General features: G+C 64.7%; 109 protein-coding genes and 4 tRNA genes. 53 read left to right on the top strand and 60 right to left on the bottom strand.

Going from position 1 to position 112459, the window contains the following annotated elements; all coding sequences use genetic code 11:
* Positions 1-250 precede the first annotated feature (250 nt).
* From KBY86_RS05500 to yidD, 3 genes are read left to right on the top strand one after another with little or no spacing between them, the layout of a single operon-like run.
* Positions 251-895 (top strand): SgcJ/EcaC family oxidoreductase, encoded by a 645-nt coding sequence (locus KBY86_RS05500; RefSeq protein WP_255140522.1) that lies wholly within the window; start codon positions 251-253, stop codon positions 893-895.
* On the top strand, positions 895-2346 hold the full coding sequence (gene cysS, locus KBY86_RS05495; RefSeq protein WP_255140521.1) for a cysteine--tRNA ligase: 1452 nt from the start codon (positions 895-897) through the stop codon (positions 2344-2346). The genes KBY86_RS05500 and cysS overlap by 1 nt, the downstream gene beginning before the upstream one ends.
* Positions 2339-2605 (top strand): membrane protein insertion efficiency factor YidD, encoded by a 267-nt coding sequence (yidD, locus tag KBY86_RS05490; RefSeq protein WP_255140520.1) that lies wholly within the window; start codon positions 2339-2341, stop codon positions 2603-2605. Before cysS ends, yidD begins: the two co-directional genes overlap by 8 nt.
* Before the next feature lie 47 nt (positions 2606-2652).
* Here yidD and KBY86_RS05485 read toward each other — a convergent pair whose 3' ends face one another.
* The 3 genes from KBY86_RS05485 to KBY86_RS05475 form a co-directional block, all read right to left on the bottom strand.
* The gene (locus KBY86_RS05485) at positions 2653-3753 is read right to left on the bottom strand and encodes a WD40 repeat domain-containing protein (RefSeq protein WP_255140519.1); all 1101 of its coding nucleotides are present in this window, start codon (positions 3751-3753) and stop codon (positions 2653-2655) included.
* 13 nt (positions 3754-3766) lie between these two features.
* Complete coding sequence (locus KBY86_RS05480) at positions 3767-4750, bottom strand: GTP-binding protein (RefSeq protein WP_255140518.1); 984 nt, start codon at positions 4748-4750, stop codon at positions 3767-3769.
* A 155-nt stretch (positions 4751-4905) separates the two neighbouring features.
* The gene (locus tag KBY86_RS05475) at positions 4906-6981 is read right to left on the bottom strand and encodes a glycogen-debranching protein (protein ID WP_255140517.1); all 2076 of its coding nucleotides are present in this window, start codon (positions 6979-6981) and stop codon (positions 4906-4908) included.
* Positions 6982-7034: 53 nt separating this feature from the next.
* Here KBY86_RS05475 and KBY86_RS05470 point away from each other — a divergent pair, with 53 nt between their 5' ends.
* The 5 genes from KBY86_RS05470 to KBY86_RS05450 all read left to right on the top strand — a co-directional run bounded on the left by KBY86_RS05470 (position 7035) and on the right by KBY86_RS05450 (position 9904).
* Positions 7035-7679: an MBL fold metallo-hydrolase gene (locus KBY86_RS05470; protein ID WP_255140516.1), complete on the top strand. Its 645-nt coding sequence runs from the start codon at positions 7035-7037 to the stop codon at positions 7677-7679.
* A 228-nt stretch (positions 7680-7907) separates the two neighbouring features.
* Positions 7908-8183 carry an HU family DNA-binding protein gene (locus KBY86_RS05465; RefSeq protein WP_094510083.1) on the top strand — a complete coding sequence of 92 codons (276 nt, stop codon included), beginning with the start codon at positions 7908-7910 and terminating at the stop codon, positions 8181-8183.
* Positions 8183-9151 carry a tRNA glutamyl-Q(34) synthetase GluQRS gene (gluQRS, locus tag KBY86_RS05460; protein ID WP_399221177.1) on the top strand — a complete coding sequence of 323 codons (969 nt, stop codon included), beginning with the start codon at positions 8183-8185 and terminating at the stop codon, positions 9149-9151. Before KBY86_RS05465 ends, gluQRS begins: the two co-directional genes overlap by 1 nt.
* Before the next feature lie 64 nt (positions 9152-9215).
* On the top strand, positions 9216-9473 hold the full coding sequence (locus KBY86_RS05455) for a hypothetical protein (RefSeq protein WP_255140559.1): 258 nt from the start codon (positions 9216-9218) through the stop codon (positions 9471-9473).
* 149 nt (positions 9474-9622) lie between these two features.
* A complete protein-coding gene (locus KBY86_RS05450) occupies positions 9623-9904 on the top strand; it encodes a hypothetical protein (protein WP_255140515.1) in 282 nt (93 codons plus the stop codon).
* Positions 9905-9987: 83 nt separating this feature from the next.
* Here the strand turns inward: KBY86_RS05450 and hypE are convergent, their stop codons facing one another.
* From hypE to KBY86_RS05405, 9 genes are all read right to left on the bottom strand, one after another.
* Entirely contained in the window at positions 9988-11070 is a 1083-nt protein-coding gene (hypE, locus tag KBY86_RS05445; protein WP_255140514.1) for a hydrogenase expression/formation protein HypE, read from the bottom strand.
* Positions 11071-11073: 3 nt separating this feature from the next.
* Positions 11074-12246, bottom strand: a complete 1173-nt coding sequence (gene hypD, locus KBY86_RS05440; protein ID WP_255140513.1) for a hydrogenase formation protein HypD — start codon at positions 12244-12246, stop codon at positions 11074-11076.
* Positions 12243-15863: a pyruvate:ferredoxin (flavodoxin) oxidoreductase gene (nifJ, locus tag KBY86_RS05435; protein WP_255140512.1), complete on the bottom strand. Its 3621-nt coding sequence runs from the start codon at positions 15861-15863 to the stop codon at positions 12243-12245. The genes hypD and nifJ overlap by 4 nt, the downstream gene beginning before the upstream one ends.
* Positions 15860-16099 (bottom strand): HypC/HybG/HupF family hydrogenase formation chaperone, encoded by a 240-nt coding sequence (locus tag KBY86_RS05430; RefSeq protein ID WP_255140511.1) that lies wholly within the window; start codon positions 16097-16099, stop codon positions 15860-15862. Before KBY86_RS05430 ends, nifJ begins: the two co-directional genes overlap by 4 nt.
* A 48-nt stretch (positions 16100-16147) precedes the next feature.
* The gene (hypF, locus tag KBY86_RS05425; protein WP_255140510.1) at positions 16148-18664 is read right to left on the bottom strand and encodes a carbamoyltransferase HypF; all 2517 of its coding nucleotides are present in this window, start codon (positions 18662-18664) and stop codon (positions 16148-16150) included.
* Positions 18661-19353: a hydrogenase nickel incorporation protein HypB gene (hypB, locus tag KBY86_RS05420; RefSeq protein WP_255140509.1), complete on the bottom strand. Its 693-nt coding sequence runs from the start codon at positions 19351-19353 to the stop codon at positions 18661-18663. Before hypB ends, hypF begins: the two co-directional genes overlap by 4 nt.
* A 120-nt stretch (positions 19354-19473) precedes the next feature.
* Entirely contained in the window at positions 19474-19683 is a 210-nt protein-coding gene (locus KBY86_RS05415) for a hypothetical protein (protein ID WP_255140508.1), read from the bottom strand.
* Positions 19684-20027: 344 nt separating this feature from the next.
* A complete protein-coding gene (locus tag KBY86_RS05410) occupies positions 20028-20342 on the bottom strand; it encodes a P-II family nitrogen regulator (protein ID WP_255140507.1) in 315 nt (104 codons plus the stop codon).
* 66 nt (positions 20343-20408) lie between these two features.
* On the bottom strand, positions 20409-21416 hold the full coding sequence (locus tag KBY86_RS05405) for a sodium-dependent bicarbonate transport family permease (protein WP_255140506.1): 1008 nt from the start codon (positions 21414-21416) through the stop codon (positions 20409-20411).
* Between the two features lie 698 nt (positions 21417-22114).
* Here KBY86_RS05405 and KBY86_RS05400 point away from each other — a divergent pair.
* Positions 22115-22291: a hypothetical protein gene (locus tag KBY86_RS05400; RefSeq protein WP_255140505.1), complete on the top strand. Its 177-nt coding sequence runs from the start codon at positions 22115-22117 to the stop codon at positions 22289-22291.
* A 4-nt stretch (positions 22292-22295) separates the two neighbouring features.
* Here the strand turns inward: KBY86_RS05400 and KBY86_RS05395 are convergent, their stop codons facing one another.
* From KBY86_RS05395 to KBY86_RS05365, 7 genes are read right to left on the bottom strand one after another with little or no spacing between them, the layout of a single operon-like run.
* Entirely contained in the window at positions 22296-22538 is a 243-nt protein-coding gene (locus KBY86_RS05395; RefSeq protein ID WP_094510120.1) for a hydrogenase maturation nickel metallochaperone HypA, read from the bottom strand.
* On the bottom strand, positions 22531-23031 hold the full coding sequence (locus KBY86_RS05390) for a hydrogenase maturation protease (protein ID WP_255140503.1): 501 nt from the start codon (positions 23029-23031) through the stop codon (positions 22531-22533). Before KBY86_RS05390 ends, KBY86_RS05395 begins: the two co-directional genes overlap by 8 nt.
* Complete coding sequence (locus KBY86_RS05385; protein ID WP_255140501.1) at positions 23019-24533, bottom strand: Ni/Fe hydrogenase subunit alpha; 1515 nt, start codon at positions 24531-24533, stop codon at positions 23019-23021. The genes KBY86_RS05390 and KBY86_RS05385 overlap by 13 nt, the downstream gene beginning before the upstream one ends.
* Positions 24534-24536: 3 nt before the next feature.
* Entirely contained in the window at positions 24537-25082 is a 546-nt protein-coding gene (locus KBY86_RS05380) for an oxidoreductase (RefSeq protein ID WP_255140499.1), read from the bottom strand.
* Positions 25079-25792 (bottom strand): bidirectional hydrogenase complex protein HoxU, encoded by a 714-nt coding sequence (gene hoxU / locus KBY86_RS05375; RefSeq protein ID WP_255140498.1) that lies wholly within the window; start codon positions 25790-25792, stop codon positions 25079-25081. Before hoxU ends, KBY86_RS05380 begins: the two co-directional genes overlap by 4 nt.
* Positions 25789-27438 carry a NuoF family protein gene (locus tag KBY86_RS05370; protein ID WP_255140497.1) on the bottom strand — a complete coding sequence of 550 codons (1650 nt, stop codon included), beginning with the start codon at positions 27436-27438 and terminating at the stop codon, positions 25789-25791. Before KBY86_RS05370 ends, hoxU begins: the two co-directional genes overlap by 4 nt.
* A complete protein-coding gene (locus tag KBY86_RS05365; protein ID WP_255140496.1) occupies positions 27435-27959 on the bottom strand; it encodes an NAD(P)H-dependent oxidoreductase subunit E in 525 nt (174 codons plus the stop codon). The genes KBY86_RS05370 and KBY86_RS05365 overlap by 4 nt, the downstream gene beginning before the upstream one ends.
* A gap of 244 nt (positions 27960-28203) precedes the next feature.
* On the opposite strand from KBY86_RS05365, the gene KBY86_RS05360 reads away from it, so the two are divergent.
* Positions 28204-28959: an acyl-CoA desaturase gene (locus tag KBY86_RS05360; protein WP_255140495.1), complete on the top strand. Its 756-nt coding sequence runs from the start codon at positions 28204-28206 to the stop codon at positions 28957-28959.
* A 59-nt stretch (positions 28960-29018) separates the two neighbouring features.
* On the opposite strand, the gene KBY86_RS05355 is transcribed toward KBY86_RS05360, so the two are convergent.
* Positions 29019-29092 (bottom strand) — tRNA-Arg (locus KBY86_RS05355).
* Positions 29093-29132: 40 nt separating this feature from the next.
* On the opposite strand from KBY86_RS05355, the gene KBY86_RS05350 reads away from it, so the two are divergent.
* Entirely contained in the window at positions 29133-30086 is a 954-nt protein-coding gene (locus KBY86_RS05350; RefSeq protein ID WP_255140493.1) for a hypothetical protein, read from the top strand.
* Here KBY86_RS05350 and KBY86_RS05345 read toward each other — a convergent pair.
* The 6 genes from KBY86_RS05345 to rseP form a co-directional block, all read right to left on the bottom strand.
* Positions 30065-30307: a hypothetical protein gene (locus KBY86_RS05345; RefSeq protein WP_094510144.1), complete on the bottom strand. Its 243-nt coding sequence runs from the start codon at positions 30305-30307 to the stop codon at positions 30065-30067. The two genes, KBY86_RS05350 and KBY86_RS05345, sit on opposite strands and share 22 nt — an antisense overlap.
* Positions 30308-30376: 69 nt before the next feature.
* Entirely contained in the window at positions 30377-31354 is a 978-nt protein-coding gene (rsmI, locus tag KBY86_RS05340) for a 16S rRNA (cytidine(1402)-2'-O)-methyltransferase (RefSeq protein ID WP_255140491.1), read from the bottom strand.
* 34 nt (positions 31355-31388) lie between these two features.
* A complete protein-coding gene (locus tag KBY86_RS05335; RefSeq protein WP_255140490.1) occupies positions 31389-33509 on the bottom strand; it encodes a polyribonucleotide nucleotidyltransferase in 2121 nt (706 codons plus the stop codon).
* A 102-nt stretch (positions 33510-33611) separates the two neighbouring features.
* Positions 33612-33914, bottom strand: a complete 303-nt coding sequence (rpsN, locus tag KBY86_RS05330) for a 30S ribosomal protein S14 (protein WP_094510152.1) — start codon at positions 33912-33914, stop codon at positions 33612-33614.
* A gap of 34 nt (positions 33915-33948) precedes the next feature.
* Positions 33949-34632 (bottom strand): endonuclease III, encoded by a 684-nt coding sequence (gene nth / locus KBY86_RS05325; protein WP_255140488.1) that lies wholly within the window; start codon positions 34630-34632, stop codon positions 33949-33951.
* A gap of 1 nt (position 34633) precedes the next feature.
* On the bottom strand, positions 34634-35722 hold the full coding sequence (gene rseP, locus KBY86_RS05320; protein WP_255140486.1) for an RIP metalloprotease RseP: 1089 nt from the start codon (positions 35720-35722) through the stop codon (positions 34634-34636).
* 310 nt (positions 35723-36032) lie between these two features.
* Between rseP and KBY86_RS05315 the strand changes: the two genes are divergently transcribed.
* From KBY86_RS05315 to KBY86_RS05295, 5 genes are read left to right on the top strand one after another with little or no spacing between them, the layout of a single operon-like run.
* The gene (locus KBY86_RS05315) at positions 36033-38960 is read left to right on the top strand and encodes a hypothetical protein (protein WP_255140485.1); all 2928 of its coding nucleotides are present in this window, start codon (positions 36033-36035) and stop codon (positions 38958-38960) included.
* Positions 38961-38964: 4 nt separating this feature from the next.
* Complete coding sequence (locus KBY86_RS05310; protein ID WP_255140483.1) at positions 38965-39597, top strand: hypothetical protein; 633 nt, start codon at positions 38965-38967, stop codon at positions 39595-39597.
* Positions 39594-40163 (top strand): Tfp pilus assembly protein FimT/FimU, encoded by a 570-nt coding sequence (locus KBY86_RS05305; RefSeq protein ID WP_255140481.1) that lies wholly within the window; start codon positions 39594-39596, stop codon positions 40161-40163. The genes KBY86_RS05310 and KBY86_RS05305 overlap by 4 nt, the downstream gene beginning before the upstream one ends.
* Entirely contained in the window at positions 40160-40786 is a 627-nt protein-coding gene (locus tag KBY86_RS05300; protein WP_255140480.1) for a hypothetical protein, read from the top strand. The genes KBY86_RS05305 and KBY86_RS05300 overlap by 4 nt, the downstream gene beginning before the upstream one ends.
* A 1-nt stretch (position 40787) precedes the next feature.
* On the top strand, positions 40788-42437 hold the full coding sequence (locus KBY86_RS05295; RefSeq protein ID WP_255140478.1) for a methyltransferase regulatory domain-containing protein: 1650 nt from the start codon (positions 40788-40790) through the stop codon (positions 42435-42437).
* Here KBY86_RS05295 and serS read toward each other — a convergent pair.
* Positions 42379-43665: a serine--tRNA ligase gene (gene serS, locus KBY86_RS05290; protein WP_255140476.1), complete on the bottom strand. Its 1287-nt coding sequence runs from the start codon at positions 43663-43665 to the stop codon at positions 42379-42381. The two genes, KBY86_RS05295 and serS, sit on opposite strands and share 59 nt — an antisense overlap.
* Before the next feature lie 48 nt (positions 43666-43713).
* Positions 43714-43995 carry a NifU family protein gene (locus KBY86_RS05285; protein ID WP_255140475.1) on the bottom strand — a complete coding sequence of 94 codons (282 nt, stop codon included), beginning with the start codon at positions 43993-43995 and terminating at the stop codon, positions 43714-43716.
* Between the two features lie 141 nt (positions 43996-44136).
* Between KBY86_RS05285 and lepA the strand changes: the two genes are divergently transcribed.
* On the top strand, positions 44137-45945 hold the full coding sequence (lepA, locus tag KBY86_RS05280; protein ID WP_094510161.1) for a translation elongation factor 4: 1809 nt from the start codon (positions 44137-44139) through the stop codon (positions 45943-45945).
* 1 nt (position 45946) lies between these two features.
* Here lepA and KBY86_RS05275 read toward each other — a convergent pair whose 3' ends face one another.
* Positions 45947-47536, bottom strand: coding sequence for a methyltransferase regulatory domain-containing protein (locus KBY86_RS05275; RefSeq protein WP_255140473.1), 1590 nt, complete (start codon positions 47534-47536; stop codon positions 45947-45949).
* 206 nt (positions 47537-47742) lie between these two features.
* Here KBY86_RS05275 and KBY86_RS05270 point away from each other — a divergent pair, with 206 nt between their 5' ends.
* The 5 genes from KBY86_RS05270 to KBY86_RS05250 are packed head-to-tail and all read left to right on the top strand — an operon-like array spanning position 47743 to position 50329.
* Positions 47743-48183, top strand: a complete 441-nt coding sequence (locus KBY86_RS05270) for a hypothetical protein (protein ID WP_255140471.1) — start codon at positions 47743-47745, stop codon at positions 48181-48183.
* Positions 48180-48611 carry a hypothetical protein gene (locus tag KBY86_RS05265; RefSeq protein WP_255140470.1) on the top strand — a complete coding sequence of 144 codons (432 nt, stop codon included), beginning with the start codon at positions 48180-48182 and terminating at the stop codon, positions 48609-48611. Before KBY86_RS05270 ends, KBY86_RS05265 begins: the two co-directional genes overlap by 4 nt.
* Positions 48608-49129 carry a GspH/FimT family protein gene (locus KBY86_RS05260; protein WP_255140469.1) on the top strand — a complete coding sequence of 174 codons (522 nt, stop codon included), beginning with the start codon at positions 48608-48610 and terminating at the stop codon, positions 49127-49129. Before KBY86_RS05265 ends, KBY86_RS05260 begins: the two co-directional genes overlap by 4 nt.
* Positions 49130-49146: 17 nt before the next feature.
* A complete protein-coding gene (locus KBY86_RS05255; RefSeq protein WP_255140468.1) occupies positions 49147-49827 on the top strand; it encodes a hypothetical protein in 681 nt (226 codons plus the stop codon).
* Between the two features lie 37 nt (positions 49828-49864).
* Positions 49865-50329 carry a PilZ domain-containing protein gene (locus KBY86_RS05250; protein WP_315855837.1) on the top strand — a complete coding sequence of 155 codons (465 nt, stop codon included), beginning with the start codon at positions 49865-49867 and terminating at the stop codon, positions 50327-50329.
* Between the two features lie 45 nt (positions 50330-50374).
* Here the strand turns inward: KBY86_RS05250 and KBY86_RS05245 are convergent, their stop codons facing one another.
* Complete coding sequence (locus KBY86_RS05245) at positions 50375-50959, bottom strand: hypothetical protein (RefSeq protein ID WP_255140465.1); 585 nt, start codon at positions 50957-50959, stop codon at positions 50375-50377.
* A 328-nt stretch (positions 50960-51287) separates the two neighbouring features.
* Between KBY86_RS05245 and KBY86_RS05240 the strand changes: the two genes are divergently transcribed.
* Positions 51288-52757, top strand: a complete 1470-nt coding sequence (locus KBY86_RS05240) for a sensor histidine kinase KdpD (RefSeq protein WP_255140463.1) — start codon at positions 51288-51290, stop codon at positions 52755-52757.
* On the opposite strand, the gene KBY86_RS05235 is transcribed toward KBY86_RS05240, so the two are convergent.
* The gene (locus KBY86_RS05235; RefSeq protein ID WP_255140462.1) at positions 52720-53454 is read right to left on the bottom strand and encodes a response regulator transcription factor; all 735 of its coding nucleotides are present in this window, start codon (positions 53452-53454) and stop codon (positions 52720-52722) included. The genes KBY86_RS05240 and KBY86_RS05235 overlap by 38 nt on opposite strands.
* Before the next feature lie 272 nt (positions 53455-53726).
* On the opposite strand from KBY86_RS05235, the gene KBY86_RS05230 reads away from it, so the two are divergent.
* Positions 53727-54533 carry an ABC transporter permease gene (locus KBY86_RS05230; RefSeq protein ID WP_399221175.1) on the top strand — a complete coding sequence of 269 codons (807 nt, stop codon included), beginning with the start codon at positions 53727-53729 and terminating at the stop codon, positions 54531-54533.
* Positions 54534-54788: 255 nt separating this feature from the next.
* Complete coding sequence (locus KBY86_RS05225) at positions 54789-55226, top strand: type IV pilin protein (protein WP_255140460.1); 438 nt, start codon at positions 54789-54791, stop codon at positions 55224-55226.
* Between the two features lie 45 nt (positions 55227-55271).
* Here the strand turns inward: KBY86_RS05225 and KBY86_RS05220 are convergent, their stop codons facing one another.
* Positions 55272-57530: a CmcI family methyltransferase gene (locus tag KBY86_RS05220; protein WP_255140458.1), complete on the bottom strand. Its 2259-nt coding sequence runs from the start codon at positions 57528-57530 to the stop codon at positions 55272-55274.
* A gap of 326 nt (positions 57531-57856) precedes the next feature.
* On the opposite strand from KBY86_RS05220, the gene KBY86_RS05215 reads away from it, so the two are divergent.
* Both KBY86_RS05215 and KBY86_RS05210 read left to right on the top strand, forming a co-directional pair.
* Positions 57857-59254: a methyltransferase domain-containing protein gene (locus tag KBY86_RS05215; protein WP_255140457.1), complete on the top strand. Its 1398-nt coding sequence runs from the start codon at positions 57857-57859 to the stop codon at positions 59252-59254.
* A gap of 1037 nt (positions 59255-60291) precedes the next feature.
* Positions 60292-60549, top strand: a complete 258-nt coding sequence (locus tag KBY86_RS05210; protein WP_255140455.1) for a hypothetical protein — start codon at positions 60292-60294, stop codon at positions 60547-60549.
* A gap of 13 nt (positions 60550-60562) precedes the next feature.
* Here KBY86_RS05210 and trmH read toward each other — a convergent pair whose 3' ends face one another.
* A complete protein-coding gene (trmH, locus tag KBY86_RS05205) occupies positions 60563-61252 on the bottom strand; it encodes a tRNA (guanosine(18)-2'-O)-methyltransferase TrmH (RefSeq protein WP_255140454.1) in 690 nt (229 codons plus the stop codon).
* A gap of 252 nt (positions 61253-61504) precedes the next feature.
* Here trmH and KBY86_RS05200 point away from each other — a divergent pair, with 252 nt between their 5' ends.
* A complete protein-coding gene (locus KBY86_RS05200) occupies positions 61505-61930 on the top strand; it encodes a prepilin-type N-terminal cleavage/methylation domain-containing protein (protein ID WP_255140453.1) in 426 nt (141 codons plus the stop codon).
* A gap of 148 nt (positions 61931-62078) precedes the next feature.
* Here the strand turns inward: KBY86_RS05200 and KBY86_RS15280 are convergent, their stop codons facing one another.
* On the bottom strand, positions 62079-62276 hold the full coding sequence (locus tag KBY86_RS15280; RefSeq protein WP_399221141.1) for a hypothetical protein: 198 nt from the start codon (positions 62274-62276) through the stop codon (positions 62079-62081).
* Between the two features lie 29 nt (positions 62277-62305).
* On the bottom strand, positions 62306-63445 hold the full coding sequence (locus KBY86_RS05190; RefSeq protein ID WP_255140452.1) for a S1C family serine protease: 1140 nt from the start codon (positions 63443-63445) through the stop codon (positions 62306-62308).
* Positions 63446-63612: 167 nt separating this feature from the next.
* Between KBY86_RS05190 and KBY86_RS05185 the strand changes: the two genes are divergently transcribed.
* Together KBY86_RS05185 and KBY86_RS05180 are read left to right on the top strand one after the other, a co-directional pair.
* Entirely contained in the window at positions 63613-63942 is a 330-nt protein-coding gene (locus tag KBY86_RS05185) for an MGMT family protein (protein WP_094510180.1), read from the top strand.
* Positions 63939-65276, top strand: a complete 1338-nt coding sequence (locus tag KBY86_RS05180) for a 16S rRNA (cytosine(967)-C(5))-methyltransferase (protein WP_255140451.1) — start codon at positions 63939-63941, stop codon at positions 65274-65276. The genes KBY86_RS05185 and KBY86_RS05180 overlap by 4 nt, the downstream gene beginning before the upstream one ends.
* On the opposite strand, the gene KBY86_RS05175 is transcribed toward KBY86_RS05180, so the two are convergent.
* The 3 genes from KBY86_RS05175 to KBY86_RS05165 form a co-directional block, all read right to left on the bottom strand.
* Complete coding sequence (locus KBY86_RS05175; RefSeq protein ID WP_255140450.1) at positions 65273-67420, bottom strand: transglycosylase domain-containing protein; 2148 nt, start codon at positions 67418-67420, stop codon at positions 65273-65275. The genes KBY86_RS05180 and KBY86_RS05175 overlap by 4 nt on opposite strands.
* A complete protein-coding gene (gene chlG, locus KBY86_RS05170; RefSeq protein WP_233132732.1) occupies positions 67417-68343 on the bottom strand; it encodes a chlorophyll synthase ChlG in 927 nt (308 codons plus the stop codon). The genes KBY86_RS05175 and chlG overlap by 4 nt, the downstream gene beginning before the upstream one ends.
* A 94-nt stretch (positions 68344-68437) precedes the next feature.
* Positions 68438-68650: a DUF2862 domain-containing protein gene (locus KBY86_RS05165; RefSeq protein ID WP_255099897.1), complete on the bottom strand. Its 213-nt coding sequence runs from the start codon at positions 68648-68650 to the stop codon at positions 68438-68440.
* A 112-nt stretch (positions 68651-68762) separates the two neighbouring features.
* Between KBY86_RS05165 and hisF the strand changes: the two genes are divergently transcribed.
* The 8 genes from hisF (at position 68763) to KBY86_RS05125 (ending at position 75716) form a co-directional block, all read left to right on the top strand.
* Positions 68763-69569 carry an imidazole glycerol phosphate synthase subunit HisF gene (gene hisF / locus KBY86_RS05160; RefSeq protein ID WP_255140449.1) on the top strand — a complete coding sequence of 269 codons (807 nt, stop codon included), beginning with the start codon at positions 68763-68765 and terminating at the stop codon, positions 69567-69569.
* A 71-nt stretch (positions 69570-69640) separates the two neighbouring features.
* Complete coding sequence (locus tag KBY86_RS05155) at positions 69641-70006, top strand: hypothetical protein (RefSeq protein ID WP_255140447.1); 366 nt, start codon at positions 69641-69643, stop codon at positions 70004-70006.
* 24 nt (positions 70007-70030) lie between these two features.
* On the top strand, positions 70031-70744 hold the full coding sequence (gene ubiE / locus KBY86_RS05150) for a bifunctional demethylmenaquinone methyltransferase/2-methoxy-6-polyprenyl-1,4-benzoquinol methylase UbiE (protein WP_094510186.1): 714 nt from the start codon (positions 70031-70033) through the stop codon (positions 70742-70744).
* 89 nt (positions 70745-70833) lie between these two features.
* Complete coding sequence (glyQ, locus tag KBY86_RS05145; protein ID WP_094510417.1) at positions 70834-71748, top strand: glycine--tRNA ligase subunit alpha; 915 nt, start codon at positions 70834-70836, stop codon at positions 71746-71748.
* A 3-nt stretch (positions 71749-71751) separates the two neighbouring features.
* Positions 71752-71934 carry a hypothetical protein gene (locus tag KBY86_RS05140; protein WP_094510187.1) on the top strand — a complete coding sequence of 61 codons (183 nt, stop codon included), beginning with the start codon at positions 71752-71754 and terminating at the stop codon, positions 71932-71934.
* A 66-nt stretch (positions 71935-72000) separates the two neighbouring features.
* Entirely contained in the window at positions 72001-74085 is a 2085-nt protein-coding gene (locus KBY86_RS05135) for a ComEC/Rec2 family competence protein (RefSeq protein WP_255140554.1), read from the top strand.
* Between the two features lie 128 nt (positions 74086-74213).
* Positions 74214-74298: transfer RNA gene (locus KBY86_RS05130), tRNA-Ser, on the top strand.
* Positions 74299-74483: 185 nt separating this feature from the next.
* A complete protein-coding gene (locus KBY86_RS05125) occupies positions 74484-75716 on the top strand; it encodes a site-specific integrase (protein ID WP_255140444.1) in 1233 nt (410 codons plus the stop codon).
* A gap of 13 nt (positions 75717-75729) precedes the next feature.
* Here the strand turns inward: KBY86_RS05125 and KBY86_RS05120 are convergent, their stop codons facing one another.
* Complete coding sequence (locus KBY86_RS05120) at positions 75730-75927, bottom strand: AlpA family transcriptional regulator (RefSeq protein ID WP_255140443.1); 198 nt, start codon at positions 75925-75927, stop codon at positions 75730-75732.
* 1385 nt (positions 75928-77312) lie between these two features.
* Here KBY86_RS05120 and KBY86_RS05115 point away from each other — a divergent pair.
* The 3 genes from KBY86_RS05115 to KBY86_RS05105 all read left to right on the top strand — a co-directional run bounded on the left by KBY86_RS05115 (position 77313) and on the right by KBY86_RS05105 (position 79194).
* Positions 77313-77477 (top strand): hypothetical protein, encoded by a 165-nt coding sequence (locus KBY86_RS05115; RefSeq protein ID WP_255140441.1) that lies wholly within the window; start codon positions 77313-77315, stop codon positions 77475-77477.
* On the top strand, positions 77474-77983 hold the full coding sequence (locus KBY86_RS05110; RefSeq protein WP_255140439.1) for a hypothetical protein: 510 nt from the start codon (positions 77474-77476) through the stop codon (positions 77981-77983). Before KBY86_RS05115 ends, KBY86_RS05110 begins: the two co-directional genes overlap by 4 nt.
* A 752-nt stretch (positions 77984-78735) precedes the next feature.
* Positions 78736-79194: a hypothetical protein gene (locus KBY86_RS05105; protein ID WP_255140438.1), complete on the top strand. Its 459-nt coding sequence runs from the start codon at positions 78736-78738 to the stop codon at positions 79192-79194.
* Positions 79195-79881: 687 nt separating this feature from the next.
* On the opposite strand, the gene KBY86_RS05100 is transcribed toward KBY86_RS05105, so the two are convergent.
* The gene (locus KBY86_RS05100) at positions 79882-80481 is read right to left on the bottom strand and encodes a thermonuclease family protein (protein ID WP_255140437.1); all 600 of its coding nucleotides are present in this window, start codon (positions 80479-80481) and stop codon (positions 79882-79884) included.
* A 506-nt stretch (positions 80482-80987) separates the two neighbouring features.
* Positions 80988-81368, bottom strand: a complete 381-nt coding sequence (locus tag KBY86_RS05095) for a hypothetical protein (protein WP_255140436.1) — start codon at positions 81366-81368, stop codon at positions 80988-80990.
* A gap of 101 nt (positions 81369-81469) precedes the next feature.
* Between KBY86_RS05095 and KBY86_RS05090 the strand changes: the two genes are divergently transcribed.
* Entirely contained in the window at positions 81470-81724 is a 255-nt protein-coding gene (locus tag KBY86_RS05090) for a helix-turn-helix transcriptional regulator (RefSeq protein ID WP_255140435.1), read from the top strand.
* Between the two features lie 13 nt (positions 81725-81737).
* Here the strand turns inward: KBY86_RS05090 and KBY86_RS05085 are convergent, their stop codons facing one another.
* The 3 genes from KBY86_RS05085 to KBY86_RS05075 all read right to left on the bottom strand — a co-directional run bounded on the left by KBY86_RS05085 (position 81738) and on the right by KBY86_RS05075 (position 88235).
* Entirely contained in the window at positions 81738-82235 is a 498-nt protein-coding gene (locus KBY86_RS05085; RefSeq protein ID WP_255140434.1) for a hypothetical protein, read from the bottom strand.
* A 127-nt stretch (positions 82236-82362) separates the two neighbouring features.
* Positions 82363-85521 carry a type I restriction endonuclease subunit R gene (locus tag KBY86_RS05080; RefSeq protein WP_255140433.1) on the bottom strand — a complete coding sequence of 1053 codons (3159 nt, stop codon included), beginning with the start codon at positions 85519-85521 and terminating at the stop codon, positions 82363-82365.
* Entirely contained in the window at positions 85518-88235 is a 2718-nt protein-coding gene (locus tag KBY86_RS05075; protein WP_255140431.1) for an N-6 DNA methylase, read from the bottom strand. The genes KBY86_RS05080 and KBY86_RS05075 overlap by 4 nt, the downstream gene beginning before the upstream one ends.
* Positions 88236-88399: 164 nt before the next feature.
* On the opposite strand from KBY86_RS05075, the gene KBY86_RS05070 reads away from it, so the two are divergent.
* A complete protein-coding gene (locus KBY86_RS05070) occupies positions 88400-88573 on the top strand; it encodes a hypothetical protein (protein WP_255140429.1) in 174 nt (57 codons plus the stop codon).
* Between the two features lie 238 nt (positions 88574-88811).
* Here the strand turns inward: KBY86_RS05070 and KBY86_RS05065 are convergent, their stop codons facing one another.
* On the bottom strand, positions 88812-89489 hold the full coding sequence (locus KBY86_RS05065; RefSeq protein WP_255140427.1) for a low affinity iron permease family protein: 678 nt from the start codon (positions 89487-89489) through the stop codon (positions 88812-88814).
* A 991-nt stretch (positions 89490-90480) separates the two neighbouring features.
* Between KBY86_RS05065 and KBY86_RS15220 the strand changes: the two genes are divergently transcribed.
* Both KBY86_RS15220 and KBY86_RS05050 read left to right on the top strand, forming a co-directional pair.
* Entirely contained in the window at positions 90481-92748 is a 2268-nt protein-coding gene (locus KBY86_RS15220) for an EAL domain-containing protein (protein WP_255140424.1), read from the top strand.
* 1 nt (position 92749) lies between these two features.
* A complete protein-coding gene (locus KBY86_RS05050) occupies positions 92750-93064 on the top strand; it encodes a YciI family protein (RefSeq protein WP_255140423.1) in 315 nt (104 codons plus the stop codon).
* 40 nt (positions 93065-93104) lie between these two features.
* On the opposite strand, the gene KBY86_RS05045 is transcribed toward KBY86_RS05050, so the two are convergent.
* The 3 genes from KBY86_RS05045 to KBY86_RS05035 form a co-directional block, all read right to left on the bottom strand.
* A complete protein-coding gene (locus KBY86_RS05045) occupies positions 93105-93425 on the bottom strand; it encodes a hypothetical protein (RefSeq protein ID WP_255099888.1) in 321 nt (106 codons plus the stop codon).
* Between the two features lie 109 nt (positions 93426-93534).
* Positions 93535-94362, bottom strand: a complete 828-nt coding sequence (locus KBY86_RS05040; RefSeq protein WP_255140421.1) for a fatty acid desaturase — start codon at positions 94360-94362, stop codon at positions 93535-93537.
* Positions 94363-94839: 477 nt separating this feature from the next.
* Positions 94840-95799: an orange carotenoid-binding protein gene (locus tag KBY86_RS05035; protein ID WP_094510192.1), complete on the bottom strand. Its 960-nt coding sequence runs from the start codon at positions 95797-95799 to the stop codon at positions 94840-94842.
* A 248-nt stretch (positions 95800-96047) separates the two neighbouring features.
* On the opposite strand from KBY86_RS05035, the gene KBY86_RS05030 reads away from it, so the two are divergent.
* Positions 96048-96272 carry a hypothetical protein gene (locus KBY86_RS05030; RefSeq protein WP_094510193.1) on the top strand — a complete coding sequence of 75 codons (225 nt, stop codon included), beginning with the start codon at positions 96048-96050 and terminating at the stop codon, positions 96270-96272.
* Between the two features lie 49 nt (positions 96273-96321).
* Here the strand turns inward: KBY86_RS05030 and KBY86_RS05025 are convergent.
* The 3 genes from KBY86_RS05025 to KBY86_RS05015 form a co-directional block, all read right to left on the bottom strand.
* A tRNA-Ser gene (locus KBY86_RS05025) sits at positions 96322-96406 on the bottom strand.
* 89 nt (positions 96407-96495) lie between these two features.
* Positions 96496-96963: a DUF1643 domain-containing protein gene (locus tag KBY86_RS05020; RefSeq protein WP_255140420.1), complete on the bottom strand. Its 468-nt coding sequence runs from the start codon at positions 96961-96963 to the stop codon at positions 96496-96498.
* A 16-nt stretch (positions 96964-96979) separates the two neighbouring features.
* Positions 96980-97633: a class I SAM-dependent methyltransferase gene (locus KBY86_RS05015; protein ID WP_255140553.1), complete on the bottom strand. Its 654-nt coding sequence runs from the start codon at positions 97631-97633 to the stop codon at positions 96980-96982.
* Between the two features lie 103 nt (positions 97634-97736).
* On the opposite strand from KBY86_RS05015, the gene KBY86_RS05010 reads away from it, so the two are divergent.
* Entirely contained in the window at positions 97737-98147 is a 411-nt protein-coding gene (locus KBY86_RS05010; protein ID WP_233132683.1) for a VOC family protein, read from the top strand.
* 266 nt (positions 98148-98413) lie between these two features.
* On the top strand, positions 98414-99136 hold the full coding sequence (locus tag KBY86_RS05005) for an STAS/SEC14 domain-containing protein (protein ID WP_255140419.1): 723 nt from the start codon (positions 98414-98416) through the stop codon (positions 99134-99136).
* Positions 99137-99598: 462 nt separating this feature from the next.
* On the opposite strand, the gene KBY86_RS05000 is transcribed toward KBY86_RS05005, so the two are convergent.
* The 6 genes from KBY86_RS05000 to KBY86_RS04975 form a co-directional block, all read right to left on the bottom strand.
* On the bottom strand, positions 99599-100078 hold the full coding sequence (locus KBY86_RS05000) for a hypothetical protein (RefSeq protein ID WP_255140418.1): 480 nt from the start codon (positions 100076-100078) through the stop codon (positions 99599-99601).
* Positions 100079-100095: 17 nt separating this feature from the next.
* A complete protein-coding gene (locus tag KBY86_RS04995; protein WP_255140417.1) occupies positions 100096-101169 on the bottom strand; it encodes a glycosyltransferase family 2 protein in 1074 nt (357 codons plus the stop codon).
* Positions 101170-101254: 85 nt separating this feature from the next.
* A complete protein-coding gene (locus tag KBY86_RS04990) occupies positions 101255-101992 on the bottom strand; it encodes a peptidase (protein ID WP_233132686.1) in 738 nt (245 codons plus the stop codon).
* Positions 101980-102765, bottom strand: a complete 786-nt coding sequence (locus KBY86_RS04985; RefSeq protein ID WP_255140416.1) for a transglutaminase family protein — start codon at positions 102763-102765, stop codon at positions 101980-101982. The genes KBY86_RS04990 and KBY86_RS04985 overlap by 13 nt, the downstream gene beginning before the upstream one ends.
* 111 nt (positions 102766-102876) lie before the next feature.
* On the bottom strand, positions 102877-103659 hold the full coding sequence (locus tag KBY86_RS04980; protein ID WP_198948190.1) for an N-formylglutamate amidohydrolase: 783 nt from the start codon (positions 103657-103659) through the stop codon (positions 102877-102879).
* A 10-nt stretch (positions 103660-103669) separates the two neighbouring features.
* On the bottom strand, positions 103670-105466 hold the full coding sequence (locus KBY86_RS04975; protein ID WP_255140414.1) for an alpha-amylase family glycosyl hydrolase: 1797 nt from the start codon (positions 105464-105466) through the stop codon (positions 103670-103672).
* 546 nt (positions 105467-106012) lie between these two features.
* Here KBY86_RS04975 and KBY86_RS04970 point away from each other — a divergent pair.
* The 4 genes from KBY86_RS04970 (at position 106013) to KBY86_RS04955 (ending at position 108523) form a co-directional block, all read left to right on the top strand.
* Positions 106013-106990, top strand: coding sequence for a cation diffusion facilitator family transporter (locus KBY86_RS04970; protein ID WP_255140413.1), 978 nt, complete (start codon positions 106013-106015; stop codon positions 106988-106990).
* A gap of 105 nt (positions 106991-107095) precedes the next feature.
* Positions 107096-107299, top strand: a complete 204-nt coding sequence (locus tag KBY86_RS04965) for a Nif11-like leader peptide family natural product precursor (protein ID WP_094510199.1) — start codon at positions 107096-107098, stop codon at positions 107297-107299.
* Between the two features lie 145 nt (positions 107300-107444).
* On the top strand, positions 107445-108077 hold the full coding sequence (locus KBY86_RS04960) for an alpha/beta fold hydrolase (RefSeq protein ID WP_255140411.1): 633 nt from the start codon (positions 107445-107447) through the stop codon (positions 108075-108077).
* Positions 108074-108523, top strand: a complete 450-nt coding sequence (locus KBY86_RS04955; RefSeq protein WP_255140410.1) for a cupin domain-containing protein — start codon at positions 108074-108076, stop codon at positions 108521-108523. Before KBY86_RS04960 ends, KBY86_RS04955 begins: the two co-directional genes overlap by 4 nt.
* Before the next feature lie 552 nt (positions 108524-109075).
* On the opposite strand, the gene KBY86_RS04950 is transcribed toward KBY86_RS04955, so the two are convergent.
* Positions 109076-109147: transfer RNA gene (locus KBY86_RS04950), tRNA-Thr, on the bottom strand.
* A 43-nt stretch (positions 109148-109190) separates the two neighbouring features.
* Between KBY86_RS04950 and KBY86_RS04945 the strand changes: the two genes are divergently transcribed.
* Positions 109191-109433, top strand: a complete 243-nt coding sequence (locus KBY86_RS04945; protein ID WP_094510203.1) for a DUF3493 domain-containing protein — start codon at positions 109191-109193, stop codon at positions 109431-109433.
* Here the strand turns inward: KBY86_RS04945 and KBY86_RS04940 are convergent.
* The gene (locus KBY86_RS04940) at positions 109365-110123 is read right to left on the bottom strand and encodes a low-complexity tail membrane protein (protein ID WP_255140409.1); all 759 of its coding nucleotides are present in this window, start codon (positions 110121-110123) and stop codon (positions 109365-109367) included. The two genes, KBY86_RS04945 and KBY86_RS04940, sit on opposite strands and share 69 nt — an antisense overlap.
* 2 nt (positions 110124-110125) lie before the next feature.
* Positions 110126-112459: translation initiation factor IF-2 (gene infB, locus KBY86_RS04935; RefSeq protein ID WP_255140408.1), on the bottom strand; the 2334-nt coding region annotated here is incomplete at its 5' end.

Below are 112459 nucleotides of genomic sequence, written 5' to 3'. Positions count from 1 at the left end.
TCACGCGCCTCCGGCCTCATCGGCAGATCTCGGAGCCCGGGAAGGAGCCAGGGCAGGCGCCAGGGGGAGGAGAGCAGCACCACAGGCTCCGCGCTAAAAACGATAACCATTCTCGTAAGCTAGCTCCCAGGTGCTGTCCGCCTGGGCCATGCAGCGCAGAAAAGCTTCACGCCAGGGGCAGGGTCCCATCGCCGCAGCGGCGCTCGCAGCTGCGAAGCCTGCGCCTGTCCTGACTGTGGCGCTGCAGGCCATGGACCTCAGCTGCAGGCGGCGAACCGAACGGCAACTTGTTTCCCTGGCAGTGGGTCAGGGCACGCTTCCGGCCTGGCTGGAACGGGAGTTGGCAGAACTGCAGCCAGGTACCGCCAGGCGCTGGCGCCTTGGGCCTCGCCAGCGGCCCCAGGCCCTGGTGGGTCATCCCCTCCTGCCCAGCAACGGGCTGATCTGGTTGGAGCTGGAGCTGCTCGAAACCCGCCGGCCCTCCCTGCCAGGGGATGGGCCCAGTGGTTGCGCCTTGATCAGCCAGGCCGAGGTTCAGTCCCTGTTTGACCGCTGGAACAAGGCGTTGCAGAGCCAGGATCCGGAGCGGATCGCGCAGCTGTACAGCCGCGATGCGGTGCTGCTGCCCACGCTCTCGAATGAGCCGCGAACAGATCATGAAAGCATCGTGGACTATTTCAGCCACTTTCTGCAGAAGCGACCCAACGGTGAAATCAGCCAACGGGAAATCCTGATCGGTTGCAACATGGTGCAGGACGCAGGTTTGTACAACTTCCGCTTCCTTGATGGCAGCCACGCTCAAGCCCGCTACAGCTTCATCTATGTGCTGGAGGATGGTGAGTGGAAGATCTCCCACCATCACTCTTCCTTGCTTCCAGAGGCCGGTCAGCGCTGATGGGCACCCTCGCGATCCAGCTCCACGACAGCCTGAGCCGGCGCAAGCGCCCCCTGCGGCTGGAGCAACCTGACCGGGTGACGCTGTATGTGTGCGGCCCCACAGTTTATGACTGGCCCCACATTGGGAATGCCCGGCCGGCTTTGGTCTTCGATGTGTTGGTGCGCTTGCTGCGCCACGCCTATCGGCAGGTGGTCTATGTACGCAACTTCACCGATGTGGATGACAAGATCAATGCGGCGGCAGCCTCTGCGGGGGTGCCCATTCGCACGCTCACTGAGCGCACGATTGCTGCGTATCAGGCCGACATGCGCGCTCTGGATGTGCTGCCACCGGATCATGAGCCCCGCGTCACCGAGCACATCAGCGACATCCAATTCCTGATCACGCAACTGCTCGATCGGGGCCATGCCTATGTGGCGGCGGGCCATGTGCTGTTCGAGGTGGCCAGCTTTGCCCGCTACGGCAAGCTCTCCGGCCGCTCGACGGAAGGAATGCAGGCCGGCGCTCGTGTGGAAGTGGCGCCGTTCAAGCGCGATCCCATGGATTTCGTGTTGTGGAAACCCTCCGGCCCCGACCTGCCGGGCTGGGAGAGTCCCTGGGGCCGTGGAAGGCCCGGCTGGCATGTGGAGTGCACGGCCATGATCCAGCGCCATCTGGGTTTTCCGATCGACATCCACGGCGGTGGCCAGGATCTGATCTTTCCCCATCACGAGAACGAGATCGCGCAGGGCTGTGCCGCCACCGGTCTGCCCTATTGCCATACCTGGCTGCACAACAGCTTCATCACCGTGGCTGGGCAGAAGATGTCGAAATCCCTTGGCAACGTGCTGCTGGTGCGAGATCTGCTGCAGCAGGCTCCCGGCGAAGCCCTCCGCCTGGCCCTGCTGGCCAGCCACTACCGCCAACCTCTGGACTGGAATCAGGAGCGGCTTGTGCAGGCCAAGCGCACGCTGACGACCTTCTACAGGGCCCTGAGCGATGGCGACACTGCGACAGGTGCCCGTGCAACTGGCCAGGAGGGCGACCCGGATCCGATCGTGCTGCAGGCTCTGGCGGACGATCTCAACATCTCCGCCAGCCTTGCTCGTCTGCATGGTCTGAGCCGGGAGCTGCAACGCGCCGGCTCCGCTGCTGAGCGGGACGCGCTCAGGGCCAGTCTGCTCGCTTCAGGCCGTCTGCTTGGCTTGCTCCAACAGGACCCCCTGCAGGCCCTGGCCGCGTTGCAGGCCCCGTCCAGGCCGGCCGATCGGTTGCAGCCGCTGCTGAACGAGAAGACCATCGCCGAGCTCCAGAAGCGCCGCCTCCAGGCACGTCAGGACGGTGATTTTCAGTTGGCCGACCGGTTGCGGCATGAGCTGATCGAGGCGGGAGTGGTTGTCGCAGACGGCAGGGCCTGCCGTCCCAGCGCTCCACCAACCCCTGCCAATCTCTCCTCACGCCATGGCTGAGACCGCCACGCGTCTCCTGCTGCTGCTGATCCGCGGCTACCAGATCCTGATCAGCCCACTGCTGGGGCCCAACTGCCGCTTCACTCCCAGCTGCTCCCAGTACGCCATCGAGGCGATCCAGATCCATGGGGTGATCCGCGGCAGCTGGCTGGCGCTCTGCCGGTTGGGACGCTGCCATCCCCTTCACCCAGGCGGCTACGACCCCGTTCCACTCCCTGTTCAGCGAGACAAGCCAGCCATGCCCTCCTCAAATCCATAACGGCGCCTGAAGCCGCTCCAGACCTTCGTGGGCGTGCAAGCCGCTGGTCAACCGAACCCGGTTCCGCCCGAGCGCCTGTGACGTGGCCTGTCGGGCAGGGTCACCGGCCAGAGCCACCAGCGGCCTTGGTCGCCGCCGGCCGCCAGGTGCAGGCCGTCGGGGCGCCAGGCCAGCGCCTGGAAGCCCTGGCCTTCCCCTTCCAGCGCCTGCAGCAGGCGGCCGCGGCCATCCCAGAGGCCCACGCTGCCATCGGCGGAGGCACTGGCCAGCAGGCGGCTGCCCGGCGCGAAGGCCAGGGCCGTGACGCGTTGCTGATGCCACAGCAGCGGTTCGGGCTGCCAGCCCTGCTCGCTGCGGTCGCGCTGCTCCCACAGCACCACGTGGTCGGCGGCGGCCACCGCCAGGGCAGGTGCCAGCTTCCCGGGCTGATCGCCCCAGGCCAGTGCGCGCACCTTGGCCGGGAAGCCGCTGAACTGCCACGGCCGCCCCTCGCCTGCCTCGGGCCAGAGCAGCAGGGAGCGGTCCATCTGGCCGCAGGCCAGCAGCTCGCCCACCGGCGAGAAGGCCAGGGACAGCCCCACCGATTCGGTAGGGGCGCGCCGGGGAGCCGGTGCGGCCGGATCGAGCGGTTGCCACAGCGCCAGCTCGCCGTGGCCGCTGGCCGCCAGCCGCCTGCCGTCGGCGCTCCAGGCCAGGCACTGGGCGGTGCCGGGCAGCTCGAGGCTGTCGGGGTGCCACTGGCGCAGCGCCCCATCCCAGAGCCGTACCCGGCGGCCGGCGGCCACTGCCAGCAGCAGCCCCCTGGGCTGCCAGGCCGCCGCATCCAGCCAGCCGGCGCCGAGCGGTTGCGGCGCGAACGCGATCGGTCGCACCCCGGAGCCGCCCAGCTCCCACAGCAACAGCTCGCCGGCCTGGCCCACCGCCATCAGGAACTGCCCGTCGGCGCTGAAGCCGATCGCATCGAGGCTGTTGTCACTCAGGCCCTGCAGCAGCTCTTCGCAGCCGGCGCGGAAATCAAGCAGCAGCAGTTCGCCGCCGGCCGTGGCGATCGCCAGAAACTCGCCATCCGCCGACCAGCTCAGCGCCGTGATCGCCTGCTGCAGCTCCCCGCTGAGCCGCTCCCGCACCAGGGGCTGCGTTGAGGTCATGGCGCTAGACCGCTCAGGCCACGCAGGCGGTGAAGCCCGCCCGCAGGCCCTCGGCATCGAGATCGCGGCCGATGATCACGAATTCGGTGCAGCGCCGCTCGCCTTCTTTCCAGGGGCGATCGAAATCGCCATCCAGCAGCATGTGCACCGCCTGGAACACATAGCGCTCATCCTTGCCTTCCAGCTGGATGATGCCCTTCATCCGGAACAGATCCGGCCCCCGCTCGGCCACCAGATCCGACAGCCAGGTGCCCAGCTTGTCGAGATCCATCGGCCGCTCCTCCACGAACGCCACCGAGCCCACGGCGTCGTCGTGCTCGTGGGCATGCTCCTCGGCCAGGAAGCCGGGATCGAGGCTCAGGGCCCGCTCCAGCTCGAACGCCCCCACGCCGAGAAGCTGATCGATCGGGGCATCGGCGTTGCGGGTGGTGAGCAGCCGCGCCATCGGGTTGATCGCCCGCACCCGTTGCTCGATCGCCAGGCGTTCGCCCTCCTCCACCAGATCCGCCTTGTTGAGCAGCAGCACATCGGCGAAGGCCAGCTGTTCCTGCACCTCCTCCGCCTCCCAGTGCTGCTGCACGTGCACCAGATCCACCAGGGTGATCACCGCATCCAGCCGCAGCTCATCCCGCAGGTCTTCATCCACGAAGAAGGTCTGGATGACAGGGGCGGGATCGGCCAGGCCGGTGGTTTCGATCACCAGGTGATCGAAACGATCCCGCCGTTTCATCAGATTGCCGATGATGCGGATCAGATCGCCACGCACGGTGCAGCAGATGCACCCATTGTTCATCTCGAAGATCTCTTCGTCGGCATCGATCACGAGCTGATTGTCAATGCCCACCTCACCGAATTCGTTCACGATCACCGCCACCTTGAGGCCGTGTTCGTGGGTGAGGATCCGGTTCAGCAGGGTGGTTTTGCCGGCACCGAGATAACCGGTGAGCACGGTCACCGGCAGGCGATCGGCGGCTGGAACGGCACTGGTGAAGGCCATGGCGAGGGCGGGGGCGCGGCGGGTACCGCAGAGTCCCCATCGGAGTGAGAATCGTTGTCGTTCTAGCAGCGGTGCTGCCGGCTGGGTGGGGATGGCTGACCTGGTGATCGCCGGCGGCGAACCAGCGCCCTTGGCGCACCCGCCAGCCGCACAACTCAGAGCGTCTTCCCGTTGAGCAGGTGGGGGGCGAGCATCAGCATCAGGCTGCGGCTCTCCAGCGGCGCGCCGTCGTGCATCCAGCGGCTGGGCTCATGGGGGATGTCCTGACCGGCCGGCAGGGCCGTGTCGATCACCCGCAACCAGCCTTCCGGCGCCGTGGGCAGCTCGAAGTGCATGGGCTTGCTGTAGGCGTTCATCCCGCACCAGAGCAGGGGGCCGTGGGCGTGGTCGTTCAGGCTCCAGGCCAGCGTGTGCGACCAGCTGGCCCAGTCGGGTTGCTGCAGCGCCACGCCGTGCCACTCCCGCCACAGGTGATCGCCGGGCACGCCGGCCCCCTGGGCCCCTTCGGCGTAGGGGGTTTCCGGGTTCAGCAGGCTGAACAGATGGGTGCGCAGGTGCACCAGCCGTTGCAGGAAGAGCCTGAGGCCGAGGTCTTCGCCATCGGGGCGCCAGTTCATCCAGCCGAGTGGATTGTTCTGGCACCAGGTGTTGTTGTTGCCCCCCTGGCTGCGGCGCACTTCATCCCCCATCAGCAGCATCGGCACGCCCGGGGCCAGCAGCAGGGTGGCGAGCAGGTTGCGCAGCTGGCGGTTGCGCAGATCGTTCACCCCGTGGTCGGTGGTGGGACCCTCCACGCCGTGGTTCCAGCTGTTGTTGTGGTTGTCGCCGTCGCGGTTGTCTTCGCCGTTGGCGAGGTTGTGCTTGCCGTTGTAACTGACCAGATCCGCCAGGGTGAAGCCGTCGTGGGCGGTGATGAAGGTGATGCTGCGCCCCACCGCTGGCGGGCGGCCGCCGTAGAGATCGGGGCTGCCGGACAGGCGCTGGGCCATCGCCCAGCAGCAGCTCTCGTCGCCCTTCCAGAAGCGGCGCACGTCGTCGCGGAAGCGTCCGTTCCAGGTGCCCATGCGCCGCGCCGGGAAATCGTGGAGGCGGTAGAGACCGCCGCAATCCCACGGCTCGCTCACCATCTTCAGATCGCTCAACCGCGGATCCGCCTCCAGTTCCTCGAACAGGGGCGGCTGGTCGAGCGGCGCCAGGTTCTCGCCGCGTGACAGGGCGATGCCCAGGTCGAAGCGGAAGCCATCGATGCCGAGTTCCAGCGCCCAGCAGCGCAGCGCTTCCATCATCAGCTGCCGCACCAGCGGGCGGTTGGCCGCCACCGTGTTGCCGCAGCCGGTCACATCGAGGTAGTCACCGTCAGGGTTCTGGTGGTAGTAGAGGCGATCGGCGAAGCCGCGCCAGCTGAGCGTGGGGCCATCCTGGTTGCCTTCGCTGGTGTGGTTCAGCACCACATCGAGCACCACCTCCAGGCCGGCCTGGTGGCAGGCCATCACCAGCGCCCGCACCTGGTTGCGGGCCTGCAGCGGGTCGTCGCCCAGCAGGTAGCCGTGATGGGGGGCCATCCAGCTGATCGGGCTGTAGCCCCAGTAGTTGTGGCGGCCGGGCGGGGCATCCTGCGGGTCGAAGGCCATCACCGGCAGCAGCTCCAGGGTGGTGACCCCGAGGCTCTTGAGATAGGGGATGGTGTCGATCAGGCCCAGCAGGCTGCCGCGCCGCTCCGGTGCCACCGGGCTGCTCTCGCCCTGGCTGAAGCCGGCCACGTGCAGCTCGTACACAACGGTGCGCTGCCAGCTGTGGCGCGGGCGGGGCCCGGCGTTGAAGTCGAACAGGTCGCGTTCCGTGACCACCCCCTTCAGGCAGGAGGCGGTGTTGGGCGCGGTGCCGGTGGCATCGGCGCGGCGGTACCGCGACCAGCCGCTGATCGCCCGCGCGCAGGGATCCAGCAGCACCTTGGAGGGGTTGAAGCCGTGTGCCCCCGGCTGCAGCGGCCCGTAGACGCGATAGCCGTAGCAGCAGCCGACGCCCACCCCCACCACTTCCACGTGCCAGTGATCGCCGGAGCGATGGCGGGCATCGAGCGGAATGATGCGGAAGGGTTCGGGCGCGTCGCCGTCGGCGAAGAGCAGCAGCTCCACCCGGGTGGCCAGCGGTGCCACCACTGAGAAGTTCACTCCTCGCACAGTGACGGCGGCGCCGAGGGGCCAGGGGTGTCCCAGGTGGGTCGAGGACACGGGCTGTGAAGTGCTGCGGTTCAAGCTAGTCGTGTGTTGCCCCTCTGGTGCGGATGTCGGCGTTCTTGCCCGCGGCGTTGGAGGAGGGGCGGCCGCCGCAGCAGGTGCTGCCCGGGCTGTGGGTGTTTCCCCCCAACCGCGACACCCAGGGGGGCACCGCCTGGCTGCTGTCGTTGCCGCAGCGCCCGCCCGTGCTGATCGACTGCCCGGCGCTGACGGCGGCGAACCTGGCCGCGCTGGCGGGGCCGCCGGGTGTGATCGTGCTCACCGGCCGCGCCGGCCACGGCCGCTGCCGCCGCCTGCAGGAGGCGATCGGCTGGCCGGTGCTGGTGCAGGAGCAGGAGGCCTACCTGCTGCCAGGGCTGCCGGAGCTGCGGCCCTTCGGTGCCGCCCACGACCTGGCTGACGACCTGCGACTGCTGTGGACCCCGGGCCCCTCGCCCGGGGCCTGCGTGCTGCATGCCACCGGAGCCCACGACCTGCTGTTCTGCGGACGGCTGCTGGTGCCCCTCGCTCCCGGACGCCTGGGGCCGCTGCGCACCGCCCACACGTTCCACTGGCCGCGGCAGCAGCGCAGCCTGGAGCTCCTGCAGCACTGGTTGCCGGCGGGGTCGCCCCGCTGGATCGCCACCGGTGCCGGCCTGGGTGCCCTGCGCGGCGAGAAGTTGGTGCCCGGCACCGCTCAAGCGGCACAATGAGGGGTGATCAGGGGCGGAAAATCGGGAAAAACCTTGGCCAAGCAAGCGGTTTCGGTTGCCCAGGTCGCCCTTCCCCCATACGATTAGCCCGCCAGGTGATCCGGCCGAGCGTCCAGCCGTTGGTTGGTCTCCGTGGTCGGTTCGTTTTCACCGCATGGCGGGAACGGCTTCTTCCGCTCCGCCCCACTCCCGCCCCTCTCCAGATTTCTGCCCCCAGATTCCCGCCCAATGAACAAAGCTGACCTCGTCAACCTCGTTGCGGCTCGCACCGAGCTCACCAAGACCGAAGTGTCGAAGGTCGTCGACGCCGCCATCGAAACCATCATTGATTCGGTGGTCGAAGGCAAGAAGGTATCCATCCTCGGCTTCGGTTCCTTTGAAGCCCGTGAGCGTTCCGCCCGTCAGGGTCTGAACCCCAAGACCGGTGAGAAAATCGCCATCCCCGCCAAGCGCGTGCCCGCCTTCACGGCCGGCAAGCAGTTCAAGGATCAGGTTCAGGGCTGATTCCTCCCGCCTCCACCGGTCTGCCCTCACACCTTCAGGGGCTGATCGCAACGGGAGAGCAACAGCGAAGCCGCCACCACCGCGGGCGCTTCGCTCCGTCTCCCACGGGCCCCCTGCACCGCGGCAATCTGCGCACCGCCCTCGTGGCCTGGCTGGAAGCCCGGCTTCAGGGGGGTGAGCTCCTGCTCCGCATCGATGATCTCGACACCCCGCGCAACCGCGCCGGTGCCGAAGAGGCGATCCTGGCCGACCTCCGCTGGCTGGGCCTTCACTGGGATGGCCCGCCGGTGCGCCAGAGCGAGCGCACCGGCCTCTACGCCACGGTGCTCTCCGCACTGCGCCGCCGGGGCCTGCTCTATCCCTGCCGCTGCAGCCGCCGCTTGCTGGCGGATGTATCTGCGCCGCAGGGGGCGGTGTCGGTGTATCCGGGCTTCTGCCGCACGCGCGCCCACGGCTGGGGCGTGGAGAACGGCCGCCTGCCCAGCTGGCGCCTGCGTCTTCAGGACGCTCCGCTCTGTTGGCCGGAGGCGATCGCCGCTCCCGGCCGGCTGGAGGCGGCGCGCCAGGTGGGGGATGTGGTGCTGCGCCGCGCGGATGGCTTCCTGGCGTATCACCTGGCCACCGCCGTCGATGAGCTGGCGCTGGGCATCACCACGGTGGTGCGCGGCGAAGACCTCTGGGCCGCGACGGCGCCGCAGGTGGCCGTGATGCAGTGCCTGGGTGCCACGCCACCGACCTACTGGCATGTGCCGCTGTGGCGCGATGACCGCGGCGAACGGCTGGCCAAGCGGTCGGGAGCGGAAGGGGTGGCGGGGCTGCGCGCGCAGGGGCTCGATGCGGCGGCGGTGATCGGCCTGCTGGCCGCCAGCCTGGGCCTGGTGCCGGCGGGAAGCCGCCTGAGTGCCGCGGAGTTGCTGCAGAACCTGAGCAACGCGGCGTTGAAACGGCGTTTATGCGGGAAGGCTTAAGGAAGTGGCGTCAATCCGGGGGGTCTGGCCGACCACACTGAAATCAACACCAAAACGGGGATTGATGGGCGAACCCACACAGGCGGGCCTGCCACAGGGGGTACTGCCGTCAGCGCGGCGAGAGACGGAGGCGCAGCGATGCCCGCGTTGCGGCGGCAGCGGCGTGCTGCGCCTCAGCGACCAGAAATTCCGCACCTGCCTGGACTGCCTCGGCCAGGGCCGACTGCCCCAGTTCAGCGTCGAGCCCTCGCTGGAGCACAGGCTGCGCCGTCAGGATGCCCGGGCGCTCAACGCCGACCCGCTGTCTTCTGGCGCCAGATGAAGAAAGCGGCAGTGGCCACCACAACGGCCAACGGCGCTGCGGTGAGCAGGAGCAGGATGACGGCGGTCCAATCGGTATACATCGCTGCAGGACGAACGTTGATCCATCATTCCAGCCGCCCTGCCACGCGGCGGTCGCAGGCCGTTGTGATGGCTGCTACCCGCCGCCTGGTCCGGACGGCGCTGCTGCTGGGTCTGGGCGCCGGCCTGCTCCTGCCCGCCGCGGTCCGGGCTGATGTGCGCTTCGACGACTGCGTGACCGGCAGCGACGGCAGCGTCACCTGCGACACCCGGCCGGAGGGCAACACCTTGATGGATGACGAAGCCGCCCGCTTCGGTCTGCTTGACGGCGGCGATCCGGGCTGGCCTGAGTTCGACCCGGCGGGCGACGGTGGCATGGGCGATGGCTTCGGCGACGGCTACTGGCCCTGAGCCGCAGCCGGTTTTCCGGGAAGGGCAGAACGCAAGGGTTGAAACCCAGCGCCGCCCCCAGGCCCGCGCCCCTTGCCTGGCGCTCAGCAGATGCGCGGCAACTGCTCGCCCCGGCCCAGTGTCAGGCGCCGCTGCACGCCATAGGCGTTCCGCAGCAGCACTGCCCCCCTGGCGATGGCGGGCAACAGGCGGTTGCCGGCCCCGGACTCGCTGTCTCCAGGCATCCCGGCGTCAGCCACCGCGCCGATGATCGCGGCCTCGGGCTGGAAGCCCTGCAGCACGGCCAGGGCCTGCGCCGCCTCAGCGGCGGGCAGGAACAGCACCAACCGCCCTTCGTTGGCCATCGCCAGCGGATCCAGGCCCAGCAGCTCGCAGGCGCTCGCCACCGCCGGCGCGATCGGCACCGCCTCCTCCTCGATCTGCAGGAGAAGGCCGGTGTCGCGGGCGATCTCAAACAGGGCGCTGGCCAGCCCACCGCGGGTGAGATCCCGCAGGGCGTGCACCTTCAGCCCCAGCCCCAGCAGCGCCTGCACTGATGGCAGCAGCGAGGCCAGGTCGCTGCAGAGCTCCGTGCGGAAGCCCAGTTCGTGGCGTGCCGCCAGGATCGCCACCCCATGGCGTCCCAGATCGCCGCTCACCAGGATGGCGTCGCCCGGCCGCACCGCCGGTGGGCCGATGGCCGGACCCGGCCCCAGGCTGCCCACACCGCTGGTGGTGATGTACAGGCCGTCGCCCTTGCCCCGTTCCACCACCTTGGTGTCGCCGGTCAGCACCGGCACACCGCAGGCGGCGGCGGCCGTGCGGATCGAGGCGACCACCTGCCGCAGCGTGCCCATCGCCAGGCCTTCCTCCAGGATCAGGGCCAGGCTGAGCGCCAGCGGCCGGGCCCCCACCATGGCCAGATCGTTCACGGTGCCGATCACCGCCAGCCGGCCGATGTCGCCGCCGGGGAAGATCAGCGGCCGCACCACGTAGGCATCGGTGCTGAAGGCCAGCGGACCCGGGCCGGCCTGGAACGTGGCCGCGTCATGCAACACCCCATCGCCCGGCCCGAAGGCCGGCACCAGCAGCTCGGCGATCAGCTGCTGGCTGAGGCTGCCGCCGCCGCCATGACCCAGCTGCACCCGCTCGATGGCCTCGCTGTCGCCGGGGCTGGCGCTGGCCATGGGTCAGGGCTCCGCCTTGTCGGACAGGCTGCTGGCCTCCGCCGCACGGGCCAGGGGCCTGGCTGCTGCCGAGCTTTCCGCCCGATCGCCGTGGTGCCAATAGGCGGCGCAGGCCCCTTCCGATGACACCATCGGCGCTCCGAGCGGATGCTCCGGCGTGCAGGTCCGACCGAAAGCCGGGCAGGCGGTGGGCCGGGCCAGGCCCTGCAGCACCAGGCCGCTGATGCAGGCTGCGGCGGCCTCGGGCCCACGCCGATGCTCGGTGGCCTGGTCGGGCAGCCGGGCGGCGTCGAGGGCGGCGTAGGGGGGGCGCAGCCGCAGGCCGCTGGCGGGAAACACCCCGAGGCCGCGCCACAACTGATCCACCGGCTCGAACACCCGGGCGATCAGGGCCCGGGCTGACGCGTTGCCCTGCGGGCGGCAGGCACGGCCATAGGCGTTCTCCACCCGGCCCTCGCCCCGCTCCAGCTGACGCACGCAGCGCAGCAGCCCCTCCAGCAGATCCACCGGCTCGAAGCCCGTGACCACCACCGGAACGTGGAAGCGTGCGCTGAGCGGCTCCAGCTCCTCGCTGCCCATCACCGCGCAGACATGGCCGGCGGCCAGGAAGCCCTGCACGCGGTTGTGCGGGGAGGCCAGCAGGGCCTCCATCGCCGGAGCAATCCGCACGTGGCCCACCAGCAGCGCCAGGTTGCTGCTGCCACAGCACCAGGCCTGATGGGCCAGCAGCGCCGTGGCCGGTGCGGTGGTTTCAAAGCCCACCGCGAAGAACACCACCTGCTGCCCCGGGCGTTCACGGGCGATCGCCAGCGCATCGAGGGGCGAGGTGACGACCCGGACGCAGGCCCCCGCCGCCCGCAGATCCAGCAGGCTGCGGCCATCGGAACCGGGTACCCGCAGCATGTCCCCGTAGGAGCAGAGGATCACCCCCGGGCGGGCTGCCAGCTCCAGGGCGCGATCGATCGTGGCTGCCGGGGTGACGCACACCGGGCAGCCGGGGCCGTGGATCAGCTCCAACCCCTCGGGCAGCAGCCGGTCGAGGCCATGGCGCAGCAGCGCGTGGGTCTGCCCGCCGCAGACCTCCATCAGAGTCCAGGGGCGGCTGATGGCCTGCTGCAACTGCCCCACCAGCTGCTGCACCGCCTCCGGCCGGCGGTAGGGGGCGAGTGGGTTCACCCGGCCCCGGGCGCCGGCAGGGCGGCCAGCTGGCGGTAGTGCTCCCAGCGGGCGTCCACCTGCTGCTGGGCCAGCAGCGCCAGGCGCTCTGCCTGCTCCGGATCGCTGTCGCTGAGGCTGCGAAAGCGGTTCTCGCGGGCCATCGCTTCAGCCACCGGCAGCGAGGGGGTGCGGCAATCGAGCACCAGGGGGTTCAGGCCCGCAGCGCTGCGGCGCGGGTCGTGGCGGTAGAGCAGCCAGCGGCCCGACTCCACCGCCTGCCGTTGCTGGCTCATGCCCTTGGCCATGTCGATGCCGTGGGCGATGCAGTGGGAGTAGGCCAGGATCAGCGAAGGCCCCGCAAACGCCTCGGCCTCCAGGAAGGCCCGCAGGGTGTGCTCGTCGCGGGCGCCCATCGCCACGCTGGCCACGTAGACGTTGCCATAGCTCATCGCCATCAGGCCCAGATCCTTCTTGGCGGTGCGCTTGCCGCCACTGGCGAACTTGGCGACGGCACCGATCGGGGTGGCCTTCGACATCTGCCCGCCGGTGTTGGAGTAGAGCTCGGTGTCGAGCACCAGCAGGTTCACGTCCTGGCCGCTGGCGAGCACCTGGTCGATGCCGCCCGCGTCGATGTCGTAGGCCCAGCCGTCGCCGCCGATCATCCACACGCTGCGCTTGGTCAGATCGTCGGCGAGGGCGAGCAGCACCTTGATCTCCGCCTGCCGCTCCGGCGCCTGCTGCACCTGCCCCAGCCGCCGGCGCAGCTCCACAACCCGCTGCCGCTGCTCGAAGATCCCCGCTTCCCCGCTCTGATCCGCCTGGATCAGCGCCTGCGCCAGCTCCGGCGGCACCGGCGCCTCGCTGCCCCCGTCGCCGGGTTCGGCCAGGCGACGCAGCAGGCGCACGGCGGTGGTGTGCCGCTGGTCGTAGGCGACGCGGAAGCCCAGCCCGAACTCGGCGTTGTCTTCGAACAGGGAGTTGGACCAGGCCGGCCCGCGGCCCTCGCCGTTGCAGCTCCAGGGGGTGGTGGGCAGGTTGCCGCCGTAGATCGACGAGCAGCCGGTGGCGTTCGCCACCACCATCCGGTCGCCGAACAGCTGGGTGGCGAGCTTGATGTAAGGGGTTTCGCCGCAGCCGGCGCAGGCGCCGGAAAACTCGAACAGCGGCTCCTGCAGCTGCTGCTGGCCGATGTGGCGCAGGTTCAGCTGGCTGCGCTCGGTGTCGGGTAGCTGCAGGAAGAACTCCCAGGCGCCGCGGGCCTGCTCGCGCAGGGGGCGCTGCGGCGCCATGTTGATGGCCTTGTGGCTGGGCGTGTCCCGCTCGCGTGCCGGGCAGACCTCTACGCAGAGGGCGCAGCCAGTGCAGTCCTCAACCGCCACCTGCAGGGTGAAGCGGTTGGCGCTGCCGTGCGGTTCGCGGGCCGGTGCGCTCAGGAAGCCCTGTGGTGCCGCCGCCAGCGCGGCTGGCTCCACCACCTTGGCGCGGATCACGGCATGGGGGCACACCATCACGCATTTGCCGCACTGCACGCACAGCTGCTCCGCCCAGACCGGCACGCTGTCGGCGATGTTGCGCTTCTCCCAGCGGGCGGTGCCGCAGGGGTAGGTGCCATCGGCGGGCAGGGCGCTCACCGGCAGCCGGTCGCCCTGGCGGGCCAGCTGGGGCACGATCACGCTGCGCACGAAGGTGGGGGCGGCGGCGAAGCGATCGGCCTCCGGCTCTGGTGGGCCGGCTGGGTCCTCCGCCGGAATCGGCACCGGCAGCAGCCGTGCCAGGGCGGCATCGACGGCCTGCAGGTTGCGCTGCACCACCGGATCTCCCTTGTGGCCGTAGCTGTGGCGGATCGCGACGCGGATCGCGTCCAGTGCCTGCTCCAGCGGCATCACCCCGGCGAGCGAGAAGAAGCAGGTCTGCATCACGGTGTTGATGCGCCCGCCCAGCTCGAAGTCGCGCGCGATTGCGGCCGCATGGATGGCGAACACGCGCAGCTGCCTGACGCGGATCTGGGCGCGCACCGCCGCCGGCAGCAGCTCCCAGATCTGTCCGGCCTCCCAGGGGCTGTTCAGCAGCAGGGTGGCGCCGGGGCGCGCCGTGCTCAGCAGGTCGAAGCGGCTGAGGAAATCCCACTGGTGGCAAGCCACCAGATCGGCCCGCCCCACCAGGTGGGTGGCGTGGATCGGCCGCGGCCCGAAGCGCAGGTGCGACTCCGTGACCGAACCGGATTTCTTCGAGTCGTAGACGAAGTAGCCCTGGGCGTGCAGGTCCGTGCCTGCGCCGATGATCTTGATCGTGTTCTTGCTGGCGCCCACGCTGCCGTCGGCGCCGAGCCCGTAGATCACGGCCTGGAACTCCCCCTCCGTTTCGGCGCGGAAGCTGGTGTCCACCGGCAGGGAGCGGTGGGTGAGGTCGTCCTCGATGCCGACGCTGAAGGAATGGGGCGCCGCGTGGCCGCGCAGGGCCTCCAGCACCGCCTTCACCATCGCCGGGTTGAACTCCTTGGAGGCCAGGCCGTAGCGCCCGCCCACCACCCGGGGCTGCGGTCTGGCGTCGGTGGCGGCCGTCCGCCCCCAGCAGCGCCGCACCGCATCGCTCACATCGAGGTAGAGCGGGTCGCCGCCGGCGCCCGGTTCCTTGCAGCGATCCAGCACGGCGATCGCGCGCACGCTGGCCGGCAGCGCCGCCACCAGCCGCTCGGCGCTGAACGGCCGGTAGAGCCGCACCTTCAGCACCCCCACCCGCTCGCCGCTGGCGATGAGGGCATCGACCGTGAGCTGGGCCGTCTCGCAACCCGATCCCATCAGCACCAGCACCCGCTCCGCCAGCGGATCGCCGTGGTACTCGAACAGCCGGTAGGCGCGCCCGGTGAGCGCGGCGAAGCGGTCCATCGCCTGCTGCACCAGCGCCGGGGCGGCGTCGTGAAAGGGATTGGCCGCTTCCCGGGCCTGAAAGGCCACGTCCGGGTTATGGCTGGTGCCGCGGATCACGGGGTGGTCAGGGCTCAGCCCCCGGGCCCGGTGGGCGGCGATCAGCCCCGCCGGAATCAGGGCGGCGAGGGTGGCGTCAGAGAGCGGCGCCACCGTGTGCAGCTCGTGGGAGGTGCGAAAGCCGTCGAAGAAATGCAGGAAGGGCAGGCGGGCGTTCAGGCTGGCCAGAGTGGCGATGGCGGCGAAGTCGCCGGCCTCCTGCACCGACGCCGAGCAGAGCAGGGCACAGCCGCTGCCGCGGGTGGCCATCACGTCGCTGTGGTCCCCGAAGATCGAGAGCGCCTGGCCCGCCAGGGCCCGGGCGGCCACGTGCACCACCGTGCTGGTGAGTTCACCGGCGATCTTGTAGAGGTTGGGCAGCATCAGCAGCAGCCCCTGCGACGCCGTGAAGGTGGTGGCGAGCGCTCCGGCCTGCAGGGCGCCATGCAGCACCCCGGCGGCGCCCCCCTCGCTCTGCATCTCCACCACGGTGGGCACGCTGCCCCAGAGGTTGGGGCGGCCGGCCGCGGCCCAGCCATCGGCCCATTCCCCCATCGGCGTGGCCGGGGTGATCGGGTAGATCGCCATCACCTCGTTCAGCCGGTAGGCCACGCGCGCCACCGCTTCATTGCCATCGACGGTGATGCGGCCATCGGCGCGGGAGGGGCTCATGACTCCACCATCACGCTGAGCGCGAAACCCACGTGCACCAGCAGCAGATCGCCGGGGCGGGCCTCCGGCACGCAGGCCAGGCTCACCTCCCGCTGCACGCCGGAGAACTCCACCACCCCCACCCGCCAGAGCGGGTCGTCGTCGTTGTCTTCGCCGTCGCCGCCAGCGTCCGGCGCGAGGCCGGCCGGACGGCGGTGCTCGATCCGGATTAGCTCACCCGGCACAGCCAGACACATCACGCTCCTCCGCCGCCAGCGGCGGCCTCCGCAGGGCCTGCCTCTCCTCTATAGGGCGAGAAGCGGCGCCTGAACCCCCGGCTCTGTGCCTTCCTCACATGCCGACCAGGCCAGCGCCAGCAGCTGGCCGAGGGCCAGGCCGCCGTCGTTGCAGGGCACCCGCTGGGGCCACACCGCTTCAACGCCGGCCGCCGCCAGCGCCGTCACGGCCAGTTCCAACAGCAGGCGGTTCTGGAAGCAGCCGCCGCTCAGCAGCAGGCGGTGCAGCTGCAACCGCTGCGCCAGCTCCACCAGCAGGGCCGCCAGGGCGCGGTGAAAGGCCAGCGCGATCGACGGCACGGGGCGGCCGCGGGCCAGATCGTCGAGCACTGCTGTCAGCAGGGGGTGCCAGTCGAGCAGCCACGGTGCGGCCACGCCGCTGGCAGCGGCAGCAGGTGCTGCGGCGCAGATGGGGAGGCGGTAGGCCGGCCAGCCCTGCGACTCCGGCGCGTCCAGCGCGGCCTGGGCCGCCGCCTGCAGCCGCAGTGCCCCCTGCCCTTCGAAGCTGCAGCGCTGCACCAGGCCGAGCAGCGAGGCGAGGGCGTCGAACAGGCGGCCCATGCTCGTGCAGAGCGGCGCCTTCAGGCCTGTCTCCATGAGGCGCTCCAACAGTTGCTGCTCCCCGTCGCCGAAGGCGGCCCGGGTGGCTGGCGGGGTGTGGGCCTGGCTGTCCGCCCCGAAGGCGGCGACCAGCAGCCCGAGTGCGGCGCGGCGCGGTTCCCGCAGGGCCCGTTCGCCGCCGGGCAGGGGGAAGGGCCGCAGCCGCGCCAGGTGCGTGAAGCCGAGCGCGGCGCCCGCCCGCGGGGGCTCCAGCCGCAGGCACTCGCCGCCCCAGAGCAGACCGTCGGGGCCGAAGCCGGCGCCATCCCAGGCCACCCCTGTGGCCGGCAGCTGTAGACCGTGCTCCGCCAGGCAGGCCAGCAGGTGGGCGTGATGGTGCTGCACGGCGAGCACCGGCAGGCCGCCCCAGGACTCCGCCAGCTCGCGGCCGAGGCGGTGCGCGCTGTAGCCGGGGTGCAGGTCGACGGCGAGCCGCGACGGGCGCAGCTGCTGGCGTTCCAGCCAGCTGAGCAGGCTGCCGGTCAGCCGCCGTTCGCCGGCCAGCGTGCCGAGGTCGCCGAGATGGGGCCCCAACAGTGCCTGCCTGCCCTGGCCGATGGCGATGGCGCTCTTCACCTGGCCGCCCATGGCCAGCAGCACGTCGGCCGCCGGCGGGGGCGTGGGATCCGGCAGCGCGATGGCGGTGGGCGCGGTACCGCGTGCCTGGCGCAGCACCATCACTGCTCCGGCCACCACCTGGGCCACGCCGTCGTCGACGGGGTTGGCGATCGGCCGGTTGTGGCTCAGCAGACCGTCGGCGAGGTTCGTGAGCAGGTCCAGCCCATCCGCCTCGCTGAAGCCCAGCGGTTCGCCCGAACGGTTGCCGCTCGTGCATACAAGCGGCTTCCCCACCGCCTCCAGCAGCAGGGCGTGCAGGGGCGAGGCCGGCAGCATCACCCCCAGCCAGGGGGTGTGAGGGGCCACTCCGTCGGCGAGGGGGGCGGCGCGCCGCCGCAGCACCACGATCGGTGCCGCCGGCCCCACCAGCAGCCGCGCCTCCGCCGCCGACACCTGGCAGTGACGCCGCACCCAGGCCAGGTGGGGAACCAGCACGGCAAAGGGTTGCTCTGGGCGCCCCTTGCGGCGCCGCAGCTCAGCGACGGCCGCCGCTGAAGCAGCCCGCACCAGCAGCTGAAAGCCCCCCACCCCCTGCAGGGCCACCACCTGGTCGCGCTGCAACGCCGCCGCCGCTGCCGCCAGCGCGGCGGCGCCAGGCCCGCCGTCGTTGCCGATCCCGCCCGCGTCCCGCTGCCGCCAGCTCAGCTGCGGTCCGCAGGCGGGGCAGCCGATCGTCTGGGCGTGAAAGCGGCGGTTGCCCGGATCGTGAAACTCATGGCGGCAGGCGGCGCAGAGTTCAAATCCGGCCAGGGTGGTGTGGGCCCGCTCGAACGGCAGGGCGCGCAGCAGGCTGTAGCGCGGCCCGCAATGGGCGCAGCTGTTGAAGGCATACCCGTAGCGGCGGTTGCGTGGATCGCGCAGCTCGGCGCGGCAGGCGCCGCAGGGGGCGAGATCGGCCGGAACCAGGCCCGTGAGCGCGCTGGTGGGGTCGGAGCCACAGGCGGAATCCGGGTGCGGCCCGCTGGCGGGGGCTGCCGGCAGGATCCTGAATACGTCCGGCTCTTCCCCCAGCTTCTCGCGCTGCTCCTCTCTCGGCGCCCCCGCAGGCGCAGCCAGGGGCGTCAACCAGCGACGCGCCAGGCGGTCGATGCGGCTGTGCGGCGGGCGGCGGGCCTGCAGCGCCTGCAGGAAGGCCTCCAGCGCGGCGGCCCTCCCCTCCACTTCGATCGACACCCCGCCTGGGGTGTTGGTGACCCAGCCGGCCAGTTGCTGCTGCGACGCCAGCCGATGCACGAACGGCCGGAAGCCCACGCCTTGCACGACCCCCTCAATGTCGAGCCTCAGGCGCCGCCGGGGGGCGCCGCTCATGCGCAGGCCGGAACTGCACCCTGGCGCTGGTGCTCCAGCCAGTGCAGCAGCGCCTCGAGGCCGGCACCGGTGCGGGCCGAGAGTTCGAAGAGGCGGGCGTGGGGCGCCACCGCTGCCAGGTGGGCCAGAGCGGCGGCGCGATCGAAGCCCACGGCCGCGGCGAGATCGGTTTTGTTGATCACCACCGCATCGGCGGAGTGGAACAGGGCCGGGTATTTGAGCGGCTTGTCTTCCCCTTCGGTCACCGAGAGCACGGCGATCCGCAGCTGTTCGCCCAGATCGAAGGCGGTGGGGCACACCAGGTTGCCCACGTTCTCGATCAGCAGCAGCTCCATGCCGCCGCAGTCGAGCTGATCGAAGGCTCCCGCCACCAGCGACGCTTCCAGGTGGCACAGGTCGCCCGTCTGGATCTGCACGGCGCGGGCGCCGGCGGCCTGCAGGCGGCGGGCGTCGTTGTCGGTGGCGAGATCGCCCACGATCACCCCCACCGGGCCGTGCCGCCACTGGCGCGCGACAGCTTCGAGCAGGGCTGTTTTGCCTGCGCCGGGGGCCGAGAGCACATTCACCACCAGCAGGCCGGCGGCCGCGAAGCGCTCGCGGTTGCGCGCGGCGTTGCTGTCGTTGCGCTCCAGCAGGTTGTGGCGCAGCAGCAGGGTTCGCGGTGCGGGGGCTGCCGCCACGCTGGCCATCGGCTGGCCGCAGGAGCAGTGGGAGCACATGGCGCAGCCGGCGGCGATGGTTCCAGTCTGGAGAGACGGCCGCAGCCCGGCCCACCGGCGTAGCCCTTCCTCACCGTGGACCGGCGCCGGTCAGCGGTTCAGGCTGGCGGTCCTCAGGCTTTCCTCCAGCTTGATCGCCGGCAGAAACAGCGCATACTCCCACCCTTCTCCAGCCGGCTGATCTTTTTTGGCGATCACGTCCTGGCGCGACGGGCCTTTGCCTTCAGCGCCTGAATAGCGCTCCACGGCATGAAAGACCACAGCTCTGGCATAGGCATAACCAAGCAGGTAGAGCGTCAAGGTTCCAACCAGAACGGCCGGGAGTTTGCTGAACTGAGACATGGGTCTGGGCGAACACATGAAAAAGCGAGGCCTGGCACCTACGCGTGCTGGCCTCGCTGATGCAGGGAGCCTGCCGTTGACGCATCCCCCCACAATTGAGTGAAACCAGGGATTCAGCAACCCTGGGGAGACGTAGGAATCAGGGGGCAAGAACCCCCGTGAATCCCACGGGCTCTTGAGTGAGCAGGAAGCCTGTGCCGAATGCGGAGGCTTGACGGGCAAGGCCTCGCCGATCGCGCCGCTGAACTGGCACAGGATGAACTGACACGGATTCCACGGCAGCCAGCCGCATCATTCCTGGATCAGAACTTGTGATCGCGCAGGGCTTCCACTTGGTAGATGTAGGTGATGATCGAGTAGTCGGCGTAATACTTTGTAGCGATGTCGTTGGTGATCTTGTCGGCCAGCTCGCGGGTGCCGGTGAGCACCTCGATCTTCACGTTGGAGAGGGTGTGCGACACGCTTGGCTCTCCCGTGGAGCGCACGTTGCGGCTTCCTTCACCACCGGCTGCATTCACGGTGTAACCGGTAGCACCTGCCGCCTTGATGAGCTTGATGAGTTTCTTGGAGAGGATTTCCTCTGCAACGATCACCAGCTTCCAGACCTGTTGACTCATGGGTTTGACCTCAAAATGGAGATGTTCTGGTTGGTGTTGATCGGGAAATGATCATCGCCTGCGATTTTATCGACCCAGGAGCACCTCTGCAATTCCGATGAACAGGGGGATGCAGATAGCGATCGCGACGGGCGTGCCGATGGCGGTGGAAGCGCCGATGTAGGCCGAGGGGTTCGCCGAAGGGATGCCGGCGCGAAGGGTGGGCGGGCCGGAGATGTCCGAGCTGGAGGCGGCGATCACCGCCAGCACAACCGCGCCACCAATGCTGAAACCGGTGATCTTGTGGATGATCAGGCCGACACCGAAGGCCAGGAAGCCGTGAATGATGGGCGAAAAGAAGGCGTAGATGGCAAACCACTGGGCCACCTTGCGCAGCTCATTCATACGCTGGGCCGCTTCCATTCCCATGATGATCATCAGCACCGCCAGGAAGCCGCGGAACAGGGGGTTGAAGAAGCTCTCATAGACGGGCTCGGGCTTGGTGAGGATGCCGAGGGCCACGCCCAGCAGCAGCGACGTGACGGCCGAACTCTGCATGCTTTCCTTGATGATCGGCCAGATCTCCACTTTCTCGGCGGTGTTGCCGGTCTTCTTGGTGAGGTAGACGCTGGCCACCACGATCGCCGTCACCAGCGCCGGGATGTCCATGAAGGGATAGAGCGCCGCCGTCCAGGCCTCATAGGGGATCTTGGCGGAATCCAGCTGCGGCAACACTGCGGCCAGCGTGGAGCCACTCACCGCGCCGAACAGGCCGCCGGTGGCCACCGCGTCAGGCACGGTGATGCCGGGCAGTTTCCCCAGGGTATAGCGGGCGATGAACACGATCGCGATGCCTACCCCCACGGCCGCGAGCGCCGGGAGAAAGATCTCCGTGGGGTTGGAGTTCCGAATCGCGATGCCGCCCGTCAGGCCGATTTTCATCAGCAGGAAGAAGCTGATGAACTTGTAGATCGAATCCGGAATGGCCAGCTCGCTGCCAAGCGCGGCCACGATGATCCCGCCGATCAGGAATCCGAGGGTCGGGGACTGAAGCTGCTCCAGGAAGAGAGGAATGAAGTCAGAGAGGAATGTCACGTGGCGCTTTTGGTGATCTCAGAGAATTTGTCCGGCGGACTGTAGCAGTTGGCACAGGGGATTGGGTCTTTGCCGAAAACCACGGTAATCACTGGATTCTTGGCCCTCTGCCGCCATCCGATGGCCGGGTGGCTTGGCCCATTCGAGCCTGGGTTCTTGATCGCCTGGACGCCTGCTTGGCTTGATGGCCTGAGCGGTTTGCCCGTGGTGGGGATCGCGCCCGATTCCCGACAACGGGGCGGGGAAAGTCCGCGACCGACGAAGGAGATCCTGCGAGAGGAGGAAATGCATCATACCGCTACATTTCTTGGCCAGAGCTCTTCTGAGCCGGCGAGGTTCTCAGGCTTGCAAGGGGCTCGGGCGCTGAGGATTTGAGCCGTTGCGCTTTCTGGGCTCTTCCTTGATGGATGCTGCAGAGTCACTGCGCAGGCTGAGCAATCGTTGGCACTGATCAGCTTTTGCTGCTGGCACTCGGCCCTGCCTGTGGCCTGCCGATGTTGCTGCTCGGGTGCTGTCGCTATGCCGCTGAGTTGAAGGGGTCTCCGCCGGAAGATGCCTGGGATGCTGCGCCCCCGTACAACCTCCCAGCCTCAATCCCCACTCCCCAATCCCGAATCCCCAATCCCGAAGTCGCAAGTCCTGAGTCCTGAGCCCGCGCCACTGCCGGCACCATCACCCTCCTTCAACACCACCAGCTGATGAGCAAGTCAGTGACCGCTTTCCTCGATCTCGAGCGGCCCTGGTTGTCGGAGCGGCTGGTGGCCTGGCCGATCCTCACCAGCGGCGAGATGCCGCGGCAGTCGGCGCTGAGCGTGCGGGCGTTCGCCCTGCCGGTGCGGGAGGGGGGGATTCCTCACGGCCCGCCAGTCCGATGAAACCTCACGACACGTCCAGCCCGATCAGCTCCAGCTCCCGGCCTGCGGACAGCTCCAACTCCAGGCTGGCGCCCTCGGCGATGCCACCGGCCATCACCACCTCAAAGGCGAAACGCAGCGCGTCGGGATCCACCCCGGCCCGTTGCCCCACCCGCAGGCGCAGCCCATGTATCCGCGCGGCCCCTTCAGCCGCGGCCGCCGCCAGGGCGATCCGGTGCACCTCCTCCATCAGCGCCAGTTCATGCATCGCCGCACCAGCGCCGCACCGCCGCCAGGGCCTCGGGCAGCAGGGCGGTGGTGGCCTGCGTGAGGTGACTGCCCAGCCCGCAGCGGTGCGCGCGCACCAGCAGTTGCCAGGCCGGGGGGGTGCGGCCATAGAGCTGGCCGGCCAGCTGCAGCAGCGCGCCTGGGCTGGCGTGATGGCTGAAGGGCGGGCCCCCGGCCGCCGTTGCTGCGGCATCAGCCGCCAAGCGCTCCAGCCGCCAGCCCGGCGGCGGACAGGCCGGCGCCAGCGCGGCATCCACGAACAGCACCCGGCGGGCCTTCGCCAGCAGCGGCGCCAGCTCCGGCGTGAGCTGCCGGGTGGCCAGCACGGTGAGCTGCCGCTGGTGCCAGCCCTGCACCGCAGCGGCAATGGCCAGGCCCACGCCGTCGTCCTGCCGCAGCTCATTGCCCCAGCCGATCAGCAGATCGCGCCGCTGTGGTGCCGGCCCGCCCGGGGCGGCGCTCACGACCGCCACCGCTCCCGCAGCAATTCTCCTCCGGGGCCGAGCAGCTGCACGTGCAACGGCATTTCGCCGGCGGCATGGGTGGAGCACGACAGGCAGGGATCGAAGCAGCGGATGCCCGCCTCCACCCGGTTGAGCAGGGCCTCGGCGATCTCCGGCAGGGCGGTTTCAGCCCCGCCTTCCGCACCGGCGCTGGGGCCTGCCTGGATGTGGTGGCGCGCGATCTGGGTGATCGTGCGGTTCATCGCCCGGTTGTTCTGGCCGGTGGCGATGACCAGGTTCACCGCCTCGATCAGCCCGTCGCCATCCACCCGGTAGTGGTGGAACAACGTGCCGCGCGGCGCCTCGCTCACCCCCACCGCCTCGAAAGCGTTGAGGTGGGCGCGGGCGCGTACATGGGAGTCGCCGAGGGCCGGATCATCGAGCAGGGCTTCGATCGCCTCCAGCGCCGCGAGGATCTCGATGAGCCGGGCCAGGTGGTAGTGGAAGGAGCTGGTCACCACCCGCCCGCCGCGCTGGCGCAGCTCCAGCAGTTCGCTGTCGGCGCTGGCGGTGCCGATGTGATCGCACACGTTCAGCCGCGCCAGCGGCCCCACCCGGTAGCTGCCCGCTTCCGGCCCCAGCGGCTTGTAGTAGGGGAATTTCAGGTAGGTCCACGGTTCCACCGCCTCGGCCAGCAGCGCGTCGAACGGTCCGGCGCCCAGGCCATCGGCCGGCAGATCACCGCCCAGCGGCGTGCCGTCGCCGTCGATCAGGCGCAGGCGGCCGCCGTAGTGCTCCCACGCGCCGCCTTCCCCCACCAGCGCCATAAAGAGAGAAGGAAAGTCCCCGAACACAGCGGCCTCTGCCGCCAGCGGCCCATCCAGCAGACGTTTGAACAGCGCCAGTGCCGCGCGGGTGGTGGTGAAGGCCTCGGGCAGCCCTGCACGGATCGCGTCGCGGTCGGCGGCGGCGAGGGGGGCGCGCACCCCACCGGCCACCGCCCAGGCCGGATGGATCTTCCGCCCGCCCAGCCGTTCGATCACCGTCTGGCCGAACTGACGCAGCCGGATGCCGCCGCGGGCCAGCTCAGGATCGGCGGCGATCAGGCCGAACACGTTGCGCCGCGCCGGGTCGCAGTCCCAGCCGAGCAGGAAATCTGGGCTGCTCAGGTGAAAGAACGACAGCGCATGCGACTGGATGATCTGAGCCAGGTTCATCAAGCGCCGCAACCGCTCGGCCGCCGGCGGGATCGTCACCGCCAACAGCTGGTCGCCCGCCTTCGCGGAGGCCAGCAGGTGGCTCACCGGACAGATGCCGCAGATCCGCGCCGTGAGCGCCGGCATCTCCGTGAACGGCCGCCCGGCGCAGAAGGCCTCGAAGCCGCGGAATTCGGTCACATGGAAGCGGGCGGCCGCCACGCTGCCGCTGGCATCGAGGTGGATCGTGATCTTGGCGTGGCCTTCGATGCGGGTGACCGGATCGATCAGGATCGTGCGTGGTGTCCCGGCCGGTGGGGTGGGGCTCAGGTCCATGGGTCAGCCGAAGCGGATCAGCTCCGCCCCCTCGATCACTGGCGTCTCGCCCCGCAGCAGCGCCTCCAGCACGGCGCGAATGCGCGCGGCTGGTGGCGGGCAGCCGGGCAGATACACGTCCACCGGCACCACCGCCTGCACCGGCAGCACTTGCTCCAGCAGCTCCGGCACGATCCCGGGTGCCTGCGGCAGGCAGCCGCTGCTGTCTGACAGCTGCAGATAGGCCCGCTCCAGCACGGTGTCAGCGCCGGGATGGGAATTGCGCAGGCCGGGCACGTTGCTGGTGATGGCGCAGTCGCCGAACGCCACCAGCACGCGCGTGTGCTGCCGCACCTGCCGGATCAGCGCCAGGTTGTCGCTGGTGCCCACACCCCCCTCCACCAGGGCCACATCCACGTGCTCCGGGTAGGTCTTCACGTCGGAGGCGATCGGCGAGAACACCACCTCCACCAGCGCGGCCAGCTCGATCAGCCATTCGTCCAGATCGAGAAACGACATGTGGCAGCCCGAGCAGCCCGTCAACCACACGGTGGCGAGACGCAGTTTCATGGCGCCGCTCCCGCGCGATGGGCCCGCAGGATCACGGCCAGCCGCCAGGCCTCCTCGTGTTTCTCCTCGGCGCCATCGCCCTTGTGGAACAGGGCGCCGGTGGGGCAGGCCATCACGCACTTGCCGCAGTCGGTGCAGGCGTCCACCGCGCCCCAGGGCTGATTCAGCCCGGCGACGATCCGGCAGTGCTCGCCCCGCCAGCCCACGTCCCACACATGGGCCCCCTCCACCTCATCGCACACACGCACGCAGCGGGTGCAGAGGATGCAGCGGTTGTGGTCGAGCCCGAAGCGGTGGTGGGAGAGGTCCACCGCGCGCTGGGGGTGGCGGTACGGCAGACGCGTGTGGTCCATGCCCACGTCCACGGCCAGGTCCTGCAGTTCGCAGTGGCCGTTGGCCACGCACATGGCACACACGTGGTTGCCCTCGGTGAACAGCAGCTCGATCACGGTGCGCCGGTGATCGCGCAGGCGTGGCGTGGCGCTGTGCACCACCTGCCCTTCCGCCACGGCGGTGACGCAGGCGGGCTGCAGCCTGTCGCTGCCGGCGATCTCCACCAGGCAGAGGCGGCAGGCCGCCACCGGGCTCAGGCCCTCCAGGTGGCAGAGGGTGGGGATGGCGATCCCCGCCTGCTGCGCCGCCTGCAGCACGGTGGTGCCGGCGGCGGCGGCCACCGCCTGGCCGTCGATCGTGAGCGTGCAGACGCTCATGGGGCCCCTCCTGTGGCGGTGGGCGCCGCTGTCGGGTCCGGCCGCAGGCGCGCCTCGTAGTCGCTGCGAAAGAAGCGCAGCGTGCTGAGCACCGGCTTGGGGGCGCTCTGGCCCAGCCCGCACAGGCTGGTGTCCCGCACCATGTGGCACAGCGCCTCCAGCTGGCTCAGGTCGGCGGCTGTGGCCTCGCCGGCCAGGTGCTTCTGCAGCAGCCCATGCAGCTGCACGGTGCCGGCGCGGCAGGGCACGCACTTGCCGCAGGATTCCTCGCGGCAGAAGGCCATGAAGAAGGCCGCCAGGGCCACCATGTCGGTGGCGTGGTCGAGCACCACCATGCCGCCGGAGCCCATGATCGTGCCCAGTGCCTGCAGGCTCTCGTAATCCACCGGGGTGTCGAGATGGGCGGCGGGCACACAGCCGCCTGAGGGGCCGCCGGTCTGCACCGCCTTGATGCCTGCCCCGTCCGGGGTGCCCTCGCCCATCTCCACCACGATCGTGGCCAGGGTGGTGCCCATCGGTACTTCCACCAGCCCGCCGCGGCGCACGTTGCCGGTGAGGCTGAACACCTTGGTGCCCGTGCTGCCGGCCGTGCCGATGGCGGCGAACCAGTCGGCGCCTTCCCGCAGGATCGGCACCACGTTGGCGAAGGTCTCCACGTTGTTGATCAGCGTCGGCAGGCCGCCCACCCCCCGTTCCGCGGGGTAGGGGGGGCGGGGGCGGGGCGTGCCGCGTCCACCTTCGATCGAGCGGATCAGTGCCGTTTCCTCGCCGCACACATAGGCCCCGGCGCCCACCCGCAGCTCCACCGTGAAGCTGAAGCGGGTGCCAAAGAGCTGCTGGCCGAGCCGTTGCCACTGGTGGGCCTGCTCGATCGCCTGGCGCAGATGGGCAATCGCCAGCTGGTACTCGGCACGCACGTAGATGAACCCCTGATCTGCTCCCACCGCATGGGCCGCGATCGCCATTCCTTCCAGCACGCGGTGGGGGTCGCCTTCCAGCACGCTGCGGTCCATGAAGGCGCCGGGGTCGCCTTCATCGGCATTGCACACCACCACCTTGTGCTCGCCCGGCATGGCGGCCACCGTGGCCCACTTCAGCCCGGTGGGGTAGCCGGCGCCGCCGCGCCCGCGCAGGCCGCTGCGGCGCAGCGCGTCCACCACCTCGGCGGGGCTGAGGGTCTGCACCACGCGGCGCAGCTGGGTGTAGGCGCCGCAGGCGATCGCCGCCTCGATCCGCTCCGGGTCGATCCGGCCGCACTGCTCCAGCACGATGCGCCGCTGCCGCGCAAAGAAGGGGGCGCCGGTGTCGAGCCGTGCGCCGCGGGACGGCTGCCACTGGAGCGGTCCGTCCTGTTCGGGTGCCGCCACCTGCGAGCGCCGGGCCAGGGCGACGATCAGCCCGTCGGCCTCAGCCGCCTCGACGCCGCTGAACAGGGCGCCCTCAGGGTCCACCGCCAGCAGCGGGCCTTGGCTGCACGGGCCCAGGCAGCCCACAGGGGTGATCATGAGCCGCTGCTCCAGGCCATGGCGGGCCACGGCCGCTTCCAGGGCCTCGCGCAAGGGGCCCGCCCCGCTCACCAGACAGCCGGCAGCGCTGCAGCAGCGCACCTGCTGCATCGCTTCACCGCCGGGGCTGATGGCGCTCATGGCGTCAGCGCTTGCAGGGCCGTAAGGGCGCGGGCCGGGCTCTGGTGCGGCAACGCCACGCCATCGATCACCAGCACCGGCGCGGCGCCGCAGGTGCCCAGGCAGCGCACGCCCTCCAGGCTCACCAGCCCGTCGCCGCTGCGTCCACCGAGGCGGAGCCGCAGGGCGCCCTCCAGGGCCGCCACCAGCTCAGACGCGCCGTTCACTTCACAGGCCGTACCGGTGCACACCACGCAGCTGTGACGCGCCGGGGGCTGGAAGCGAAACAGGTGGTAGAAGCTGGCGGTGCCGAACACCTGGCTGTCCGGCAATGCCAGGCTGCGGGCCACATGGCGCAGTAGCGGCTCGCTGAGGTGGCCGTAGATCTCCTGCGCACCGTTCAGCACCTCGATCAGGCCACCGGCGCGGTGGTGATGGCGACGCAGCAGCGGCTCCAGCGCCGCGAACGGCTGCGGGGGCTGGTCGACTTGCCCTGAACCGGGTTCGAGCCGGTTGCCCTCAGGCCCGGGTGCTGGGCTCATGGAACCACCGCTCCGCCGGCTTCAACGTAGGCAGCCCCGGCCCGGTGGCCCGCGGCTGGGGGATTTCTTCGCGAACAGCGCGCAAGGGCGCCCACTAGCTTGAAGCCAGCGCTCACCTCTCCTTCTGAACTCTGGCCTGCACCGTTCCCTGTACCTGCTGGGACCGATCTTCATTGTTTCCTTTCACATCGGTTGCCTGCTGCTGCTGGTCACGGGCCTGAGCCTCGGAGCCCTGCTCTGGGCGGTGGGGCTGTATCTGGTGCGCATGCTGGCGATCACGTCGGTGTATCACCGCCTGCTGGTGCACCGCAGCTACCGCGCCCCGCGTGCCGTGCTCTGGATCGGCTGCGCTGTGGCGGCTTCCGCCGGCCAGATGGGCCCGAGCTGGTGGAAGGCCCACCACCTGCAGCATCACAGCCATGTGGACACCGCCGCCGACCCCCACACCCCGCTGATGCCGCTGCAGGGCTGGCGGGGGCTGTGGAACTCCCAGGCTGGCTGGCTGCTGCGCTCGAGCTTCTTCCCCGATGAGCTGCCGGCGGACGTGGAAGCGGATCCGGTGCTGCGCCGCCTCGATCGGCTCCATTTCCTGCCCCTGCTGGCCCTGGCCGGGCTGTCTTATCTGGTGGGCGGCTGGATGTACCTGGGCGCCTTCTTCCTCAGCACCACCGTGCTGTTCCACGGCGTGGCCACGGTGAACTCGGTGGCGCACGTGTGGGGCGATCAGCCCTTCCGTACCGACGACCACAGCCGCAACAACGCCCTGGTGGCACTGATCACGCTCGGTGAGGGCTGGCACAACCTGCACCACGCCTTCCCCTTTGCGGTGCGTCAGGGCTACACCGTGCGCGACGGCCAGCTGCGGCTGCGGCACGACCCCACCTTCCGCTTCATCCGGCTGCTGCAACGCTTCGGCCTCGCCGACCAGCTGCGCCAGCCTTCCGACGACACCCTGCTGCAGCGCGCCCGCGGCGGCGCTCCGCTGGCCGTTGCCACTTAAGCGCGACTCACTGCTCGCCGTTGCCCCCTGAGCTCAGGAGTCGGCGAACGGCGGACAAACGGGCCGTGCTGGATTCGAACCAGCGACCGTGCGATTAGAAGTCGCATGCTCTATCCAACTGAGCTAACGGCCCACCGGCACAGCCTAAGGTGGTCTGCTGTGAAACCTTCCCAATGGCGTCCACCCGGCTCAGCGACGCTCATCGGCAGGAGCTCGTCGCCCGCTATCAGCAGGGGGACACTGCCCAGGCGCTGGCCGCTGCCTTCGGCTGCAGCGCCGCCACCGCCACCCGGGTGGTGAAGGCCGCCATCGGCGCCGAGCGCTACGAGCAGATCAAGCTGGAGCGCGGCAAGGGGCCGGCAATGCGCAGGGCCGCCATTGCTCACCCGCTTGACGCCACCGTGATCCCCGCCGGGCCCCTGTTCGAGCAGGCCGAGGTCCAGGCTGAAGGGCCAGCCGCAGAGCCTGCCGCCAGCGGCGACGCCGCAGACCAGGCCGGCGCCACTGCCGGTGTTGCGGACGCCGGGGATGTCCTTCCCCAAGCCTCAGACACTGCGGAGCCCGGCAGTGAGCCCCTTGCTCCCTTCGGCTCCGGATTCGCCCCTGCCACCCTTGGCGATCCCGCCGGGCAGGATCCGGCCGCCGACGGCGATGACGATGACGATGCCCAGGTGCTGGCGATTGACGATGCGGATGATTTCGGCGATGACGCCGACGACAACGATGCCGACAGCGACAGCGAAGACGCTGACGATGAGCCCGACCTGTTCACGCCCGTGCCGATCGGCGAAACCCTGCTCGACCGCCCTGCCGCCACCTGCCTGCCGTTCGAGGCGGCGCCCCTGCCTGACAGCCTCTACATGCTGGTCGACAAAACCGTGGAGCTGCAGGACCGGCCCCTCAGCGATTTCCCCGAACTCGGCCTGCTGCCGGAGGAGGAATCCCGGCGCCGTGCCCTGGTGGTGTTCAGCAACCCACGCCAGGCCAAACGCCACTGTGGCCGCACCCAGCGGGTGATCCAGGTGCCTGACAGCCAGGTGATCCGCCGCACCGCCCCCTACCTGCTGCGCAAGGGCATCACCCGTGTGGTGCTCGAAGGGGCGCTTTACTCCCTGCCCGGATCCTGATCATCGCCCGGCATCAGCAGCGCCGTGGCTGCCCCGCCGCTGATCACCCCCACCACCAGCGCCAGGCCCACCAGAAAGCCGCTGGGTAGCGGGGCGCTGCGGCCAAAGCCGAGCCGCAGCTGGGGCCGGTCGTTGAGGTTCTGCCCGCCCAGGCACAGCACCACAAGCAGCAGCAGGCCGCCGGCCACACTGCCGGCCAGGAGTCGAAGGCGCACCAGCATGGCGGCGGCGGTGGTTGAAGGGGTCGCCCCCTGAGTGTGACGCGCCGGCGGCCTGCGGGTCAGCAGCGCTCAGGTGTGCGAGCTCCCTTCGTGGTCGCCACTGGCGCTGTCGCGCTCCTCGGCTTCCAGCCCGTCGCGGTGCAGCAGGGCGTAGAGGTCGCGGCGGCTGTGACCGGTGCGTTCCGCCAGGGTGCGGGCGGCTTCCCGTTTGCTGAGCCCATCCACTAGCAGGCTCTCCAGCTCGGCCCGCAGCGCAGCCTCGTTCCAGGCGGGTTGCGCCGCTGGGGGCGCGCCGCCCAGCACCAAGGTGCACTCCCCGAGCGGCGGCACCCGGCGGAAGTGCTCCAGGGCGGCGGCCACCGTGGGGCCCACCTGCTGCTCATGCCGCTTGGTGAGCTCCCGTGCCACCCGCAGGGGGCGATCGCCCAGCAGCTCCAGCAGATCCTCCAGCAGGGCGATCAGCCGGTGGGGAGCCTCGAACAGCACCAGGGTGCGCGGCTCGGCCGCCAGTTCCTGCAGCTGACGCCGCCGCTGGCTGGGCTTGGCGGCCAGAAATCCCTCGAAGCAGAAGCGGCCACTGGGCAGGCCGCTGCTCACCAGCGCGGTGGTGACGGCGCAGGGGCCAGGAATGCACACCACCTCCAGCCCCGCCTGCCGCGCGGCGGCCACCAGCGGTTCGCCGGGATCGGAAATGCCTGGCAGGCCGGCGTCGCTGATCACTGCCAGCCGCTCACCGCGCTGCAGCGCCTCCAGCAGTTCGGGCAGGCGGGTGGCCTGGTTGTGCTGGTGAAAGCTCAGCAGCGGCCGGCGAATGCCAAGCCGCGCCAGTAACTGACCGCTGTGGCGGGTGTCTTCACAGGCGATGCGATCGACCTGCTCCAGCACCAGCCGGGCCCGGGGCGAGAGATCCGCGAGGTTACCGATCGGCGTGCCCACCAGATAGAGCACGCCGGCCGCCGGTTCGGCGCCAAGCGCACCCCTTGAGGATGCCGCCTTTGCCTCAGGTGCGCCGAGAGGAAGCGGTTCATCACCCGATGGTGCGGCCATGGCTGGCGTTGGGTTGGGGTCAGCCCCGTTGACCTCAGACCGCTACCGGTTCCTGGGAGACGCCCCGCAGGGTGAGGTTGATGCGGCCGCGGTTGTCGATCTCACGCACGCGCACGGTGACGGGATCACCCACCTTCACCACGTCTTCGACCTTCTCGACCCGGGCTTCCGAGAGCTGGGAGATGTGGATCATGCCTTCCTTGCCGGGAAGGATCTCCACGAAGGCGCCGATCGGGATGATGCGGGTGACGGTGCCACTGAACTGCTCCCCTTCGCTGATGCGGCGGGTGAGACCTTCCACGATGCGCTGGGCCTCTTCGGCGGCGGCGCCGTCATGGCTGGCGATCGTGACGATGCCGCCGTCCTCGATGTCGATCTTGGTGTTGGTGCGCTCGGTGATGCCCTTGATGGTGCGGCCGCCAGGACCGATCACGGTGCCGATCAGTTCCGGATCGATGCGGAAGCTGAGCAGGCGGGGTGCATGGGGCGACATGGTGTCGCGGGGCTTCTCGATCGCCTCCAGCATCTTCTCGAGGATGTGCAGACGGGCGGGGCGAGCCTGGTTCACGGCGTCGGCCACGGTGGTCACCGCCAGACCGGTGATCTTCATGTCCATCTGCAGGGCGGTGATGCCCTTCTCGGTGCCGGCCACCTTGAAGTCCATGTCGCCGAGGAAATCCTCGATGCCCTGGATGTCGGTGAGGATCCGAACCTCATCGCCTTCCTTGATCAGGCCCATGGCGGCGCCGCTCACGGGAGCCTGCAGCGGCACGCCGGCATCCATCAGCGCCAGGGTGCTGCCGCACACCGAGCCCATCGAGGTGGAGCCGTTGGAGCTGAGGCACTCCGACACCACCCGCAGCACGTAAGGGAATTTCTCTTTCGGGGGCAGCACGGGGGTGATGGCCCGCTCCGCCAGGGCGCCATGGCCGATCTCGCGGCGGCCGGGGGAGCGCATCGGCCGGGTCTCGCCCACCGAGTAGGGGGGGAAGTTGTAGTGGTGCAGGTAGGTCTTCTCGCTCGACGGGTTGAGGTCGTCGAGTTCCTGGGCATCGCTGGGGGTGCCGAGGGTGGCGCAGGAGAGCACCTGGGTGAGCCCACGCTGGAACAGGCCCGAGCCATGCACCCGCTTGGGCAGCACACCCACGGCGGCGGTGATGGGGCGCACCTCGTCGAGGTTGCGGCCATCCACCCGCTTGCCTTCGCTGAGAATCTGGGCGCGCATCAGCTTCTTGGTGATGCCCTTGTAGGTGTTGCCCAGGGCCTTGCCGGCGGCGGCCAGGCGGATCGGGTCGTCGTCGCTGAGGGCGCCGATCTTGACGGCCACCTCCGCCTTGATGGCATCGAGCTGGGCATCACGCTCCGCCTTGGTGAGCGTGAACTGCTTGAGCACCTCACCGATGCCCTTGCCGCATTCCTGCTCGAGGAAGTCCGGCAGGGCGGGATCTTCCACCTTCGGCTCGGGGATCACCTGCTCGATGCCCAGGTCGCTCAGCAGGGTGAGCTGGGCCTTGATCAGTTCACCCACCGCTTCGTAGCCGAAGTCGATGGCCTCGATCACATCCTGTTCGGGCAGCTGGTTGGCGCCCGCTTCCACCATCACCACACCGGCAGGGGTGCCGGCCACCACCAGATCCAGGTCGCTGCGTTCGATCTCGCGGAAGCTGGGGTTCAGCACGAAATCGTCGCCCAGCAGACCCACGCGCACAGCCGCCATCGGGCCGTAGAAGGGCATGCGCGCCAGCAGGGTGGCGATCGAAGCGCCCGTGACTGCCAGCACATCGGGCGGCACCCGCTCATCCAGCGAGAGGGTGGTGGCCACCACCTGAATGTCGTCGCGCAGCCAGGAGGGGAACAGGGGCCGCAGCGGGCGGTCGATCAGGCGGGTGGTGAGGATGGCCCGCTCGGGGGGGCGTGCTTCCCGGCGAAAGAAGCTGCCGGGGATGCGCCCGGCGGCATACAGCCGTTCTTCGTAATCGCAGGTGAGGGGCAGGAAATCGATGCCTTCGCGGCCTTTGGCGCGGGTGGCCGTGACCAGCACGGACGTATCACCGCATTCAATCAACACCGATCCCCCAGCTTGGGGGGCATACAGCCCTGTGGTCAGCCGGATCTCCCGACCATCGAAGGAGACCGACTGAATTTTTCCTGGCACGTCGTCTTATGTCCGTTTTGTTGTCGAAAGGCAGTCTCGCATCCGGCCCTCCCTTAACCCCGTGGAGCGGTGGTGCAGGAGAGCCGGCGCAGGTTCAGCGGCTCACCAGCTGGACTTGGTGACACCCGGCAGCAGGCCCTTGTGGGCGCGCTCGCGCAGCTGGTTGCGGCACAGGCCGAAATCGCGGTAGTAGCCGCGGGGCTTGCCGGTGGCCCAGCAGCGGTTGCGCACCCGGTTGGGGGCGCTGTTGCGGGGCAGGCCCTGGATCTGGCGGTGAATCTCCAGCCGTTCCATGGGATCGGCGGCGGCTTCAAACGCGGCCTTCAGAGCGGCGCGCTTGACAGCGAAACGAGCCACGATTTTTTTGCGCTTCACGTCACGCGCGATCATCGACTTCTTCGCCATGCGGCTGCTTTGCTGTTGCGGATGGGGACCAACCCTACCCTGCGGCAGGAACGGTGCGTCTGCCGCCCGGTCCGTGGTCGGGATGGCTGGGGCAGAGATCAGCCATCGGGCAACTGCCGCAGCCGGGGTTGCGGGCCCGGCACACGGCTCGGCCATGGAAGATCAGCCGGATCGAGAGGTTTTCCCACTCAGGCTGCGGAAACAGCTTCATCAAGTCGGGCTCGATCTTCACCGGTTCGCTCTGGCGGGTGAGGCCGAGCCGGTTGCTGAGGCGCCGCACATGGGTGTCCACCGTGACGCCGGCATGAATGCCGAAGGCATGGGCCAGCACCACGTTGGCCGTCTTGCGGGCCACGCCCGGCAGCTCCAGCAGCTCCGGCATGGAGGCCGGCACCTGGCCGCCGTGGCGTTCCAGCAGCAGCCGGGAGGCGGCCACGATGTTTTTGGCCTTGTTGCGGAAGAAGCCGGTGGATTTCACGTAGGGCTCCACCGCGTCGCTGTCCACGGCTGCAGCGGCGGCCGCGTCGGGGAAGCGCTCGAACAAGGCCGGCGTCACCTTGTTGACCCGCTCGTCGGTGCACTGGGCCGAGAGCATGGTGGCCACCAGCAGCTCCCAGGGGGTGCGCCAGTCGAGCGAGCAGGTGGCCTCCGGGTAAAGCGTGGCCAGGCGCTCCAGAATCAGTGGCGCCCGCTGGCGGGCGGTGGGGAAGCGGGGCACGTCAGCGGCCCAGCAGCTGCTGCACCGCGGAGAGCTGGCTGGTGTCCTTGACGATCAGCACCAGGCTGAGGCCTACCAGCAACAGGAAGCCCGACTGCATGAAGGCCAGCTGCAGGCGCTGCGGCAGCGGCCGGCCGCGCAGGCCCTCCAGCAGCAACAGCACGAACTGGCCGCCATCGAGCAGGGGCAGCGGCAGGGCGTTGAGCACGGCCAGGTTGATCGAGATCAGCGCCGTGAACAGAAAAAGGCTGCCGCCGCCGTCGCGGGCGAGAGAAGCGCCCATTTCCACGATCTTCACCGGCCCTGACACCTGGGGTGCCGTCTCGCCGAAGTGGGTGACCAGAGAAACGAAGCCATCCACGGTGCGGCGGATCAGCTTGAGGCAGGTGCGGTTGGCATGGCCGATCACCTCCAGCGGGCTGCGGGCAGGCCGGAAAGCCTCGCTGCCACTGGGTTGCAGCTGGGCGCCGATGCGGCCGATGCCGTTCTGGGCATCGGGCGTGAGCGTGAGCGTCACGGTGCTGCCGGCGCGCTCAGCCACCAGCTGCAGCGAGCGCTGTGGAGCGGCCTTGATGTCGGCCACCAGGCCCTCCACGGCGCTCTGACCGCCGCCCAGGGACGTGCCCGCCAGACTGAGGATGCGGTCGCCGGGGCGCAGGCCGGAGGCCGCCGCCGGCAGGCCGGGTTGCACCGCCGCCACCACCACACCGGGGGTGGCGCTGAAGCCGGCGGGGATGCCGACCACGGCCCCCTGGGCCACCAGCACGGCCCAGGCCAGCAGCAGGTTGGCCAGCACGCCGGCGGCGATCACCAGGGCCCGCTGCGGCAGCGGGCGGTTGCGCAGCAGATCCGGATCGTCGGCCGGGATGTCGCTGTCTTCGTCGTCGTCGGGAAAGGCCACGTAGCCGCCCAGGGGGATGGCCCGCAGGGCGAACTGCACGCCACGGCGCCGCCGCTCCAGCAGCACCGGGCCGAAGCCGATCGAGAAGCCGCTGACCCTGATCCCCTGCCAGGTGGCTGCGAAGAAGTGCCCCGCTTCGTGGACGACGATCAGGCCGGCAAGGATGGCCAGGGCCGCGAGGACACCCATTCCGTTGGCTTCAGGCAATTTGTCCATTGTGCGGGGTGCGCCGGGCTGCGTGCGTGCCGGAAACCCCTCCCCCGGCTCCCCCCACACCCTCTTGATCCCCTACGCCTGCCCACCAGTTCCAAGGCGGCTGTCGGGCTTGTGGACCAGGGAACAGACTGCGTTGCGGGCGATCTTATGAAATGGTGAGAGATCCCCCAGAGCTTTGCTAGAGTTTTTCGATTGAGTCGGTCGTACCGGGATGCCTGGTAGGAATTCGCGCCGCGGCGTGCGTACTGTCATCCCCCCCCATGCTCGGGTTCTCAAGGCCCGATTGCTGTTTCATCTCCTCAGTGGCTACGCCCGGGCGGAGAAGCAAACGGGCTCCGTCATGGTGGCGGGGATGTTGGTGGTCCTGGCGCTGCTGGTGGGTTCGCTGGGTCTGGTGGCGGTCGTCAGCGGCTCCAATCTGGCGTCATTGGGCAGTGGTGAAAGCCGTGATGCCCAGCAGGTGGCGGAGGCAGGCGCTGATCAGATCATTGCCACCTTCAACCAACCGGAAAACCGCCAGTTGCTGGTGGCGGGGAGCACGCCTCCCAACCAATGGACCACAACCAACGCGGCCCTGCAAAGCCCCTGCATCTCCACCAGCAATGAGCGCCCCGGTGGCACCGGCTTTCCTTCTGCCCGAGCCGTTGGCCTGGCCAATGGCCAGTTCCGCAACCTTGAAGACCTTGCCCAGGTGAACCAGGGCAACCGCCGCTTCGCCCTTCAATCGGTTCGTTATTCCGCTGGCAATCAAGGCGCTCTGGATCGTCGATCGGTGTTTCGAACCTTCGCAGCCAATGGCACAGCGTTAAGCCAGGCCGGAACCATCCCCTCAGGAACTACCTTCAACGCTTTGGTGAACCTGGATGATCCCGACGGCAGTGGTGCACTGCGGCCGGGCACGAACACAGGGTTCATTGCGGTCACTGTGGAGGGGCGGGTGTACCGGCCGGATGGCACCTTCTCCTCCTCCACCATCACCAAGGAATTTGAGGTGGTGCCGAAATGCTGCGGCGGTTCGTTTGGAACGAATGCCTCCGGTGGATCCACCTCAGGGGCTTCGGCGCCTGGTGATCTTGGCGCCGACAGCCGGTTCTGTGGCATCGAATTCGGCATTATCACCGGCATCAACGGCGGCAGGTTTTTCTCCCAGCTGGCCAACGACCGCTACACCCGTAGAAACACGGCCAATCAAGTGGTCAACATAGGATCGATCCTGGGCATCATTGCCGCTCCCAGCCACACTTGGGACCGAACCACGGATCAGGTGGTCGGCGGCCGGCAGGTTGGCTTTCGCATGGTTCCCAACACCAGGGACACGACCAATGATTTGATGCCAGGCGTTCCGGCAGGCAATCTCGCCGCCTTTACTGTCCCAAGCGGTGCGCCCAACCCCTGCCCGACCAGCTGGGGCGATGCGGCATCGATTGCCGGTAGAGCGGCCTCCTGCATTCCAGTGGTGCCGCTGTTCCTCTCGGCCGGGCTTCCCTCCATCACCAGCAACTACACCTACAACTGGACGGCCGGTGGCTACCCAGACACCGTCAGCAAGCAGACGGTGAACTCCGCCAACCTTGGCGGTTATCCCCAGATCCGGGCGGATACGGTCGCTGATAACACCGTTAATGTGTGGATTCGTGGCAACGCCGCCACTGGGCTTAACCAAGTAACGCCGGGCCCCTTCCTGGAGTACTGCAACACGAAGTACCTGGTAGATAACGAATGTGCCTCTGTGTTCAATGGTTCAGATGTTCACACCTGGGCTGTGATCTCTAGGCCAGGTGCCGTAGATGGCGGTATTGGCGATAACTTTGCCTCCAACAGTCTTACTGGCCGCACATCAGACAGCACACCCCGCTGGCCCACCCCCTGGGAGGAGCGTGATACATCCAACGGAACCCCCTCACTTACCACGGGGGATTTGACCATTTCAGGTGGGCAAGTGACCTTCCGGGACGTAGGTGGAAACTTTGGTACCACATTCACCAATGCACCGGCTTTGGCCCGCGCTGTGAATCTTTTCGGCTTGCAAACGCCTGTGTTGGAGTTCACCTTCAGTCGCACAGGTGCAGGCAGCTTTGCCAACATCTCAGCACTGCGTTTGGATTATAGTTTTGGATCAGGTGTTACCACTGATGCGGACATAGACACGGACACCGGCTGGGTTCAGCTGGCCACGTTCAGGGCTGACGGTGACGTTGTGGAGTCGGGAGGTGCCGATGCTGATGATTGTGTTCTCTCGGGATCCACATACACCTGCCGGGTTGAGTTCCCCGAAGCCGCCATGACACCTGCGGCAGGCATCACTTCAACCAATCGCTTCAGCCATTTTGTGAAGTTCAGACTTCGCGCCAACAGCAACTTTGCCACGGGCACGAATCGAATCAACACAGTAACTCTGGACAACGTTGCCATCAAGAGTTCCCTTGCCGGGCAGGTTCCTCAGTATCGAAACGTCTGTGAATATAGTTCCACCTTCCCTGTAACCTCCAGTTTCACGGGTGGATTTCATTGCCTCGGCCCAACTGTGGACATGATCAATCTTGGCAATGTGCTCTGGATCGATACAACTGATCGCTCCACCACGTTCTACTACAACAGAGCAGAGGATACCAGGGGTATCAGTGGCAACGACCCATTGATCAATCTTGTTGGTGGAGCAACAATGGCGAATGTGGCATGCGCGAGGGGCAATCCGCTCACAACGGCTCCGGTGGATAATTGCGACACCCTGGTGCCTGAAAATGAATTCAATCCCGTCGGCGAATATGACCGCTTCAATATGTTTGGGCGTGACACCGCACCTGCGAACAACTGCACCGATCTGAATCTCAGTAACCAGCCCTGCAACCAGATCATTGCCATCGGTGCCGATTCCAGTGCCAGTTCCGCGAATCGTTCGCGCATTGCAGGGGCATGGTTCTATTTCCCCTGGGGCCTGTTCTCCTTTGCTGTGAATGGATGTTCCAGTATTCCTGCCATTCCCGCTGCAGAGTTTGCTGGCGATGACAGCTGGAACTTTGGCGGCAGGCTCTGGGCCCGCACGATCTACGCCTGCGGACAAAACCACTTCAGGGTTCCGCCTTCGGCATCCACCGACCTCACGCAATTGGTGGGCGCTTCAAACTCTGCCGATCTCACGTTCATTCGCTGGGATGGAATCGACTGGGTGGCGCGTTCCTCAACGGCTGCACGCAAAGGATCTCTGGATTGAGCTGATGCGCAACTCACTCAATTTCAGAGGCCATCACAACAGCCATGGCCCTTCCTCTGCAGCACAGGGATCCGCCATCGTGGAGGTGTTGGTTTTCACCCTGATGATCACGATTGTGTTGATCTCCACCGGTGCTATCTTCAACGGCATCAGCCGCAGAACAGTGTCCACGCGGCAGCAGGTAGTGATGCAATCGAGCATTGACGACAACCTGCGCGAAATCAAGACATTGGCACGCCGCTACACCTGCTGTTCTGGAGTTTGCACAACAACCCCCCCCACCACCTTCGGGGTGATCTCAGGGGTGACCCAGCCCTGTGCCACCAACAATCCGTTGGATGATCGTTACTACTTCCCTCAGGTTGATCTTCTCTCCACCACCGCCAATTTTCCGAATACCACCACCCCTTCTGAGCCCCTTGCGGTGGAGCAGCTCTGTGCGGCGAACAACAACACCGCCTTCCTCACACCCTTCCAAACGGCTGTGAATGCCATTCCGCAGCCTGCTAACGCCACCCGCACCACATCCATCCAGCCCGAGCGCATCTTGCGGGTTACCTTTACAGATAACACCCTCAACAACCGCGTTGTTCGCGTTGAAAACATCATCCCCCAGATGGCGTATTTCTGCCCATGAAGCTCAACGTTGCTGGCTCCCTTCGCGCATCCCGTAGGCAGGCCTTCACGCTCGCCGAGCTGATGATCACCGTGGCGGTGATCGGTGTGATCGCCCTGGGGGGTGTGTATGCCTCCTCCCAGGTGATCGCCCGACGGGATTACGCCAACACAGCCACCGCCGAGTTGGTTGGCTGGTTGGAGGCTATTTCTGCACGCTCAGGTTCCGTTGGGCCCTGCCGCGTGCAATTCACAACGGGCAACGCGCTGGAACCAGGAGCCACGTTTGCTTCCCTCCTGACCAGCGATGCCAGGTGCACCCCAGAGGCCAACCTGTTACTTCCCTCCGTCTACGGTGATCGCACCTACGACGTTGCCGTTACCTACACCCCCGTGGGCACAACATCGTTGGCCTTCACTCCTAGGGGTGGGGTTGTGGCCGGCAATGTGGAAGCCACCGTGAAGATCGCTGTGAGCAATCAATTGCCCTTGCGTTGTGTAAGGATTTCATTCGGCTCGATCAGCACCGGCATCAACAACGCCACAGGGAATGTGGCTCAAACCTGCACCGTTTGGGAGCGCACATGATCAGATCTGCTGCTGCCAAACCCAGGCACGCGAATGGCTTCACCCTGGTTGAACTGCTGATCGGAGGGGTGCTTTCCATCCTCGCGATGGGATCTGTGGCTTTCCTTTCTGTCCAGCAGATCCGCATCGCAGACAACGTCTATGCCTCCTCTACCATCGATCGCAGCTTCAGGCGCGTATCCGATCTGTTGAAAGTGGAGGTGAGTGAAGCCTGCCTTTTACGCGGTGGGGCCAATCCACGCACAACGGCCACCCCGCCCGATACCCCCTGCAAGCCTCAGAATCCTTCTGTGTGCGCGCCCGCTGCCGCCGCTGCAGATCTGCGTCTGCTGGTTCCGGTCCAAGCTCCAGGTTCTAACGCCATCACCTACACCGTGCTCAGGTATTACCTCAACGGATCCGATTTGCTACGGGATGGCCCCCAGGTGGGAGCCAATGGCCTGCTAACGGCAACAGCAGCCACTGGCAGCCGGGTGCTTACCAACGTTTCCGCTTTCTCAGCCACCGTTTCAGCCGACTGCACCTGGGTGAGGTTGAACTTAGGGCTCACCGTGCCGGGTTCTGCGAACGTGGTCACACGCACACTTGATCTCTATTCTGGAGCCTCCCTGAGCATTCACTGAATTGGCTCAAGCTGGCTGGGATCACGGCTATCACTCCTCAAGTTCTTATACGAGTGTTTTTTACCGTGAGCTAACGCCAAGTTGGCTTGATTTTGCCGCCTTGCTCAAGGGTGACTTGCCGCCCAGAGAATCTGAAGGTGAGCCCTTCGTTTTTCTCGATCTTGGTTGCGGCACGGGATTTTCCCTGGTGTTGCTGGCCTCGCTTTATCCAGAAGGCCGCTTTTTTGGGGTGGATTTTCATCCTGATCATGTGGCCCACGGTCTGGATCTGGCCCGCCGCGCCGGGCTGAAGAACTTGGAGATCATCGAAGCTGATTTTCTGGACCTGGCGGCTCCAGGTGCGCTTCTTCCGTGGTCTGTTGGTGGCTGCCATTACGTGGTAGCCCATGGCATCGCCACTTGGGTCACCGAGCCCGTTCAACAGGCCCTGCTGGCTGTGGCGGCCGCCTCTTTGCGTTCTGGCGGGTTGTTTTATTGCTCTTACAACACCTATCCCGGCTGGCTGGCAAGGAGCAGTTTTCAACAGCTTCTTGCGCTCGAGTTTCCTGCAGCGCACCAGGGGGCCCAAGGGCTCCACTTCCATGCAGCAGCGCGCGTGCTCACCCAACTGCTTGGCGATGAATCGCAGCCCTCCCAGTTGAGCGCCTCGTATCCAAACCTGAGTAGAGAGCTGCAATCCGTTGAGTTTGCACCTGTCGACTATCTCTTTGGTGAATATGCCAATGCGGGTTGGTCTCCGCTGTATTTCACCCAGATGAGTGCGCGCTGCAAGCAGCACAAGTTGTCTTTTCTAGGTTCGGCCACCTATTCCGAATCGTTCATCGAACTGCTGCCAGCTCCAATGCGCGAGGTGGTGGTGAAAGAGCCAAGAACAGAGGCCCGTGAATTGCTGGCTGATCTCGCCACCAATAAGGCATTCCGCAGGGATCTCTTCACCAAGGGCCATGTTCGGCTCACGCCACAGGAATGGAGCCAGCGTCTCGGCACGATCTCGTTTCATCTGCTGCAGCCGCCGGAGGGCTGGTTGTCGCACCCGCTGGCGGCCCTGCGCTTCAGAGCCTGCTTTGGCGAGATTCAGGGAGATCCGCAGGCTTACGGACCCGTTCTCTCCGCCCTCTCGGCCTCACCGGCATCGATTGACTCCCTCTTTCCCATCTGCCAGCAACCACACGGTGAGCTTGTCGTGATGCTTGCGCTCTTGCTGGAGGCCGGAGCCATCGGCTTCGAGCGTGGGCCCGCCGGTGCCAAGGCGGCTGTGCAGGTTCAGCGCCTCAATCTGTTGCTGCTGGGTCGCATGCAGGAGGGGCGTTCCTACACGCAGCTGGCCTTGCCCGCCGTGGGTTCCGCCGTTCCCTTTTCCGTGCTGGAGGCCTTGATCTACCGGGCCCAGCGCGAACAGCTTCAGGAGCCCATGCTCAGCAGCTGTGTGCTGCTGGGGCTCAAGGATCTCGATGTGCAGTTGCTTGGCCGTGATCATCAGGTGGTTGTGGAAACACCCGCTCAGATTGCGAGGATCCAAGAGATCGCTGCCGTGGTGATGGGCAGCAAAGTGCCCCTGCTCCAGCGTTTGGGTGGCCTGCCAACCGCGCCGCTCACGGCTTCCCGATCCACTCGGAGCCGAAGTAAGGCACCAACGCGTAGGGAATCCTGACGCTGCCGTCGCTCTGCTGGCCCGCCTCCAGGAGCGCAGCCATGGTGCGTCCCACGGCCAGGCCGCTGCCATTGAGGGTGTGCAGCAGGCGCGTGTGCTTGCCCTCCCGGTAGCGGATCGAGGCGCGGCGGGCCTGAAAATCACCGCAGGTGCTGCAGCTGGAGATTTCGCGGTAGGTGCCGGCCCCCGCCAGCCACACTTCCAGGTCGTAGGTGCGGGCGGCCGAAAAGCCCAGATCGCCACTGCACAGTTCCAGGCGCCGGTAAGGCAGCTCCAGCGCTTCCAGAATCGCCTCGGCATCCCGGGTGAGCTGCTCGTGGGCCTGCTCGGATTGCTCGGGCAGGCAAAACCAATAGAGCTCCACCTTGTTGAACTGGTGCAGGCGGATCAGTCCACGCGTGTCGCGGCCGTAGGAGCCGGCCTCCCGGCGGAAGCAGGGGGTGTAAGCCGCATACTTCAGCGGCAACTGTTCGGCGTTGATCACCTCGCTGCGATGCAGGGAGGTGATGGGCACTTCAGCTGTGGGAGTGAGCCAGAGGTCGTCCTCTGCGCAGCGGAAGCTTTCCTCGGCGAACTTCGGCAGCTGGCCGGAGCCGGTGAGGCTGGCTGTGTTCACCAGGATCGGCGGCAACACTTCGGTGTAACCCCTGGAGGAGTGGCGATCCAGCATGAAGCTGATCAGCGCCCGCTCCAGCCGCGCTCCCTGGCCCATCAGGGTCACGAAGCGACTCTGGGCAATCCGCACCGAGCGTTCGGTGTCAACGATGCCGAGCCGTTCGGCAATCTGCCAGTGCTCTTCGAGCTGCTCTCCTTCAGCGGCAAGCCGCGGGGTGCCCCAGCGCTTCACCTCCACGTTGTCGGCCTCGCTGCGGCCCGTGGGGCAGAGGGGCGAGGGCAGGTTGGGCAGCACCATCAGCTGCTGCATCAACTGCGCTTCGAGGCCCTTCTCCTGCTCCTCGATCTCCCCCACCCGCTGTTTGATCTGCGCGCCCTGCTGGCGCAGCTCCTTCACCTCCGCGCCGCCGGGGGCGGCGCCGGCCTTGATCAGCTCTCCCACCTCACGGCCGATGCGGTTGCCTTCTGCTTGCAGCTCACTGCGTTGCTGTTCCAGATCACGCGTCTCAAGGGCGAGCTGGTGGCAGCCCTCAAGATCAGCCACCGCGCCCCGGCGGCTCAGGCCTTCGGCGATCTGCGCAGGGTTGTCGCGCAGGAGGCGCTGATCCAGCACGGAGGGGATTGCAGATGGGGCGCAGGTTAGTTCTGCGCGGTCCCCCGCTCAGAGCACCTGCACCACTTCGCTCACCTCGGGAATCGATTCGCGCAGCTTGCGCTCGATGCCCATCTTGAGCGTCATGGTGCTGCTGGGGCAGGAGCCACAGGCGCCCTGCAGGCGCACCTTCACGATCGGCCCGTCGATTTCCACGATTTCCACGTTGCCGCCATCGGCCATCAGATACGGGCGCAGCTCATCGAGCACACGCTCCACGTTCTCGACCGTGAGGGCACGGGGATCGGCGGCCGGGACCTCAGCTGTGGGGGCGGTGGTTTCGCTGGACATGGATCGGGTTCGCGGATGCGATCAGCTTAGGCAGGGCGGCCGAAGGCAGGGCTGTTCGGCACGGCCGGCGTGGTGTCCCGGCGACGCAGGGACCGCTTTCTAAGATTCGGACACTTCCTCTGAACGGGCTGACCCGCTGCGATGACCGACGTTCCCGTTCAGCGGATCCGCAACTTCTGCATCATTGCCCACATCGACCATGGCAAATCCACCCTGGCCGACCGCCTGTTGCAGGAAACCGGAACGGTGGCGGAGCGCGACATGCAGGCCCAGTTCCTCGACAACATGGAGCTGGAGCGGGAACGGGGCATCACGATCAAGCTGCAGGCGGCGCGGATGGAGTTCCGTGCGGCCGATGGCGAGCTCTACATCCTCAACCTGATCGACACGCCGGGGCACGTCGACTTCTCCTACGAGGTGAGCCGCAGCCTGCAGGCCTGCGAAGGGGCCCTGCTGGTGGTGGATGCCAGCCAGGGGGTGGAGGCCCAGACCCTGGCCAACGTGTACCTGGCGCTGGAGAACGATCTCGAGATCATTCCAGTGCTCAACAAAATCGACCTGCCCGGCGCCGATCCCGCGCGGATCAAGGAGGAGATCGAGGCGATCATCGGCCTCGACACCTCCAAGGCGATCGACTGCTCCGCCAAAACTGGCCTGGGCGTGCCCGACATCCTGCAGGCGGTGGTGGACCGGGTGCCGGCGCCGGCCGACCGGGTGAGCGAGCCGCTGCGGGCGTTGATCTTCGACTCCTACTACGACCCCTACCGGGGCGTGATCGTGTACTTCCGGGTGATCAGCGGCGTGATCGCCCGCAAGGACAAGGTGCTGCTGATGGCCAGCGGCAAAACGGTGGAGCTCGATGAGGTGGGCGTGATGGCGCCCGACCAGCGGCAGGTGGACAGCCTCCACGCCGGCGAGGTGGGCTACATGGCGGCCTCGATCAAGGCGGTGGCCGATGCCCGCGTGGGCGACACGATCACCCTGGCGGCCAATCCAGCCGCCGAGCCGCTGCCTGGCTATGCCGAGGCCAAGCCGATGGTGTTCTGCGGCCTCTTCCCCACCGATGCCGATCAATACCCGGATCTGCGGGAAGCGCTCGACAAGCTGCAGCTCTCCGATGCGGCCTTGAAGTACGAGCCGGAAACCAGCAGCGCCATGGGCTTCGGTTTCCGCTGCGGTTTCCTGGGGCTGCTGCACATGGAGATCGTGCAGGAGCGCCTTGAGCGCGAATACGACCTCGACCTGATCGTGACGGCGCCCTCGGTGATCTATCAGGTGAACATGGTGGACGGCAGTGTCCAGATGGTGGACAATCCCGCCACCCTGCCCGATCCGCAGAAACGGGAATCGATCGAAGAACCCTACGTGAAGCTGGAGATCTACACCCCCAACAGCTTCAACGGCGCCTTGATGGAGCTGTGCCAGGAGCGGCGCGGTGAGTTCATCGACATGAAATACATCACCACCGATCGGGTCACCCTGCACTACGAGATGCCCCTGGCGGAGGTGGTAACGGACTTCTTCGATGTGATGAAGAGCCGCACCAAGGGCTACGCCTCGATGGAATACAGCCTGATCGGCTACCGCAAGAACGAGCTGGTGCGCCTTGACGTGTTGATCAACAGTGAGAAGGCCGATCCGCTCACCACGATCGTGCACCGCGACAAGGCCTACAACGTGGGCAAGGGGCTGGTGGAGAAGCTCAAGGAGCTGATTCCACGCCAGCAGTTCAAGATCCCGATCCAGGCCTCGATCGGCAGCCGCATCATTGCCAGCGAAAGCATCAGCGCCATCCGCAAGGATGTGCTGGCCAAGTGCTATGGCGGCGACATCTCCCGTAAGAAGAAGCTGCTCAAGAAGCAGGCCAAGGGCAAGAAACGCATGAAGGCGATGGGCCGCGTGGACGTGCCCCAGGAGGCCTTCATGGCGGTGCTCAAGCTCAATCAGTAGCTCAGGCCAGCACCCCAAGGCGGCGCAGCATCGGCAGCCCGGTGGTCTGAAGATCGGCGGCCAGCTTCTGGAAGGCCTCCAGCTGGGCGGCAGGATCTTCCAGAAGCTGGCCTTTGGCATCCTTGATATCAGCGGCGCCCATGGCGGCCAGGCCCGCCTGCACGCACACCGCGAGCAACTCTCCTTCCATGCCTTGCTCCAGGCCTTGGGTCAGCATGGCCTGGATGGTGGTGAAGCTCACGGCGTTGCCGAGCAGCGGGCTGGCAAGGTTGGCGAGCTGGGCGCCTTCCAGCATCAGTTCGATGACTGCCGCGTTGAACGGCTGGCAGCTGGCGCGGGCGGCCTCGCAGGCAGCGCCTCGGTGCAGGCCGATGCGGTTAGCATGCAGCAGCAGTGTCACCACTCGGATGGCTTCCTCAGGCGGCATGTTGGTGCTTGTTGCGAGGTCTTCCAGACTGCAGGGGCCAGCTTCGGTCAGGCGCGCCTCCATGCCGGCGCAGGAGGCATGGCTGGCGGTGAGGGTGCCGAAACTGGTGGTGAAGGTGTAGTTGTCCATGGGAGGCGCGGCCTGCAGCGTCAAGAGCAAGCGGCCAAGGGCCTGGTGGCGCTGGGCCAGGTTGAGGTGGAGCTGGCCGTTCACGAAGATGTCCCGGCGGAAGGCTTTGTTGCTGCCCAGATCCAGGAGCGTTTCGCGCACCAGCGGATCCTGTTCGGCCTTCACCACGGCCTGAAGCGGCGCGGGCAGTAGATCGTCGAACAGTTCCGGCAAGGTGGCGCTGGCCAGGGGCCGCAGCTTGTGCGCCATCAGGCGCTGATGCATGTCGGCCACATAGAGCGGTTGCCAGCCGTCGTTGGCGTATTCCTGTGAGAGGTAGCGCTGATCCCTGCGGGGCGCTTTCTCCATTTCTGCTCGCAGCGTGGGCAGGGCCAGGCCCAGAGCGGCGGGGTCTTCGGCCGGGCCCACCAGGGCAAGCATTCGTTCGCTGGCGCGTTTCAAGGCGGCCTTCGCCGCCGTGCCCGCCCCCTGCTGGCGCTCCACCTTCACCAGCTGATGGAAGGCCTGGAGTGGCAGCCAGCCGGGATAGGTGTTGTAAGAGCAATAAAAAAGCCCGCCGGGCCTCAGTGCCGCCGCCGCCACTGCAAACAGGGCACGCTGTACCGGTTCGATCACCCAGGTGGCGATGCCATGGGCGGCCACATAGTGGAACTGGGCCACTCCACCTGGTGTGGTCGCCCCCGCGGCGGCGGGGCGCAGCGGGGAGGGATCACGCTGGAGATCAAGGAAATCGGCTTCCAGGAAGGTGATGTTGGCGAGCCCCAGGCGGCGCGCCAGCCACTGGCCATGGGCGATGTGATCGGGCAGGAAATCCACGCCGGTGAACTCGCCTTCGGGGTAGAGCGCCGCCAGGATGCAGAGCCCAAAGCCCATGCCGCAGCCGAGATCCAGATAGCTGAACGGCTCGCCCTCCACCGAGCGGGGCGGGCGGTGCCCTTTCACCAGCGCAGCGAAATCGAGCCAGTTCGGCGCCATCTCCCGGTAGTAGCCGATGGTGTAGTAATCACTGGAGTAGTAGCCGTGATCCCATCCCATCGGTGGCGCCCGGTTGCGTGATTGGTGGGTAGCGGGCGAAGCCTACCGGGTGTTTCCTGCGCTGCCGGGGAGCAAATCAGCCACGGCCGGGAACACTCCCAGGGTCGTGATCATCCATGCCCATGGAGCCGAGGAGAACACGCTGCGGCAGACGGCAACTGACGCTGCAACGGGCCCAGCGGCGCGCGCCCTCGCAGGGCTTTCTGATGCCGTTCAGCTTTGCCGCCTCGCTGGTGCTGCTGCTCAGCGGTCTGTCGGTGCAGACGGCCGCGCTGCAGGCGCGGTCAAGGCTGGAGGCCGACCTCAAGCGCGATCAGGCCGAAGATGCCCTGGCTTCCGCCGCCCAGGAGGTGGTGGCCCAGCTCAGCGGGCCGTTTGCCTGCCTGCTCCACCTGCCCTCGGAGCGCTGGTCGGGGCAGGTGTGCGCTGAAGGTTTCACCGCCGCTGCGCTCGTGGCCGGATCGGTGGCGGGGCTGTCCTATCGGGTGGTGGCCTGGAAACCTGCCGCTGCTGCGGAGCCAGCCCAGCTGCTGCTGCAGCTCGTCGGCGAGCAGGGTGCCGATGGGATGCAACGTCGTTTTGCCGTGAGCCTGGCCGAGGAGGCCGGCGCGGCTCCGATCAGCGCCGTGCGGGGGATGGGGCTGTGACGCTCACCGAAGCGATCATGGCTGTGGCGGTGTTCAGCCTTTCTGCCACCAGCTCTGTGCGGCTATGGGCCTCCAGTGCCGTCTGGAGCCAGGCCGCCGCCGCACGCGAGGCCTTGGCCAGCGGCATCGAGGCGGATCTGCTGCGACGCACCCACCACCTGCGGGCCAGCGTGGCGCGCGACCAGCCCGCTCCCGCCTCTTGCGAAGTGGCGGCGGCATGGATGGTCTCCCGCCTGGCGAGCGGCGCCTCATCCCTGCCGCAGGGCGTGCGCAAGCAACTGGTTCCGGATGGCGGTGCGGTGTGGCTGATCTACACCGCTGCCGAGGGGCAGTTGGAACGGCGGCGGTTGTTCAGTGCCGCAGCCCATGGCCTTTGCCCGGTGGTTCCCGAGCTGCCAGCGATGACGGATCTGGAGGTGGGGGCGTGACCCCGCAAGGGCCGCAGGCCGGGTACACGGTGCTGGAGGGGGTGATCACGGCGCTGATCCTCGCTGTGCTGGCGGCGCTGGCCCTGCGCGACAGCGGCGAAACGCTGGCCCGCCAGCGGCTGGAGGCGGCGACCCGGCGGATCGCCCTGGCGATCGAGCACGGCCGGGCGGCTGCTGAGGCCAGCGGCCAACCCTGTGCTCTGGAGCTGGGGGAGCAGGGCTGGCAGGCGCCCACGGGCGGCGAGCTGCCCGGTTGCGCGCAGCCGATCATGGGCCTCGATGACGGTGGGCAAGCGGCCGGTGTGGAGCTGAGCCACAACCTGCCCGCCGCCCTGCGCTTCAGCAGCACCGGGCTGGTGCTCGATGGGGGAACGGTGGTGCTGAGCAGCGAGGGCACGGAGTTGCGTCGCTGCCTGGTGATTGCCCTTCCCCTGGGGTTCGTGCGCCTTGGCCGTTATCTGGGCCCGGGCCAGGCCCCTCCCGACAGTGCCGCCTGCGGCCCCGACCCCACGCTTTGAGCTCAATGACGCTGCGTTTGACTGTCGCCTGCACCCGCCGCCCTGCCGCGACGCGCTGGGGGTTCGGGCTGGTGGAGATGCTGCTGGCGATGACCCTGGGCCTGGGCTTCTGCGGGGTGGTGATCCAGGCCCTGGTGGGAGAAGGTCGCCATGCCCAGCAGTTCACCCGTGCGCTGCGCGAACGCGGCAACCAACAGCGGGCGCTGGCGTTGATCCGCAGCGACCTCGTGCGGGCCCTCTCGGTTGCCGACGACCCTGTCAAGGGCACCAGCCGTTGTGGCCTTGCTGGACGTACCGCAGTGTTGCGCCTGCACACGCCCGAGGGCACGATTGATTACAGCGTGGGAGCCGCGCCGAGTGGCATCTGGCAGGGGCGGGTGCTGGGGCGCTGCGGGCCCGCCTATGGCCTCCATGGCCAGGTGAACCCCGGCAGCGTGTTCCAGAGCCGAGTGGTGCTCGACCGCCTTGCTGCTGAAGCCACGCCATGGAAGGGATGCGCCGCCCTGCTGGGGAGACCGGCGGCGCCAGCCGGGGGCCTCCATCCCCACGACCTTGCCGGTTCTTCGCGGTTGCCGTTCTCTGCCTGCCTGGATCGCGAGAGTGAGGTGGTTGGCCTGCGGCTGGAGCAGAGCTTTCCGGGCGGAGCGGGGCGCAGTGAGCAGCGCCTGAGCATGGAGGCGGCGGCCGGAGCGGGCTGATTGTTCTAATGTTGGCGCATTATTAGCGTTCAATGGTGTGGGAGGGGACAGCAACAATCCTCTCCACAGCGAGTCTGCTGGCGAGGGGCTTTCCGGCCATGCGCCACCTCCCCAGCCAGAGGGGTATCTCCCGGCTGACCGCGCCAGTGTGCGCCGCGTCTTGCCGGAGCCATTGAGCGCCATCATCAGTTTCCCATCCCTGGAGGGCCAGCCCTGGTTCAACGTGGATGTGCTGGATTTGAGCGAAGGTGGCCTGCGCCTTCAGATCGCCCTGCCTCATGGCCTCAACCTCGAGAAAGGCCAAGAGGGGGTTATCAGCCTGATCCTTCGGCGTTCAGACCCACCGTGCATGTCCAATTTCACAGTGCGCTGGGTCGAGATCAATTCGCTGATCTCGGTGGCAGGTGTGGCCTTTGAGCAGCCGTTGACCCTGCCGGTCTTGCCCTCAGGGGGCAGCGGCGTAGCGATCCCTGCGGCGAAGCTCTCTGAGCCAACACCCTGAGCCCCGGCCCGGTTCACATGCCACTGGGTTCATGGGCCACTCGCTTCAGCGGCAACCCGTAGCTGCATCGGGAATCAGGTTCACCACCCTTGATATCATCGTGACGCCGTCCACCGAGACCGTATAGGTCCACTGCAGTCGGTTGAGGTCGGTGTCGGAGACGGTGGGGCCCGTGCGGGTGAGGGAAACACCCGGCGGGGCGGTGGGCGGCTCCGGGAAGGCAGCGATCATGCGTTCTGCCATGCCCCCGTCCGGGCAAGCGTCGCGCTGGTTTTCGGCCGCTGCAAGGGCGGCGCTGCCGCAGGCGCCAGAGATACCGCCGGGAAGGGCCGCCTCGCCACACTCCTCGCCACAGCAGCTGAAGCGACTGTTGAGCTCGCGGATCAAGGCCAGATCCTGAGCGATGAGGCGCTCCAGCTCATCAGCGTTGTCTATGGGGCGACCAGAGCGGTTGTTCGCCATCAACGTGACGGTGGTGCCGCTGACCACGATGGTGATCAGAATGGCCGCCAGCAGAAACTCCATCAGGCTGAAGCCTTCGTTGGCGGTGGCCGCTCCATGGCCTGCCGCGTCAATGAGCCGCTGGCGCCGCATCCTCAGGAGCCGCAACCGCAGGAGGTCTGTGGTCATACCGGGCCGAAACGTATGAACCTGAAAGATCGGGAAGAAAGGCGGCGGAAAGTGGGCGAAGTTTGGAAATAGATGAGAGTTGGGCGTTGAATGCCTAAGCCCTCCTCAACATAAGCGCGAAAACTTGGTGATGTGTTCAGCTTGATGTGTTCCGGACACGCAAGCCATCGTGCGCTGATGACGTTGTCGGGCCGGCTTGGATGCCACCAGAATCCTGGGGTCTTCCTTGCTGAGCGCCATAGCGGGCCCGCAGAGGGACACTTACACTCTCTTCATACTTGGCAGCTAGGCCCGTCCGGCATGAGACGCCCCTCGCCCGGTCCGCGCGTTGGCTGAGAACCCAGCACCAAGGCGGCGGCGCTCACGGGCCTCGATCCGCCGCCAGCTGCAGATCACAAGCCTGCTCGCCATCCTTGTGGGGTATGCGGTGTTGGTCTTTTCCAACGGGCTGATCGCCAGCAAGGTACGGCGTGACCGCCACCGCCAGACGGTGTTTGAAGTGCATCAGGCGCTGCTGCGCGCGCCTGTACCCCGCAATGCGGCCGAGATCCAGGTGCGGCTGGATCAGTTGCTCACACCAGGACTGCTGATCTGGGTGGAGACGGCCGCCGGAAAGCCCTACAAAGTGACGCAGCGCGAGAACACCTTCGGGCTGGGCCCACTGGGGCCCCTGGCGGCCCAGCTGGCGCTCATCGCTCGGGGGAAGCCCAATGCGATGTCGTTGCGGCTGAGCGGCAACACCTTTCTGCTCTCCACCCAGCCGGTGCGCCTGTCTGGCGGTGGCGCCCTGGTGCGTTACATGGAGGATTTCACCGCCGATGTGAGGCGCCAGATCAATGCCCAGGACCTGCTGATCGCGGTGGCGGTGTTCACGGCTCTGCTCACCAGTGCGTTGATGCGGCTGGCGTTGGATCGGGGCCTCAGCCCGCTGGGCCGGCTCAGCGCCCGGCTGGAAGACGTGACGTTGCCGAACCAGAGCCTCTCGGCGGAGGGCCTGAAGGTGGACGAGCAACCGCGGGAACTGCAGCAGATCGCCGCCTCCTTCAACGACCTGCTCGACCGGCTGGCCACCTCCTGGGAGCGGCAGACCTCGTTTGCAGATGGCGTAGCGCACGAATTGCGCACGCCGATCACGCTGATCAGTGGGTATGCGCAGCGTCTGCGGCGCCAGATCCCCACCAGCGCCCCGGAGAGCCGGCCTCTGGCCTTGATCGAGAGCGAATCCGCCCGCATGGGACGCCTGGTGACCGACCTGCTCGACATCGCCAGAGACGATGCCGGCCGTTTGGATCTGGCCTTGCGGGAACTGGATCTCGACCAGGAGCTGTTGGAAGCCTATGAACGCCTCACCGTCTACACCACCGGTCGCCTGCGGCTGATCCCCTCAGAGGAGCGGGAGCCGCTGCGGGCCTGGGGTGACGCCGATCGGCTGCAGCAGTGCCTCACCAACCTGGTGGAGAACGCGCTCAAGCACACACCGGTGGGCTGCCCGATCGAGCTGTTCGCCGACGGCAGCCAGCGCGAGGTGGTGGTGCATGTGCGTGACCACGGCCCGGGGGTGCATCCCGGCGACCGACGCCGCATCTTCGATCGGTTCGTGCGGGGGGCACCGGCGAGCGGAGTGCCAGCCAACCTGGTGGGCAGCGGCAGTGGCCTGGGGCTCTCGGTGGTGAAGCTGCTGATGGAACGCATGGACGGCACAGCGCGGGTGGCGGAAACCCCGGGCGGCGGCGCCGATTTTCAGCTGAAGTTGCGGCGGATCAGCCCGCACCTGCAGGAGGACCCTCCTTCAGCATGAACCCCACACCTCGCACCGTCTGAATCAAGGTGGGCTGGCCCTCCTGCTCAAGCTTGCGACGCAGGTAACGGATGTAGACGTCGAGCAGGTTGTCGTCGCCGTAGTGGTTGTCGCCCCACACGGTCTGCAGGATCGTTTCGCGCTTGAGCACGCGGTTGGGCTCCGAGAGCAGGCAGAGCAGCAGGTCGTACTCACGAACGGTGAGGTTGATCGGGATGCCGTTGCGGGACACCTCGCGGCTGCCGGTGTCGACGCTGAGGTTGCCGAGGCTCACCACCGCGGCGGCGTCGTTGGTGGCTTCTTCGTTGGGGATGGAACGGCGGATCAGGGCCCGCACCCGGGCGAGCAGCTCCTCAAGCGAAAACGGCTTGGTGACGTAGTCGTCGGCGCCGGAATCGAGCGCCTCCACCCGCTCGCGCACGTCATCGCGGGCGGTGAGCATCAGCACGGGGGTTTTGATGCCGCTGCGGCGGATGCGACGGCACACCTCCACGCCTGAAAAGTCAGGCAGGGTCCAGTCGAGCATCACCAGATCGAACACTTGGTCGCGAAGCAGCGAGAGGGCGTTCTGACCGCTGTCGGCCTGCTCGAGGCTATAGCCCTCCACCTTCAGCTCCTGGCTGAGAAAGCGGCGCAGTTCGGGATCGTCATCGACGATCAGGACACGATGGTTTTGGGGGTCCACCAGGTCGGTCATCACAAACAATCCCGTGTTGGTCAGTGTGCCCTGCAAAGGCCTGGCCGGGAGCTCGGCGCTCCACCACGGAAACGTAATGGTTAGCGGCCGCTGCACTTTGCCGCTGACCGGTGGCTCTCACCCCTTCCTCACCCTATACTCAGTGCATCTTCTCAGTCAGAAGCCCTGGCGCTTGTGCTGCTGCTGCCGATGAGCCGGTTGTGACCCCCCTCTCCTCCCCATCCCTGAACCTGCGCCTGTTCAGCTGGCGGCCAGCCGGGCTGTCGGGGCGCATCGCTCGCTGGGGCTTGGTGGTGGTGCTGGCGTACGCGCTCGTGGCCTTGCTCACGCCGCTGCTGGTGCAGGCGGGGATGCTGCCGGATCCAAGCGCCGGCCTGGAGAACCCGATCTATGCGGGGCCTTCGCTGGCCCATTGGTGTGGCACCGACCGCCTCGGCCGCGATGTGTGCAGCCGCACCCTTGCAGGTAGCGGCGTGGCCCTGCAGGTGGTGCTGCTGGCGCTGGTGGTGGCGCTCACGATCGGTGTGCCCCTGGGCATGGTGAGCGGCTATCTGGGTGGCCCGATCGATCGGCTGCTGGTGCTGCTGATGGACACGCTCTACACCCTGCCGGTGCTGTTGCTCTCGGTGGTGCTGGCTTTTCTGCTGGGCCGCGGCCTGCCGAATGCGGCAGCGGCGTTGTGCGTGGTGTACGTGCCCCAGTATTTCCGTGTGGTGCGCAACCAAACGGCCCAGGTGAAAGCCGAGCTGTATGTGGAGGCGGCGCGTTCGCTGGGGGCGGGCCCGTTATGGATCCTGCGCCACTATCTGCTGCGCAATGTGATCACCTCCGTGCCAGTGTTGCTCACCCTCAATGCTGCCGATGCGGTGCTGGTGCTGGGTGGGCTTGGATTTCTTGGCCTGGGGTTGCCCGAATCCATTCCCGAGTGGGGCGGTGATCTGCAGCAGGCACTCACGGCCGTGCCCACCGGCATCTGGTGGACGGCGCTTTACCCCGGCTTGGCAATGTTTTTGCTGGTACTGGGCTTGTCGTTTCTCGGTGAAGGGCTGGAGAGCTGGTTGAGCGGCGAAGATGCCTAATTTCTCCAGTTGCCATGGTGCTTTGGGACCATTCAAGGTGTCAGCTCATCCGGGCAAGTCTGAGGGGCATGGCACAGCTGAAACTTGGCAGATCGTGTGCCTGCCCGCTGCGTGGCATGCTGGCAATTTCTGGGGTGTTTCTGTGTGTGAAGATCTCCACATCCAGCCGCCATCCCTCCGCAAAGGCGCCAATTTGGCCGATCCTTTGCTAGGATAAGCGTGGTTATTTACCAGCTCAACGCCCCATCCAGGCCCATGAAACTCTCTTCCAAAACCCAGCTCCAGCTGATCCGCTCCCTCAATACCCGCCGCGGCATCGCTCGCGCCTTCACGCTCGTTGAGCTGATGATTGTTGTGGCGATCGTGGGCGTGCTTTCTGCCGTGGCCCTGCCCACCTACCTGAACGCACGGAACGCCGCCGCCGCCGGCGCCCGCATCGGCGAAGCCATTGGTCTTGCCAAGGAATGTGCCACTGCGGCCGCCTCCGATATTGAAACTGGGATTACAACGACCGCTGGCCCTGGCGTCACCGTGACCCCTACCTCCAACTGCCTTGGTGGTGGCACCGTTGTAGCCGCTTTCACACCTGGCGCTGCTGGTATCAGCTGCTTGGATCAGAAATCCACGGCTAACAATGCCACAGCCACCATCACAGTTTCAGCAGCAGGCGCAATCAGCTGCACCTTTGGTTGATCATCCACAGGGCTGGTTACACCAGGCTTGAGTTCTTCTCTTCCTTTACCCCACCTTTGGTGGGGTTTTTCTTTGCAAGCGTTCTGCTAGCGCGTCGTGCACCTCGCGCACTACTCCGTCCCAGGAATTGATTGTTTGCTGTCGATAGAGCCGTGCGGTGGGGTACCAGGGCGAATAGGAAATGTTGCAATGCCAATACCAGATCAGGCCACGGCCTGCGGGCAAGAGCACCCAGGCTTCCTTGCCTAGAGCGCAGGCCAGATGGGCTGTCACATTGCTGATCGTGATCACAAGATCGCAACAATCGATCACACTTGCAAGGGAATCGATATCCTGGCGCTTGTTGATCGGTGGATCAATCATCGTGATAAGAGCCTGCTTGTTGAGGTCCTCAATCTCTTCAGCGGTTGTATCGTATTGAAGGTTGATGAGCTGAAGGCGAGGATCCCTCGCCATAGGCAGAAATTGCGAAAGCTCGATCGATTTGAAGGCCCCAACACGTGGCCGGATGCTTTTCCATGCCAAACCAATGCGTAGCGGTGAATGGTCGGCGCTAGGGGAGATCAGCTGGTGGGCAAACCTGGCTGTAGTGGCAGGTTCGCTCTGCAGGTAGCGGGGGGGGAATGCTGGCGTGTTGCGGTGCGTGCCTACGAATTCGCCAAGAGAGCCCATCGGCAACGCGTGGGTCACGCCGAAATCGTTGGGCGACTCACCCAAGGTGATGATGATGGCTCCAGGTAGGCTGCGACGGCATAGTGCTAACAATCTTGGCTCCACTTCGGCCACGAATGGCTGCCCGGTGGCCATCAGGCAGCGAAGCCAGCCGAAGTAGAGAATCTCATCGCCGAGGCCCTGCTCTCGCCAGATCAATACAGGTGTCGAGATCGGCTCGCCAGTCCAGAGTGGCAAATCCTGGTGGCGCTCAACGTCTCCAGTGTCACTAGCAAATCGCCAGGCAAAATCTTGCCATGCCTCCTGATCGTGCATGCAGGCTAACTTCGCCATGCCGCGATAGGCAAGTTGGTTGGCATTAGAGGGATCCAACTGAAGCCCGTCTGTGAAGGCGGCGATGGCATCACCCATGCGCCCAAGCTGAGCTAGCACTAAGCCGTGAATTTCGTGGGTGCGCGGCTGCTGGGGATCCTGCTGTACCGCACGCTCCGCGTGCAAGAGTGCTTCATTCATGCGGCCTTGGTCACTCAAAGCCTGTGCAAGGCCTACCGATCCGTTGCTGTTCTCTGGTGCTAAGACGACCACCTGGGAATACACTTCTTCGGCGGAACCAGGTTCGCCTGCTTTGATCAGTAGTTCACCCAAGCGGATCAACAATGAGATAGTGGTGCCATCCAGCAACACTGCAAGCTGCATGGATTCAATGGCCTGTCCCAGTTGTCCCTTGGCTTCCAACAAGTGGGACATGGCCACGAGCAATTCGGGGTTCGAGCCATCGTTGGCCAGCTGAGCATCAAGTTCTCCCAGGGCTGCATCGATCTGGCCGGCGTCAGTGAGATCAATCTCAAGGTTGAGGGCATCTGAAGTGGGAGGAGAGGAGATCGGCTGCTGATTCGCGATGGATCCCGGCAGGCTCAGCCCGGCCGGCAAACTTTGCCGGCCGCCCCTCTCGTTCCCCACGTTTCCGGAATCTGGCGGCGGCCCTGCTTTGATGTAGTATCCCGCCACAGCGGTGGTGATCCCGAACTTCAGCTCTCGGCGCTGATCATGGATTAACTCGCCGGGATGCTTCTCCAAATACTCCTGCACCGCTTCATAGGGGCCAGGGCCAAAATCGGCGCGTACAGGATGGCCATTGATAATCGTATCTTCGATGATCAGAGTATCTCCTGGATTCAGAAATGGCACCCAGAGTTCCAATTCCTTGAGCACATGATCCATGGAGTGATCAGAATCCAGAATCATGAAGATGGGGCCCGGATCCAAAGGCATGGAGCTCACAGCGGCTAGCGCTGTTACGGCATCCGCGCTATCGCCAATTACAAAATCGATGCTGGGATGCTGCTCGACTTGGCGGCTTTCCGCATCCACATCGATGCTGATCACCTTGCCTTGGCTTGCCCTAGCCATGAGAGCTTCAGCCAAGAATAGGGCGGAGCCGCCATGGCGTGTTCCTGTTTCAATCACCCACTCAATGCGGCGTTCGCTGATGATCTCTTGGTAGTTCCACAGATCTGAAGGTAGCTTCAGAGTCCGAATGCCTCGCCAGGTTGTCTGTTTCCACACATTGGAATCGTAATACCAGCGAATATAGTTGTTCCAGATGGATTGATTCTCTTCGCTCACCTGCATCTGGCGGATGGCGTCGATGCTAGCAAGTGGTAGCTGAATCCTCCATGGTGGTGCTCGCGCAGCTAGCGAGTGGCGGTAAGGTTTTGGCGGTCGCTCCGCCCCGCCAGCCGCAACGCATGACTATCGCCTTCTACTTCGGAAGCCCTTGGCCTCAGGAGTGGCCATCCTGCGGGGACGCAGCGGCCACGATTCACACTCTGGCCACCCATCGGCTGCGCGGCACCCTTCCCGCCCTGGAGTTGGTGCGGCGCGGATATAGGGTAGTGGCGGTTGTTTCCCCTACTGAGTTAAAGACGGCTCTCGATGGCAGTGGGGCGAGATCTTGGTTGATCATCTCGAAGTTGTCGCATCCGGATGCGGCAGCTTTTGAACAGATGCTCGATGTGGCCTTCGCTCTGATTGCCGAGGCCCGTCAGCTTGACGTTGAGGTAATCGTGGATTACACCGATGATTTGGTGGCCTGCGGGGACCACCGATCACGCCGCACACTGGAGTTGCTACTCGCAGCCGATACGATCACATGTGCTTCAGAGTACCTTGTTTGCCGTGTTGGCCTCTACACCGGTGATCCCACCAGCGTGGCGTTGCTGGCCGATCCCTTGGAGGGTGATCGCCCGCAGCCGCCGCCGGTGAGGGAGGTTGAGGGGGCGCCGCTACGTTTGCTCTGGTTTGGGCACTTCGCCAACCTCGATGCCTTGCTTCAGTGGCTGATGCCGCTTCACGAGCTTTCAATTTCACATCCTCTGGCACTCGAAATCGTTACCAGATTAAGTGATGAGCAACTGTTGGAACTCCAGTTTGGAATCCTATCAGCTGGCTTGGCCTTTACGATTACCTTCACTCAGTGGGAGGATCCTTCCTCCACGTTAGTCGCGTTGCGTCGTTCAACTGTTGCCTTTCTTCCTATTGATCTCAAGGGCACGAAGGTGGGGGTCTCGAGCAACCGGCTTACAGAGTCTCTCTGGGGAGGATGTTATGTGGTGGCTTCTCCTGCGTCCAGCTACTTGCCATTCCAAGGGCGCGGTGCTTGGTTGGGTGATTCGCTCGTTGAAGGTCTGAAGTGGTTTCTCGATAACCGTCAGGAGGCTGCCAAACAAGTGATGGATGCCCAGGTTTCCCTTGCCAGCTCTTATACCCTTCAGCGCGTAGCTGACCAATGGGAGCAGCTTCTTTCTCGTCATCCCTGTCGCATCACTCCGCAGGTTGATATTCGCATCAATCTGGGTTGCGGCAACCATCTGCTTGATGGCTACTTGAACATTGACATCGCTTCCGAACGGGCTGGTGTGCGGCCAGATCTTGTTTGTGATGTTGCTGACCTTTCTCTCTTGCCGGAGAGCTATGCATCGGAGATTCTTTCAGTGCATGTGATTGAGCATCTATGGCGCTGGGAGGTGGAGAACATATTGCGAGAATGGATTCGAGTCTTGCGCCCTGGTGGAAAACTTATTGTGGAGTGCCCCAATCTGTTGTCTGCTTGCGAGGCCCTTCTTGCGGATCCTGTTCAGTCCTCTGCTCCTGATCAACGGGGGCAACGCACCATGTGGGTGCTTTATGGAGATCCCGGTTGGCAGGATCCACTGATGTGCCATCGGTGGGCCTATACACCACAAAGCTTGGCTGAAATGCTTTTAGGAGTTGGACTCATTTCAGTCCGGCAAGAAGCGGCAATGTACAAGTTGCGTGAGCCACGTGATATGCGTGTCACTGGTGTTAAGCCCTAGTTATTTGATGGGAATACCGGGATAGTTGATCAATTCTTGATGTCTCTGTAATGAACGCATTTCTGCGGAAGTTGCGAGAACACGGCTTCTTTGACTTATTTCCGTCATGGAAAGTGAAGTGTGGTTGGGGCATTCTCATCTGGCCTCTGGATTCTTGCTTTCAAACTGAAATCGTTTGTTCAAGCCTCTGCTTTGTCATTCTTGGCGACCATCGCGATTCTGATTGCGATGGAGCGCGATGTATGCCTTTGGTGTGCCCGTGCAGCGCCTCGGCAGTTTATCGGTCCAGTACGAGTGCGCCATCCTCTTGGCTATGCTGGTCTGTTCGTTCCATTGAATCACTTATAGTTCTTATCAATCGTGTCTTGGTATCATACTTGATTTGGCGTTTAAGGCGTCTTTGTGGCCAATCCACGGTGATGCCAGAGGTGCTCATTGATACCTCCAGTTCCTCTTCATGGCTAAGATGGCTGGCGCTCGCTTTCGCGCGAAACTGATTCTTCTTTAGTTTCGTGTTTTATTCACTTGTTCTCTGCTTGGGGAATTGTTAAATCGTGTGGCGCTTAAATCTCGGAGCTCACGATGATGAGTGTGATTAGCTTTCTTTCCATTCTTGTTAGGCTTGTGGTTTCTGCCGCGGCTGGCTGAAGTTCACTCCAAGCTGTTTGCCGGGCTGGCGCCAACCCAGCTGAGTATTCAGTGGATGTCATGCGCCTCGGCCATCAGGCCAGCACAGATAAAATCAACAACCCTTGCAGCGCAACGGGTTGAGAGCCAAGGTGCGCAGCAGGACCATGACCTACGCCCCGTTGGCTTAGCTATAGCGGTGGGCGCGCTGCTCAAATCGTCACCGCCCTGTTGACCACCTCCCCGTTGACACTGCCGGCTGCGGAGGTGCGACTGCTGAGGCGCTCCATGGGTTCCGCCAAGGTGTGTCCTCAGCGAGGCCATCCTGGTATGTGTGGGTTCGGTAGTGGCGCTAGCTCTTTGTAGAACGATCCCGCCCTACTCTTAACCATTGCTCAGTCCCGCTGCCTGTGCCCGTCTGGCTCACCCTGCTTCTGCTGACGGTTTCCGCCATCCTCTGGCTGTCGGGTTCCGGCAACCGCGATGACGTGATCGGCCTGCTGGAGCGGATGTTGTCAGTGGCGGCGCTGATGGTGGTGGTGCTGGTGGGCCGTAGGGTACCCTTGGAAATCGCCGGTGTACTGCTGGCCTTCTGGCTGCCCCGTGCCCGCACCGGCATGACGCCGCCGCCGATCCCCCATCGCGACGATGTGCTGATTCCGTTCTGAGCTCCACCCGCCTTCAGTGGCGCAGCTTCACGGTGCGCGGCAAGTGTTCGGTGATGACGCCCTCGGCATCGAGCGGGGGATACGGCCGCCCCTGTTGCCGGCACCAGCGCGCCACCTCCGGGTAGGCCCACTCGAACAACAGCTCCTGGCGCCGCTCCGCCGGCACCCCTTCGCCGGCCGTGGGCAGCAGCCCAGCCGCCTGCCGTTGGCGCAGTGCCTCGAACAGCAGCACCGCCGCCGCCACCGACACGTTCAGCGACTGCACCATGCCGCCCATCGGCACGAACAGCGCCTGGTCGACCGCCGCCGCCGTGGCCTCGCCCAGGCCCCACTTCTCCGCCCCGAGCACGAAGGCCGTGGGGCCGGTGAAATCGCAGCTGCGGTAATCCACCGCATTCACCCCCAGGTGGGTGCCATACACCCTGAAGCCTTGCTGCTGCAACACCGTGACGGCTTCCGCGCCGCTCGGGTGCGGATGCAGCGCCACCCACTTCTGGCTGCCCTTGGCGGTGTCGTTGAAGGTGCGGGTGCGGCCCGGCAGGCTCACCGCATGGGCCTCCAGCAGCCCCACGGCATCACAAGTGCGCAGCACCGCCGAGAGGTTGTGCGGTTTGTCCACCGCCTCCAGCAGCACCGTGAGGTCCGCCATGCGGCGGTTCAGCACGGCCTGGAGCCGTTCGAAGCGTCGGGGGAGCAGGGGCATGGGCGACGGCTGTTACCGCTTCAGTTCAGCATCCGATTGAGGCGGCTGGCCTCTGCGGACTACTGCCTCCCATGAAGGTGCCGGCCAGTTGAGGTCTGAAGGGTGACAGGCCCGCTCCTGATGGCATGGACATTCAGATGGACAATGGAGCTCGGTGAAGAATTGCTTTTAGGGTTCACCTGCAATCTTGTTATGGCTCGAGCCCGATAAACTGCTAGCGTTCAGATGCTGGGTAGGCCGGCTTGGGGTCTGATGAAGCTTTCCTTTGGAGCCAAGCTTGAGCTGAAAGCCTCTCTCCGGGCCCGGTATGGCATCGCCACAGCCTTCACGCTCGCTGAGTTGATGATTGTTGTGGCCATTGTGGGTGTTTTTTCTGCTGTGGCACTGCCCACTTACATCAATGCCCGAAATGCCACTGCCGCCGGTGCCGTGGTGGGTGAAGCCGTCGGCTTCGCCAAAGAATGTGCCACTACTGCCGCTTCTGATGTGGAGGCTGGAATTACACCAGGATCAACGAATGTCACCGTGGCTTGCACCACGGCTGGAGGCACTGTCACCGCCATGTTCACACCGGGCGCTGCCGGTATTCAGTGCCTTGCCTCCAGTTCTGCTGTAACCCACGGCACCGCTACGATCACGATCTCCGAGCGAGGCGTGATGACCTGCGCCTTCTCCTGATTGAATTCACTTGGCGTCATCATCATCTGCACAAGCCACTCATCGAAAGGTGTCCTGGGTTGTTTCCTAAGCAGGGCCCATCGTGAACCTTTGCGGCGGGGTGCTACCCCTGAGAAGGGGGTGCCGCCCATGTGCAAACGCCGAATCCTTAGCCCGAGTTCAAGGCCAGGGTCGCGATGCAGTGATCCGTGGTCGCAAGACACTCGGGGAGAGCACGGTCATTCACTCCATGCACCCCGGCGGCGCCGCGGTTGTGCGCCTGCAGCGCCACCCACTTCTGGCTGCCGCGGGCGGTGTCGTTGAAGGTGCGCAGCACTGCCGGGAGGTTGTGGGGTTTGTCCACCACCTCCAGCAGCAACGTGCCCCGGCCTCGCTTCAGTTCAGCACTGGGTCCAGCCCCGGAATCACGGCGATCGCGTCGCTGCTGCTGCGCACTGCCACCCCGTCTCGCAACACGCGGAAGCGGCCGGCGTCCTGCACGCGGCGGCCATCGGCGCTGCGTGCTTCGATCGCCACCCGCCCATCGCCGAAGAAGGCATAGGCGCTGCGGGCGCCATCAGCCCAGGCGAGCTGGTAGAAGGTTTGCCCTTCGGCGGTTTCGCCGCGGCTCAGCTGGCAAGGGATCGAGGCGGCCGTATCCTCATCTGCCCGTTTGAACAGGCAGAGCGTGGCGTCGCCAGCGTCATCCGGGGCCTGGGCGATCGGCGGCCTTGAAGGTGCCGGCTCCGCTGCCGAGGCGGGCGGCAGGTCTGCCAGGAATTCCCGCACCACCGCTGCGGAGATCGCGAAGTTGAGGCCCTCGCTGTCCCTGTACTTGAAGGTGGCCACCCCCGCCACGCAGTTGCCGGCATTCAGTACCGGACCACCGGAGTTGCCTGGGTTGATGGCGGCATCCACCTGCAGGATCTCGTCGCTGTCGCGCAGGCTGCTCACCACGCCGCGGCTGAGGCTGAACTCCAGCCCTTTGGGGGCGCCGATCACGAACACCTCCTGCCCCACCGCCGACGGCTGGTCGGCGATGCGCAGCGGCTCACCCCGGGTGCCCTGCACCGCCAACAGGGCCAGATCGCTCCTGGGCGTGTCACCCCGGCCACGCGCCACCACCCGCGCCCCGTCGCTCTTGCCATCCACCCACTTCAGCCGCACCGTTTCGGTGCCGCGCACCACGTGGGCGTTGGTGATCAGGAACGTCTGGCCATCTTTATGGGCCACCACGAAGGCACTACCGATGCCGTCGCCGCGCGTCACCACGGCCACCCCCTGCTTGGCGCTGTTGAACACCTGCTCGGCGCTCTGAGTGCTGCTGCTGCAGCTCTGCCCCGCTGGGCCTGGGGCCGTGGCCGCCGCCGCCAGCTTTGGCGTGGGCGCGGTGGCATTGCTGCGTACCGCCGCGCAGCTGGAGAGCAGCAGCGCCAGGCCGGCGGCGCCCGCCGCCGCGGCGCTCCAGGAGCGGCGGCGAGGGGTCGGGGGCTGGTGCTGTTTCTGGTTGGGTGAGGGTTGGTGGGGGAAGGTCATCGGGGCTGTCGTCAGGAGACGATCCAGGTCATGCTTTCGTCCTACGCCGCCTGATTCCCCTGTCTCTCACTGGCCTCCGCACGCCTGATGACAGGATCTTCCCCTGCTGGCCTGCGGGGGGATCCTGTCACTGTTCGGCCCGGCTGGGCCGGTCAGAATCTCTGGCCATGGCGAATCCGTTCGATCAACGCGTCTGGGCTGAGGTGGAGCGCATCCCCCATGGGCGGCTGGCCACCTACGGGCAGATCGCCGATCGGATCGGTGCCTATGGCTGTGCTCGGCAGGTCGGCTGGGCGCTGCGGCGGCTGCCGCTGCCGTCGGCGGTGCCCTGGCACCGGGTGGTGAACGCCCAGGGGCGCATCAGCATGAGCCTGGGCCGGGAAGGCAGCGACTGGATCCAGCGCGACCTGCTGCTCGCAGAAGGCATCCCGGTGGCGGACGACGGACGCCTGCCGTTGCGGCGCTATCTGTGGGTTCCACCGCTGCCTGCCGATTGAGCGCCGCCACTCCCGCTTCCACCCCGCCCGCCAGCGCGCCGGCACCGGGTCTTGATGCCCGGCGGGTGGCCTGGCGGGTGCTGCTGGCGGTGGCTTCGGGGGCCTATGCCGATCTGGCACTGGAGCGGGAGTTGCGCCGCCTGCCGCTGGCCTCCCAGGACCGGGGCCTGGCCACCGAGCTCGCCTACGGGGCGATCCGCCAGCGCCGCCTGCTCGACGCCTGGCTGGATCAGCTCGGCAAGGTGCCCGCCGTGCAGCAGCCACCGCCGCTGCGCTGGCTGCTGCACCTTGGCCTCTACCAGTTGCTGTTTTCCCAGCGGGTGCCGGCCTCGGCAGCGGTGAGCACGGCGGTGGAGCTGGCCAAACGCGACGGCCTCGCCCGGCTGGCGCCGGTGGTGAACGGTCTGCTGCGCGCCTTCCTGCGCCGCAGCGCCCCCTTGCCGCTGCCGGCGGATCCCGCCGCCGCCTTCGCGCTGCGCCATTCCCTGCCCGACTGGCTGGCGGCGGATCTGCAGGTCTGGCTGCCGGAGGAGCAGGCCGAGGCGTTCGCTCTGGCGGCCAACCAGGCGCCGCCGCTGGATCTGCGTGTGAATGTGCTGCGCAGCAGCCGCGCTGCCGTGCTGGCCGCCTTCGAGGCCGCAGGGGTGCCCGCCGAGCCGCTCGCCGATCTGCCCGCCGGCCTCACGCTCAGCGCCCGCAGCAGCGATCTGCGTGCCCTGCCCGGCTACGCGGAAGGGCACTGGTGTGTGCAGGACCGCGCCGCCCAGACGATCGTCCCCCTGCTGGAGGCGCAGCCGGGTGAGCGGATCCTTGATGCCTGCGCCGCCCCCGGTGGCAAGAGCACCCACATCGCTGAGCTGATCGGCGATGTGGGCACCGTGGTGGCTGTTGATCGCTCCAGCGGCCGCTTGCAGCGCGTGCGTGACAACGCCGAGCGGCTCGGGCTGCGGACGATCCAGCCGGTTCAGGGTGATGCGGCGGCGTTGGCAGCGGATCTGGGCGAGGCGCCGTTCGATCGCGTGCTGCTGGATGCCCCCTGCTCGGGCCTCGGCACCCTTGCCCGCCACGCCGATGCCCGCTGGCGCCTCACCCCCGAGGCCATCGACACGCTGGTGGAGCTGCAGCGGAGCCTGCTGGCCGGTGTGGCACCGTTGCTGCGGCCCGGCGGTCGCCTGGTGTACGCCACCTGCACCGTGCATCCCCGCGAGAACCAGCAGCAGATCAGCGCTTTTCTGGAGGCCCACCCTGGCTGGCAGCTGCGCTTCGAGCAGCAGCTCTGGCCCCGGCCCCAAGGCGGCGATGGCTTCTATGCCGCCGTTCTCGAGGCGGCTTAAGGCGGCGGCGGCGCTACGGGAGCTGGCGCCGGTGGTGGTGCCACGGGCGGGGGCGGGGCCGGTGGTGCGCTCACCGGCGGCGGAGGGGCCGCTGGCGGCGGGGGCTGGCTGGGCGAATTGGGCCGCGACGGCACCGTGGGGATAGAGGGTGCAGGGGCTTCGCTGGGGCCGGATGGGGCGGAGGGGCCCGGCGGTTCGCCCTGGAAGCGGCTGTCGTCGCCGAGGCCTTCCTCCGGGCTGGCGGGCGCGGGCTCCCACGGCCGGTTGGATTCCGCGCCCCGATCGCTGGAGCTGGGCGGCGCCTGCGGCTTGACGCCCCGCACGTTGAAGGTGGAGGTGAGCGTGGGCTTGGGCGGGAACTGACGCACCGGCAGATCCTTCGTGATCACGGCCATGTAGCGGCCCCAGGCGGCTGCCGCCGCGCCGCTGTCGCTGTTGGTCTTGCGGTTGTTGTCGTAGCCGAGCCAGACGCCGGTGGTGAGCTGGGGAATCGAGCCCACGAACCACAGATCCCGGGCACCCTCGGAGGTGCCGGTCTTGCCGGCCACCGGTCGGTTCGGCAAGGACGCCGCGCCGCCGGTGCCGCCGGTCACCACCCGCTGCAGCATCCACACCATGGCGTCGGCCACATCGGAGCTCACCACGCGACGGCCGCGATCGCCCTGCACCCGGCGGCTCCACAGCAGCTGCCCCTCAGGCCCGCTGATCTCCTCGAACGGGGTGGGTGGCACGAAGATGCCACGGTTGACCACCCCGGCGTAGGCGGCGGTCATGTCAAGCACGGTCTGCTCGTAGGCGCCGATGCCCATCGGGTAGAAGCGGCCCAGCGGGCGGGTGATGCCCAGGCCCTGGGCCACGGAGATCACCTTGTCGAAGCCCACCTGCTGCAGCAGGCTCACCGCCACCACATTCAGGGAGTTCTGCAGGGCCGTGGCGATGGAAACCCGGCCCATGTAGCGGTCGCCGAAGTTCTTCGGGCAATAGCCGGCAAAGCAGCGCGGCGCATCCAGCACCGTGTCTTCCGGTTTCATGCCGGCCTTGAGCGCCGCCAGATACACGAACAGCTTGAAGGTGGAGCCCGGTGAGCGCAGCGCCTGGGTGGCGCGGTTGAACTGGCTTTCGTTGTAGTCCTTGCCGCCCACCATCGCCCGCACCAGTCCAGTGCCGGGTTCGATCGTGACCAGGGCTCCCTCCATGCCCCCGTAGGCGCTGCCCTCGATCACCTGCTCGGCTTCCTTCTGCCAGGCGAGGTTGAGGCTGCTGCGGATCGTGAGCCCGCCCACCTCAAGCTGCTCCGGGGTCAGCACCTTCGGCAGTTCCTGCGCCACCCAGCTGGTGAAGTGAGGCGCTCGGCTGGTCCAGTACTTGGGCTCTGCCGGCTTGAGTGCCAGCGGCGCCGCGTTGGCTTCGGCCTCCTCGCTGGCGTCGATGAAACCGGCCTCACGCATGCGGCGCAGCACCACCGCCCGGCGCCGCTGGGCCAGCTCCGGATTCACCAGCGGCGAATACACCGACGGCGCCGGCGGCAGGCCGGCGATCAGCGCCGCTTCCGGCAACGTCAGCTGTTCCGGGGTCTTGGAGAAGTAGATCCAGGCGGCGTCCGCCACCCCGTAGGCGCTGGAGCCCAGATACACATAGTTGAGATACTGCTCAAGGATCTGGTCCTTGCTGAGCTCACGCTCCAGCTTTCCCGCCAGCAGCGCTTCCTGCAGCTTGCGCACCAGGGTGGGGTCCTGGCTGAGGAACACCAGCCGCGCCAGCTGCTGCGTGATCGTGCTGGCCCCTTCCTCCACGGCGCCTCGCTGCACGTTGCGCCACAGGGCCCGGCCGATGCCCCAGGCGTCGATGCCGTTGTGTTCGTAGAAGCGGCGGTCTTCGGCGGCGATGAAAGCCTGCTGCACCAGCTCGGGCATCTGGCCGCCCACCAGCTTTTCGCGCGTGGCCGGGCCCAGCTTCTGCAGCACCTGGCCATCGGCCGAAAGGATCGTGACGGTGCCAGGCCGGTTGAAGGTGCTGATGCGGCTGACATCAGGCAGGGTCTTGTCGAGGGTGCGCACCACGAACACCTGACCCACGGCCACAACCCCGCCGGCACCTGCAGCAAGCAGCGCCGTGACCAGAAGCTGGCGCTGGCGGCGCCTCACATTCCCACCGTCAGCGGGCTGTGCCCGATCGCAAGGGCGGTGACCAGCATGCCGAGCACCAGAAAGGGCTGGGCGCTGGCCTGATACTTCACATCGAAGGCCACTGGATCGCGCAGCAGCCAGATGTCCTGGAAGGTGATCTGCGGCACGATCAGCAGCACGAGCAGCACGGCCGCAAAATGCTGGCCGATGGCGATCAGCACGCCCACCATCGCCAGTTGGAAGAGATCGATCATCGCGGCACTGATCCAGCTGGCCCGCTCGATCCCGAACACCACCGGCAGGGATTGCAGGCCCAGGGTGCGGTCGCCTTCCACGCTTTTGAAATCATTCACCACCGCGATGCCGAGGCCCGCGAGGCTGTAGGCCAGGGTGAGCAGGGCGGTGGGCCAGGTGAGCTGGCCGAACAGGGCCTGACCGGCCCACCAGGGCAGGGCGATGTAGCTGGCGCCGAGGGCGTAGTTGCCAAGCCAGCCGTTCTGCTTGAGCTTGAGCGGCGGAGCGGAATAGATAAAGCTCACGAAGGAGCCGCCCAGCGCCAGCAGCAGCAGCACCGGGGTGGTGTGGCCGGCCCAGCGATCAAGGCCCCAGGCCACCGCCAGCCCCGCCAGCAGCAACACCCAGATCTGCGTTTTCACCTGCGGCAGCGAAATGGCACCCGACGGGATCGGCCGGTAGGGCTCGTTGATCGCGTCGATCTCGCGGTCGTAGTAGTCGTTGATGGTCTGGGTGTAGCCGGCCAGCAGGGGGCCGCTCATCAGCATGCAGGCGAAGGAGGCCAGCACGTTCGGCAGAGTCCATTCAAAACGGCCCGACGCCGCCGCGCCGCAGATCACCCCCCAGATCAGCGGGATCCAGGTGACCGGCTTCATCAGCTGCAGCCGCAGCTTCCAGAGGCTGCTGGTGCCACTCGCACCCTTCATGCCAAGCAGCTGGCGGGCGCTGCCGGACGCCTCGGCGGCCTTGCTGGCGTTGGGATCGGGGGTGTCGCTCAAGTGAGAGAGGCGAAGGGGACGCTCAGGCCGGGGTGATTTCGTCGTCGAAGAACCAGCCGGTGCTGCCGTTGCTCAGCTCCACCACCACGCCGATGCCGCTGCCATCCGTCATCTTGAACTCTTTGACCACGCCCGAGGCATCGCTCTGCAGCAGGCCCACCATCTCGGCAGGGATGCGGTCACGCACCCGCTGAATCCGCACTTTCGAGCCGATCGTGATGGCGTTCTGCGACATGAAGCCGGGCCAAAAAAGCCCTGAAACATTACCAGCGCCCTCGCAGCACGCGGCGGGCTGAAACTGGAGCCATCACCCCCCGCTCCCTGACGGCCCTGCGCCGCCGCCCTCCATGGTCGCCAAACGCATCATTCCCTGCCTCGACGTGGCCGATGGCCGGGTGGTGAAGGGGGTGAACTTCGTGGGCCTGCGGGATGCCGGCGACCCGGTGGAGCTCGCCTGCCGTTACGACGCCGCCGGCGCCGACGAGCTGGTCTTCCTCGACATCGCCGCCAGCCACCAGGGGCGCACCACCCTGGTGGACCTGGTGCGCCATACCGCTGAGGCGGTGACCATTCCCTTCACCGTCGGCGGCGGCATCGGCTCCGTGGAGGGCATCACCGAACTGCTGCGTGCCGGCGCCGACAAGGTGAGCCTCAACTCTTCGGCCGTGCGCACGCCCGAGCTGGTGACCGCGGGCGCCCGCCGCTTCGGCTCCCAGTGCATCGTGGTGGCGATCGACGCGCGCCGCCGCCAGCTGCCGGAAGGGGCCACGCCCGCCTGGGATGTGTACGTGAAGGGGGGACGCGAGAACACCGGGCTCGACGCCGTGGCCTGGGCCCGCCAGGTGGTGGCGCTGGGCGCCGGCGAGATCCTGCTCACCTCCATGGACGGTGACGGCACCCAGGCGGGCTACGACCTGGCACTCACCCGTGCGGTGGTGGAGGCGGTGGAGGTGCCGGTGATCGCCTCCGGTGGCGCCGGCTGCATCGACCACATCGCCGCGGCGCTGAGCGAGGGCAAGGCGGCGGCAGCCCTGCTGGCCTCCCTCCTGCACGACGGCGTGCTCACGGTGGAGGCGATCAAGGCCGATCTGCTTGGCCGGGGGCTCGTGCTGCGCCCGCCCGCTCCGCCGCTGGACGGACTGATGGAGGCTTAGCCGGAGGGGGAAGCGGAAACCGGGCTCGGGGCGCTGTAAAGGGTCGTTACATTAAGGAGATTCCTCTTCGCTTGCCGGTCACCCGTTTGCGTTTCGCCGTGCCGGTCGTTCTGTCTCCCTTCACCACCGTGATCTGCCTGGTGATGGTGCTGGCCGTGGTCGGCCTCGTGGCCTGGGCGCTTCAGCTGATGGAGGCGGCCAACGCACGCCGAGAATTTTCGTTGATGCTCGCCGGCTGCATGGTGTGCTCCGCTGCCGTTGGTCTGGCCACGGTGATGGTGATCACCCTCACCAGCCCTGAGCGTTTCCCCGCTGCCGGAGTGGCGCGCAGCGAGGCCGATGCCGGCATCAGCCTCAACGCCGTGGCCCTGCCCTTCGACGACTCCCTGGAGTGCCTGGTGGATGCCCGCTTCTGCGCCCCCCTGCCATCCTCCTGAGCAGCCAACACAGCGCGGTTCGCTTTGAAGCCCGGTGATCCCCAGGCGGTGCGTGAGCTCTTCGACAGCATCGCCCCTCGCTACGACCAGCTCAACGACCTGCTCAGCCTTGGCCTGCATCGCGTCTGGAAGCGTCAGGCCGTGCGCTGGCTGGAGCCGGCTCCGGGCCAGCAGCTGATCGATCTCTGCTGCGGCACCGGCGACCTTGCCCTGCTGCTGGCCGCAAAGCTGCGGCCCGGAGGCCGCGTGCTCGGCCTCGATGCGGCCGCCACGCCTCTGGCGATCGCCCAGCGGCGCAGCGCCCGCCAGCCTTGGTTGCCCGTGTGCTGGCAGCAGGGCGATGCCCTCGCCACTGGCCTGGCCAGCGGCCGCTTCGACGGGGCGGTGATGGCCTACGGCCTGCGCAACCTCAACGCCCCAGGGCCGGGCCTGCAGGAGCTGCGGCGGCTGCTGCGGCCCGGTGGCCGCGCTGCCGTGCTGGATTTCAACCGCCCCGATCCCGCCACCCCGGCCGGTGCCGCCGCCGCCAGCTTCCAGCAGCTCTACCTCCGCCGCCTGGTGGTTCCTGCGGCCCGCCGCTTCGGCCTGCCCGAGCAGTACGCCTATCTGGAGGCCAGCCTGGAGCAGTTCCCCAGGGCGGCGGATCAGGAGGCAATGGCCCGCCGCGCCGGCTTCACGCAGGTGCGCCACCGGCCGCTGATGGGCGGCCTGATGGGCCTGCTGCAGCTGGTGGCGTGAGGCAGCGCACGGCTGCCTTCTGACAGGATCGGTGGCCGGTGCTCTGCCCGCGCCTCTTCACGCTTCGCCCCGCACCCCAGAACCCGGCCATGCTTTTTCAGGACATCATCTCCACCCTGAACCAGTTCTGGGCGGCGCAGGGATGTCTGCTGCTTCAGCCCTATGACACCGAGAAGGGCGCCGGCACGATGAGCCCCCACACGGTGCTGCGGGCGATCGGGCCGGAGCCCTGGGCCGTGGCCTACCCCGAGCCCTGCCGCCGCCCCACCGACGGCCGCTACGGCGACAACCCCAACCGGGCCCAGCACTACTTCCAGTACCAGGTGCTGATCAAGCCGTCACCGGACGGCATCCAGGAAACCTATCTGGCCTCGCTCGAAGCGCTCGGCATCCGCGCCGCTGACCACGACATCCGCTTCGTGGAGGACAACTGGGAATCGCCCACCCTCGGCGCCTGGGGCGTGGGCTGGGAGGTGTGGCTCGACGGCATGGAGGTGACCCAGTTCACCTACTTCCAGCAGTGCGGCGGCCTCGATTGCCGGCCGGTGTCGATCGAGATCACCTACGGCCTTGAGCGGCTCGCCATGTATCTCCAGGATGTGGAGAGCATCTGGGAGCTGCGCTGGAACGAGCAGCGCTCCTACGGCGAGATCTGGCTGCCGTTCGAGAAGGGCCAGTGCGCTTACAACTTCGAGGCCTCCAACCCCGAGCGGCTGCAGCAGCTGTTCGCGCTCTACGAGGCTGAAGCCACGGATCTGGTGGCCCGCAAACTGCCGGCCCCAGCCCTCGACTTCGTGCTCAAGTGCAGCCACACCTTCAACCTGCTGGAGGCCCGCGGCGTGATCTCGGTCACGGAACGCACTGCCACGATCGGCCGCATCCGCCACCTGGCTCGCCAGGTGGCCCAGGCCTGGCTGGAGGAACGGGAGGCTCTGGGCTTCCCCTTGCTGGCCGGATCGGCGGCGCCGCCCCTGCCCGCGGCGGCTGGCACCGCCTCGCGCTGAGCCTTGAAGCGCACGTTGCTGGTGGTGGTGCTGCTGGCCGGCAGCTTCCAGGCCGGCCGGCTCACCGAACGGGCGATCTGGCCCTGCCGGCTGCGGCCGGTGGCCGCCCTGGTGGCGCCCCTGCTGGGCCAGACGATGCCGAGTGAGCAGGTCTGCGATCTGATCCAGCGGCTGCCCAGCTTCTGAAGCCCCGCCGCAACCAGGCCAAAGCGGGGAACCCTGAGCGCACACAGGTGATCAGGAGTGGCCCGCATGCCCTTCGTGGTGGTGAGCGTGGCCCTGGCGGCACTGGCGCTCGGTTTCTGGTCGCACGGCTGGCTGGGCGCGATCCCTCTGGCCGCGGTGGCCTGGTGGTGGCTGGCGCGGCAGGGCGCCGCGCTGCACACCCGGCTGCTGGTGCTGGCGCTGCTGCCCCTGCTGATGCTCTGGGTGCAGCTGCGTCTGCCCCAGCCAGGCCCGGCCGATCCGGTGCGGCTGCTGGGGACTGAGCCGTCACGTCCGGCCGAACTGAGCGGACGCCTGCTGGCCGACCCCCGCGCCAGGGGAGAGGGGGGCGGCTGCAGCGTCATGCTGGCCAGCGCCGGCGGGAACACCGAGCTGCGTCTGCCCTCCTGCCTGCCCTTGCAGGAAGGCTGGCGGGTGAGCGTCCGTGGGGTGCTCAGCCGCCCCGCCCCACCGGCCCACCCCCTGCTGGGCAGTGGCGCTGAGCGCCTTGCCCGGCAGGGAGTGTGGAGCCGGCTCACGGTGGCGGCCAGCCCCGATGCGGTGCGGGTGCTCGCCCGTCCGTCCACCCCGGCCGCGGATCTGCGTCGGCGCATGGCCGCCGCGCTGTTGAAGCAGGACGGCCCGGAACGGGGTGGGGTGCAGGCCGCCCTGGTGCTGGGCAGCGCCGTGGTGCCCTTGCCGGCCGCGGTGCGGGAGTCGTTCCGCGTGGCGGGGCTTTCGCATGCGCTGGCAGCCTCCGGCTTTCACCTCACGGTGCTGCTGGGCGCGGTGATGGCCGTGGGCCGGCGGCTGCCGCGCCTGCCCCGTTGCCTGCTGGCGGCCGGCGCCATGCTGCTGTTCCTGCTGCTGGCCGGCCCCCAGCCCTCGGTGGTGCGGGCGGTGTTGATGGGGGCCGTGGCCTTTGCCGTGCTGGAGAGCGGCCAGCGCAGCCGCCCACTGGGTGTCCTGCTGGCCTCGGTGCTGCTGATGCTGCTGGCCCAGCCCGGCTGGTTGCTCGATATCGGCTTCCAGCTGTCGGTGGCCGCCTGCGCCGGCCTGATGCTCACGGCCCGGGATCTGGAGCAGGCGCTGGCTCATCGCCTGCCGGGCTGGGCCGCTGCAGGGGTGGCAGTACCGCTGGCCGCCTCGCTCTGGACCCTGCCGCTGCAGCTGCTGCATTTCGGCACGGTGCCGCTCTGGGCCGTGCCCGCCAACCTGGCGGTGGCGCCGCTGCTCACCCCGCTCACGCTCGGGTCGATGGCGGCGGCCGTGGTGGCCGTCACGGTGCCGCCGCTGCTGCCACTGTTCGCCTGGCCCCTCGGGCAGCTCACGGCCCTGCTGCTCTGGCTGGCCCAGGCCTTCGCCGCCCTGCCGATGGCGCAGTGGCAGGTGGGACGCTCCCAGCCGCTGCTGGTGGCCCTGTTCACGCTGGGGCTGCTGCCATGGCTGGTGCCAGCACTGGGGCGGCGGCTGCGGGGCTGGGCCCGCCCGCTGGGCCTGGGCGCCATGGCGCTCACGATGGGCGTGCACCTGGCGGCGCTGGCGGGGGACCAGCTGCTGGTGGTGCACCAATGGGGCGGCGATCTGCTGATCGCGCGCCATCAGGGCCGGGCCGCCCTGCTCAGCAGCCGCGCCGATGGGATGAGCTGTGCCAGCGCCGCCCGGCTGGCGGTGGGCCTGGGGGTGCAGCGCTTCGACTGGATCCAGCTGCAGGATCCGGTGGCCACAGCGGATCGGGATTGCTGGCGGGGGCTGAGTGCCCTGGTGCTGGATGCCGGGGATGGCAGCACCTCGCTGCAACCCGGGCAGCGGCTGGAGAGCCGCGGCTTGCGTCTGGCGCCGCTCACCGCCAGCAGCGCCGCCCATGTGCTCACGGTGGGCCGCCACCCCTGGTTGCTGCTGCCCGACCGCCAATCGGTGTGGGCCTGGCAGCAGCAGCTGGCGGAGGGCCATCCAGCGCTACCGCGCCATCTGGCCGGTCTCTGGCTTGGGTTTGCGCCACAGCACGCTGAACGACAGGCCCTGGAGGTGGTGGGGACAGCCAGGCGCTGGGTGAGCGGTGCCTGGGCGTCCCCACCGGCGGGCTGGAGGGCCAGCGGTTCCAGTGGTTTCCTCGCTGGGGCTGCCGGCTGACCGCTTCGTAAGCTGGGTCGTGCAGATCGCGGCTCCCACCGGAGTGGCAGCTCTGCATTCCCTGGATCCCTGCCTCTTCCGGCGCCTTCGTTGGCATGGGGAGGGCCATCGGTTCCCTGGAACCACCTGGAGAGGTGGCTGAGTGGTCGAAAGCGAACGACTCGAAATCGTTTGAAGGGAAACCTTCCGTGGGTTCGAATCCCACCCTCTCCGCTTTTTGGAAGATCAAGAAGGGTCTGGTTCGTCCAGACCCTTTGCTGTATCTGGGGTTTAGGTGGTTCGGTCGTCCAGGTGAATCCGCCTAAAACCAGGGTCGACGAAAAAGTTGGTTGGGGGATTTGTTGGGGTATGACCTCTTGCGTGTTGGGGTAAGATTTGAGTGTTGGGGTATTTCTTAAATGCCTTTCACAGACAGCGATCTCAGGGCACTGCAACCCCAGTCGAAGAAATACAGGGTGTCTGCTGGTGAGTCCCTCTTTGTCGAGGTCTACCCCAATGGTGGGCGCTACTTCGTGTGGCGTCATCGCTTCCCGCCTGGCAAGGAGGGCAAGTTGCGGGATTACCAAATCGGTCCTTACGGCAAGGGTCCAGGGCAGTGGACGCTCAAGGAGGCACGGGAAGAGCGAGCACGATTGGATGTGCTGCGCCGCCAGGGGGAAGACCCCAGAGCACTGAAGGCAGAGCAGCGCCAGACCATCCAGCGCACGGGTGCTGTGACCTTCCAGAAGGCGGCAGATGAGTGGTTGGCGAGCACCAGCAGCAAACTCGCCGCCACAACGCTCAAGGACTACAAGAACAAGTTGCAGAACCAGATCCTGCCTGTGTTCGGCAGGAGATCCATCAGGGCGATCACCCGTAGTGAGTGCCTGGATTTCAAGCGCACCATCGAAGCAAGGGGTGCACGCAACCAATCCGACAAGGTTTTTGGGGTCCTCAGGCAGGTTTTCTCGTATGCCATCGACCACGAGTGGATCCCAGAACCCAATCCCGCCAGGAGTTCCAGGCACGCTCACTCGGGGCATGTCACCAAGAGTCACCCCTCGCTGGATTGGAACGATGTGCCTGGGTTCCTGGTGGATCTCTCCAGCAACAAGGGGAACGGAGATCTGATTGCCCTTGCTTCCGTGAAGGTCCTGCTGCTGACCTTCATGCGAGTGGGCGCTGTGGTTCCTGGTGAGTGGTCAGAGGTGGATTGGCATCAGCGGATCTGGACGATTCCTGCCAGGAGGATGAAGGGACGGGATTCGACGAGGCAGGAGCACTTGATTCCTCTCTCGCAACCGCTGATCGATGTGTTGGAGTTCCTCAAACCGATCACTGGGCACTCTCGCTACATCTTTCAGAGTCCCAGGGGCAAAGGCACTGAGCACATTGCCTTGGAGACGCCCAACCATCTCATCAAGCGGATGGGGTATCAAGGGAAACTGGTTGCTCATGGGGTCAGGCACATGGCGTTGACCTATGGGCAGGACATCCTGAAGACGCCTTTTCATGTCATTGACCTGCAGATGGGACATAAACCACCTGGGAAAGTCCGTCAGGCGTATGACAAAGCGCAGTTTCTTGATGAGCGGATTGACTTTATGAATCGCTGGGGAGACCTGCTTTTGGGGAATGGATTGCAGACATAAAAAAAGAGGGGTATTACCCCCTCGCTGCTGCGACTTGCTCAGCAATCCAGTTTTGAATGTCTGATTCCACCCAGACCACGAGGCGGGGACCGATAGGGATCTGCTTAGGGAAGGTGCCCTCATCGATACGAGAATAAATGGTGGACTTGGACAGTCCTGTAATGGATTTGACTTGCGGGAGTCGCAGCAGTTGTTCAGATGCTTTTTTCATAGGATATTGTTTCCTCAATGGTCCATATTATACTTCTTTTTTCTTGAGAAGTCAAGCATATTGGACTGTCTTTCGGATGCATATCTGCTCTTGGGATTATCCGCAGAGTCGTTCAATCCAACCAAGAGTCACCTGCCTCCCTACGCTTCCTCTGCTGACGCTGCTTCACCAAATGGTTGAGGCGTGACTGATGACCCGCCTGCTGCTGAGGTGAGCGCATTGGCGGCAACTTGGTCACCTTGGGTGCTGCAGGAGCACCAGGCGCTGCTGGGGGCACTGCAGGGCGCTGATGATGCTGGTGGAATCTTTCAGGGCGAAACGCAGGTGGTTGCCCGCTGAGCATCCCCCGCTTCTTCAGCATGGTCTACAGTGACGGGCAGTTGGTCTGGAATCCAGTTGTTCCCAACTGGTCACGAAGGCGCACATACTCAAAGTGAAGCAGCGGGAACTGTGCCTCTAGGAACTTCACGAATGACTGGTGCTCACCACACTTGTGGCACTTGTAGTTCCAGGTATTGCCATAGGGATACAGATATCCCTTGGCATCAGATGGCGCATAGGGTTTCCCTTTGCCGTTTTTACCACTGGTTTGACAATAAGGGCATTGAAACTGGTAGGCGACAGATTTCTTCTGAAATAGCGGCAGTGATGACGAGAAGTATTCAATGAATGATTCTTCTATGGTTTTTGACATATCAGGTATTGCTTTCTTGCCTTCGTATTATAGCACTCAATTTCTAATCTGTAAATCATGAAATGCATAAATAACCTTGTAGAGGTTTGATCAAGATGGGTTCAGTCATGAAATCGAAATAAACATAAGGCACTTGACAAACTCTAAAGAATCCTGTATAGTAAACCTTGTAGTGGTTTCATCAAGTGATCTTGAGTTGATTCATTGGATAACTCCTGAAGACCACTCAAAAAGACCCAAAAGAAACTCAAGACGAAATAAAAAGAGTATCCACTCAAAACTTGATTCATGAGTCACCAGAAGACAACCAATAGAATCCCTTGATTGAATCCTGAAGTATTTATCCCTGATTCAAATCGAGAATCTCCAGGTGAGATCATGAATCAGGATTTAAATCTCGTTTAAAATAGGATCCTGAAGTTGATCTTAGGTTGCATCCACAAGAAAACTCTTGATTCAACTCAAGGATAAATCATGAATAAATAGATTTAGATTCTATTTTAAAGTCATAGATGAGATCAATCCCAAGAGTAAAGCAAATAAGTTTTAAAGAAAAAGAGCATCCATATCTGCTTCAGCAAATGGAGGATCTGATGGATCTCTACAAAATGGATATCAGCGGTCTCTACAAGACCCTGCTGCGTGAAAAGCATCAGGCGGTCTTTGGAGCACCCACTAGCAGGTTGGGTCGATGAGCACCATCAGGATCCACCTGCACCCCGTTGAGGCAGAGATGCTCAAGGAGGTTCAGAAGGTCAACAGGCGCTTCCGTGACATCGACACGCTCCTGCTGGGTCTGATTCGTGAGGAATACGCCAAGACCCCAAAAGGGCGCAGCAGCAAGGGGGCGTCATGAGGCATCACGACTTGATGGTGGAGGAGTTCCTCAAGCGCCAGGCAGCGGCAAAGAGAGTGTTGGTGGCGATCAAGCGGTCACGCAAGCGAGAGACCCTGCCCACTGCGCTCCAGGTTGCTGATACCCCTTTGGCGGTGTCTGAGGAGCATTCCTTCTACATCTTCCGCACCGACACCAATGCGGTGCTCGCCAGGGGCATTCAAGGGTTTGAGGCGGCGAAGAGCAGAGCGAACGAACTGAGGAAATCCCACGGGTTGAAGTGGGATGAAGTGAAGTTCAAGGCGGAGCGTGGCAACCAGAGCAGTGGAGGTGCTTCTGGTGCCTCTGGTGCGTCAACGGCAGCAGCACCCAAGAAGCAGTTCGGGGTGAGCAGAGATGGCAAGACCTTCACCAACGCTTCTGGGCAGACCAGTCGAGTTCAATACGCCCGCAACTACAACCCATCAAAAGGGCGCAGATTCAGGGGATATACAGATGCTCAGGGCAACTATCACGATATTGACTGAGGCAAAACTGAGATGGGATCACGATAGATGCTCGCCAAACCTGAGTAACACTATGAGTTTTGGTGAGTGTCACTTAGAAGTGCGATACGAGCAATAGGGCAGAAAAAAGCAGAACCATTGCGGTGCAATGGGTCTTACGCAAGACCAGTATGGGACCAGCAGATCCCAGTGCTCATTTAACGGCATCAGGTGGACCCCTTGCGGCGCTGTGCGTCTCAACGAATTTGCCCGTAAGGGGTTGACGGATGCCGCCACTTGCCCTATAATTACCTCACAAGCGACAACGACTCCAGCAACCACGCACAGGGAGAATCCGTTGTCTTGTTAGACGAAAAACCGTCGAAATAACCCTGCACCTTGCTCAGGTTTAGAGCGCACATAAACTTACGCCCTGGAGGCATCTATGGATAAAACTGAATACAATATTGACCTTATTGTGGCATCCTGTAATGGTGACCCTGAGGGTATCATTCGTCAAGTCCTGATTGACGCAGGAGTTGAGATCGTCACCTTGGTCTGCTACGAGAAAGAGGATTTCTAAGGGTCCTCTTGTGAAAATCTGAGGAAGCATTCAGATGCTTCCTTGCATCCCGCTCGACTGAGCATATAAACATTCACCCCGAAAGGTATTTATTATGACTATTGCTTCACTGCCCAAGCACACTCACTACTTCAATGGTAGTTCCTGTGACTCTGAAACCGAATATTATTTTGTCTCTTACCAGGTAATCTCTTCGATTAAGTGGATTCGTATGCCCTTCCTCACTCTGAAAGAAGTCCAAGATACCCTGGAGTCACTCCCCTTTCTGCTGACTCCTGGTATGTCACCTTCCAGGGAGAGCGACTTGCCTTGCATTATTCCTGATTACAAGAACCTTCAGATCTATAGCGAAACCTGGTTGAGCGAACTTCACCAGGATTGGGATGAAGGGAATCAGAGGTATGTCGATGGCGAGTATACGAACCGTCAGATCATCTTTGATGATCGCTATGAGCGGAATGCGGTTCACTTTACGGGTATTCCTTCCTTGTCTCGCCAAAAAGGAGAAGAGAAGGAGGCATGGCAGCAGCGTGTATGGCAACAGCGTTGTTCCCTTAAAGAGGAGAGTATCGCCCGTATGCGTCTTCACCACCAACTTAGTGAGCATCAAGACGATCTTCCCGCTTTGCTTGCGCTTCGCCTTGGCGATCAAACCGAAGTAATTGGATAATATCTGATTACTTTCCGCCCTGAAGAAAGAAGTCAAAGGATTTCTCTCGGAAGTAGTCAATACGCTTCGCCCTTACACCATTGATGGAGAGGTGATCACGACGAACAATCGTGGTCACCTCAAGATCAAAGGCACATATCCGTCAGGCACCCACTCGTTTGCAATGGGAACAACTCCCAGTGACTATCGGTGGAAATATCGTGCCAAGACGGCGCTGAAGCGTTTTGTCTACACAGATATCCTGCAAACCGAATATTAAGCATTTGCCACTCTTCGCCCTGTGCTGGGTGGCAATAAAAACATAAACCTGTATCCAATATCAAAAGAATCACATGAATACAAAGCAATGGCAGGTCACGATTTCTCATCCTGATTACTGCCCTAATCCGCAGACATTCTCCATCACCACCGATCAACTTAACGAAATGACTCGCAACCCTGATTTCAGTGAAATGATTGAGGGGTCAAGTGTCTTGAGCGGATTGATCGGAGCAGTTGAATCCATCCAGGATCAAACTCTTTAGACATCAACGAGATCTATTAAGCGCCCATCGCTATCCACCAGGCGATGGCGCTTCCCAGTGGATTCTGCACGACGCTGAGCAACCCGATAGGCATCCGCCTGGTTCTGCTTGCTCTGGTAGTGCTGTCAACGACCGAACTGGTCTTGCCATTCAATGTTGATCGTCATTTCAGCGTCTCACACGCCTCCCCATCACCATCACGGTCAAGGTAAGCGTGTCCTTGCCTGAGCAGGTCCTGCGCCTTGCTCCAGGATCCGATCTCGCTACATCGGTACCTGCCGCTGTTGGAGGCACCACTGCTTGAAGACACACCGCTTCCTCCTCGCCTGGTGCGTCTGTAGTCCCAGGGTCGCTGGATGCCACCAGGCACCCCCCATACCCCAACACCCTTCAAACGGGCATCGTTCTCCAATCGGGAGTAGGTCTGACGGTCACACCCACTGATGTATTGCCAATAGACGAAGGCATTGCCAGATCCCACCATGGACTGGTTGATGTTGCTGCTGCCGTTGAGGACCTCGGCAACGCTCCTGCCATAGCGGTCCGTTGCCTTGGTTCTGAGGGTGACCTGGGATCCGATGGGCAGCAGACCCTGCAGTGCTCTCCTCGCCTCCATCCCATACGGGGATTGGGAGGTCTCTGGTGCATCAATGCAGGCAAGACGAACCTTGATGCGCCCGCTGCCCTCGGTCACGGTGATGGTGTCTCCGTCTCCAATGGACAGGACAGAAGCGGCGTGAGTGGGTGCCGCCAGTAGCAGCACTCCACCCAGCAGGAATGCCCACCTCATCGCCTCACCCCCACAACTCCAGACCCAGACCCGCCAATGCTGCCGCCCTTCTGAGGCAGGAGGACGCCGCAACCTCAGCAGCAGGTGCCTGGGACTTGGACTCCAGTGGTTCCGATGCCACCGCTGAGTAGTGGAGCAGGTCTCCATCAGCGGTAGGGATGGTCAAACGCCCTGTGACCACAACGGCACCACCGACCTCCTGAACTGACTGGACCTCCCAACACCAACCAGGAGCACGGTGGTGCAGGTGGCGGGCAATCGTGTTCCAGGGGCAGTAGGTCAGGGTCGCTGTGCCCTGCTTCCTGGTCTTGAGGTGCCGAGGATCTATAGGGCGAGAGAGATCCGCCAGTGTTTCGGCAGTGGGGCGAAGGGAGAACTTGGCGCTGGATGCTTTGCAAGGTGCAGCAGTCACTAGAGGTCTTGCGCCTGATGCACAGATCATAGCACGAAAGCAAGTGCCTGGCGCAAGACCTGAAAGATCACCTGCTCAGTTCTTTGCGCCTCATGCAAGATGCCTGCAGATATGCAGTCGTCTGTTGGATGGCGCTTCCTCGCCTCTGCGCCTCTTGCTGGATTGCCCTGATGGCATCACGGGTCTGCTGGTCGTAGATCCATGAAGTGCGCTGACACTGCTTGAGGATCCACCCTCCCCCGAACTGAACGCCAAAGCGCAGTTCAGCATCGGAGTAGGTGCCCGCCAGTTCGGCGTCAATCTCCTTGCGCTCATCCTCCAGTCGCTTGATCTGCTCTGCGATCTCCAACCGCCTGAGCAGCATGGCGTCAGTGCTCAGATCCGCCAGATGCGGGAATCGGTCTGCCTTGATGGGGATGGATGCCAGCACTTCGGCGATGGATTTCACGGGTCTTGAATGCCTGATGCATAGACCCTAGCGTTTAATGCTAGGAAACGGGTGCCAAGAGCGTCTTGTCTTGCTGCAGGTGCGCTAGGTATGGTGTCTATATGCCAAAACAGGTTCGTCTGACGCTCGCCAAGGCAATCGCCAAGGCAAATCTGCGCCGTGCCGAGGCGGGTGAGAAACCCATCACCATGAACTCGTTAGCGACTCAGGCAGGGGTGGCAGCGACCACCGTTGCCCGACTGGCAAGAACCGACGACAAGGCAGCATCAGCACTCTCGCTGGATCTGGCATCCAAGATCGTCACGGTGCTGGATTGTGGGATTGAAGATTTGCTTGAGGTAGTGGAATCTGAGTAGATGCTGCGCAGAGTCAGATACCTGCTGTTTGGGTGAACTCAATAAAATCTTCAACCTCTTCTTCTGCTATTGGCACTGACTTCTGGGGCATTGTGTCGCATTCGCCCCTAAAGTCACTTCGCATCTTTAGGGCGAATGCACTACCTGAATTGAGCAGTTCGTCGAACGTTCCAATCCATTCGACCTGGGCAACTCCCTTCATCGCCTTGTTATAGGCAACTGGAACCTGGTCTTCTGGGGGATTGGATAGTGATTCGAAAAGGAGTGACTGCTGCGCAACGTATTCGCTCTCGCTCTCGCATGATGAATGCATCATCGGCAGGCATGACACAAGAAACTCTTGCCTGTCGCTTTCCGTGGGAAACCACATAAAGACGGCAGTGCCCCCTCCTTGACTTGCCGCTCGATCTCCATAGTGATAGAAACCAAATTTGTACTCTCTCGGGTCTCTATCGGCGATTTCCCAGGTAAGCGACTCTATTTCGCTATCGAGGTTATCGTGAAATTTCACTGGTCAGCATTGATGACGACCATACTACTTTAGCGGCATTGTGGCGTCAGGCAACTGGTCGCTATTCTGCGCAATCATTTGGTGCGGGGTTGAGACGGTAACGCAAGAAGCGTTTTGGGGTGTATATCTATGATGAAAGATATGATGCAACAACATCATGGATCTTGCTGCCCAAATCCTCTCTAGACCACTCCTCAGAAATCATCTCGGTCTGTTGGAGCACCAACTCAATCGCTGCTGCCTCTTGGTCAGGCGGATACTTGTAGCGTTTCAGTAGTGCCTTGATCATCGTTCGTAGTCGTGCCCGAACGTTTTCCTTGTATTGCCAGTCGATGCTGAGGTTGCCCCTGAGTTTTTCTGCCAGTTCCCTCGCCATTTTCATCAACACCTCATCTCCCATCAGATCGTGTGCTGACTGGTTATTCGCTAGGGCGTCGTAAAAGGCAACCTCTGCAACCGACAATCCCATTGCCTCGACTTTCTCTGCCTCATCACGGAACTGCTTTGCCATCGCAATCAGTTCTTCGATCACCTGTGCTGCTTCGATGGAACGGTTGGCGTATTTGTTGAGAGATGCCTGTAGCAGTTCGCTGAACCGCTTCTGCTTGACCACGTTGGTCTTGAAGCGGGTCTGAACCTCTTCCCTTAGCAACCGCTGGAGCAGTTCAACCGCCAGGTTCTTTTGGGGGATCTTGCTGACCTCCGCCAGAAACTGATCCGACAGGATGCTGAGATCAGGTTTTTGTAGACCTGCGACCTTGAAGACATCCGTGATTCCATCTGCCACCAACGCCTGAGACATCAGTTGGCGCAACTCAAAATCAACATTTTTAGGGGGAACCCCATCACCGCCAACTCCATCACCCTTGATCAGTGGTGCTCGGATCGCCTGGAGGAAGGTCACCTCATCATTGAGTGCCATCGCTTCATCCAGGGTGCCGCACAAGGCAAACGCTTTCGTCATTGCCAGCACGGTGTCGCAATATCGCTTCTTGCCTTCTGGTAGTTCAAGGATGTGATCCAGGCAGTTGGGTAGCAGTGCCATTGCCGTCTTGGGATCCTTGAACCCACTCCAGTCAATGGGATGGAGCAGGTCACGGGCAACCTGGAGTTTCTCCTTGAGAATCCGCAGCGCCTCACTTGTATCAATCGTTGGAGCACCCTTGCCCTTCGATGCGGTGTAGGTCGCCAGTGCTTCTTTGAGTTGGGGGGCGATGCCGATGTAATCGACCACCAGACCGCCTGGTTTGTCTTTGAAGACCCTGTTCACACGGGCAATCGCCTGCGCCAGGTTTGCTCCCTTCATCGGTTTATCCACATACATCGTCGCCATACAGGGAGCATCAAACCCCGTTAACCACATATCCCTCACCAGCACGATCTTGAGCGGGTCGGCAGGATCCTTGAACCGTTTCTCCAGATCCTTCTTCTGCTGCTTGGTGGTGTGGTGCGGTTGGAGGTATTGCTCATCCGATGCCGATGCCGTCATCACCACCTTGATGGCACCTTTTTTCGGGTCGTCGTCGTGCCAGTCAGGGCGTAGAGCAACGATGGCGTCATAGAGGCGAGCACAGATGTCTCTGCTCATCGCCACCACCATCGCCTTGCCTGGTTGGGTGCGTGAGCGTTGCTCGTAGTGGGCAACCAGATCTGCTGCCACCTGCTTCAGACGTGGTTCAGCACCCACCAGTGCTTCCAATGCTGCCCACCTGCTCTTTGCCCGCTCAGCAGCAGGGATGTCGTCTTCATCTGAGAAGAGGTCATCCACCTGCTCATCCACCTGGGGCAGCAACGGTTCCTTCAGCGCCAGTTTTGCCAGGCGGGATTCGTAGTAGATCGGCACCGTGGCACCGTCTTCCACTGCCTGCTGAATGTCGTAGACGGAGACGTAGTGCCCGAAGACCGCCTGAGTGTCACGGTCGTCTTGGGAGATTGGCGTTCCCGTGAAAGCAAGGAAGGTTGCCTGGGGCAGGGCATCCCGCAGCGCCTTTGCCAACCCGTATTTGATTTCCCCTGTCTTGGTGTCGAAGCGACCCTTGAACCCGTATTGGGTGCGGTGCGCCTCATCGCAGATCACCACGATGTTGTGGCGCTCGGTCAGGGCAGGGAACTTGTCTTCATCAGGTTCGGTTGCGAACTTCTGAATCGTGGTGAAGATGATGCCGCCGCTGGGTCGGTTGCTCAGTAGTTCCCTGAGTTCTTGGCGACTGTCTGCCTGCTTGGGGGATTCGCCCAACAGGTCACCTGCCCCAGCAAACACCCCGAACAGTTGCCCATCCAGGTCTTGGCGGTCGGTGACCATCACCAGAGTCGGGTTCTCCAGGCGTGGATCGGTGAGCAACTTGCCCGCCAGACACGCCATTTCGATGCTCTTGCCTGCGCCCTGGGTGTGCCAGACGACGCCACCTTTTTTATCGCCATCAGGTCTGCTTGCTTCCACCACTCGCTCCACTGCTGCCCTGACGGCGTGGAACTGGTGGTAGGCAGCGATCTTTTTGATGATTTGCCCGTCTTCCTCAAACAGACAAAAACGACGAACAAACTCCAGCAGTCGCCCCTTGTCGAAGATGCCCCTCACCAGGGTCTCTAGGTCTCGATGAGCACCCAGCGGATCGAGGTGGTTCTCCCCTTCGATGGTGCGCCAACGCTGAAACCTTTCGCGATCAGCACTCAATGACCCCAACCGTGCCTGGATGCCATCGCTGATCACCAGCAGCACATTGGGGGTGAACAGGTCGGGTATGTCTTGCTTGTAGGTCTGGAGTTGGTTGAACCCTGCCCAGATGTCTGCCTTCTCATCAGCAGGGTTCTTGAGTTCGATCACCGCTAGCGGTAGACCGTTGACGTAGACCACCACATCAGGGCGGCGGTTGTGCTTGGTGCCCTGGATCGCCAACTGGTTCACCACCAACCAGTCGTTGGAGGCGGGGTCGTCGAATCCGATGACCTTGAGGCGGATGCCCACCTGCTGGTTCCCATTCATATAGGTGATGGGTAAACCCTGGGTCATCCAGCGGTGGAACTGACGGTTGGATGCCAGCAGACCAGGCACGTTGGGGTTTGACAGCGTGTTCACTGCCATCTCGATAGTGCTCGCTGGCACTTCTGGGTTCAGGCGTTGAAGTGCTGAGCGCAGACGACCCGTGAGGATGACCTGCCTGAAGTCGGTGCGTTCAGGTGTGGTGCCATCAGGTGCGAGATCTGGAGCAAAGGCATAGGCGTATCCCAGTTCCTTGAACCACTCAAGGCACTGCTGCTCCAGATGGTCTTCAAGTATTTTTGTCATATAATCTCTACCAAAATTTTCTGCAGTGATTCTGTAAAATGCTTCTCACTTAGTTTCCCTGATGATAGATTTGCGACAATGTCGGTTGACAGATCGCTCGCTCTCTTCTTCAGCGACTTGGTGTGCTTTCTGTATGACCATATTGCTCTTGCAAATTGCTCAAATCTGTTCATCAACTCATTGCCAGGAATGGCAAAATAGATCAAATCAAGGTCTTCTTTTCTGAATCCCGCTTGAACTGTTCTTGCGCTGCCACCAAGAATAAGATCGTAAAACGTCCCAGAATTGATGAATGATGCGACAAACTCTCTTGTTTCATCTTTTTTGGGGATTATCTTCACGATGGCGACGTTAATTGCTCCACTAAGACCGCGCAGTGGTCTGCCAAGCGAGTCCCTTCCGAATTCACCACTGCCTGATCCATACCTTCCGACTAGTATGTCGTCTTCATTCACCATCCTTAACTTGCTTGTCTTGGGCACATATGTAATGTGATTCTCGTTGTCAAAATCGCGGATTTGGAGGAGTCGAACATATCCATCCAGTAGTTCTTCTCTGAAGTCCGCTGCTGGTGGTTGAGACCCCCCTTGAAAGGTGAATAACTCACTGAGTGGAACTGCCCTCCAATCTCTTGGTGTGACTATCTTTGTGTCTTTGCAAAAATCTTCTGGGAATAGGTCGTCGAGTTCTTTGTCAAGTCCACTGTCAAGTTTCTCTCGCTTGAGTTTTATAGGATCATGATTGACAAACCACGACCTAAATAATGTGTTTGTGGTGCTTTCTAGAAATTCATCACTTAGCACAATTTCTGGGTCAATAGAACGCAGTAGATTTGCAACCCTTGTGAGTCCCACTCTGCACAACTCATTGCCAATATTCTTCTTCGCGTTCGCAACCCTGCTTTTTGCTTCGTTGTAGGCAACGACTGTGCTCAGCGCTTTTTCTTCGGTATTCAGATCGTCTTCCTCTATGCAATCCTTCCCTACGTATCTTCCAGGTGTAAGGTGAAAACCGTGAGATGCGATGTCGCTTAGTGTGGCACTTTTGCAGAACCCTTCCACGTCGACATAGGTATTCTCTGATGCTTTCCATGCCCTGACTGTTTCCGCAATTCTGTTAATATCATCACTTGTTAGTGTCTTTTGAATGTTTGAGATCATCTGTCCCATGCCTTTGGCATCAATAAATAGCGTTTCGCCGCGCCGATCTCTTCCGTTGATTGTCTTGTCTTTTGTGAGAAACCAAACGCAAACAGGAATTTGAGTGTTTAGGAAAAGTTGCCTTGGTAGGGCGAGTACTGCTTCGACGACGTCTGCCCTTACCATGCTTTCTCTGATCTTGTTCTCTCCTCCTTCTATAGAATTAAGAGATCCATTTGCCAATATGACTGCCGCTTGCCCGTTGGGTTTCAGTTTCCAGAGTATGTGCTGCAACCATGCGTAGTTAGGGTTCCCAATCGGTGGTCTACCGTGAACCCATCTTTTGTCTTCTTCGTATTTCTCTCCGCCCCAGTCCGAAATGTTAAAGGGAGGATTGGCGAGGATGTATTCAAATTTAAGATCGGGGAACTGATCTCTTGCGAATGTGTCTGCTGGTTCTTGACCTAAATCGCCCGCGAAACCATGGATTGCAAGATTCATTGCCGCTAATCTCCACGTGGTGTGATTGCTCTCTTGCCCATAGATTGATATATCATCTCTGCGACCGCCATGTAATTCGATAAACTTTTCGCTTTGAACAAACATTCCGCCAGACCCGCAGCAAGGGTCATATACCCTGCCGCTATTTGGCGCTAAAATTGCTACTAGCGTGTCTACGACGTGGGCAGGCGTATAGAACTGACCGCCCTTCTTGCCTTCTGCGCTTGCGAACTGACCGAGAAAGTATTCGTAAACCTCACCCAACACATCACCTGATCGCTGCTCGTCAGCAAATCCAATGGTTGAGATCAGATCTACCAGTTCACCCAGACGCCCAGGTTCCAGTTGGGCGGCACCAAACCGCTTATCCAACTTGCCCCGCAAAGTTGGGTTCTCGTTCTCGATGGCAACCAGTGCCCGATCAATCAGTTGCCCTATGTCAGGTTGCTTTGCCCGTGCCCGAAGCGACTCCCAGCGAGCATCAGCAGGCACCCAGAACACGTTCTCCTGGACGTAGTAGTCACGATCCTCCAGCGATGCCTGGTGCTCCGCAGGATCATCGCCCACGTAGTTGTCAGATTCAGGGTCGCTGACCATCGCCAGCACCTTCGCCCGATGTTCGGCAAAGGTGTCTGAGATGTATTTGAGGAAGATCAGACCCAGAACCAGATGCTTGTATTCCGCCGCATCCATCTGGGCACGAAGTTTGTCGGCAGTTGCCCAGAGCACTGCCTTGAAATCCTTGGCGGGTGCTTCCTTCTTCGCTCTGCCACGACCGTTGCCTACTGCTGGTGCTGAGGGTGCCTCGTAGCGACTGCCGCCCTCGATGCCTTCTGCCAGGCGCACGGATCCACCACGCCCCTGCCCCTTGAGGATCAGACCCAGACCCACCAGGCGGTCTTTGACTGCTGAATATTCCTCTTCGCTGATCTGGCGCTCTGCTGCCCGACTCAATGCCTCCCGTGCGGACAGGTTCCCGATGGTGCTTCCGTCAGGGGGGAGCACCTCCAGCAGCAGATCTCCCAGGTCCTCGTCGCCTGCTTCAGGGGTTGTGAAGGTCGCTGAGTCGGTCACTGGCGCTTGTTGCCTTGCCCCCAGTGTCGCTGCTGGAGCAGCGTTCTGCCCGTTATGCAGTGGGTGCATACCTCGTGGGTGGTGCCTGTGAATCCCTCTTCGGACCTCCCGCCCTTGCCTCTAACCCAGCACAGGGGTTTGCTGGGTCTCCTATCCCTGAACCGATGTCCCTGATCCCTCGCTGGCGCTACATGACCGATGAGGCGAAGGCACTCACGAAGCGCACTGCCGTCTCTGCTCTGGTGGTTCTGCTGGTGCTGCTGGTCTTTCGGGCACTAGTTCCGTGGGTTTTGGTGGCAGTGGTTGCTTGGTGGATCTGGAAGGCGGTCAGCAAGTAGTCCTTCGCAGTAGCAGCGCAACCATTGCGCCTCTACTGCAACCGTTGCTCCTTCGCCCAGATCCGTTCCAGCGACTTCCTGAACTCTCCCTCCCTCAGCGGTCGTGCCAGGTCCCGTTCCTGATGGTGCTCCCGATCCACCAGATTTGAAGACCGCCAAAGACCAGGGCGACCAGACCCAGTTGGAGATATCCTCAGTTCAGGTGATCCATCAAACCGCTTGCCGTTCTTCCATCTTCCTATGCACTCAATTCTGGACTGTCCGTGTCTGACTTTCCCAGCAGCAAACTCTTCTGTGCCTCAAGTGCCAGCGCCTCGTACTTGTCTCTGAAGTAATCCTGTTGCTGTTCGGTTAGTTCCTCCAAGTTAAGAAGAGCATTATGCGCTCCCTTGGTCGCCCGGATTAGTTCGTCTAATTTAATTTGCACTGCTTCGGCATCCCTGTTCTGGGTGTGCTGAATTAGGAATACCATTAGAAAAGTGATGATCGTCGTGGCGGTATTGATTGCCAATTGCCAGGTATCGCTGTAATCAAATAATGGACCACTTAGTAACCACAGTCCGACGACTCCGCAGGCAACGGTGAATGTCCCTGACCTGCCTGATGTCTTGGCGGCAATCTTTGAGAATCGCTCGTACCAACTCTTCTTCGTCATTGACCTGATTCTTTCTTTTACGCTACACACTTTTTCTTGACCACTCTGAATGCCTGGCACCGCTTGTGTCGCTTCCTGCCACTGCTGGAGCAGTGCCTTGGGGATCTTGCGCTTCAACTGGTCTGTGGATTGCTCCCAGGAGAGACCAGCGCAGTAGCGCATCTCCACGGTGTTCTCCCCAGGGCACTTGATCTGGGGTTCCTGAGCGTGGAGGGCAGTAGGGAGCAGGAGAACGCCCGTGGCGACCAGCAGGTGCTTCATCGGGGTCTTCTGGCGCTGTCTGAAGGGTATGGGGGTTCATCGACGCTGGCGACCACTGCTGCGCCAAGGGTCTCAATGGACTCCTTGACCTCGCCGCCTTTCCGTGACTAGTACAGGCGTACTTGCTCGCCTGCGATGCCCTCCGCTCTCCCTGCCGCCTCTGGTACCCCTGCTGAGGAGTGGGAATACTTGGATGTCGATGTCCTGCGCCCTGCCCGCTCTGGTGCTGTCTGCATCACCTGTCAGCACTTCCGCTACGAGGTCGGCAGGCACTGCGTCACGGTGCTGACCTGCCCCATCCATCAGGGTCTGATTCCCCAGGGTGAGCACCTGACCAAGCGGTGTCCTCAGTGGGTTGCTCGGCGGGAGGTGGCGGTTGGGTGGTGTCCAGAGGCGGGGTGAAGGATGTTGGGGTAGCGTTATTGCCCAGATTCCCTCTAGGGCAATCGATCTGCTCCTTCCGTCGAGTTCACGGACGAAAACTGATGATGGGGTAAATGTTGGGGTAAATCGCACCCCAACACCCCAAAAGTGTTTAAGAGAGTCCAGATGAGACCGAAATCGACGGACACCCTCTCCGTTCTATCCCTCGGCTCAGGGTTGCCATTCCTCCCCGGCGGCATCAAGCGTGGTCAATGCGTAGCGTGCGGCGCTAATGATTCTCACTTGTGCATGGCACGATGGCGTTGTCTCGCCTCATGGTCGAATCCTGATCTTCCCTGCTGCTGCATGGTGATGAGGCACCCAGAACGTGCACCTCTGCCTGAACGTCCTCGCACCTGAAAGCCTGCAGGCTTGCGTGCCGCGTTTAGCTTTTTCTCATTCAGGAGAACCACGGCTTCTGGCTTGCTTTGGGACGTTTCTCGGGCACAATTGAACCCATCACCCAGCGGAGCGCTTGTTCCTCTCTGTGCCTCGAAGCCTGAGCAGAGCGCACACCGTTCTGGGCAATGTCCTGGGCAGCATCAGCAAGGGCTGGTCGGGATTGTCCGTGGAGGATTCCCGCACGATCACTACCGATGCCTTCGGGCTTGTTGCCACCGGCGCCTGTGTGTTGGTGGTGTCCACCATCCTTTTCATGGATGGCCAGGCACAGCAGGCGCAACGCAGTTGGCATGCGGAAAGCAATCTGTTGCAGTTGCGCGTGCAATGGCACAAGCTCATGGCCAAGGAATGGGGCCGAAACGATCAGATCAACGCCGCTGTTGCTGGTGGTCCGGCGGATGCCCTGAAGGAAAGGCTGGCCGGTTCAGAGATTCTCCAAGGCGGCCAGAACATGCTGATCGCCGATGCGGATGGCCGGATCCTGTTCGATTCGTTGTCAGGCCCCGGGGGAGAGGCCATGGGTCCGGCGGCCCGTCAGGAGTTGCAGCGGTGCGTTGCCCAGAAGCTCAGCAGGGTGATCGCGCTCCGTCGCTTCGAGCCTGCCACCGCCTATGGCTGGATCTGTCTGGATGCTCACGTGTTTGCGATCGGAGCTGTTGCGGGTGTGCTCGATCAAGGCGCGCAGAACTCGCCAAAGGGCTGGTTCTTCCACTTCGGACAGGTGATGGTCAACGATGACGACCCGAACCTTCGCGGCGCCTTCGGCAAGATCCGCGACAACCTTTCCGTCGCGGTCGACGCGGTGCCACTGCTGGGCTCTGGGGTTGAGGGGCTGCGTATCTCCTCTGCCCCAGTGTTTCCGATCAGCGATCTTGAGCCGTCCTCCGCGCCGTGGCGCCTCCAACAGACCGTCCCCTGGAGGCAGTTGCTGGTGGGCTATGGGCTGGATGTGCTCGTCCCCTGGTTCACCCTCTGCCTCGGGCTCGGTGTGGTGGGTCTGTTGCGTCTGAGATCCCTGCGCCGCAGCTCCCACGGCACGCGGCGGGGGCTGCTCACAGCCCCGCGTGCCTTCCGTGTCGCGCGGCCGAAGGGCCTGCCGCACACCCTGCAGCCCAGCTCGGATCTTGCCGATGCCCTGCCCCTGCTGCCCGCGCTGGTGAAAGCCCACCCCCTGCCCCTGCTGGTGGTGCTCTCCCCTCTGATTCGCGCCTTCGACGGCTCTGTGCCCAGCGGTCTGGAGGCTTTGAACCGCACCCTGGTGCTGCTGGAAGAAGGGTTCAGCGTCGCATTTCCGGCAGCGCTGCTGTGCAGGAGCCAGGAGCTCGCCCTGGTGGCGGTGGTGCCGCTGCCGGAAGCGCTGGACCGCCACCTGGCAGCCACCCGGGAGGAGCTGGTGGCGCAGGTGCAGGCCATCATCGATCGGGCGACCGACAACGTCCAGGCGGTCATCCGGGCGGATGTGAATTCCAACCTGACGTGGCTGAAGCCTGATCGCATCGCAGAACAGATTCTGGATCTCATTTCCATGAATCGGCAGATGAAGCATCACTTTCCGCCAGCTTTCCTGGATGCGGATGCTGCTGAGCAGCCCGCTTTGCTGCGATACCAGAGCAGCCAGGATTTCAAAGTTGTGCAGTTGGCAGAGAGTTTCATTGACCACCATTACAGGTTGGAGAATGTGATTCTTTTTGATGGCCATCAGCAGCGCATTGCCTATCGCGAAATGCTTTTCTCGCCCTCCAGGAATCAGCACCCCGATGTGCCGCTCCAGGATTTGATTCGTTCTCTGGAGCGAACGTCGGCCATTCATCTGATCGATCGCTCCATGTTGCGCAAGGCCCTCTCCTTCAGCGCTGAAGCCGTCAAGGATGTGCCCCTGACGGGGGAGTGCCAGTTGCCGGTTGAGTCTCGGCAGCGTGGTGAGGTGGGGCTGGTGCGTATGCCAGGGCCGGAGGCTCAGTCTTTGCCGCTGATCGCCACCAACCTTTCTGCGCTCACTATCCAATCGGAGCTGCACCGCAACGGAATCCTCGACATCCTTGAGGCCGCCCCTGCCCCAGTCCGTCAGACCATCGTGATGGAAATCACGGAAACGGCGTTGTTGGGTGAGGAGTCTGTGTGGCTGGATTTCTTCTGCCGCCTCCGCCGCTTGGGGGTGCGGGTGGCGATCGACGACTTCGGTTGTGGCTATGCCGCCCTCTCCTATCTGTTCCGCTACCCGGCCGACTTCATCAAGGTGGACCTGCACTATGCCCGGCTCACCTGCGACCGGCGCGTGAATGCCATGGTGGAGTTTCTGCTGAGTTTTGAGGTGGGCTATCCCACCCGCGTGATCATGGAAGGAATCGAAACGCAGAGCCAGCTCAGCCACTGGCGGCAGAAAGGTGTCACCCATTTTCAGGGCTACCTGTTCGCCTCACCACCACAGAGTTGACATGCGCTGGTTTGTGAAGCTGGAAGAGGGCACGGTGGATCGCCGCCATTTCGATCAGCACCTTCAGGCGCATCTCGCCTGGGTGCGGGAACTGAAGGTCCGTGGCCACTGCCCCAGCACCGGCTATTGGCAGGAGTGCAAAGGCCAACCTGGGGCAGGAGGCATGTTGCTGTTCCAGGCGGGTAGCTGGGAGGAAGCGGAAGCCATCGTGCGTAGCGATCCACTCATTCAGGCCGGCAGCGTGAGCTGGATCCTGCACGAGTGGCATGTGGTGGCTGGAGCTCTGGGGGCCGCCGGGGATCCCGGATCCAGCTGACCGCTGCCGGAACCAGGCCAGGCTCTGTAGCCATAGGGGCTCAGAATCGGGCCAAGGCGGAGATCTTCACGAGCTTTTCTTTCTCGATGCCTTCAAGTTCACCCACATGGAGAAGCCCATCTTTCACGAGGGTGGCAAACATGAAGATAAGGGAGGAATCTCTGAGGTCAAACTTGCCATCCATCTCGTGACGTTTAGCACTCAGAAAATCATGCAAGCTCCACACGTCGTTGGGACTGGCTGCCTGCTCCACGCGATTCTGGAGAGTGGCGATCAACGCAGCCACTTCGCGTTGATAGGCCAACTCCACTGCTTTCTGGGCTGCTTCTTTTTCCTCGGGCGTCCAGCCGGAGTGGCTCACTTCCACCTTTCTTCAGAATTGACTTTGTGTTATTGAGACCCTAACACATCAAAAATCCGACTGAGAGGCACGCGGCGGAGGCTACTTTGCTCGTAGGTGCTAGGTAAAATTACTCACCCTGTAGCCGTGGGTGACCGTTGTGCGACCAGTGTCTGCGATGCAGGCGAGGCAGCTCGTACCAGGCGGCCTCTGGATGTTGATGATGCTCCCAGTGAAAGCCGAAGTGATAACAACTCACCAGGGAGATCAATGCAGGCAGCGGCAGGCTTTCCACCCTGTGAGTGACACCATCACCCGCCTGGCCGTGGCGGTGAGGAAGATAGGTGCCGAACACAAACAACTGCACAGAACTGAGCACCAATGGCACGACCCAGAACACAACGATGTTGAGTTGAATTGCTGGAGCTGCTGATGGCATCACTGCTGCAGTACAGATCCAGGCAGCCGCCAGGCTGACAATCTGGGGCATTGAAAGGTATCCCCGCATGAAGTGCAGGTACCAACTGACAGGATGGGAACGGATACCGTCGTGGAAGTCAGGATCGCCTGGGCTCCCGGGAGCCTGGTGATGCTGGCGGTGCTTCCTGAGGCAGTCGCCGTAGGGAAGGCAGGCGTAGAGCGTCAGCGCCAAACGGCCCAGGCGGTGGTTCAAGCGTGGGCGCGCCGGTATCAGGCTGCCGTGCATGGCGTCGTGGGCGACGATGAACAGCCCGGTCTGCAGAAAGGTGCGCACCAGAATCTCGGTGCCCACCCCAGCCGCCGCGATCCAGGTGTGCGGCAGGCGCCAGTGGGCCAGCTCCTGCGCTGCCGTGGGGCGGCCCGTGGCCAGCAGCGCAGTGAGATCTACCTGCAGCAGCAGCAAGAGGCTGGCCAGCCAGGCGACCACGATCAGTGCCGCCAGGGCGAGCCCCACCCAGGACCGCTGCTCGGCGCCCATGGACGGCGGGACCGAAACCGAGGCATCGGTTCCCATGACGATCGGCCGAAACAAGCGCACTTGAGGATCCTCGCTGGTTGTTGTGAGGCCAGCGCGCCGTTGCGATGAGGCTTGATGGTGTGATGTGACAAGCCGTTGGCCTGTCCGTCGGTGCGGCTGCCGCTTTGGAGCAGCAGCTGCTCTCAGGTGCTTCCGGCTGGAAGCTGCAGCGCGTTAAATCACACCACATGCGGTTTAACCACCACCCCTCTGCTTGGAGGCAGTTCCATGGCGGCGGTGATGGCCACCTTGGAAAGGCACCGGCCTGAAAGCTTCAGCCCCCGTGGTGTAGCCAGGGGCATTTCAGAGAGCGCAGGCTTGGCAGCGTTGACCGAGGCTGTTTCTGGCCTGATCAAGGAACGGTACACCGATGAACAGCCTCCGGGCAGGGCCCAGGAGGCTGTTCGGTGGTATCAGGCGGAGTGCTCCGCGACGGGCTCAGCGGATGAAATTGAGCAGCTCTTTGGGGGAGGCCAGCAGATCGATCGCCACGAAGAAGATTTTCCCCTGAGGATCGATCAGGAAGCGCCAGGCCACGTTCATCCCCACGCCGGCGCCGAACCAGGGGGTCTGCACCCGACCCGTCACCTTGATCTGGGTGTAACCATCGGCAGCCGGCTCAGTGACGCCTTGCTCAGGCAGCAGCTTGAGGTTCTGGCAATCTTCCTTGAAGAAGCGCAGCACAGCTGCCTTGCCCACGATGGGCCTTTGGAAGGGGGGCTGAAGAGCACCGTCGGGAAGGAAGAGCTCAATCAACGCGTCGAAATCGTTGGCATTGAGCAGGTTCATGTAGGAGAGCACGGTGGTGTTGCTCACTCCCTTGATGCTCACTTCGCTGCGCTGGGCGGGCTCGGTGGGGGGCACCACCGGCTCGGCGATCCGCTCGGCATCTTCGATCTTGTTCGGGTCGAAGCCCATGTCGACCACGGCGTTGCGCAGCACGGTGATCTGCTGACCGCCTTCCAGACCCTTGATGGCATTGAGGATGGCGGCGGCGTTCGCCGACAGCTGATACCCCTGGGGAATCGGGGCCACGGTGCCCTGCTCCATCCATTCGCCGAGGCGATACCAGAAGCCGAGCTTGATGTTCGGCGACCAGATCGAATAGGTGCGGGAGATCGGAGTATCCACGCGGTTGGCCAGATCGCACATCACCTGCGACTGATCCTGGAAGCTGAGTTGACGGATCTGGTTGAGGGTGGGCTCGGCGAACTGCATCCGAGCGGCGCCGGGAGCCGCAATGGTGATTGTTTTTCCCATTTCCAGATAGGCGTACCAGATCAGAGCGAGCTGATCTTCAGCGCTCAGCTGGTTGAATCGCGCAATCGTGGCTGGCACGACATCCGCTGAAAGCGTTGTTGGAAAAATGCCGCGAGCGTCTTCAAGCGTGATGGCCATGGGAATCCTTCGCTGCAGGGATTGTGACTATCGTAACAGTCTTCCTCGCTCTCCCTTTTTCCTCCCAAACAGCTGCGGCGCAAGGGTTGTGAGCCGACGCCGCGCCTGAGGCCTGCTCCGTGCTGGCGACGCCTGTGGCCCCGCGCGCGACACGCCGCCTCGCACCCCCAGGCTCCACCGCTGGGCAGATCTCCGCTCGCGTTTGTGGGCTGGGCTCGTCCAGAGTTGGAGCAATCCGTGGTTCGGCGATGCTTCCCAACCCCTTCTGCCCGCTCAGGGGTGCTGCCGTGCTGAGCCTCAAGGCCACTGTGCTGCTGTTGCTCACCCTGTTGATCAAGGCGCGCATCCAGATCCGTTTCTTTTCTGCCCTCGGCGTGCTGTTGCTGCTTCTGCAAACGCTCGCCTTTCTGGCCGCCGGCGGGCTGCTCAGCCTGGCGGGGCTGGGCGTGATGGCCACGGGCCGGCGGCGCTGAACTGCGCACGACCGGGGGGAACGGGCGCCAGGCCAGGAGCTTTTGGAAACGGAGAGGGTGGGATTCGAACCCACGGAGGCTTTCGCCTCGCTGGTTTTCAAGACCAGAGCCATCAACCACTCGACCACCTCTCCAGGTGCCCCGCGGGGGTGGTCAGATTTTCTCATGCCCGCCCTGCCCCCGCCCCGCCGGCCGGTTGAGCCCACCACCTGCCTTGCACCACTCAACGGCCTGGCCAGGGCAGTGGCCGCAGCTGGGCGGGCAGATAGAGCGGATGCATGGGGCAGCCCTGGCGGCTGAGCCGGAGGCAGTGCAACGCCGGCAGCAGGCTTCGGACAGCCTGATCACGACTGGCAAAGCGGCCCTTCACGCCCCAGGCCGCCACCACCAGAGCGGAGCCTTCGGCTTGCTGCTGCAGCCAGCGGTCGTTGGCGGGACCCACCGGATCGGTGGCCGTCAGCATGCTGCGGGGATCGGTGGCGCGAAAGGCGAACAGGTTGCCAAGCCTTAGCCCCCCATAGCCCCAGCTGCGCGCGAAGGCCATACAGCGCCGCACCGTCGGGTCGTCGCTGTGACCATCGGCGCTGCTGGGGTTGAGGCCCACGATGAGCACCACCGGCGCGGCCGACCAGCGGCGCCCGAGCGCATACCGGTAGCTCCGGCACGGACTGAACACGGCCCAGCGCTGCATCACCGCCGGCCGCCCTTCAGAGGCTGGCCTTGCGGCCGATCACCGCAAAAAAGGGATCTCCCTTGCCGCCCAGCCAGCCCAGCGGCCCCTGGGCAGGGGTGTCTTCGGCGATCACCGCTTCCACCGTCCAGCCCTGGGCGGCCAGCACCCGGGCCACGATCTCCAGGTGGTCCCGGTCGCTGCCGTCGGTCCACACCTGGGGGGCCTTCTGGAAGAACATCCGGTTCGAGAAGGCCACGATTACCTGCCCGGCCGGACGCACCACCCGCAGCAACTCGGCGGCGATCGCTTCCGGCTGCTGCAGATATTGCCAACCGGCCACGATCAGCACCGCATCCACGCTGGCCTCGGCCAGGGGCAGCACCTGGTCGCGGTTGAGGTTCTGCACCCAGTGACGATCCAGCCGGGGATTCGCTTCCAGCTCCCGGGCATTGAGGCCATGGCCGATCACCTCGTCGTAGGTGAGGCCTTCGGGCAGGTGGCTCACCCAGCTGCTCATCAGATCCAGCACCACCGCGCAAGGGGGAATCCGCTCGCGGTAGAGCGCCGTGAGCCTGCTGCGGAAGCTGGCATCCAGATGCTGAACGAAACGGGGCTCCGCATAGAACAGGGCGTCGTCGGAGCCATCGAGCTTCGCCCGCTGGGCTGCGCTCAACACCTGCTGAACCATGGCGATGTCCGCCTGCTGTGAATGGCTGGCGCAGCCTGGCAGCGGCGCCTTCCTGCCGCGAGCGGCCACGCCATCCTGGCGGCGGTGTGTTGCTCACAATCCGGTGACTTCCAGTTCTCAAGCGGGCCCCATCGAGAGTTCGCTGGTGCTGGCGGCTGACGATCCCAAGCAGCTCGCCGGTTTCTATGGGCTGTTGCTCGACAGCACACCCCAGCCGGGGCTGAGCGCGCGGCACTGGCGCCTGCCGCTGCCCTCCGGCGGCCGGCTGGAGATCTACGCCCCGTCGTCACGGCGTCCCAGGCCGCGGCAGCACGGCCGGCTGGGGATCTGCGCGACACGGGCGGCCGGAGCACAGCCAGCCCTGCAGGTGCTGCACGACTGGCGGCTGCAGCTGCTGGCCCGGGGGGCTGCTGAACTGGAGCCGGTGCGGCTGGAGCCGTTCGGAGCGGAAGCCTGGATGGCCGATCCAGAGGGGAACCCGTTTCTGCTGCTGGTGCAAGGAGGCACAAGCTGATCTCGATCTTCAGCCTCTGAAGCAACAGAGAATCCGCACGTCCGTTCCTGCAACGTGCCCTGATTGGCCACGGCGCTGTTGTACCAAATGCGCTTCCCAAGCGCGTGCGCCATCACTCAGCAGCGCCATCCCCGCTTGAGCAGCGCCTTCCCTTGGTTGTTGCAACCTGCAGCGCTTTCGCTGCAGGCGTGTGTTGCCGCTCGGTGCGTGGGCCGTTTGCTGAGCGATGGCTACGGTTGCCATGGATCTTCCTGGCTGTAGGCCCCATGATTGAAACCATCGATGATCTGCCGGAAGGCACACTTGGTTTTCAGTTCAGAGGAAAGATCACGGCCGATGATTACAATCTTGTGCTCACTCCGGCGTTGGATCGAGCACTGGAGGAGCACGACCGCATCAAGGCACTGGCCTGCCTCGGAGACGATTTTCACGGCTTCAGCCTGGGGGCCGCCTGGGAAGACACCAAAGAGGGATTGCGGCACTGGGACGGCTTTGAGCGGCTGGCTGTGGTCACCGATGTGGCCTGGATGCGGCACGGCCTGCCGGCCATCGCCGTGGCCCTGCCCTACCCCGTGCGGGTGTTCGGCAATGCCGAGCCTGAGGAGGCGCGCCGCTGGCTGAGCGAGGCCCTCGGCCTGATTCAGGTGTCCCGTGACGCCGATGTGGTGACGGTGCGGTTGATCGGCTCGCTGGATGCCGGTGCCTACGCCCACGCTGAGGAGGAGATCGCGGCGGCTTTCGCCGGCCTCGACGGCGTGCGGCTGCTGCTCGAGTTGAGCGCCTTTGACGGCTGGGCTGGGCTGGCGGCGCTGAGCCGCCACCTGGGACTGATCCGCGACCATCACCGGGCGATCCGGCGTGTGGCCCTGGTGGGCAACAAGGTGTGGCAGAAGCTGGCCGAAAAGGCCACCTCCCGCTTCATCACCGCCGAAACCCGCTTCTTCGCTTCCACGGATGCCGCCTTGGCGGAGGTGTGGATCCGGCAGTGACCGGCGCAAGCATGAACAGATGTACAGAGCGATGGACGGTTTCGGCCCACCGTTCCATGATTCATTTGTTGGGATTCGGAGGCACCATTTGGCAGATACTCCCCCTGAACATCGATCAGGAGTGCGCTGACGTTTCGGACCCTGCTCCAACAGTCTCGCAGGACATCGTGGCTTTATGGTTGCTCTTTGCAGCCACCCAATGCATCGTTTCAGGTGCCCATGGGTATGGATGAAGCCATTCCGTTGATCACCATGGCCCCAGGTGCCAGCGGCAGCAACTCCGTCCCACAACTTCATCTTTTGCGAATCGATTGATTCGCCCTTGGTTCATCTCACTCACCCGTGTTGAGATCACGCCTGTCCTTGACCCTGGCCTGATCGTCACACCCCAGAGGAGCGAAGCCCGGTGGCAAGGCCACCGGGCTTTCTCATGGCTGTGCACCACCCCAGGCGATTTCCACCTCAGGCTTCCTCGCCGTTGCCCCTGCAGCCGTCCGCTGTGTGCTGCTGCCGCAGGGACCGCAGCACCGGCTCCAGCCTCAGGCGGTTGTAGCGCTGCAGCCACAGGCAGGGCAGGTTGAACAGGGTGGCGAAGCCGAGGCTGATCCACGCACCCAGCGGCGGCAACCACAGGGCCGTGAGCAGCCAGAAAGGCCAGAGCGCCAGGTGCACCAGCTCGGCGCGCCGGGTTTCCGCCACCAGCCGTTGCAGGGTGGCGGCATCCCGCCGTACCAGGGTGTTTTTGCGCACTCCACCCGGCAAGGCGTCGCCGGCATCGGGCAGCAGGGATTTCCAGCGCCGGATTCCCAGCCGGCGCTCGTAGCCCTGGGTCGTTTCCGGCCAGGGTCGCCGCGCGGTCAGCCAGGTGTCCCGCTCAAGGGCCGCCAGCGGCAGCCGCTGAGCGAGCCAGCCGATCAGCAGCGACCACAGCAACCAGCCCAACGCACAGGCGAGGGCCGCTAGCGCGTTGGAAAACGCCTGCCTTTCCATTCGATCGTGCCGCGCTCAAGATTCAGGATGGCCAGGAGGAACACCGCCAGGAAGAACAGCACCGGCAGCGGAAAGATCAGGCAGATCCAGCCGAAATCACCCACCCGCCGGGTGATCACCAGCAGCTGCAGGGCGAACGCCAGGTAGAGCACCAGGTTGGGTGCCAGGGAGGCATCCCCCACCATCGGCCAGCCCAGCAAGGCCGCCGGCAGGCACCAGGCCGCCCAGAACAGACCGGACAGCCACAGCAACACCGCCAGCATCCACAGCCAGCGCACCTCACCGGCGGCGGTGGCGAAGTTCTTGGCGAAGCCCACCACCATGTCGTGGAGGCCGCCGGGGTACATGCGGTATTCGATCAGCCCATCGCCGATGTAGGCGCTCACCGGCAGCCCGGCCTTTTCGTAGAGATGGCCCATGAACCAGTCTTCGACCACCTTGCCTGCCACCGCCTCATGGCCGCCGACCCGGTCGTAGTCGGCGCGGCTGGTGGCCATCGCCGGACCGAACGCCACCCCGCACCCTGGCCCCATCGGCACCGCCATCAACCCCACCAGGTTGAACAGCATCGACAGCTGTTCGTAGGGCTTTTCGGTGCGGTGGAACGGTTGCACCGACACCAGCCCGCCCAGAGCCAGACGGGTGGCCAGGAGCCGCTCCAGGAACTCGGGCCGCGGCTCGGTGTCGGCGTCGAGGAACACCAGGATCTCGCCCGTGCTGGCGCGCACGCCATGGTGCAGGGCCCAGGTCTTGCCGCACCAGCCCTCGGCCAGCGGCGGCGGTTGCATCACCTTCACACCGGCGGACCGGGCGATGGCTGCCGTGCGATCGCTGGAGTGATCGTCGACCACAATCACCTCCAACCCCTTGAGGCTCTGAGCCTGCAGGGCTGGCAGCAGGTTGGGCAGGGTTCGCTCCTCGTCGCGGGCGGGGATCAGCACGGAAATCGTCTGCTCGCCCTGCAGCCGGCGCTCGGGAAGCCGCGTGAGCCGCTGGCAGAGGGCCCAGCCCAGCAACCAGCGCACCACAAGAGAAATCGCCACCAGGTCCAACGGTCGGCTCCGGCGGTATCTCTCCAGGCTAGGTAGGCCGCCCCATGGTGAGAACAGCGTGGCAGGGTTGACCTGCTTACCAGGCGAGTTCTGGCAGCTCCCGGAACACTTTGCGCACGCCCGCACTCCACTCGCCGCTCAGCTGCTTGAAGTAGCTATCTCCTTCCGCGAAGCGGCGGCGCTGCTGGATCGCCAGGCTGTCCCGCTCGTAGAGCAGCAGGTCGATCGGCATCCCTACCGACAGATTGCTGCGCATGGTGGAGTCGAACGACACCAGCACGCATTTGGCCGCTTCCGCCAGGGTGGTGTCGCGGTCGATCACCCGGTCGATGATCGGTTTGCCGTACTTCGCCTCGCCGGTCTGCAGGAACGGGGTGCCTTCGCTGGCCTCGATGAAGTTGCCTTCGGCGTACATGCGGAACAGGCGTGGGGCTTCCCCCTTGATCTGCCCGCCCACCAGGAAGGAGGCATTGAAGCCGCCGGCCGCCCCCTTGAGGTAAGGGCCATCGCGCTCTTCGATCGCCCGCACCGCATCGGAAACGAGGCCCATGACATCGAACATGGTGCGGGCCGTCCACACGTTGGGCGTGCCGTCGTCGGCGTCAGCGCGCTGACGCAGCAGGCTGATCACCGCCTGGGTGCCGGCCAGGCTGCCGGAGCTGAGCAGCACCAGCACCCGATCGCCGCGCCGCTCGAACACCGTCATCTTGCAGAAGCTGGCGAAATCATCCAGGCCTGCATTGGTGCGTGAATCGGAGGCGAACACCATGCCGCTCTCCAACAGCACCGCCACGCAGTAAGTCATGCCGCCCATACCTCGAACGACTCCAGCACCGACGGCCCGAAGCTGGTGGTGAGGGCCACATCCGCCGCATCCCGGCCCCGGGCGATCAGGATCCGCCCGATCCGCGGGGTGTTGTTGCGTGGGTCAAACACGTGCCAGCCCTGGCCGAGATACGCCTCGAACCAGGCCGAGAAATCCATGGCGGTATGGGGCGGTGGCACCTCGATGTCACTCAGGTAACCGGTGCAGTATCGCGCCGGGATGTTCATGGAGCGGCAGAGGGCAATGGCCAGATGGGCGAAATCACGGCAGACCCCCACGCGGCTTTCGAAGGTCTGCAGGGCCGATTTTGTCGGGCTCGAGCGGTTGTAATCGAAGCGCACGTGCTGATGCACGAAATCGCAGATCGCCTGCACCCGCCCCCAGCCTTCGGGCGCCTGGCCGAACTGGGACCAGGCGAAGTCCGTGAGTAGGTCGCTCTCGCAGAAGCGGCTGGCCAGCAGGAACAGCAAGGCGTGATCCGGCAGTAGCTCCACCGGCTGCTGCTCCAGCCAGGGCAGCACCGAATCCGGCAGGCCACTGTCGGCCACCAGGCCACGGCCCCGCAGGCGCATCGGCCCGGCGGGGGCCAGCAGCCGGTTGCAGTGGTTCCCGTAGGTGTCCACGTACGACTGGCAGGGCACCTGCGGCGATAACTGCAGCGGGTCCGCTTCCAGCAGATCGCCGGCGCGGGAGTCATGCACCCCCAGGATCACGATCATCGGCGTGGGCCGCTGGCAGCGCAGCAGCAGATCAAACCCCACGCGAATCTGCAGCGGCTGAGTCGGTGGCGTCGGTTCCGCTGGGATTGGTTCCGCTGGCGGCGGGGTGGGGCGTTCAGGTCTTTCCATGTCCCAGCTTAAGAACGTCTGCTCTCAGGGAAGCGGCGGGAATCCCTCTGTCAGCGCATCCAGCAGCACGGCGGCGAGCCGCTCCACCCACTCGCGCTGCCCGGCGTCGCTGGCCAGCAGGTCCTGGCGGATTTCCAGTTCCACATGCGGAATCCGGCGCTGCTCGCCATGCACGACCACTGTGTAATCGCTGGCGTCGCAGACCGCGTAGGGCTCGTTGTTGCCCACGCACAGCCCCTGCTCCCGCTCCAGCCGCTCGCGTACCCGTCCGGCCAGGCGGCCATCGCGGCCGTGCAGCACGCCCACATGCCAGGGACGCACGTCGCCGGCATGCACTGGCGTGAAGCTATGCAGCGCCACCAGCACGCTGGGCCGGGCCCGTTGCTGGCGGGCCTCCAGCTCGGCGCCGATGCGCCGGTGGTAGGGCTGGAAGAGCTCCTCCAGCCGCTGCTGCCGCTCGTCTGCGGAGAGGTCGGCGTTGGCGGGGATGGGGGTGTGCTCGCTGAGGCACACGATCGAATCGGGCGCCTCCGGAGGGCGGTTGGCGTCGATCACCAGCCGTGAGTAGTTGTGCAGGATCAGAAAGGCGTCGAGCCGCGCCGACAGCCCCAGCCCCAGCTGGGCCACCCCCAGATCCCAGGCCACGTGCGTGTCAAGCACCGTGTCGCTGAGGTTGAGGCGGTTCAGACGACGCGGAATGGCACGGCCGGCATGGTCGGCCGTGAGCAGCACCGCCGAGCGGCCGGTGGGGCGCACGACGCGGAACACCGGCGGATCCGCCGCCTCCAGCAGAGGGTTCAGTGGCAAGGCCTGGCCGTCAATGGGGTGCCCCAGACGGGCCTGTCCGCCCCGTGGCCGTCGCCTGGGAATAGATCAGCACGCTGTAAGGCGCCAGTGCCACGGCGGCTGACCAGGGAAGCCCGTCTCTGCTCTGAGCCACTGCTTCAACGTCACCGCAGAGGTGATCATCGAACAGATCGCTGTAGCCCTGCCAGTTGCTGTTGAAGCGCAGCTCCCAGGTGCCTGCTCCAGGGAAGCCCACGGTGTAGTTGTCCTGGAAGCCGTTGAGGAGGTTGGCGATCACCACCACATCATCTCCCGCACCACCTTGATCCCAGCGGTGAAACGCGATCACGTTGCGCTCCTCATTCAGGTGAAACACCTGGGTGAACTGCCCACACAGCCCACGTGACACACCCTCACGGTTGAGACGAAGGCGGATCAGATCCCGGTACATCCGCACAATCCCCCGGAACTCATCCCGTTGGTCCCAGTCGATGGGCACCGAATCACGAAACCAGCCCCCCTCCAGAAACTCCTGCCCCTGAAAGAGCATGGGAATGCCCGGCGAGGTCAGCACCAGGGCTGCTGCCATGGTGGAGCGCTTCTGGGCAAACCAACCCGTGGGATCGTCGGGGTTGACATCCTGCGGTACACGTGACTGCCCGTTGGCCACATCATCGTGGGATTCGCTGTAGATCACGCGCTCAAAGGCGTCGTCGTTGTAGCGGTAAAGGATGGCCTCTCGAATGCTGTGCAAGGAACGGCTTTCATCCTGCGTTGTGATCATCGCCTGGCGAATCGCTCGCACGAAATGCGGATCCCACTGCGAACCGAAGCCAGCGCCTCCAGCGCCTACATCCTTGGTGATCCAGGCGTTGCTTTCCAGATCTTCGCCGATGGTCAGGAATCCGGGTTGAAGCTGAGCGGTGGTTTCATTGATGGCCTGCAACAGGCTCCAACCGTCCGGAAGATCTTCGGTGCCCGCATCATCGATGCTTCGGATGAACAGCGTGCTGTCGAGGCGCAGGCCATCGAGGTGGTACTCCGTGATCCACATGCGCACGTTGTCGAGGATGTATTGACGCACTTCCCCGCGGCCGTAATCGGGACGGGTTGCCCCCCAGGGCGTGAGCGCGCGGTGGTCGTTGTAGAAGTAGATGCCTCCTTGATCGTTTTCGCACCAGCCATCAAATCGCCAGAGATCCAGGTCGCTGGGGCCGAAATGGTTGTAAACAACATCAAGGATCACTGCGATGCCAGCCGCATGGGATTCCTTGATGAACTGCTTGAAGCCCAGGGATCCGCCGTAATCCGAATCCACTGCAAAGATGTTGGATGGGTTGTAGCCCCAGGAGCGCATCCCTGCGAACTGGCTCACTGGCATGATCTGAATTGCATTGATGCCAAGTCGCTTCAGGTGCTCCAGCCGAGCTGTGATCGACATGAATTTGCCTGGGCCGCTCGATTCGTCATTGAAGGTGCCAACATGCAGCTCGTAGATGACGAGCTCGTTCCAGCCGCGCATGGAGAAGCTGTCTTCTCCCCAGTGGAAGCTGGGATCATGAATCACCCCATTCCCTGCGGAGTTGGTCACCTCATGGGCATAGGGATCGATGCGGTAAACTGTGTCTTTGCCGGTATCAATGGCGTATTTGTATTGATCAGCAATCCCTGCATTCGCCACCTTGGCGTACCAATAGCCTCCCTCCTCCGCTTGCATTGGAGTCACGCGGCTGTCCCAATCGTTGAAGGTGCCGATCACGGCCACCCCCCTGGCATTGGGCGCCCATACGCGGAACGCCACGCCATCCGCGCAAAGAATGGTTCCCATGCCTGTGACGGCTTGCTGCTGCCCCATGACTGGCTCCCGATGTTTCCACTCTTTCACAAGGAAGAGGCTTCAGATCGCTTGCTTGAGCGTTCGAATTGGAACGACAGAATGACTGGTAAGTGAGCTTTTCAGGCGCTGCAATCACGTGCAGTCCGATGCGATGTGCAGCGGATTTACCTCGCTTCAACATGTGGAAAGTGGCATGGCTCTGTCAGCAGCAGTCAGCACAAGGAAGGATCAGGAGCAACCATCCGCGGGTCTCACCCGGATCCTGCATCGGCAGGAAATCCAGAGCAAGCCTCCGCAGGGAGCACGGAGCAAGGATCAGCAGACATCGCCCGTAGCAGGACCCGTCAGCATCGTCCGCAAAAATGATCCACCGGCATCATTGCCTTCACGCATCAGAAGCCGTATCCCTGTACGCCTCTGAGCATTCACACCGGGAAAGGCTCTGCAGATCCCCATCAGATGCCCCCTTCAGCAAGCCTCCGCCCGTGATGGGCGCCTGGGCGCCGCTTAGCTTTCCTACGACCGCAGGGGCCACCGGTGAACGCGAATCGTTCCTCACCCTGCGGCGCTCCGAGCAACCACGACCGCCACCCCAACCCCAACCAATCTCACGGCCGTTCCCACGGCCACCAGCACGGCCACCAGCACGGCGGCAGCCCTGCCGGCGCCTTCAAGTGGAGCGTGCTGCTCAACACCGTGCTGACCAGCCTGCAATTGGTGATCGGCCTGAGCTTCGGCTCCCTGGCCCTGGTCGGTGACGCCCTGCACAACCTCGGAGATGTGGTGGGTCTGGCGCTCGGCTGGGGGGCGGAGCGGCTGAGCCAGCGGCCGGCGAGCGGACGCTTCACCTTCGGCTATGGCCGCACCACCCATATGGCCTCGCTGGCGAACGGGCTGTTGATCCTGGTGGCCGGTGGCGTGGTGGTGGTGGAAGCCATCGAGCGGCTGTCTGCGCCCGTGGCGCTGCATCCTGCGCCAGTGGCCTGGGCGGCGGCGGCCGGTGTGGTCATCAACCTGCTCTCGGCGCGCCTGTTCGGCCAGCACCATCACCACGACCTCAACCAGCGCGCAGCTGTGCTGCATCTGCTCACCGATGCGGCCGTGTCCGTTGCCGTGCTGGTCAGCACCCTGCTGGTCGGTCTCACCCAGTGGGCCTGGCTGGATCCCCTGACCGCCATCGGGGTCGGCATCGTGGTGATGATCAGCGCCCTTTCTCTGTTGCGTGAGGCGATTGCCGTGAGCCTCGATGCCGCGCCGCGGGGCACCGACCTGGCGGCGATCCGCGCGGCGCTGCTGGAGTTGCCGGATGTGGTCGATGTACGCGATCTGCACGTCTGGGGGGTCAGCACCTCCCGGCTGGCACTCACAGCCCATCTGGTGCGCCACGACCATGCATCCACCGACGATGGCCGCGCTCTGTTGACAGAAGCCCGCCAGCGGTTACAGGCGTTGGGAATCCGGCAGAGCACGCTGCAGCTGGAAGTCAGCCACGACGACTGCGCCGCTTCCCCTTGAGCGCCGTTCGTGCAGCCGGTGCTGGCTTGACGACGTCGGACTGTTGCGCGGCCACTTGCCGCCACCGCTGCTTGCGGCAACGCTGAAGCAAATGCAGCGGGCGCCATGAGCTGGAGCGAACTGGAGCGATTGGTGGCCGAAGCGGAGCAGGATCCGGCGCTGCGATCACCGCTGCGTCACTGCCGCTCCCTGAAGGAATTCCTGCTGGTGGCGCGCAAGCTTGGCTACGCCGTCACCCGCCACGATCTGCGCCTTGCCCGCGAGGAGCATCGCCGGCAGCCTGCCGGCCCGGCAGCCCTCAAGGCCTGAGTAGTTCCAGTCCAGAACAGTTCCAGCCCAGAACAGACCCACCGGCCTCGGCGTTGAGCGCGGTTTTGGCGGCGGATTCGCTCCCTCCGCGCGTGGGCACCCATGAGAACGTCCGGCAGGATCGAGCGTGGTGGGGAGAAGCCGCATGGAACGCATTCCGGCAGCAGCGCCCGAGCGGCTGCTGTTTCTCCCCGGAGCCTCCGGCAACATCTGCTTCTGGCATCCCGTCGCTGATCGGTTGAGCGCGGCTGGCCTGCCGCACCGCCACCTGGGCTGGCCAGGCTTCGGTGGCACGCCCCGCGACCCCGCCATCAACGGCTGGTCGGATCTGCTGCAACAGGTGCTGGCCCAGCTGGATGGTCCCTGCGCGCTGATCGCCCAATCCATGGGCGGGGTGCTGGCCGTTCAGGCCGCCTTGCAGCGGCCTCGCCAAGTGACCCATCTGGTGCTCGCTGCCACCTCCGGCGGCCTGCCGATGGCCCGCCATGGCGCACTCGATTGGCGTCCGGGCTTCCGCGCCAGCCACCCCGACCTGCCAGCCTGGTTCACCGAGGCTGCGTTTGACCTCACTGGCCAGCTGTCCCAGCTGCGCCTGCCCGTGCTGCTGCTCTGGGGCGATGCCGATCCGATCAGTCCCGTGGGTGTGGGCGAGGCGCTGGCGCAGGCGATCCCCCGCAGCCGCTTGCACGTGATCCCCGGGGGAGATCACGATCTGGCGATGACCCACGCCGCCGTGGTGGCTCCGTTGATCACCGCCCATCTGCAGCTCCAGCCATGAGCAAATCCACCATCACCTACTGGAATCCCTTGTTGCCGGCGGAGCAGCACCGCTGGCGCTGGATCGAAGGACTGGAAGGCCAGGTGCAGGAGCTGATCCTCAGCCACGACCCCAGCAGCGGCGAGATCACCCGCCTCACCCGCTTTCTGCCGGGAGCCGACACCACCCCCTTCGGCGCCAAGGCCCACACGTTTCCCGAGGAGATCTTCATCGTGAGTGGCCGCCTTCACGACGCCGCCTTCGGGATCTGGCTGGAGGCGGGCCATTACGCCAGCCGTCCTCCGGGGGAACTGCACGGCCCCTTCCGCAGTGACGAGGGGTGCGTGGTGCTGGATGTGTCCTTTCCGCAGCGCAATGAGGAAGCGCACCATCTTCCTTGTTCAGGGTCTGTGGATTCGCCGCGTCCATCGGCTTCGGACCGGAACCTTCCCACAGCCGCACCGTGATCCATTCGATCGGATGCTGGTGGCCCAGGCAGAGACTGAGCGGCTGATGCTGCTCATGGCCAATCCCGCCCCTGGCGGACGTTCCCTACCCATCCCGACCTGACGGCCTTCCCTTCCCTCCGGCGACGCCGCACCGCGCGATCACCCCCTTACACATCTGCGCTACGAGCACTCCTTCGCGGCTGCCGAGACTTATCCCCTCGTCCCTGACACGAACACTCTGGCGTTCGCGACGCGACACCAACGACTGAACGTCAAGAACAAAGCCAACAGGCAGAGCCAATGGAGGTGGAGGTGGGGAAGCCCGATTGATCGACGCCGCCGAACGTCATCCTGCCAATCGTGGTGACACCAATCCTGGCGGCGGAAATCGTGATCCTGACTGATCGTCCCACTGGCGCCCTGGATGACGCCCATCGTGACGCTGACTGATCGTCACCCTGGCTGATCGTCACCCTGACGAATTACTGCTCAGATCAATGGTGAGCCTGAACATTCGTCAGAGATAAAGAGGTGCCGCCAAAATTGCGGCGAGTGGAATGATCAAGAGAAAGCCGGTGATCGGACTTGAACCGACGACCTACTGATTACGAATCAGTTGCTCTACCACTGAGCTACACCGGCAATCCATGGAAACTAGCATCGAGCCCTACCCCAGCGCCTGCCGATGCCACCCACCCCGCCCAGGCCGCTCGATCCCGAACTGCGGGCCCGGTTGCTGGAGGAAGCACGCACGCCCTGGCGCGGGCTGCGCCGAGGCCTGTGGTTTGCCTTCAGCGCATCTGCGGCGATCGGCCTAGCCACCATGGCGATGCGGGTCTCGGCGGGGGGAGAGCTGGCCTCAGGAGACCTGATCATCCAGAGCGGAGCCCTGCTCCTCTTCGGCGTTCTGCTCTGGCGCGATCGCTGAGTCCACCTCGCTGGCCGTGATGGAAGTGGTGGTGGGTGAGGAGCTGGAGCTGGTGGCTGGAGCAGGAATCGCTAGGGGCTGGGCGGGCAGCAGCTCGGCCAGCAGCAGGGGCTCGGGCAGCAGCAGCGGCAGACCCAGGCAGAGGCGCTCCCTGGCGGTGGCCTCCAGGCTGAGGCCACCTGGCGCCGCGCCTGCAACCACCGCTTTTGGCCGGCTCAGCAGCCAGGCGGATTGGCACAGCTGCTGCCACTGCCACAGGCAGACGGCCAGTAGGGGGATCGTGAGCAGCAGCGTCACCAGCCTGGAGCTGCCCGCCAGTGGTGACACGGCCATGGCCAGCCCGGCACGATCGTCCATCAGCCAGACCAGTGCCAGCAGCAACGCCGTGCCGGCCGCCCCCACCAACTTCACCGCCAGGGGTGCCTGCAAGGCACTCAGGCGCCGCTGCAACTCCCGCCGCCCTTGCAGGGGGATCTGCACCACCAGCAGCGACCACACATCGGGTGGCTGGCGCCAGAACAGCACCGCCGGAAGCAACGCTCCCAGCGACCAGCACAGCACCCTCTCCAGGCCGGGCAGCGGGCCTGGGTCAGCCCCGGCGAGCAACAGGAAGGCCAGCAGCAATTCGGCGGGAAGTGCTGCCAGGCCGAGCAGTTGAATCCACAGCAGAGGCTCGCTGCGGGGGTTCATGGTCAGTTGGTGCTGAGGGTGCGGCGCTGGGTGACGAGCTTGTAAGCCTCCACCCGGTCGCCGTCCTGCCAGTTGGCGAATCGATCACAGCCGATGCCGCACTCGAAGCCGGTGGCCACGTCCTTGACGTCGTCCTTGTTGCGACGCAGGGAGTCGAGGTCGCCCTCGAACACGATCTGCTTGCCGCGGTGGACGCGCACCTTGCAGTTGCGTTGCAGCTTGCCGTTGGTGACATAGCAACCCGCGACGGCGCTCTTGCCGATGCTGAACACCGCGCGCACCTCCGCTTCGCCGAGTGTTTCCTCCACCATCTCCGGCTCCAGCAGACCTTCCATGGCCAGCTGGATGTCCTCGAGCAGCTTGTAGATCACGTCGTAGTCGCGCACATCGACGCCGGTGGCATCGGCGGCGCGCTTGGCGCCTGGTGCCATCGAGGTGTTGAAGCCCACGATCACCGCACCGGAGGCTGCAGCGAGGTCCACGTCGGTTTCGGTGATCTCGCCCGGTGCCGAGAGCAGCACCCGCACCTGTACCTCGCCCTGGGGCAGCTGTTCGAGCGATCCGAGAATCGCCTCCACACTGCCCTGGACATCGGCCTTGAGGATCAAGTTGAGCTCCTTGAGGTCGCCCTCGCTCGCCTGACCCGACATGGAGGCCAGCGACACCCGCCGTGAGGCCATCTGCTGGGCCAGGCGGGTGGCACGGGCTTCGGTGGCCCGTTCCCCCACCACCGAGCGGGCTGTCTTCTCATCGGGGTAGACCTCGAACTCGTCACCGGCGGTGGGCACTTCGCTGAAGCCGAGGGCTTCAACGGCCGAGGACGGACCCGCCGTCTTCACCCGCTTGCCGGTGTCGTCGACCATGGCGCGCACCTTGCCGAGCACAGGGCCGGCGGCCACCACGTCGCCGGCGCGGAGGGTGCCGTTCTGGATCAGCAGGGTGGCCACCGGGCCCTTGGCCTTGTCGAGGTGGGCTTCAATCACGGTGCCCTTGGCCATCCGGTCAGGGTTGGCCTGGAGGTCTTCCACCTCCGACACCAGCAGGATCATCTCCAGCAGCTTGTCGATGTTCTCCCGCTTGATGGCGCTCACCGGCACCATCACCGTGTCGCCGCCCCAGTCTTCGGCCACCAGTTGCTGGGCAGATAGCTCCTGCTTGACGCGGTCGGGCTGGGCGCCTTCCTTGTCGATCTTGTTGATCGCCACCACGATCGGCACCTCGGCGGCGCGGGCGTGGCTGATCGCCTCGAGGGTCTGGGGGCGCACGCCGTCATCGGCAGCCACCACCAGCACGGCCACGTCGGTGACCTTGGTGCCGCGGGCACGCATGGCGGTGAACGCCTCGTGGCCCGGGGTATCGAGGAAGGTGATGCGGCGCTCTTCGCCGGCGTGGGGAATCGTGACCTGATAGGCCCCGATGTGCTGGGTGATCCCACCGGCTTCGCCGGCGGCCACGCGGGTCTTGCGGATGGCGTCGAGCAGGCTGGTTTTGCCGTGGTCGACGTGGCCCATCACGGTGACCACGGGTGGCCGGCGGATCAGATGCTGGAGATCGCTCTCCTCGATCATGTCCACCGTCTTCTTGGCGGCTTCCTGGACGTCGTCTTCGAGCACGGGAACGCCGAACTCCTCAGACACGGTTTCGATCGTGGAGAGATCGAGGGTCTGGGTGACCGTGGCGATGATGCCCTTGAAGAAGAGCGACTTGATGATCTCGGAGCTCTCCACGCCCAGGCGATCGGCGAGCTCCTGCACCGTGAGGTTGCCCTCCGGCACGATCAGCATTTCTGGCCGTGTGGCCTTGGCCTCGCGGGCGGCGCGCAGTTCCATGGCCCGGCGCCGCTGGCGCTGGCGGGTGGTTTCCTTCTTGCGCTTGCGCATCGCCACCACCGGCTTGGCCGCCGGGGCGCTCTGGCGCGTGCGTGGTTTGGCAGGGCGGGCCAGGCTGGCCTGAAGCACCTGGGCCTCATGCTCGCCGGCGAAACCGCCGGTTTCCGCCGTGAGCGCATCATCGTTTTCGCCGATGATGTGCACCTTCTGGCGCAGCTTCTGCGGCGATTTGCTGCGCAGTGCTTCGAGCTTGGCGCTGTCGTCCCATTCCGGGCGACGGGCCTTCCCGGCCGGCTGGGGTGTGCGGAAGCCCGGGCGCCGCGGCGCGGCCGGTGGGGTGGCCGTGGGCCGTGGGCCGGCATCGGCAGGGCTGGCGATCTCGCCGCGTTCAGGCCGGCGCGGGGGCGGGGCAGTGGGGCGGGTGCCGGGTTTCTGCAGCTGCATGAGCTCGCCGGGCGCCACCGGCTTGCGCATGCCCTGAGGCATGCCGCCGGCCCGGATCGGCGG

The sequence above is a fragment of the Synechococcus sp. Lug-A genome, assembly GCF_024345655.1.
In the GTDB taxonomy this organism is placed as follows: Bacteria; Cyanobacteriota; Cyanobacteriia; order PCC-6307; family Cyanobiaceae; genus MW101C3.
Note: the sequence above shows the minus strand (reverse complement) of the source record. Positions and strands in the feature narration are given on the sequence as shown.

Excerpts from the sequence above, each read along its gene's own strand:
- KBY86_RS05200 (WP_255140453.1), top strand. The coding sequence starts at position 61,505 with ATGAAGCTTTCCTTTGGAGCCAAGCTTGAGCTGAAAGCCTCTCTCCGG.
- KBY86_RS05305 (WP_255140481.1), top strand. The coding sequence starts at position 39,594 with ATGAAGCTCAACGTTGCTGGCTCCCTTCGCGCATCCCGTAGGCAGGCC.
- KBY86_RS05480 (WP_255140518.1), bottom strand. The coding sequence starts at position 4,750 with ATGGCCTTCACCAGTGCCGTTCCAGCCGCCGATCGCCTGCCGGTGACC.
- KBY86_RS05115 (WP_255140441.1), top strand. The coding sequence starts at position 77,313 with ATGAGCACCATCAGGATCCACCTGCACCCCGTTGAGGCAGAGATGCTC.
- KBY86_RS05500 (WP_255140522.1), top strand. The coding sequence starts at position 251 with ATGGACCTCAGCTGCAGGCGGCGAACCGAACGGCAACTTGTTTCCCTG.
- KBY86_RS05110 (WP_255140439.1), top strand. The coding sequence starts at position 77,474 with ATGAGGCATCACGACTTGATGGTGGAGGAGTTCCTCAAGCGCCAGGCA.
- rsmI (WP_255140491.1), bottom strand. The coding sequence starts at position 31,354 with ATGGCCGCACCATCGGGTGATGAACCGCTTCCTCTCGGCGCACCTGAG.
- KBY86_RS05370 (WP_255140497.1), bottom strand. The coding sequence starts at position 27,438 with ATGAGCGCCATCAGCCCCGGCGGTGAAGCGATGCAGCAGGTGCGCTGC.
- rpsN (WP_094510152.1), bottom strand. The coding sequence starts at position 33,914 with ATGGCGAAGAAGTCGATGATCGCGCGTGACGTGAAGCGCAAAAAAATC.
- KBY86_RS05080 (WP_255140433.1), bottom strand. The coding sequence starts at position 85,521 with ATGACAAAAATACTTGAAGACCATCTGGAGCAGCAGTGCCTTGAGTGG.
- hypE (WP_255140514.1), bottom strand. The coding sequence starts at position 11,070 with ATGGCCAGCGCCAGCCCCGGCGACAGCGAGGCCATCGAGCGGGTGCAG.
- KBY86_RS05165 (WP_255099897.1), bottom strand. The coding sequence starts at position 68,650 with ATGTCGCAGAACGCCATCACGATCGGCTCGAAAGTGCGGATTCAGCGG.
- hoxU (WP_255140498.1), bottom strand. The coding sequence starts at position 25,792 with ATGAGCGTCTGCACGCTCACGATCGACGGCCAGGCGGTGGCCGCCGCC.
- KBY86_RS05105 (WP_255140438.1), top strand. The coding sequence starts at position 78,736 with ATGCCCTTCCTCACTCTGAAAGAAGTCCAAGATACCCTGGAGTCACTC.
- KBY86_RS05040 (WP_255140421.1), bottom strand. The coding sequence starts at position 94,362 with ATGGGCGCCGAGCAGCGGTCCTGGGTGGGGCTCGCCCTGGCGGCACTG.
- KBY86_RS05065 (WP_255140427.1), bottom strand. The coding sequence starts at position 89,489 with ATGAAGCACCTGCTGGTCGCCACGGGCGTTCTCCTGCTCCCTACTGCC.
- KBY86_RS05135 (WP_255140554.1), top strand. The coding sequence starts at position 72,001 with ATGCCCTTCGTGGTGGTGAGCGTGGCCCTGGCGGCACTGGCGCTCGGT.
- KBY86_RS04940 (WP_255140409.1), bottom strand. The coding sequence starts at position 110,123 with ATGAACCCCCGCAGCGAGCCTCTGCTGTGGATTCAACTGCTCGGCCTG.
- chlG (WP_233132732.1), bottom strand. The coding sequence starts at position 68,343 with ATGAAGGGTGCGAGTGGCACCAGCAGCCTCTGGAAGCTGCGGCTGCAG.
- KBY86_RS05350 (WP_255140493.1), top strand. The coding sequence starts at position 29,133 with ATGGCGTCCACCCGGCTCAGCGACGCTCATCGGCAGGAGCTCGTCGCC.
- KBY86_RS05190 (WP_255140452.1), bottom strand. The coding sequence starts at position 63,445 with ATGACCTTCCCCCACCAACCCTCACCCAACCAGAAACAGCACCAGCCC.
- KBY86_RS05120 (WP_255140443.1), bottom strand. The coding sequence starts at position 75,927 with ATGAAAAAAGCATCTGAACAACTGCTGCGACTCCCGCAAGTCAAATCC.
- KBY86_RS05430 (WP_255140511.1), bottom strand. The coding sequence starts at position 16,099 with ATGTGTCTGGCTGTGCCGGGTGAGCTAATCCGGATCGAGCACCGCCGT.
- KBY86_RS05310 (WP_255140483.1), top strand. The coding sequence starts at position 38,965 with ATGCGCAACTCACTCAATTTCAGAGGCCATCACAACAGCCATGGCCCT.
- KBY86_RS04960 (WP_255140411.1), top strand. The coding sequence starts at position 107,445 with ATGGAACGCATTCCGGCAGCAGCGCCCGAGCGGCTGCTGTTTCTCCCC.
- rseP (WP_255140486.1), bottom strand. The coding sequence starts at position 35,722 with ATGGGTGTCCTCGCGGCCCTGGCCATCCTTGCCGGCCTGATCGTCGTC.
- KBY86_RS05380 (WP_255140499.1), bottom strand. The coding sequence starts at position 25,082 with ATGAAACTGCGTCTCGCCACCGTGTGGTTGACGGGCTGCTCGGGCTGC.
- lepA (WP_094510161.1), top strand. The coding sequence starts at position 44,137 with ATGACCGACGTTCCCGTTCAGCGGATCCGCAACTTCTGCATCATTGCC.
- KBY86_RS05005 (WP_255140419.1), top strand. The coding sequence starts at position 98,414 with ATGATTGAAACCATCGATGATCTGCCGGAAGGCACACTTGGTTTTCAG.
- KBY86_RS05220 (WP_255140458.1), bottom strand. The coding sequence starts at position 57,530 with ATGCAGGTGAGCGAAGAGAATCAATCCATCTGGAACAACTATATTCGC.
- KBY86_RS05070 (WP_255140429.1), top strand. The coding sequence starts at position 88,400 with ATGTCCCTGATCCCTCGCTGGCGCTACATGACCGATGAGGCGAAGGCA.
- yidD (WP_255140520.1), top strand. The coding sequence starts at position 2,339 with ATGGCTGAGACCGCCACGCGTCTCCTGCTGCTGCTGATCCGCGGCTAC.
- KBY86_RS05485 (WP_255140519.1), bottom strand. The coding sequence starts at position 3,753 with ATGACCTCAACGCAGCCCCTGGTGCGGGAGCGGCTCAGCGGGGAGCTG.
- glyQ (WP_094510417.1), top strand. The coding sequence starts at position 70,834 with ATGCTTTTTCAGGACATCATCTCCACCCTGAACCAGTTCTGGGCGGCG.
- KBY86_RS05050 (WP_255140423.1), top strand. The coding sequence starts at position 92,750 with ATGCGCTGGTTTGTGAAGCTGGAAGAGGGCACGGTGGATCGCCGCCAT.
- KBY86_RS05275 (WP_255140473.1), bottom strand. The coding sequence starts at position 47,536 with ATGGGATGGGATCACGGCTACTACTCCAGTGATTACTACACCATCGGC.
- KBY86_RS05410 (WP_255140507.1), bottom strand. The coding sequence starts at position 20,342 with ATGAGTCAACAGGTCTGGAAGCTGGTGATCGTTGCAGAGGAAATCCTC.
- KBY86_RS05270 (WP_255140471.1), top strand. The coding sequence starts at position 47,743 with ATGCCGTTCAGCTTTGCCGCCTCGCTGGTGCTGCTGCTCAGCGGTCTG.
- KBY86_RS05225 (WP_255140460.1), top strand. The coding sequence starts at position 54,789 with ATGAAACTCTCTTCCAAAACCCAGCTCCAGCTGATCCGCTCCCTCAAT.
- KBY86_RS05400 (WP_255140505.1), top strand. The coding sequence starts at position 22,115 with ATGAGCAAGTCAGTGACCGCTTTCCTCGATCTCGAGCGGCCCTGGTTG.
- KBY86_RS05235 (WP_255140462.1), bottom strand. The coding sequence starts at position 53,454 with ATGACCGACCTGGTGGACCCCCAAAACCATCGTGTCCTGATCGTCGAT.
- KBY86_RS05090 (WP_255140435.1), top strand. The coding sequence starts at position 81,470 with ATGCCAAAACAGGTTCGTCTGACGCTCGCCAAGGCAATCGCCAAGGCA.
- KBY86_RS05300 (WP_255140480.1), top strand. The coding sequence starts at position 40,160 with ATGATCAGATCTGCTGCTGCCAAACCCAGGCACGCGAATGGCTTCACC.
- KBY86_RS04955 (WP_255140410.1), top strand. The coding sequence starts at position 108,074 with ATGAGCAAATCCACCATCACCTACTGGAATCCCTTGTTGCCGGCGGAG.
- KBY86_RS04990 (WP_233132686.1), bottom strand. The coding sequence starts at position 101,992 with ATGGGCGGCATGACTTACTGCGTGGCGGTGCTGTTGGAGAGCGGCATG.
- KBY86_RS05455 (WP_255140559.1), top strand. The coding sequence starts at position 9,216 with ATGGGCGAACCCACACAGGCGGGCCTGCCACAGGGGGTACTGCCGTCA.
- KBY86_RS04945 (WP_094510203.1), top strand. The coding sequence starts at position 109,191 with ATGCCACCCACCCCGCCCAGGCCGCTCGATCCCGAACTGCGGGCCCGG.
- KBY86_RS05035 (WP_094510192.1), bottom strand. The coding sequence starts at position 95,799 with ATGGCCATCACGCTTGAAGACGCTCGCGGCATTTTTCCAACAACGCTT.
- cysS (WP_255140521.1), top strand. The coding sequence starts at position 895 with ATGGGCACCCTCGCGATCCAGCTCCACGACAGCCTGAGCCGGCGCAAG.
- KBY86_RS05015 (WP_255140553.1), bottom strand. The coding sequence starts at position 97,633 with ATGGTTCAGCAGGTGTTGAGCGCAGCCCAGCGGGCGAAGCTCGATGGC.
- KBY86_RS05465 (WP_094510083.1), top strand. The coding sequence starts at position 7,908 with ATGAACAAAGCTGACCTCGTCAACCTCGTTGCGGCTCGCACCGAGCTC.
- KBY86_RS05470 (WP_255140516.1), top strand. The coding sequence starts at position 7,035 with ATGTCGGCGTTCTTGCCCGCGGCGTTGGAGGAGGGGCGGCCGCCGCAG.
- KBY86_RS05395 (WP_094510120.1), bottom strand. The coding sequence starts at position 22,538 with ATGCATGAACTGGCGCTGATGGAGGAGGTGCACCGGATCGCCCTGGCG.
- KBY86_RS04965 (WP_094510199.1), top strand. The coding sequence starts at position 107,096 with ATGAGCTGGAGCGAACTGGAGCGATTGGTGGCCGAAGCGGAGCAGGAT.
- hypF (WP_255140510.1), bottom strand. The coding sequence starts at position 18,664 with ATGAGCGGCGCCCCCCGGCGGCGCCTGAGGCTCGACATTGAGGGGGTC.
- KBY86_RS05365 (WP_255140496.1), bottom strand. The coding sequence starts at position 27,959 with ATGAGCCCAGCACCCGGGCCTGAGGGCAACCGGCTCGAACCCGGTTCA.
- nifJ (WP_255140512.1), bottom strand. The coding sequence starts at position 15,863 with ATGAGCCCCTCCCGCGCCGATGGCCGCATCACCGTCGATGGCAATGAA.
- KBY86_RS05030 (WP_094510193.1), top strand. The coding sequence starts at position 96,048 with ATGCTTCCCAACCCCTTCTGCCCGCTCAGGGGTGCTGCCGTGCTGAGC.
- KBY86_RS05385 (WP_255140501.1), bottom strand. The coding sequence starts at position 24,533 with ATGGACCTGAGCCCCACCCCACCGGCCGGGACACCACGCACGATCCTG.
- trmH (WP_255140454.1), bottom strand. The coding sequence starts at position 61,252 with ATGCCCCTGCTCCCCCGACGCTTCGAACGGCTCCAGGCCGTGCTGAAC.
- hypB (WP_255140509.1), bottom strand. The coding sequence starts at position 19,353 with ATGGCCAGCGTGGCGGCAGCCCCCGCACCGCGAACCCTGCTGCTGCGC.
- KBY86_RS05185 (WP_094510180.1), top strand. The coding sequence starts at position 63,613 with ATGGCGAATCCGTTCGATCAACGCGTCTGGGCTGAGGTGGAGCGCATC.
- KBY86_RS04975 (WP_255140414.1), bottom strand. The coding sequence starts at position 105,466 with ATGGGAACCATTCTTTGCGCGGATGGCGTGGCGTTCCGCGTATGGGCG.
- KBY86_RS05245 (WP_255140465.1), bottom strand. The coding sequence starts at position 50,959 with ATGACCACAGACCTCCTGCGGTTGCGGCTCCTGAGGATGCGGCGCCAG.
- KBY86_RS05125 (WP_255140444.1), top strand. The coding sequence starts at position 74,484 with ATGCCTTTCACAGACAGCGATCTCAGGGCACTGCAACCCCAGTCGAAG.
- KBY86_RS05345 (WP_094510144.1), bottom strand. The coding sequence starts at position 30,307 with ATGCTGGTGCGCCTTCGACTCCTGGCCGGCAGTGTGGCCGGCGGCCTG.
- KBY86_RS05285 (WP_255140475.1), bottom strand. The coding sequence starts at position 43,995 with ATGTCCAGCGAAACCACCGCCCCCACAGCTGAGGTCCCGGCCGCCGAT.
- KBY86_RS05020 (WP_255140420.1), bottom strand. The coding sequence starts at position 96,963 with ATGCAGCGCTGGGCCGTGTTCAGTCCGTGCCGGAGCTACCGGTATGCG.
- KBY86_RS05450 (WP_255140515.1), top strand. The coding sequence starts at position 9,623 with ATGGCTGCTACCCGCCGCCTGGTCCGGACGGCGCTGCTGCTGGGTCTG.
- hisF (WP_255140449.1), top strand. The coding sequence starts at position 68,763 with ATGGTCGCCAAACGCATCATTCCCTGCCTCGACGTGGCCGATGGCCGG.